Below are 114,164 nucleotides of genomic sequence, written 5' to 3'. Positions count from 1 at the left end.
GTCGCCGCGATCGTCGACGAATCGAGGCGGGCGGCGGGCTCCGACCGCACGGTCGGCATCTCGTTCGACGAGTGGAACGTCTGGTATATGCGGCGATACATGGAGCAGGAGAAGATCACCGACATCGCCCACTGGCCGGAGGCGCCGCGGCTGCTCGAGGACCGCTACAGCGTGCTCGACGCGGTGGTGCTCGGATCGCTGCTGATCTCGCTGGTGCGGCACGCGGACCGGGTGACGAGCGCGTCTCTCGCGCAGCTGGTCAACGTCATCGCGCCCATCATGACCGAGCCCGGTGGTCCGGCCTGGCGCCAGACCACGTTCTTCCCGTTCGCCCTCACCTCCAGGCTCGCTCGCGGGGAGGCCGTCGACGTGGCCGTGGAGTGCCCGTCGATATCGACCGAGCGCCACGGCGACGTCCCCGCCGTCACCGCAGTCGCGACGCGCGACGAGGGTGCGGCCGCGGTGTTCGCGGTCAACCGCTCGCTGGACGAGCCGGTCGAGGTGAGCCTGGACGTCTCGTCGCTCGGGGCGACGCGGGTGCTGGAGGCGCACGTGCTGGCCGATCCCGACATGTACGCCGCGAACTCGCCGGAGCAGCCCGAACGGGTGGCGCCGCGCGAGCTCGAGACCCGGCTGGACGGGAGCGTGCTGACGTTCACGCTGCCGCCCGTCGCGTGGGCCGCGGTGTCCCTCGAGGCCGAATGAGCCCCGACCTTCCTCCAGGGTCCGTGCAGGTGCGAAGGGGAGTCGCGAGCGTCCTACGCTGAGCCCCCTGACGGCCTGGAGGTGGGGGCGGCCGATGCCCGGGCGGGGTCGTGCGCGTCGGTTCCGCCGGGCGCGGGCTTGCCTCCCCGCAGCACATCCGCGGCCAACGAGCCCGCGGGCACGTCCTCGCCCAGGGCGGTTCCCGGCTCCCCGGACAGCGACTTGTCGCCCCGCGGCAGGGCGATCAGCATGAGGATCGCGGTGGCGATCGCGATGAGCGCCGAGATGCCCATGGCGTACTGATTGGCGTCCATGAACGCCTCCTGAGCCGCGAACGCGACCTGCCCGGCCGCCTCGGCCATCGCGCCGCCGCCGGCCGCCATCTGGTCCGCGACCGCGATCGCTCCGGCGAGAGAGTCGCCCACTGCGGCGCCGGCCTCCGCCGGCAGCTCATCCGCCACGGGGGCGATCGCGGAGGTGTACTGGTTGGCGATGAGCGAGCCCAGCACTGCGATGCCCAGCGACGCGCCCAGCTCGCGAGTGGTGTCGTTCATCGCGGAGCCCATGCCCGACCGGTTGCGCGGAACCGAGGACATCAGCATGTTGGTCGCGGGCGTCATCACCATCGCCATGCCGAGCGTGATGATCGACATCGCGAGCAGGAAGTCCCAGTACGACGGGATCGTGGGCCACGTGGTCATGAGCCCGAACCCGGTGGCGATGGCGAATAGGCCGGGGATGACCGTCCAGCGCGTGCCGAACCGCTCCACGTACTTGGGCACGAGCGGGCCGATGATCATCATGGGCAGCATCGCCGGGATGAAGGCGAGGGACGTGATCAGCGAGTTGTAGTCCATCACCAGCTGGAAGATCTGGGTCATGCCGAAGAAGGCGCCCATCATCGCGAAGAAGGTGAGCGTGACGGAGATGACGGACAGCGTGAAGCGCGATCGCTTGAACAGGCTCAGGTCGAGCATGGGGTGGGTGGCGCGCAGCTCCCACCAGATGAAGGCGGAGAGCGCCGCGAGGCCGGCCACCGCGGCCACGATCGTCATGGTGTCGTCGAAGCCGTGCGAGGGAGCCTCCATGATCGTGTAGACGAGTCCCGCGAGCGCGATGGTGACGAATGCGCCGCCGATCCAGTCCACGGGTGTGACCTTCTCGTCCACGGACTCGGGGACGATCCGCCAGGTCACGGCGAGCGAGAGGACGCCGAACACTGCGCCCAGCACGAACGCGGAGTGCCAGTCGAAGAAGTGCAGCAGGATGCCGGTGAGCAAGGACCCGACCATCATGCCCACGCCCGCGACGGCTGCCCAGATCGCGATCGCCTTGGGGCGCTCCTTCGAAGGGAACACGACGTTGACGAGCGACAGCGTGGTGGGCATCACGAGCGCCCCGCCGATGCCCATCACGGCGCGGGAGGCGATCAGTTCGGCGCCGGTGGTGGCGAAGAAGGGCGCATAGAGCGACGCGAGCACGAAGATGACCAGGCCGACCATCATGGTGCGCTTGCGGCCGTAGCGGTCCGCGATCGCGGCGGCGATGAACAGCAGCGCGGCGAACACCAGGACGAAGGCCTCGACGACCCACGTCAGCTCGAGTTGAGTGAGGGAGAAGTCCACAGCGAGGTCCGGCAGGGCCAGGTTCAGGCTCATGTTCGCGATCATCGCGGTCATCAGTCCCAGGCACAGGGTCGCGAGGATGGCCCAGCGACGACGGAAGGTGCGCTCGGAGATCCCCTCGGCGAGCGCATCGTCGAGGGCCACGGGTGTGGTGGCAGGCGTAGGCATGGTGCCTCCAGGCAGTGAGAAGAGTGGGGACCCCGGCGGCGGGGACGGCTGTCAGAATACTTCGTGTGAGGCGAACTAACAACCGCGGGAGCGCGGCGACTTTCGGCAGGGGCGCGCCCCGGGTAGGTTCGGGTCACGCATTCGGATGGACGAGGGCAGGGAGGGGGATCGATGACCGATCCGGCTGAGGACCGCGAGGGCCTCGAGCAGCGCATCCTCGCCCTGCAGGGCTCGCTCATGCGTGCGCAGATGCGCAGCCAGGCCGAGGCGCTGATCGACCAGCACCTGACCCTCGCGCAGTTCCGCGCGATCCTGTTCATTCACGCTCACCCGGGTCGCCCCACCGCCGAGGTCGGGGACTTCGTGGGGGTGCGACCCAACATCGCGACCGGCGTCATTCAGAGACTGGTCGATCGGGGGTGGGTCGCGAGGGAGCGTGATCCCGAGGACGGTCGAGTGCGGCTGCTGAGCCCCACCGCGGCCGGACGGGCGTTCGTGGACGCGGTGGTCGCCCAGGTGGAACGCGACTTCTTGGAGAGCCTGGCGGCGCTGTCCTCGGATCAGCTCACCGCGCTCGAGGACATCCTGTCGACCCTCGGCGCCGCGCAGGCCCCCGGCGGGAGGGCCGCTGACTAGGAGCCGACCTGTGCCTCGAGGTCGGCGTCGATGCTCGAGCACTGCTCGGCCACGTCGGGCGTCAGCAGCGTGGTCAGCAGGTCCACGAGGACGGCGCGGTGCTCGTGCGGCACGCGGTCGATCAGGGTCTCGCGGATGATGCGGGTGTACTCGGCCCGCGACCGCTCGACGATCGCGGCTCCGGAGTCGGTGAGCACGGCCCAGTTGGCACGACGGTCGTGCTCGCACGTGGTGCGCTCGACGTAGCCTGCGGCCTCGAGGCGGGTGATCGAGTGGGACAGGCGCGACAGCGAGGAGTCGTGTGCCCGTGCGAGCTGCGCGAGCTGCAGCCGGCGGCTCTCTTGGTGGGCCAGCGCATCCAGCACCGTGTACTGGAAGTGATTGAGTCCCGTGCTGGCCCGAAGCTGCTCGTCGAGAGAGGCCGGGACCGTCGCGAGCACTGCCGAGAAACGTCGCCACAGCAACTCGTCGGCGGCCGTCAGGGCCGCCGAGGGCGCGGGTGCGGTCTCGGCTGTCATGTGCCGATTCTAACCCGTTGACGGTTCAAGTGTTCTATTGCGGTCGCCGCGCGCAGCCTCGGCTCGCGCCCAACGCATGACACGCTGCGACTGCGATGGCAGAATCCGACACCATGAGCTCGGAGGGTTCCCCCATCACCGTTGACGGGCGGCCGCCAGCCGCCGTGCCGCTCCACCACGTCTGGAACGAGTGCGTGGGGGCCGGACGCGCCAATGAGGGCCTCAGGGCCGACTGGCAGGCCCAGCTCCGGGAGGCCGCGAGCCGGCTCGGCTTCCGCTATCTGCGCTTCCACGGGCTGTTCCACGACGACATGTTCGTGTACCGCGCGGCATACGGTGGTGGATTCGGCCCTGACGAGCCCCTGCCGGAGCCGGTCCACACGTTCGCGTACGTGGACAAGGTGTTCGACTTCCTCGTCGACCTCGGCGTGAAGCCCTTCGTGGAGCTCGGGTTCATGCCCTCGGCGCTCGCGACCGAGCACCGCACGGTGTTCTGGTGGGGCGCGCACTGCTCCCCGCCGAACGACATGGACCGGTGGGTCGAGCTCGTCGATGCCACGGTGCGTCACTGGGTCGAGCGCTACGGGCTCGACGAGGTCCGGACCTGGCGGTTCGAGGTGTGGAACGAGCCCAACCTGGTGCCCCACTTCTGGACCGGCACCCGGACGGAGTACTTCGAGCTCTACGAGCGGACCGCACGGGCGATCAAGCTCATCGACGAGGGGCTGCTCGTCGGCGGGCCGTCCACCTCCGTCTATGTGCCCGATGCGCGCTACGAGGGTGAGACAGAGGACCGGGCGGCGCAAGCCCAGACGGCGGCCGCCGCGGATCCGGACGTGCTGGACTGGCGACCCGTGTGGATCCAGGAGCTGCTGGAGCACTGCGCGGAGCGCGGCGTCCCGGTGGACTTCGTGTCGACTCACCTGTACCCGACGGACTTCGCCTTCGGCGCGAACGGCGACATGGTCGCCATCACCCGGCATGCCGATGCCACCCGGGACGATCTGCTGCGGCTCCGGTCCGTGCTTGCCGCGAGCGCGTTCCCGGATGCCGAGATCCACATCACGGAGTGGTCGAGCTCTCCCTCGAGCCGCGACCGGATGCATGACACGGTGTTCGCCGCGACGTACATCACCCGCGCGTACCTCGAGTGCGCCGCTCTCGCCGACTCGATCTCGTACTGGACGTTCAGCGACATCTTCGAGGAGGGCGGCGCGGGGATCGGTCCGTTCCACGGCGGGTTCGGCCTCGTCACCGAGCAGGGGATCCATAAGCCGACCTTCCATGCATTCGAGATGCTGGGGCGGCTGGGGGACGAGCTGCTGGCGGCGACCGAGAACGGAGTCATCTCGCGCTCGAGCGCCACGGGGAGAGTCTCGGCCGTGTTCCACAACTATCCGGCCCAGATGGAAGGGGCGTCGGTGCGCATGACCTCGTCGCACCACGAGGCGCTCGCTCTTGCGGACCTCGGCCCCGCGGTCACCATCCGGCATCGCGTCGAGGGGGTGCGGCCCGGGGGCGTCTACGCGGTGGAGCGGCTCGACCCCGAGCACGGCAACGCCCTGAGTCGGTGGCTGGAGATGGGGGAGCCGGTCAACCTCACCCGCGAGCAGGCCGCGGAGCTCGCACGCGCGGCGGGCCTGCTGGCGCGGGACCGGATCGTCGCCACGGATGACGGCGTGCTGGAGATCGACCTGGAGCTGCCCGGGTGGGCGGTGGCGTCGATCGTCGAGGTCGACTAGGACGTCCCGGCGGCCTCAGCCCTGGACGCGGTCCCGCACGATCTCGATTGCGGCCTTCCACGAGGCTGGCACCTCGCGGGCGTGTCCGAAGGCGGTGTGCTCGCGCACCAGCACGGGCGGGTGCGCGCCTTGGGGGACGAGTCCGACCGAGCGGCACAGCCACATCGCTCGCGGCAGGTGGAACTCCTGCGAGCACACGATCACCGAGGCCAGGCCCAGCGCGTCGCGTGCGTTCAGCGCCGATGCGCGGGTGTCGTGACCCGACGGGTCGCGCACGAGGTCTCGGGCGGGGACTCCCAGGTCGAGCGCGGTGCGCTCCATCGCGGCCGTCTCGTCGAGCCCTTCGCGGTTGCGGCCCGCGCCCGTGAGCACCAGCGTGGGGACGAGGCCGCGCTGGTACAGCGCCACGCCGGCCTCGACGCGCTGGCGCAGGAACAGTGAGGGCCGCCCGTCCTCCCACACGCGCGCACCCAGGACGAGTGCCGCATCGGCCGGGCGGAAGGCGCCCGTCGCGGCCGGACCCCGGTCGCGGTGGGTGGTGACGCGGGCGTAGAGCTGCGGCGCGGCGGCGAGGGCGCCGAGCGCCAGCAGGCGCGCGCTCACCGCAAGGAGGTGCGCCACGCCGCCCCGCCGCGTGCCAGGGGCAACGAGTGGTGCTGTCCGCGCATGGTGCGCGAGCGGTCCATCCACGCGGAGGTGGGCGCTCCCGGCTCCGGGTCCTCGTCGCTTGCCGAGGAGATGGCCACCATGCCGGCCACGAGCGCCGCGACCTCCGCGTCGTCGGGGGAGCCGCGCAGGACTCGCAGTCCGGAGGCGGAGACGGTGCTGTCGTCGGTCACAGCGGGACGTTCCCGTGCTTCTTGGGGGGCAGCGCTGCGCGCTTGGTGCGCAGCGCCCGCAGTGAGCGCACGATGTTGGCGCGCGTCTGCGAGGGCTCGATGACGGCGTCCACGTAGCCACGGTCCGCAGCGTCGTACGGGTTGACGATCTGGTCCTCGTACTCCGCGGTGAGCCTGGCGCGCTCGGCCTCGACGTCGCCGCCGTCCTCGGCGACCTTCGCCAGCGCGCGGCGCTGGAGGATGTTGACCGCGCCGCCGGCTCCCATCACCGCGATCTGCGCGGTCGGCCATGCGAGGTTCACGTCCGCCCCGAGCTGCTTGGACGCCATCACGATGTAGGCGCCGCCGTAGGCCTTGCGGGTGATGACCGTGATGAGCGGGACGGTCGCCTCGGCGTACGCGTAGATGAGCTTCGCGCCGCGGCGGATGATGCCCTGGTGCTCCTGGTCGACGCCGGGGAGGAAGCCCGGCACGTCGACGAAGGTCAGCACCGGGATGTTGAACGCGTCGCACGTCCGCACGAACCGCGCGGCCTTCTCCGAGGCGTTGATGTCGAGGGTGCCTGCCATGGACTGCGGCTGGTTCGCGACGATGCCCACCGAGTGGCCCTCGACGTGGCCGAATCCCACGATGACGTTCGGTGCGAAGAGCGGCTGGATCTCGAAGAACTCCCCGTCGTCGAGCACGGTCTGCACCACGGTCGACATGTCGTAGGGCTGGTTGTCCGAGTCGGGGACGATGGAGTCGAGCGCCTGGTCCTCGTCGGTGAGCTCCAGGTCCGCCTCGTGCTCCCACGACGGCGGGTCCGAGAGGTTGTTCTGCGGCAGGTACTGCAGCAGGTGCTGGACGTACTCGATGGCGTCGTCCTCGTCCGAGGCGAGGTAGTGAGCCACGCCGGACTTGGCGTTGTGGGCGTGGCCGCCGCCCAGGTCCTCGAACGTGACGTTCTCGCCGGTGACGGACTTGATGACGTCCGGTCCCGTGATGAACATCTGCGACGTGCCGTCGGCCATCACGATGAAGTCGGTGAGCGCGGGGGAGTACACGGCGCCACCAGCCGAGGGCCCGAGGATGATCGAGATCTGCGGGATCACTCCCGAGCTGGCAACGTTGCGGCGGAAGATCTCCGCGAACTGCGTGAGCGCCGCGACGCCCTCCTGGATGCGCGCGCCGCCGCCGTCGAGCATGCCGATCATCGGCACGCCCGTGCGCAGCGCGAAGTCCTGGATCTTGGCGATCTTCTCGCCGTGCACCTCGCCCAGCGAGCCGCCGAACACGGTGAAGTCCTGCGAGTACAGCGCTACCTGACGGCCGTCGATCGTGCCGTGGCCGGTGATGACGCCATCGCCGTGCGGCCGGTTCGCATCCAGGCCGAAGTTGCGGCTGCGATGCCTCACCAATGCGTCGAGCTCCACGAACGAGCCCTCGTCCAGGAGCTGCTCCACCCGCTCGCGGGCCGACTTCTTGCCGCGCGCGTGCTGCTTGTCTCGGGCCGTCTCCTCGTGCCGCGAGACGGCGTCGTCGAGCTTGCCCCGCAGGTGCTCGAGGGCGCCTGCGGTGGACTTGGTGGGCTGCTGATCCGACACGTTCCTCCTTAGGGAAATCTGCCCGTTAGCCTAGCCGGGTGATCCTCCCCTCGCCCGCAGCGGTGGCCGCTTCCCGCGAGCCGCTCACGTTCGCGCAGCTCGAGGGGATCGTGGGACCTACGCGGCAGCTCTCGCGGCTGGACGTGATGGCCACGTCGCCGTCCACCAATACGGCGCTGCTGAAGGCGCTGGCGGATTCACCCCCCGAATGGCCGCACCTGAGCGGGATCGTCGCCGACCACCAGACCGCGGGCCGTGGCCGGGCCGGGCGCGCGTGGGCCACCCCCCAGGGCGCGGCGCTGACCGTGAGCCTGGTGCTGCGTCCCCGGGCCATCGCCCCCTCGTCTCTGGGTTGGGCGCCGCTGGTCGCCGGGCTCGCCACCGTGCGCGCGCTGCGCGACCTGGGGGTGGGTGCCGCTCTCAAGTGGCCCAACGACGTGGTGGTCGAGGCCGGCGCCAAGGACATCCCGGGGTGGGGCCGGTGGCGCAAGACCGTCGGCATCCTGTGCGAGGGGGTCCCTGGGCAGAGCGCCGTCGTCGCCGGAATCGGCATCAACGTGTCGCAGTCGTCCGCGGAGCTTCCGGTGCCGCATGCGGCCTCGCTCGCGACGCTGGGTGCGACCGATCTCGACCGGGTGCGGCTGATGCGCTCCTTGGCCGCGCACCTGGGGGACGCGGTGGCTGCCTGGGAGGGGGATTCCGAGCAGGACAGCATCCGCCGCGAGGTCGAACGGGTGTGCGCCACCATCGGCTGGGACCTCGTCGTGGACGTCCCCGACGGGACTCCTGTGACCGGCTCCGCCGTGGGGCTGTCCGGCTCGGGCGCGCTGCTCATCGACACGGGTGTCGAGGTCCGCGAGGTGCTCGCGGGTGACGTGCGCGTGCGACGCACCTGACACGCCCCCACCACGGTGCCCCGTGGGGCGCACACAGGGTGCGGGCGAACTGTCCTCGCACGCCCGCGATCTCGACACGCGCCGGGACAACGGGCCCAAGGTCCTGTCGGGCGCTGTCGCTAAGGTGATTGCCAGGGAAAGGACCCAGCCACCTACAGGAGGCGCGCGTGATTCATGTCATGACTCTGGCGTCGCTGATCGGCGCCGTGCTCGCCGTGGGGCTCGGCGCCTACCACTGGCGTCGACGTGCGCAGAACGAGCTCTCCGGACCCTTGGCACTGGCGATGTTCTGCGGTGCGTGGTGGGCGCTCATGCAGGCGGTGGTCGTGTGGGGGCGCTGGGACCCCGCGCGCGTCGGCGCCGCCTACGCGATCCTCCCGGGCCTCGCGGTGCTCGTCGCGTGCACCGTGGTCTACGCCCTCGTGCTGACCGGGCGCCATCGACGGGTCACGCGCCGGCTGATGGTCTTCCTCAGCATCCACCCCGCGGTGATCGTGCTCGCGATCGCTGCGGACCCGTGGCTGCGCCTCGTGTACCCGACGGTAGGAGAGAACGCGGACGGGCGATTCGCCATCGAGTTCGGGCCGCTGTTCTGGTTCCACTCGGCGTACTCGTACGGCCTGCTGCTCGCGTCCGCCGTGCTCATCGCGCTCTCACTGCTGAGGTCGGTCCGTGGCCACCGTGCCATCTTCGCCATCGCCCTCGTCGCCCTCCTGCTCCCGTTGCTCGGCAACACGGTCCTGCTCCTCGCCTCCGGGAGTGGGCGACTGGACCCTGGGCCGCTGCTGTTCCTGATCACGGCCGGCCTCTGGTCGTGGGTCGCGCGCTACCGCGCACGGCTCGATGTTGTGCCCGTCTCGACCCGGGATGTGCTGGCGGCGCTCAGCGACGGGGTGGTCGTCGTGGACGCGACTGGCGTCATCATCGACGCCAATCCGCGCGGGCACGATCTGCTGGCGCGGCTGCGGGCCAAGGGCGCGAACACGGGGACCGTCCTCGGACGCAGCTGGGAGGCGGTAGTCGACGATAGATACCTCCGGCTGCTTGCCGGCGTCGACCAGCGATTGCTGGTGCTCGACGACAGCACCGTGTTCGACGTCCGACTCGAGCGCATGCACTCTTCCGAGGGGCGCTCGCGTGGCGCCGTGGTCGTGGCGCGAGACGTCACCGAACTCGAGCGGCTCCGCGAGGAGCTTGCGGAGCTCGCGGTCCGCGACACTCTCACCGGACTGTTCAACCGCCGCCACTTGGGCCCGTCGCTCGAGGCTGCCGTCGCGGCCGCGGAGGCGAGCGGTTCGTCGCTCAGCGTCGTGATGCTCGACGTCGACCGGTTCAAGCAGGTGAACGACGCTCACGGGCACGCGGTCGGCGACGCGGTCCTCGAGCAGGTCGCGCGTCTCCTCGGCGCCGGGGTCCGGGACCAGGACGTGGTCGCGCGCTCCGGAGGCGAGGAGTTCGTGCTGGTGCTGCCGGGAGCGAGCGGGGCGCAGGCGGCCGACCGCGCCGAGGCGCTGCGCGCACGATGCAGCGCGCACGAGTTCGAGACGGATGCCGGACCCCTGCATGTCACGGTGAGCCTCGGGGTGGCGGAGTATCGGCACGGCATCACCGCCGACGACCTGCTCATCCAGGCGGATAGGTCGCTGTACGAGGCGAAGGCCGCCGGCCGCGACCGCGTCCGCATCGCCGTGTGACGGCACCCGCATACGCGGCTTGGGCGCTGGAGGACAGCTCCTCCCACTTCTCCGCCGGCGCGCATCCCAGGGGGCGTTCACGGAGCGTTTGACCCCATTGCCGCCTCCCAGTGGGCGATGAGCGAGGCCGTCTGACCCTCGCCAATGTCACGGAACGGTCACGCCTGTGTCACAGCACCGTCATCTTCCGACAGAACGTGCGGCCGTCCGCACAGGTTGTGCGATCTCGACCTGGGTCCCGGTGCTCCGTATGGAGACTTCCATGGACGCGTTCTTCGGCTCGCCCCAGGCGGGCGGAGAGCGTGGACGGCCCGCATGGCGGGCGCGAACCCGGCGGCAATGCGTTCGCGGGTGGCTATCGATGACGAACAGGAAAGGGACGGGCCAATGAAGGTCATACCTATGAGAGGGATCGCCGCTATTGCGGGCGTGGGTCTTGCGATCTCCGTTGCCGGGTGCAGCGCGGATGAGACAGAGGACCCCCAGCCCAGCGAGACGGCTGCGGCGACCGGCGACTACACCGAGCGTGAGGTCTCCGACGGCACCACCGATTTCGTAATCGTCGAGAACCCGAACGGCGGCGCACAGCTGTCGTATGGCGCCGAGGGTGGCATGACGATCCTTGAGGAAGAGGTCGACGGCTCGACCTACGCCTTCAAGGACATGAACGCCAACGGCGAGCTCGACCCCTTCGAGGACTGGCGCCTCGAGCCCGCTGAGCGCGCCGCCGACCTGGCGCCGCAGCTCTCGGTGGAGCAGATCTCAGGCCTCATGCTGTTCAGTTCGCACGAGGGCTCGCCTGGCGACGGCCTCACCGAGCCGCAGGAGACCTACCTGGCCGAATCGCACCTGCGCAACGTGCTCAATGCGGGCTCTTCCGATGTTGAGGACAACGTCACCTGGGTCAACGAGATGCAGGCGTACGTCGAGTCGCTCGCCACTGCCGACGCCCCTTACGTTCCGGCCAACTTCTCGTCGGACCCCCGCTCCGAGGCGGGCGCGAACGACGGCTACACGGTCGCCGGAGAAGGCGTGTCTCTGTGGCCGTCGATCCTGGGACTCGCGTCGACCTTCTCGGCGGAGACGGTCGAGGAGTTCGGGCGCATCGTGTCTGAGGAGTACCGCTCGCTGGGCATCTCGAACGCCCTGAGCCCGCAGATCGACCTGGCGACCGAGCCGCGCTGGCTGCGAGTCTCCGGCACGCTCGGCGAGAACCCGGAGCTGGCCTCCGAGCTCGCTGCGGCCTATGTCAAGGGCTTCCAGGGCACGTACGACGAGGACGGCGAGCTGATCGGGTTCGGCCTTGACTCGGTGCCGACCACGATCAAGCACGCGCCCGGTGATGGCGCCGGCGAGGGTGGGCGCGAGTCCCACACCGACCCCGGCAAGTACGCGGTGTTCCCCGGTGACAATTTCGAAGAGCACGCTGCCGTGTTCGCTGCGGCCTCCGACGCGCTTGCTCTCATGACCAACTACTCGATCATGGTCGATGGCGACGGTGAGCCCCTCCTCGAGGGCGAAGCTGTCGGTACGGCTTACAGCCCCGAGAAGATGGCCTACATCCGCGACGAGATCGGCTTCGAAGGTGCGATCGTCACCGACTGGGGTGTCATGGAGAACCCCGCCGAGGGCGGCACCGGATGGGGCACCGACGAGCTCGAGCCCGTGGAGCGCTACTTCGAAGTGATCGCGAACGGCACCGACATGTTCGGCGGCGTGAACGACTCGGCCCTGATCCTCGAGGCCTACGACCTGTGGACTGAGCGCTTCGAGGCAGGCGAGGTCGACATCGACGCTGACACCCGCTGGCAGGAGTCCGGCACCCGTATCCTCACGAACTACTTCGCACCCGGCCTGGTTGACAGCCCGTTCGTGGAGCTCGAGCAGTCGCTCGAGGTCGTCGGCGCGGCGGATTCGGTCCAGGCTGGTTACGACGCTCAGCTCGACTCCGTCGTGCTCGCGAAGAACGACGGCGTGATCGTCGAGGGTGCCGACTGGTCGGACAAGACCGTCTACATCCCGCACACCTCGGATGACGGATTCCCGTACCCGTGGGCACCCGCGCAGTACACCGAGGGCCCCACCATGGACATCGCGACCGCCGAGGAGATCTTTGGCACCGTGCTGACTGACGAGGTAGAGCTCGACGACGAAGGCGTGATCACCTCGATCACGGCGCCCGACCTGTCGGGTGCGGACCTTGCGCTTGTGGGTCTCCGCAGCCCCAACAACGGCAACAACTTCTCAGCCTCGGGCGTGGATGCCGAGACTGGCGAGTGGTACCCGTTCTCGCTGCAGTGGCGTCCGTACACGGCCGATGGCGACAACGTTCGCCAGACGTCGATCGCAGGCGACACCCTCGAGGATGGCTCGAAGGAGAACCGCTCGTACTTCGGCAACACCTCGCGGATCGGGAACGAGGCCGACATCGACGCGTTCGACCGCGCGGTGGATGCTATCGAGGCAGCTGGCGGCGACATCCCGCTCGTCACTGTGGTCAAGGCCAACAACCCAGTCGTCCCGACCGAGTTCGAGGCGCAGTCCAATGCAGTCATCGTGGGCTTCGGAGTCTCCGACGCCGCACTGATTGACATCCTGGTGGGTTCACACGAGCCCCAGGGCCGTCTGCCCATCGGCTTCCCGGCATCGATGGACGCAGTCGAGGCACAGCAGGAAGACGTCGGCCAGGACATGGAGACCTACGTCGACGCCGCAGGCAACGACTGGGCCTTCGGGTTCGGCCTGGACTACTCGGGAGTGATCTCCGACTAGACACTCCGTGAAACCCTGAGCGCGGCCAGCGGCCGCAGCGGCTGGCCGCGCTCAGGGCCATCGATCGGCCAGCCCGGCCAGACCGTGGCGGCGATCGGAGCAAGACCCGAGCAGGGGCCTACCCGGCTCGAAACCATGAAGGAGCAAAGATGAACACCCGCAAGTTGCGCACCACCGGACTCGCCGTGCTGATCGCCGCCACCGGAGCCTTCGGGCTCACCGCGTGCGCGAGCGACGACGAGGCCGCCACCGACACCGAGGCCGCACAGGACACCACGGTCGATGTCGCCGAGGACCTCGAACTCGCGCGGACCACTGTCCTGGAGGCGCTCGAGGACGACCCGAGCTGGACCCAGGTCATGCTGGCGAGCGACGTCGACGCCCCCACGCAGAAGTACGGCCTGCTCGTGATGCCGTACGTGCACTCCGACGCGACCGAGTCCGTCACCGGCACCGTCAACATCGACGGCAGCGACTTCACCATCGAGGCAGAGTCCGCAGAGACCGGCGACACCTGGCAGATCGACCAGGACGGCGAGATCTCCGAGGCCGCCGAATAGCACCGTGATGTCCGTGGCGGGCTCGCCCGGCTGATACCCAGCAGGGCGAGCCTCGCCGCCGCGGCCACGCTCCGGACGCGCGCATCGGCCCGTCCCCCAGAATTCTTCTCCCCGCTTCACCCCACTGAAGGAGACACGACGTGAACGCACGAGCGTCGAAGGACTCCGCCGCGAAGGCGCGCATGTCCAACAAGAAGTACCTGTCGATCTGGATCCCCATCATCGCGCTGGTGACCCTCATCGTCGTGATCGCGAACATGGCCTTGGTCACCGCGGGCGGCTGGGTGTCATCGCAGCTCGGGTCCGGCACCTACACGTTCACGAACGCCGAGGAATCTGCGGATTGGGACACGGAGTACTACGAGTCCGACTTCGCCGACATGGACGCCGTGGACGCGGCGGCCCGCGACCTCGTCGAGGACATCGTCGCGGGCGCGATCGTGCTGGCCAAGAACGAGGGCGAGGCGCTCCCCTTGGAGCCCGCCGGCCAGGTCACCATGCTCGGCCGCGCGGCAGCCGACCCGGTCTTCGGTGGCTCAGGCTCCGGCTCGGTGGACACCAACTCGGCGGTCACCGCGCGCGGCGGTCTCGAGAACGCCGGCTTCAGCATCAACGAGCAGGTCTACTCGACCATCGAGGCCTTCGCAGCGGACAACCCGCGCGGCTACATCGAGATGGACCGCCCCGACATCTCGACGTACAACATCGGCGAGCTGCCCGTGGACGCGTACGAGGCGCAGGCGGATTCGTTCGAGAACTACTCGGACGCTGGGATCGTCTTCATCGGCCGCCCCGGCGGCGAGGGCGGGGACCTCTCGCAGGACATCTCCGACGCCGAGGAGGGCGCAGAGCCCGGCCAGCACCAGCTCGAGCTGAACCAGGAGGAGCGAGACCTGCTCGCTCTCGCCAAGGACAGCTTCGACACCGTGGTCGTGGTGGTCAACGCCTCGACCACGATCGAGATGGGTGACCTTCAGGACGACGCCGGGATCGACGCGATCCTGCTCGCCGGCTCACCGGGCGCGACGGGGTTCAACGCGGTGGGCGGAGTGCTCAACGGAGACGTCAACCCCTCGGGCCACACCGCCGACCTGTGGGCGGCCGACTTCACCGCCGACCCGACCTTCGTCAACTTCGGCGACTTCATCTACGAGAACATCGAAGCGTCGTACCCCGTGTCAGCGACCGAGGCCGCCACGTCGAACGCGACGGTGACGTCGGATGCGCCGTTCGTCAACTACGCGGAGGGCATCTACTACGGGTACCGCTACTACGAGACGGCCGCGGCCGAGGGTTTCATCGACTACGAGGACGCGGTGGTGTACCCGTTCGGGTACGGCCTCAGCTACACCGACTTCGCGTGGAGCATCGCTGGCACCGAGCAGGGCGAGGTCGACGGCACCATCGCCGTCACCGTCGATGTCGAGAACACTGGCGAGGTCGCGGGCAAGGACGTGGTGCAGCTGTACTACTCCGCCCCGTACACGCCGGGAGGCATCGAGAAGGCCGAGGTGGTCCTGGGCGGCTTCGCGAAGACCGACACCATCGAGCCTGGCGCCACCGACTCGGTGACCATCGAGCTCGCGGTCGAGGACATGGCGTCCTACGACTATCTGGACAACGCGGCCTACGTGCTCGAGGAGGGCGACTACGCGATCAGCGTGCGCACCGACTCCCACACCGTCGCGGAGGGCACGGAGGAGTTCACGTACACGGTCGACGAGACCGTCGTGTACTCCGGCGAGAACCACCGTGCCTCTGACGAGGCGGAGGTCACCAACCAGTTCGACGACGTCTCCGCGCAGTTCACGGCGGACGGCGCAGACGGCACCATCCAGGTGATGTCCCGCGCGGACTTCGCGGGCACCTTCCCGACCGCGCCGACCGCCGAGCAGCTCGTGGCCGACGAGGCGATCATCGAGGGCTTCGAGGCATGGGATGCGGAGGCGGCGGCCGAGGCATTCGAAGGGGAGGCTCCCACCACCGGCGCCGACTCGGACCTGGCGCTCATCGACATGCGTGGGCTCGACAAGGACGACCCGCAGTGGGACGAGCTCATGGGCTCGCTGACGGTGGGCGAGATGACCGACATGCTCCTCAACGGCGCGTACCAGACCGCCGGCATCGGCTCCATCGCCAAGCCGCAGACCCTGGAGCCGGACGGCCCTGCGGGCTTCTCCTCCTTCATCAACGCGTCGATCAACGGAGTCGCCTACCCATCGCAGGCGCTCATCGCTCAGTCCTGGGACGTCGAGCTCGGCGCCGCGATGGGCGAGATGCTCGGCAACGAGGCGCTGCAGAAGGGGATCAACGGGTGGTACGCGCCCGGCGTGAACCTCCACCGGTCACCGTTCGGTGGGCGCAACTTCGAGTACTACTCGGAGGACCCGGTGCTGTCGGGCGTGCTGCTGACGTCGGTCGCCAATGGCGTGGCGACCAAGGGCGTGTACACCATGGTCAAGCACTACGCGATGAACGAGCAGGAGACGAACCGCGTCAACAACGGCATCGCGACCTGGGCGACCGAGCAGACCATCCGCGAGATCTACCTGAAGCCCTTCGAGATGGGCGTCAAGAACATCACGATGGACGTGCAGTACCTGGCGGACGACCAGGGCACGGTCGAGGAGACGACGATCGGTGCGGGCGGAATGATGAGCTCGTTCAACCGGATCGGCGCCACCTGGGCTGGAGGGTCGGTCGCGCTCATGGACACCGTCCTGCGCGACGAGTGGGGATTCGAGGGCTTCGCCATCTCGGACTTCAACCTGTACCCGTACATGAACCCGAACGAGGGAATCCACGCGGGCACCGACCTCACCCTGACGTTCCAGCCATCGAAGTCGTTCGATGACACGAGTTCCGCGAAGGCGGTGACCGACATCAGGGAGGCGACGCACCACATCCTGTACACGGTCGCGAACTCGAACGCGATGAACGGGCTCGCGCCCGGGGCGACGGTCGAGTACACGCCGCCGACCTGGGTTTTCGTCCAGATCATCGCCACCGTGGTCATCGGCCTGGCTCTCGCCGGGATCACCGTGATGGTCGTACTGCGCGTACGCCGTCACCGACGGACCGCCGACGGACCTGGATCGGCGCGCGCAACCGCCTGATCCGCGTTGGCGTCCACGCGGTGCCGGGCCGACGACCCAGTCGGCCTGGCACCGTGCCGGACCTACCGAACTGCGGCGACCCCGCACGCACCCACCACAGACGTTTCGAGACAGAGCAGGTAATGATGTCTGACGAGCTGACGCTCCTCGAGAAGGCCGCACTCCTGAGCGGCGAGAACATCTGGCAGTCCCGTGCCTTCCCGCACGCTGGCATCCAGTCGCTGTTCTTTGCCGACGGCCCGCATGGCGTGCGCAAGCAGACGGGCTCGGGCGACCACTTGGGCATCGCGTCCTCCGAACCGGCGACGTGCTTCCCGACCGCGGCGACGGTGGCGAACAGTTGGGATCCGGCGTTGGCCGAGGAGGTGGGGCGCGCCCTGGGTGCAGAGGCCGCCGAGCAGGGCGTCGATGTGCTCCTGGGGCCGGGCCTCAACATCAAGCGCAGCCCCCTGTGCGGGCGCAACTTCGAGTACTTCTCCGAGGACCCGTACCTGGCGGGCACGCTCGCCGCCGGCTACGTGAGGGGCGTTCAGTCGCAGGGCGTGGCCGCGAGCCCCAAGCACTTCGCCGCCAACAGCCAGGAGCTGCGCCGCATGGCCAGCGACTCCATGGTCGACGAGCGCACGCTGCGCGAGATCTACCTCACGGCCTTCGAGATCGTCGTGCGAGAGTCCAGCCCGCGCGTGATCATGTCGAGCTACAACCGCATCAACGGCGAATACGCGCACGAGAACGCGCACCTCCTCACCGGGATCCTCAGGGACGAGTGGGGATTCGATGGCGCCGTCATCACCGATTGGGGTGGTGGCAACGACCCCATCGCGGCGGTCCGGGCCGGCGGCGGTTTGGAGATGCCCTCACCGGGCCTCGACTCCGCTCGGCGGATCGTGTCCGCGATCGAGTCCGGCGAACTTGACGAGCACAGCCTCGATGCGCGTGCCGCGGAGCTGCGCGACCTGGCCCAGTGGGTCGCGGGAGGCGAGTCTGGCGGCGCCGAGCCCGGCGACCACCACGAGCTCGCGCGCCGCGCGGCCCAGCAGTCCATCGTGCTGCTCAAGAACGACGATGCGACGCTCCCGCTGGATGCGGGGGAGCGGGTCGCCGTCATCGGAGACTTCGCTGCGAAGCCGCGCTATCAGGGCGCCGGCTCGTCGCTGGTGAATCCGACCCGACTCGCCACCGCACTCGAGGCGATCGGGGCCTCGGAGCTCGACGTTCTCGCGTATGCCCAGGGCTTCGCGCGCACAGGAGCTGCGGACGAGACCCTCGCATTGGAGGCGGTCGAGGCCGCCACTTTCGCGGACACCGTGCTGCTGTATCTGGGCCTCGACGAGGTGAGCGAGTCCGAGGGCAAGGACCGTGACCACCTGTCGCTCAACCAGAACCAGGTCGAACTGCTGACGCGCCTGCGGGCCGTCAACGACCGGATCGTCGTGGTGCTCTCCGCCGGCGCGGTCGTCGAGACGCCATGGCTCGACGACTGCACGGCGCTGGTGCACGGATACCTGGGAGGCCAGGCCGGAGCCGCAGCGATGGTGGACGTGCTGACCGGCACCGTGAACCCGTCCGGGCGACTGGCGGAGACCTACCCCCTGCGTCTCGAGGACACGCCCACGCACGGCCACTACCCGGCGACCGGCGACACGGCCCAGTACCGCGAGGGCCTGTTCGTCGGCTACCGCTACTACTCCACGGCCGAGGTTCCCGTTCGCTTCCCCTTCGGATTCGGCCTGAGCTACACGACGTTCGGCTACAGCGACCTGACGGTGACCGATGCCGGTGCCACCTTCTCGCTGGAGAACACGGGCTCCGGCGCGGGCGCGGAGGTCGCGCAAATGTACGTGCGACGACTCTCGGACGGCGCGATCCGCCCGGCCCTCGAGCTCAAGGGGTTCTGCAAGGTGACCCTCGAACCGGGCGAGCGCGCGCGCGTCACCATTCCGTTCGACCGTCACACCTTCCGCACGTTCGACGTCAGCGCCGACCGATGGGTCAACGAGACGGGCGAGTACGAGATCGTCATCGCCGCCCACGCGGCCGATGCGCGGCTCACCGCGCGCTACGCGCTCACCGGTGACGCGCCGCAGCAGGTGCCCGCTGGGCTGCCGCACTATGCGTGCGGCGACGTCGCCGACGTGCCCGATGAGGAGTTCGCGCGACTGATCGGACGCAGCCTGCCCCAGGCCCGGGCCGATCGCTCCGACTTGGGCGTGAACGATCCGCTGCGTGCCATGCATGGCGCACGCAGCCCGCTGGCGCGCACTGCGGCCTGGGCACTGCGCGCGCTCATCGACCGCTCGGAGCGCAAGGGCTCGCCCGACCTCAACCTGTACTTCCTGTACAACATGCCGTTCCGCGCGATCGCCAAGATGACTGGCGGCGCTGTGAGCGCGCCGATGGTCGACGCGATCACGGCGATCGTGAACGGCCACTTGTTCCGCGGCTCCGGGCGCCTGGTGCGCCGCTTCTTCCGCAACCTGTCCGACGCGAAGCGCGTGAGGTCCGCTCTGGCGGCCGACGCCCAGCGCGCCCCGATTCACTAGGAGACTGACGATGCTGACACGAATACAGAGTGCTTGGGCCCGGTTCGTCGAGCGGCGCCCGGGGTTCGCGCAGTTCCTGATGTTCACGGTGTTCTCCCAGGCGGTGACCGTGCTGCAGCTCGCGCTGATGCCGCTGTTCCGCGCGTGGTTCAACACCACCTCGTTGCTGGAGACCTCGTTCCAGGTGCTCCCCGTCGGCTCCGACGTGGACGGCTCGCAGTACTACATGTTCGACTACCCTGCGGGCGAGCTGCCCGAGGGCGGGGGAGGGCTCGCGTATTTCCTCGCGGTGCAGATCACGCTGGCGATCGCGCAGATCATCAACTTCTTCCTGCAGCGCAACATCACCTTCAAGTCCAACACCTCGCCGTGGATCGCGGCCATGTGGTACTTCATCGCCTACGTCGCGATCACCTTCATCGCCGCGGCTGCGCAGGGCTTCTACAAGGCCCCCGTCTACGACTTCTTCATCGACACGCTCGGCTGGGGATCGACGGGTGAGACGACCGCGGACGTGCTCACCATGATCATCTACGCCGCGATCTCCTTCTGGGTGTTCTTCCCGATCTTCAAGATCATCTTCAAGCGCACGCCCGAGGACGGGTCCAGCGACGGTGCTGAGCTCACTGCCGATCAGGGTACGGTTTCCACCGCCGCACGCGCTGCGGGCACGAATTCCGGCGACCACACGCCGCAACCGTAGGGAGCCTGGAATGACCACCCTCAGCGTTGTCGTGCCGTCGTACAACGCCGCCGAATGGATGGAGCGCTGCGTCGACTCCCTGCTCTCTCTGGGAGCCAGCGACCTCGAAGTGCTCATCGTCGACGACGGGTCGACAGACGCGACGGGCGCGATCGCGGACCTGTACCAAGCCGCGCACCCGCACGTGGTGCGGGCGATTCACAAGGCCAACGGCGGACACGGCTCCGCCATCAACATCGGGCTCGACGAGGCGCGCGGTGCGTATCTCAAGGTCGTCGACAGCGATGACTGGGTCGACGCGTCCGCCCTCGCCACCCTGCTGGACACCCTGCGCGGGTTCCTGGCCAGGGGCGAGAGCGTGGACCTGGTGATCAGCAACTTCGTGTACGAGAAGGTGGGCCGGCGGCGCAAGCGCGCCGTGCGGTACGGCAACGTGCTGCCGAAGGGACGGGTCTTCTCGTGGGATCAGGTGGGCAGGTTCCGTACCAGCCAGTTCCTGATGATGCACTCCCTGGTGTACCGCACACAGGTGCTGCGCGACTGCGGCCTGCGCCTGCCGGAGCACACCTTCTACGTCGACAATCTGTACGTGTACGAGCCGCTCCCGCATGTGAGGACGCTCTACTACCTCGATGTGGACCTGTACCGATACTTCATCGGGCGTCCGGACCAGTCGGTCAACGAGCAGGTGATGATCAAGCGCATCGATCAGCAGCTCAAGGTCAATCGGATGATGATGGACGTCGAGGTGAGCCCGTACGAGGTGACACCCGCCCTGTACCGATACATGCTGCATCACCTGCAGATCGTGTGCGTGATCTCGTCCACGATGCTGCTGCGCTCGGGCCGCGACGAGGACTTCGCGCGCAAGGTCGAACTGTGGCGCGCCATCCGGTACGACGACCCTGCGGTGTACCGGCGCCTGCGCCGCACCACGCTCGGCCACTTGGTGAATCTGCCCGGCCGTCCTGGCCGCAGGGCGTCCGTGGCCGTATACCGGGGTGCCGCCTGGGCGCTGCAGCTGAACTGACGCCTCGGCTCAACCGAGCACGACCACTCGCTGAAGGGAGCCGCGTGACCCTGCCCCCGCATCGGCCGCCTTGGCGCCGTCGGTGGCGGACCCGCTAGCGGCCGCGCGCCGCCGGAGCGGCCGTCGTGGCATCGGTCTTGACCGGAATGAGGGCGCGCATCGAGAACCACCGGTCCTCGGCGCGCGCGGTGAGCGACCCACCGTACTTCTCCGCAGTCTCGCGCATGTTCTTCAGCCCATAGCCGTGGTGCGAGGCCTGGGCCTTGGTGGTCTGGGGCAGTCCGTCCACGAACGTGACCGGGCCCTCGAAGTAGTTCTCGATCTTGATCATCGTCAGGCGATCCTGACGGTAGATCGCGACGCGGATGAGCCGCTGCTCGGGATCTGTCAGCCGACCGGTCGCCTCGATCGCATTGTCGAGGGCGTTGCCGACGATCGTGACCAGGTCCATGGGATCCATGCCGTTCACGGCGGTGCCGTCAGCGACGCACATGAGGGTGATCCCGGAGCGGTCGCACTGCTGCTGCTTCGCGGTGAGGATGGTGTCGAGAACGCTCGAGCCGGTGTCGAGCATCGATTGCTCGTATCCCCGGATCGAGTCCTCGAGCTGGTCCACGAATCCCGCGCGGCGGTCGGGATCCGCTTCGGCCCGGATCGCATGGATGTAGTGCTTGAGGTCGTGATACTTGCGGTTGACCTCGTCGATGTCGTGCTTGGACTGCAGGTACCGCTCGCGCTGATGGCGCAGCATCATGCTCACCGCGCTGACCTCCGCGGATCGCTGGAGCGCCAGGCGTTGGCCGCGTAGGGCGAACAGGATGACGAAGCCGCACAGATCCACGAGGGTGCGGATGTAGAAGATCTCGGGGTCCAGGCGCCCTGAGAACGGCGTCGACGTGGTGAAGAAGCTCAGGTTCGACATCATGAAGGTCACGATGGCGACCGCGCTCGCGCCGACCAGGCCTCGGGTGTCGATGGGCAAGCGCTGATCGCGCGGAAAGTGTCGGGTCTCGGCCCAGTAGGCTCCGCCGAACCCCGCGGCGTAGACGAACGCCAGCATCACGATCCACCCGGCGCCCTCGGTGCTGTCTCCGTAGAAGAACACGTGCAGCTGCCACTCGAGGGACGCCACCAGTTCGCCGAGCACGAATGCGCGGGCCAGCAGGTCACCGCCCTCGCGGGGGCTGGCGTCCGCGCACAGCATGATCAGCCCGTACATCGCCGCGACGGCCAGGGCCATGCCGAGCGTCCAGAGTTCAAGGGGGAGCTGGCCGGCAACCCACTGAATTCCGAGCAGCAGCGCCAGTCCGCCCGTCAGCGCGCCGACAAGTGGCACGCGTGGAAGCCGCTTGCGCATCAGCATGATGTAGACCACGCACGCGGACCACTCCGCAAGTGCTGTGACCGACCGGGGGATGTCCGGAAGAGCGTCCTCGATCAATGCACTCGTCCGCCGACGTGGTCGGCCAGCGCGTCGAGGAAGGCGCGCCTGCGCGGGCGGCTCACGGCGAGCACGTCCCCGTCCACCATCGTGCAGCTGGTGGAGTCCACGCTCGTCACATGGCTCATGTTCACCAGATAGCAGTTGTTGGAGCGGAAGAAGGCCTTGCCGTCGAGCTCCGCCTCCATGGCCTTGAGCGTGCCACTGAAGGAGTACTCGCCGTTCAGCGTGTGGATGGTGATGCGATGCTTGATGGATTCGACGTAGACGATCTGGCTGGTATCGAGCCGCGTCAGGGTGCCGGCGACGTTCACCACCACCGTCTCCGGCATCGCTTGGCGAACCCGGCCCAGGGACCGGCGCAGCTCTTGCGCGAACGCGAAGTAGGGGACCGGCTTCACCAGGTAGCTCAGGGCATCGACCTCGTAGCCCTTGATGGCGTACTGCGCCATGTTCGTGACGAAGATGATCACCACGTTGGGGTCCGACTGGCGCAGCCGGCGCGCCGCCTCGAAGCCATCCATGCGCGGCATCTCGACGTCGAGGAGCAGCACGTCGAACTCGGGTCGATACGCGTGAACGAGGTCCTCGCCGTCCTCGAACTCGTGGGTCGAGAACTCGACGCCGTTCTCCTCGGAGTAGCGCGCGAGGTGATTGAGGAGGTCCTCGCGGTTGGACCGCTGGTCCTCCACGATGCCAACGCGGATCACGTCACTCTCCCGCTCTCTCGTTGCTTGGTGCCGGTCGGGACCGCCTAGAAATCCTATCAACGCGCCCGCTCCGCTCGGCCCGCCCCTTGGTCCCGCCCCTGCGCCCCACTCGACCTCGTCCCCTCCGCCTTGGCGCGGCAGCGGCCACTCCGTGTCGATGTCTGGGCGTGCCTGGGTCCTGGCGCTCCTTGAGTGTCGAAACATGCGCCGACCGGGCGGTAGCGTTCTCGATCCCACAGCCAATGCCACATAAACGGGCACCCGTTCGGCTTGACGGGTACCCGTATGAGTGGTTTTATGTTGAAAGAGGCCCGATGAGGCGCCTACGGGAGCGACAGGGGAACCGATGTATGCAGCGGAGCGACAACAGCGCATCCTGAACCAGGCACGCGCTGCAGGCCGGGTCGACGTCGCCGCACTCGCGGAGGACCTCGGAGTCGCGAGCGAAACGGTGCGCCGCGACCTCACCTCGCTGGAACAGCACGGTTCCCTGCGTCGAGTCCACGGCGGAGCGATCCCCGTCGAGCGTCTCGAGATCGAACCCACTCTCGCCACGCGCTCCGGTCGCCTCGCGGACACCAAGCGACGCATCGCCGCCCATGTCCTCGACCACATCCCGACCGGTGCCACCGTCGTGCTCGACGCCGGCTCATCCGCGCTCGCGGTGGTGGACGCCTTGCCGCCGGACAGGGAACTCAACGTCATCACGAACTCCGTCGCCGCCGCCAAGGCCTTGAGCTCTCACGCGGGGGTCACCCTCTATGTCCTCGGCGGTCGGGTGCGGGGCGTCACGGGAGCCGCCGTGGGCGAATGGACCACCGAGGTCCTGAGCGGCGTCGTGGCCGACGTCGCCGTTGTCGGCACCAATGGCATGTCCGTGCGCCGTGGTCTCACCACGCCGGATCAGGCCGAAGCCCAAGTCAAGCGGGCCCTGATCGCCTCGGCACGCCGCGTGGTGCTCGCCGCCGATTCGAGCAAGGCTGGCGACGATCATCTTCATCGGTTCGCGGACCTCGCGGAGGTGGACGTGATCGTCACCGACACGGGCCTTCCCGATGACGTCGTGGAGGAGATGCGCGCCGTCGGGCCGCAGGTGGTGAGGTCATGATCGTCACCGTCACCCCCAACCCCTCGATCGATCGCGCGGTCATGATCGAGGCGTTGCACCCCGGCGAGGTGCACCGGGCGACCGCCAACCGCATCGACCCCGGCGGCAAGGGCGTCAACGCCTCTCGCGCCCTCGCGGCGCAGGGCGCCGAGACCACGGCGGTCCTGCCGATCGGCGGGCCCGAGGGTCACCTCCTCGAGGAGCTTCTCGACCACGACGACGTCCCACGGCGCAGCGTCCCCGTTTCTGGGGCCGTGCGCATGAACATCAGCATCCTCGAACCCGACGGCACCACGACCAAGCTCAACGAACCAGGCCCCGATCTCGACACTCACGAGGTGCAGGCGCTGCTCGAGGCCGCGCTGGGTCTCGCGGGCGGCGCCGACTGGATCGTCGGCTGCGGCAGCCTGCCGCCGGGAGTGCCAGCCGACTTCTACGCCTCGTTGGTCATGGCCGCGCGTGAACGCGAGGTGAGAGTCGCGATCGACTCGTCGGGTCCGTCGATGTCGGCAGCGATGGCCGCACGGCCCCACCTGATCAAGCCCAATAATGAGGAGCTCGAGGAGCTCGTGGGCGGGGACCTCGCGACCCTGAAGGACGTGCGCGACGCGGCGCGGTCCCTCGTGGATGCCGGCATCGAGATCGTGGCCGTCAGCCTCGGCCAGGACGGCGCGCTGCTGGTCACCAGCGACGAGGTCGTGCACGCACATGCTCGGGCGCGGGCACCGCTCTCCACCGTGGGCGCGGGCGACTGCATGCTCGCCGGCCTGCTCCACTCGCTCACCCAAGGACTTTCGGCCGCGGACTCCCTCGCCGTTGCCGTCCGCTGGGGAACCGCAGCCGTCGCCCTCCCGGGCAGCGGCGTTCCCCGACCGGAGGATCTTCGGGACGTCGATGTCACCGTCGACACCTCGCCCTCCCTCACCTATCGCCTGGGTCACTGACCCGAAAGGATGCACTCATGCCCCTCATCAATGAGAGCCAGGTCGTACTCGACCTGATCGGCGCAGATCGACACGCAGCGACGCGTGTGCTCGCCGAACGCCTCGTCGCCTCCGGGCGCTGCACCGACCTCGACGCATTCCTCGCCGACGTCCGCACCCGCGAAGAGACCATGGCCACCGGCCTCCCAGGCGGCATCGGCATCCCCCACGCCCGGAGCGCGGCGATCACCGAGCCGTCGCTCGTGTTCGGTCGGGCGTCCGAGGGCATCGACTGGGGCGCCAAGGACGGCCCAGCGACGCTGGTCTTCCTGATCGCCGCGCCCGAGGCGGGCGGCGATGCGCACATGCAGATGCTTCCCAAGCTTGCGCGTGCCCTCATGAAGTCCGAGTTCAAGCAGGCGCTCGCGGCCGCCACGACAGAGGCCGAAGTGGTCCGCCTCGTCAACGACGAGGTGGCGCTCGACCCTGCGCCCGCGGACGCCGCTGCCGCCAAGTCGGAACCCGCCAAGCCGGCCCCCGCCGCGCCGGCGGAGACCGCGAAGGCCTCGACCGCATCGGCCGAGAAGAAGCCGCTGTCGATCGTCGCCGTCACCTCGTGCCCGACGGGCATCGCCCACACCTACATGGCGGCCGAGGCTCTCGAACGCGCCGCCAAGGACGCGGGCCATACCATCAGCGTCGAGACGCAGGGCTCCGCAGGTTCGGACCCGCTGCCGTCGGACGTCATCGCCTCGGCCGATGCCGTCATCCTCGCCCACGACCTGGAGGTCAAGGACAAGGGCCGCTTCGCCGGCAAGCCGACGGTCGACGTCGGCGTCAAGAAGGGCATCTCCGACGCCCCGGCGCTCGTGGCCCGCGCGGCAGAGTTGGCTGACGAGTGGGCCAAGGACCCGTCGCTTGCTGCAAAGGCGAGCGGTCCCGTCGCCGCCAGCGGCCTCACCTCGAAGGCGGACAGCAGCATGAGCACGGGCGTCAAGATCCGCCAGTGGCTCATGACCGGCGTCTCCTACATGATCCCGTTCGTCGCCGCGGGCGGCATCATGATCGCCCTGTCCTTCATGCTGGCGCAGGTCGCCATGGGAGAAGAGGGTGCGATCGAGATCGTCCAGTATGGGCTGGGCGCCGAGGGCGAGTACGACATCGCCCAGAGCTTCTCCGTCGCGAGCCTCACCTCGTGGGCCGCGCTGCTCTTCGTGATCGGCGGGGCGTCCTTCGGCTTCCTCGTCCCGATCCTGTCCGCGTTCATCGCGTTCGCCATCGCGGACCGTCCCGGCCTGGTGCCCGGACTCGTGGGCGGCTCGATCGCCGTGACCATGGGCGCCGGGTTCCTCGGCGGCATCGCCACCGGGTTCCTCGGCGGCTTTCTCGCCAAGTGGGTGTCCAGCTGGAAGGTGCACAAGGGCGTGCGCGGGGTGATGCCGGTCGTGGTCATCCCGCTGATCTCGACGCTCATCACCGCAGGCCTGTTCATCACGCTGCTGGGCCGCCCGATCGCGGCGCTGAGCGACGCACTGAGCGACGCCCTGGGCAGCATGGGCGGCACCAGCGCCGTCATCCTGGGCGCGATCCTGGGCGCCATGATGGGCTTCGACCTCGGCGGCCCGGTCAACAAGGTGGCGTACACGTTCGCCACGACCGGACTGGCCGCCGCCGGCGCGGTGGCCGACGCCCCCGAGCTCAAGATCATGGCCGCGGTGATGGCGGCCGGCATGGTCGCGCCGCTCGCGATGGCGCTGGCGACCACGCTGCGACCGCGGCTGTTCTCCGAGCCCGAGCGCGAGAATGGCAAGGCCGCATGGCTGCTCGGCGCCTCGTTCATCTCCGAAGGCGCCATCCCGTTCGCCGCCTCCGACCCGGTCCGCGTGATCGCGTCCTCCGTGGTCGGCTCATCCATCACGGGTGGCCTCGCGATGCTGTTCGGCGCCACGCTGCGCGCACCTCACGGAGGAATCTGGGTGCTGCCGCTGATCGGCAACTTCCTGCTGTTCCTCGTCGCGCTCGCGGCTGGTGTGCTCGTCACCACCGCGATCGTGCTCGCCCTCAAGTCTCGCGACCGGAAGGGCGTCCACGACCCGCTGCTGTCCGAGAACGAGACCGCCCCCGCGGTCGCCTGACACCCCGTCAACAAAGGAGCATCACCATGCCGCAGAAAACAGTCACCATCGCCTCATCCGTCGGCCTGCACGCGCGTCCTGCCGCGCTGTTCGTGGACCAGGCGAGTGCCACGGGTCTCGACGTCGAGATCGGCCGGCCCGGCGAGGACCCGGTCGACGCGACCAGCATCCTGGGCGTGATGGCGCTCGGCGCCAAGCACGGCGAGGAGGTCGTGCTCAGCGCCGAGGGAGAGGGCGCCGACGAGGCCCTCGATTCGCTCGTGGCGCTGCTGTCGCGCGACCTCGACGCGGAGTAGGAGAGCAGTCATGGTCGCTCCCGAGAGTCGCCACGGCATAGGCGTCAGCCCAGGCTCCGCGTCCGGGCCGGTGGTGCAGGTCGCACCGCCGGTCAGGCCTCCCGCCGACGAGCCGGCCCCAGCGGACGCCGACGCCGCGGTCGCCGCCATCCGTGCGGCGCTGGAGTCCGTCGCGGTCTCTCTCGAGGAGCGTGCGGCCCGCGCCGACGAACACGCTCAGCAGATCCTCAAGGCCACCGCGCTCATCGCGCGCGACAAGGGGCTCATGAAGGCGGCGACCAAGGAGGTCGGTGCCGGCGTGGGGCCGGCGAACGCCATCGCGGCCGCCGTCGAGTCCTACGCCGCGCAGTTCGAGCAGCTCGGTGGCTACTTCGCCGAGCGCGTGACCGACCTGCGCGACGTGGGCGCCCGCGCGATCGCGGCCGTCCTGGGCGTGCCCGCGCCAGGGGTGCCGTCGTTCACGACCCCGAGCGTCATCGTCGCCCACGACCTCGCCCCTGCTGACACCGCGGTGCTCGACCGGGCACTCGTGGTCGGGATCGTGACCGAGGGCGGCGGCCGCACAAGCCACACTGCCATCTTGGCGGCGCAGATGGGCATCCCGGCCGCGGTGCAGGTGCCGCGCGCCACGGAGATTCCTGCCGGCACCCTGGTGGCACTCGACGGGGACACGGGTGCGGTCACCATCGACCCGCCCCAGGACTTCCTCGACGAGCTCAAGCGCAAGCGCGAACTGAGGCTCGACGCCTTCAGCCGGGCCACGGGACCGGGGTCGACCCGGGACGGCCACCCCGTCGCGCTGCTGGCCAACATCGGCGGCGTCGACGACGCCGAGAGCGCAGGCGAACTCGACCTCGAGGGTGTGGGCCTGTTCCGCACCGAGTTCGTGTTCCTCTCCGCCGACACCGCCCCCACAGTCGAGGAGCAGACCGAGATCTACCGCCGGGTGTTCGCGCCCTTCGAGGGCCGGCGCGTGGTGGTCCGCACTCTCGACGCTGGAGCCGACAAGCCGCTCGCGTTCGCGGACCTCGGAGAAGAGGAGAACCCCGCGCTCGGCCGCCGTGGCCTGCGGATGTCCGCGGAGCGTCCCGACCTGCTGGACGCGCAGATCGAGGCCCTCGCCATCGCCGCCCGCGAGACCACCGCGGACGTGCGCGTCATGGCGCCCATGGTCGCCACGGCCGAGGAGGCGGCGTGGTTCGCGCGCCGCGTTCACGAGAACGGGCTGCCGAAGGCCGGCGTGATGATCGAGGTGCCCGCGGCGGCGCTGCGCGCAGAACACGTGCTCGGAGAGGTCGAGTTCGGCAGCCTCGGCACCAACGACCTCGCTCAGTACACGATGGCGGCGGACCGGATGCAGGGCGAGCTCGCGGACCTGCTGGACCCCTGGCAGCCAGCCGTGCTCGACATGATCGCGCACGCCGCGGAGGGCGCTCAGCGCGCGGGCCGGCCGCTCGGCGTGTGCGGGGAGTCCGCGGGGGAACCGCTGCTCGCGCTGGTGCTCGTCGGACTGGGGATCACGAGCCTGTCCATGGCGCCGAGCAAGGTGCCGGCCGTGCGTGTCGCGCTCAGCATGCACGATCTCGCCGACTGCCAGCGCCTCGCGCACGTGGCCCGCAGCGCTCGCGAAGCTGGCCTCGCGATCGAAGCCGTGCGGGAGGCCGCGAACCAGGAGTTCACGCGGATCCTCTAGCGAGGCGTCGACAGCGGCGGTCGAGCGTGTGCTCGACCTGCGTCAGTCCCCGGTCATGGCGAGTTGCGGGTCGAGCACCGACGTGGACTCGACGCTCACCGCGGCGACCTCGCGCGGCCCGGGCACGGAGGAGCCCGGCAGGGCGACGGCGGCGCTTCCCCAGCGCACCGCCTGCTCGAGAGCGGCCGATGCGGGCGCGCCTTGGGTGACGGCGTCCAGCCATCCGGCGAGCAGGCAGTCCCCGGCGCCCACTGTGGACAGGGGAGCGGTCACGTGGGCGCTCGCATGGATCGCGCCGTCGCGCGTGACCGCGATCGCTCCCTGGGCGCCGAGACTCACGAGCACGGTCGCGACACCGGCGTCGACGATCTCTCGGGCCGCATCCACCACCTCAGCGAGCCGTGTCAGCGGGCGGCCTGCGTGGTCGGCGAGTTCGTGCAGGTTGGGCTTGACGAGGTCGGGGCCAGCGGCGATCGCCCGTGTGAGCGCGGCGCCAGACGTGTCGATCGCCACCGACACTCCGCGACGGCGTGCCCGAGCCACCAGCTCCGCGTACACCTCGCCGTCGAGACCAGGCGGCAGCGACCCGCAGCCGACTGCCCAGCAGGCGCGGTCGAGGCGCGCATCTGCGGCATCCAACATGAGCGCGGCGTCGGCGGCCGTCGAGTAGCGACCCTGCTCGTTGACCTTGGTGGTGGTGCCATCGTCTTCGACCAGCGTGATGTTGGTGCGCACTGCTCCGGCCAAGGGAACGAGGTGGTGCGCGACGCCGGCCTCGTCCAACAGCGCGGAGAAGGTCGCCGCGATGTCCCCGCCCGCCGGCACGACCGTGACCGTGGACGCGCCGTTGGCGGCGAGCGCCCGGGACACGTTCACCCCCTTGCCGCCGGGATCATCGCGAAGCGCCAGGGCCCGATGGACGCCGCCGCGCCGCAACTGCTCGAGCGAGATCGTGCGGTCCAGGCTCGGGTTGGGGGTGAGGGTGACGATCACGCGCGCGCCACTTCGACCCCGACATCCTCGAAGTCCTGCGCCGTGTCGTCGTCCAGCGAATCGTCGCTGATGACGAGCGCCAGGTCCTCCGTGTGCGCGAACCGGTGCAGGTGCACCTGCCCGGCCTTCGACGCATCGGAGACGCAGACGAGCCGCCGCGCAGCCGTCGCCATCGCTCGCTTGGCCGCGGATTCGGCTTGGTCCGGGGTGGTGAGGCCGTGCTCCACGGTGAAGCCGTTGGCGCCGACGAAGGCCACGTCGACCGTGACGTCGGTGAGGGCGCGAGTGAGCCACTCGCCGACCGCCGCACCGGTGCGGCGGCGCACACGGCCGCCGAGCATCATCAGCTCGGTGCGCTCTCGGCTCGCCAGGTGCGCCGCGATGTCGATCGAGTTGGTGATGACCGTGAGGCGCAGGTCCGGCGGCAGCGCGTGCGCGATCGCAAGGGTCGTGGTGCCCGAGTCGAGCAGCACGGTGTCGCCCTCGTGCAGCTCCTCGACCGCGCGCGCGCCGATGCGACGCTTGCGTTCCGCAAACTGGGTCTGGCGAGCTTCGAGGCTGGGCTCGAGCGTGAGCCTCTCGACGGGCAGCGCACCGCCGTGCACGCGCCTCAGCACCCCCAAGCGTTCGAGGGACGTGAGGTCGCGGCGCACGGTCTCGACAGTGACCCCGAACTCTTCCGCGAGCAGACCCACCTCGACCCGCCCCCGCGAACGGGCCGTCGCAAGGATGGACTGCTGGCGTTCCTGCGCATACATGGCGGGGGGCTCCTCGTGACGATCCTCAGCGGCAGGGTCGAGACCTTACGGCTCGATGGTGACCTTGATGGCCTCGCCCCGCCTGACAATACCGAAGGCGTCGAGCACCTCTGCCAACGGCACCCGCGTGGTGATCAGGTCCTTCACCGGCACTTCGCCAGAGGCGATGCGCCGCAGCGCCTCCTTGTTGTGGTGAGGTGCGGAGCCGTTCGCCCCAAAGATTCTGAGCTGGCGGTAGTGGACCAGGTTCGAATCGCACGTGATCGTGGGGTTCGACTTGGGCAGACCCCCGAAGAAGCTGATGCGTCCGTTGCGCGCCGCCATCTCGATCGCCTGCTCCTGTGCGACGTTGGCGGCGGTGGCGGTGATGATGCAGTCCGCGCCGCGCCCATCGGTGAGCTCGCGCACGCGTTCCACCACGTCTACGACCGAGCCGTCGATGACCTCCTCGGGGTGGACCGCATCGGCCGTCATCTTGAGCCGCTCGGCGTTGACGTCGATGAGGAACACGCGGCCCGCACCGTTCGCACGGGCCAGGCGGATGTGCATCGCCCCGATGGGGCCGGCGCCGAACACGACCACCGTGTCGCCGTCCTCGATCCCGAGGATCGATTGCGCGTTGATGGCGCAGGCGAGCGGCTCGGCCGCCGACGCCTCGTCGAAGCCCACGCCGTCCGGGATGCGGTTGAGCCCGTCGACTTTCATGACCTCGCGGGGGACGATCATGTACTCCGCGAAGCCACCCTCGTACTGGTACCCCATGGAGGTCTGGTTCTGGCAGACCTCCATCCAGCCCCGCGAGCACTCGTAGCACTCGCCGCATGGCACGGCCGCGATGACCTGCACCCGGTCACCCTCGGCCCAGCCCTCGACGCCTTCGCCGAGGCCAACGACCTCGCCCGCGATCTCGTGGCCGATGATGCGTGGCGGCGACAGGTTCTGGTGGCCGTTATGGAAGATCTTGACGTCGGTGCCGCACGTCGAGCAGTTGCGCACACGGATCTTGACCTCCCCGGGGCCGGGGTCGGGCTCGGGCACGTCCTCGATGCGGACGTCCTCAGGGGCGTAGAAGACCAGGGCTTTCATATTTCTCACTCCTCGGTGTTTCGGGGGGACAGCAGATCGAGCACGTCCTCGGGGGCGGAGGCGCCGCGCAGGGCCGCAGCCTTGTCCGGGTCCATGAGGACCTGGGCGAGGGAGGACAGGATGTCCACGTGCTCTTCGGATTTGGAGGCGATCGCGACGCACACGGTGACGTCCTGTCCATCCCAGTCGACGCCATCGGGGAACTGAAGCACCGCCAGCGCGGCCCGCGAGATGTGCTCGCGTGACTCGTTGGTGCCGTGGGGGATGGCGACGCCCTCGCCCACATATGTGGAGACGGACTTCTCCCGCTCGTGCAGGGCCGCCGCGTAGTCCTCGGTGGTGGCGCCGATCTCCACCAGCACAGCGCCGCACTGACGCAGCGCGTCCGCCTTGTCCTCGGCCGTGAGACCAAGGCGGACGCCGCCGGCGTCTAGCAGGGCCCGGTCAGGACTCAAGAGTCTCGCCGTTCTTGATGGCCTGCTCGACCTTGGTGAATGCGGGGTCCCCCATGAAGATCGCGAACGGCACGACCACGGCCTCCGGGGCCGTCGACTGCGCCCTGGCCGCGAGGCCCTGATGGCACAGCACCACCGCCGCGTCCTTCGGGATCTCGTTCACCGGGGTGTGGACCACCTCGACGCCATGGGGCGCGAGCTTGGACCTGAGCGTGCTGGCGACCATCACCGAGCTGCCCATTCCCGCGTCGCATGCGATGACGACCTTCTTCACGTCCGAGCCGTTGATCGATGGCATGGGATCTGTCCTTTCGTGGGGGTGCGGTCGTCGTCAGACGGTCGCGGGGGTGGTGGACTTGGACGTGGCCTCGGCGGACGAATCGTCCTCGGGGGCGTCCTCGCGGCGTGCCTCGCGGCCGAAGCCGAGCAGCATCGACGCGACGAAGAAGGACACGGTGGCCGCCAGGAGCACCTGAGCGAACATCACCACGTAGTTGCCGACTCCTGGGGGAGTGAAGGCGATCCACGCGAAGATGGATCCGGGCGAGGGCGGCGCGACGAGCCCGCCGTTGAACATCACTCCGACCAGGACGCCGGTCATGCCGCCCAGGATCACGGCGGCGATCAGCTTGGGCTTGGCCAGCACGAACGGGAAGTACACCTCGTGGATGCCGCCGAAGAAGTGAATGATGCCCGCGCCGGGAGCCGCGGCCTTCAGCATGCGCGGCCCGAACAGCATGAACGCGACGAGGATGCCCAGACCCGGTCCGGGGTTCGACTCGATCATGAACAGCAGCGACTTGCCGGAGTCCTCCGCCTCGGCGGTGCCCAGCGGTGTGAACACCCCGTGGTTGATCGCGTTGTTGAGGAACAGGATCTTCGCGGGCTCCACCACGATCGAGGCGAGCGGCAGCAGCGAGTTCTCGACGAGGAAGTCGACTCCCTCGCCCGCCCACTCCACGAGCCTCGACACGATGGGACCGATGATCATCTTGCCGAGCACGGCGAGCAGGCCGCCGAGGATGCCCAGGGAGAAGTTGTCCACCAGCATCTCGAAGCCGGGCTTGATCTTGCCCTGCCAGGTCGCCTCGACGCGCTTGAGGCACCACGCGGCGAACGGGCCGATGATCATGGCACCCAGGAACATCGGCACGTCGGAGCCGACGATGACGCCCATGGTGGCGACGGCGCCGATGACGGCGCCGCGCGTCTCGTACACGAGCCGGCCGCCCATGTAGCCGATCAGCAGGGGTAGCAGGTAGGTGATCATGGGGCCGACGATCCCCGCCCCGGCGAAGTCGCCCCACCCACCGACGCTGGCGATCCAGCTGTCGGGTGCGACGTTGCCGTCGCCGCCGAGGTTGAGCCAGCCCGATTCGATGAACAGTGCGGTGATCAGGCCCCACGCCACGAAGGCGCCGATGTTGGGCATGATCATGGCCGACATGAAGCGGCCGAGTCGTTGCACCTGGGTGCCGATTCCGGCTCCGGTGCGGTTCTTGTTCGCCCTGGCCTTGTCCTGGGCGTCGCTGAAGGACATCGGTGTCCTACCCTTCCCCCCCGCTTCTTTGCGGAAGATTCCCATCCTGTGCCCGTTTGGGCCCGTTCCGGTGGAACTAATTCCGCACGCTAGCGCTGACGGGGAAGGCTGTCAACAGATAAACGGAAACAAGCGGGCATTCCCGGGGGTGTGGGAGTGCTCGACCACCGCCCGGGCACCCGGGCGACGCCTCAGGGCCCGGGCGTCACCTTAGTGCTCGAGGCCGTCCTTGGGCGGGTTGGGCGCGACGCCGCCCTCGGGCGCGAGAGCGGCGTAGTGGTCGGCCATCGCGGGGTAGTAGTCGTCCCACCTGATGTCGTCCGCGCTCTCGCCGCCGAGCACCGCGGACAGCCGGTCCAGGTAGTACTCCCACCCCGGGCCGATGCTGTCGAGGCCCTCGGAGCCGAGACGCTGGGCGAACGTCAGCACCGTGCCGTCCAGGGTCGTCTGGATTCCGACCGTCAGGTGCCAGGTGCCCCTAGGCGTGCGGGTGTCGACCACCAGCCGATGCGGGGGAGAGCAGGCGCGCACCAGGCACTCCTCGCCCTCGGGCTCGTCGGACTCGGCGGTCATGTAGAAGAGCACCCGGCCCGTGCTCTGGTCGGTCTCCCAGCGGCCGATCCACTTCTGAAGATGGTCCGACTCGGCCACATGTGCCCACACGGTCTTGGCGGGCACGTGGTAGACCCGCTGAAAGACGAGCTCGGGGCCGTGCTCGCCGTCGACTACCGTGCCTGTCGCTTCAACCATGGACGTCGCTCCTCACGTGGGATTGTCGTGCGTGCAGTCACTCCACCGGTTCGATGGTGGACGGGTCGTTGTGGCGCGGATTGCCGACCGCCTTGGCCACCTGGTGCCACGTCAGGTCTGGTGCGGGCGCGGCGATGACGTCGAACAGCGTGCCCTGGTCGCTGTCGCGATCGAGCCACGCGTCCACGCCCTCGGGCACCAGCATCACGGGCTGGCGGTCGTGAAGGTCGCGCATCTCGTCGCGGGCGGCCGTGGTGACGATGGTGGTCGACACCAGCCACGGGGCGTCATCGCCCAAGGCCTTGTCCTTCCAGAACTCGTACAGGCCCGCGAAGGCGAGGGGAGCATCGTCCGCAGGGTGGATCCAGTACGGCGTCTTGACCCCGTCCTCGGTGTGCCACTCGAAGTAGCCGCTCGCTGGCACGATGCAGCGGCGCTTGGCGAAGGCGGTGCGGAATGACGGCTTGTCCGCGACGGTCTCCGAGCGCGCATTGATCATGCGAGCGCCGATGCCGGGGTCCTTCGCCCACGACGGCACCAGCCCCCATTTGGCGGCTTCGAGGCGGCGGCCCTGGTCGTCGTCCTCTGCGCGGCCAGGCGCGACGATGGGCACGAGCTGGGTCGGCGCGACGTTCCAGTTGGGAGGCAGCAGGCGGGCGTCGTCGGCCACGGTCGCGATGGCGAAGTGGTCGATGAGGTCCTGCTCCGCGAGGAAGTTCGCATACCTGCCGCACATACGAGCCATTGTGCCTGGGGTGATCGTTGCGTGCCCAGCCAACCCCCGCATCGGCCCGTCTTGTGCGCCGCGAGGGTCTCAGTGCCCAGATTCGGACTTTTTGGGCACTCAGCGCCTCACGGGGTGCAGCTCCGGTTGTCCACAGGGTCTACCGCACCGGGGCGTTTGCCTCTACTCTCAAGGCGCATGAGCAGTGACGCGCTGCGACAGATCGAGAGCCAGGTGCGTGAGCGCATCCGCACCACTGGCCTCGATCCCGTGCGCGAGGCCGATGCGGTCCGCGTCTTGGTCGACGACGCCCTCTCAGCATGGGAGCACCGCGCGCTCGCGGGTTCGGTGCCCGCGCTCAGCGATCCGGGGTCGGCGGCGCGATCGCTCATGGACAACGTGTCCGGATTGGGGCCCCTGCAGCGCTATCTCGATGATCCCGAGATCGAGGAAGTGTGGATCAACTCGCCCACGCAGGTCTTCGTCGCGCGGCGCGGGGTTCCGGAACTCACCCCGACTCTGCTCACGGACGGGATGGTGCGCGACCTCGTCGAGCGGATGCTCAAGCTGTCCGGCCGGCGCCTGGACTTGAGCTCGCCATTCGTGGACGCCACTCTTCCGGGAGGCGAGCGGCTCCACGTGGTGATCCCCGACGTGACGCGCGAGCACTGGAGCGTCAACATCCGCAAGTTCGTGGTGCGCGCGCGGCACGTGAACGACATGGTGAGGCTCGGGGTCCTCACGCAGCAGGCCGCCGACTTCTTGGCGGCGTCGGTGGACGCCGGGCTGAACGTGCTGATCTCGGGTGCGACGCAGGCGGGCAAGACCACCATGCTGGGCGCGCTCGCGGGCTCGATTCCGTCCCGAGAACGCGTCATCTCGTGCGAGGAGGTGTTCGAGGTCGCGGTGCCCACGAGGGACTGGGTGGCGCTGCAGTGCCGGCAGGCCTCGCTCGAGGGGACCGGGGAAATCCCGCTGCGCCGGCTGGTCAAGGAGGCGCTGCGCATGCGTCCCAGCCGCATCATCGTGGGGGAGGTGCGCGAGGCCGAGGCGCTCGACATGCTGATCGGTCTCAACGCTGGAATCCCAGGCATGTGCACGGTGCACGCCAATAGTGCTCGGGACGCCATCACCAAGATGTGCACGCTCCCGCTGCTGGCGGGCGAGAACGTCTCCGATCGATTCGTGGTGCCGACCGTCGCATCGGCCATCGACCTGGTGGTGCACCTCGGGATCGACGCGCACGGCGCGCGGCGGGTGCGCGAGATCGTGGGCGTCTCTGGGCGCGCCGAGGCGGGGATGGTCGAGCTGTCGACCATCTTCCGGCAGGGCGCGTCGGGTCTCGCGCGCGCCGAGGGCCACCCGCCGCGCGACGAGCTCTTCGAGCAGCGCGGACACCGGCTCAGCGAGTTGCTGCGGGGCTCATGACATGGACGCACTGTGGGGGGTGGTGCTCGGCCTGGGGTTGTTCCTGGTGTGGTGGTCGTTCTGGCCGATGCAGGCGACGCCGGTAGGGCCGCGCGACGGTTGGACGGCCCGCACCCAGGATCAATTGGTCCGCGCGGGGGTCACGGGCGTCACCCCCGCAGCGCTCGTGGGGGTCGCCGTGGGCCTTGGTCTCGTCGCATTCGTCGTCGTCGCAGGCCTGTCTGAGTCCGCCCCCATCGGCGCATGCTTCGCGATCCTGGCAGCACGCGCACCTTTCGCTCTGGTCGGTGCCCGGGCGCGCGGCCGCGCACAGGCCACGCGCGAGTTGTGGCCTGACGTGGTGGACTCGCTGGCGTCCGGGATCCGCGCTGGACTCGCGCTCCCGGAAGCAGTCGGGCAGCTCGGCGAGCGAGGCCCCGAGCCGCTGCGCGAGCCGTTCGCGCTGTTCGCCGAGGACTACCGGGCGTCAGGCAGGTTTCATGACTGTCTTGACGCCCTCAAGCTGAGGCTGGCGGACCCGGTGGCGGACCGGCTCGTCGAGACGCTGCGCATCACGCGAGACGTGGGCGGCAGCGATGTGGGTCGGGTGCTCCGCACACTCGCCGACTTCCTCCGAGACGACGCGCGCACGCGCGGAGAGCTCGAGGCTCGCCAGTCGTGGACGGTCAACGCCGCGCGACTGGCGGTCGCTGCGCCGTGGGTGGTGCTCGCGCTCCTCGCGACGCAGGGCAGCAATGCGGCCGCCTACAACTCGGCGGCGGGCGTGGCGGTCCTGGCCCTCGGTGGGGCGAGCACCGTGATCGCGTACCGGCTGATGATGCGGGTGGGGCGACTTCCCGACGAGGCGCGGGTGTTGCGATGACGTGGCTCACGCTCGTGCTTGGCGGCGCCCTCGGCATGGGCGCCGCGCTGGTGCTCGCGTGGGGCGGGGCGCGCCGCGCGACCCTCGAGGCCCGGATCTCGCCGTACCTGCGCACCACAGTCGCGGACGACGTCGCGCGACGCGAGCAGACCGTCACGCCGATGCCAGCCCTCGAACGGCTGCTCGCTCCCGTCGTGCGAGATGCCGGCCGGATGATCAGCCGGTGGGGGTCACCTGCCGCCGACGTCTCACGGCGGCTCCGACGGTCCGGGTCCGGGCTGTCGGTGGAGCAGTTCCGCGCGCAGCAGGTGGTGTGGGGTGCTGCCGGACTCGCCGCGGGCGTTGCGCTGGCCCTCCTGCTCACGGCCACACGGGGCGCCCCCGTGCTGGCGTCGGCGGTGCTCGCGCTGGTGCTTGCCGCAGCGGGGGTCCTCGGGCGCGACGCCGCCCTGTCCCACGCGGTCACCAGGCGGCAGCGGCGACTGGTCGCCGAGCTTCCGACGATCGCGGAGCTGCTGGCGCTGTCGGTCGCGGCGGGGGAGAGCGCCCTGGCGGCGCTCGAGAGGGTGGCGCGGACCACGTCAGGAGAGCTGACCCGAGAGCTCGCGATCGCACTTGCCGATGCGCGGGCGGGGGAGCGGCTGCCGGCGGCGCTCACGCGCATGGCCAGAGAGATGTCCGTGCCGGCTCTGGAGCGGTTCGCGGAAGGCATCGCCACGGCCCTCGAGCGCGGCACGCCGCTCGCCGAGGTGCTGCGCGCACAGGCACAGGACGCCCGCTCCCAGGGTCGCCAGGCCCTGGTCGAGGAGGGCGGTCGGCGCGAGATCGCGATGATGGTGCCGGTCGTGTTTCTGATTCTTCCCGTGACGGTGGTGTTCGCAGTGTTCCCCGGTCTGGTCGCGATCGACCTCGGGGGCTGAACGATGGCGCAAAGGAAACATGACAAGGGGGGACAGCGTGATCCAACGACTGATGACGACACTGGCCGACGATGATCCGGAGCGTGGTGATGTGCCTGGCTGGGTGCTCATCACGCTCATGACGGCGGGGCTCGTGGCCGCGATCTGGGCGCTCGCCGGCCCGGCGCTCGAGGGCTTGTTCACCGATGCGATCGAATCCGTCACGGGCGGCTGACCGCGAGCAGGGATCGGCGGCAGTCGAGTTCGTGCTGGTGGGCACCCTGGTGGTGCTCATCGGGCTCGCGGTGCTGCAACTCGTGCTGGCTCTGCACGTGCGCAACACGTTGACCTCGAGCGCGTACGAGGGGGCGCGCCACGGGGCACGGGCGGACCAGACGCTCGCGGATGGCGTGGCGCGCAGCGAGGAGATGGCTCGAGCATCGATCGGCGCGACAGACATCGTTGCGACTGCGGCCCGCTCATCTGCGGACGGCGCCGACGTCGTGGTCGTGTCGATCGAGGCCGCCGTGCCGCTGGTGGGGCTGTGGGGCCCGAGCACGATGCGGGTCGAGGCGCGCGCATTCGACGAGGCCGGCGGTGACTAGGCGCGAGCGCCTGGGCGGCGACGATTCCGGCGCGGCCCTGGTGGAGTTCCTCGGGATCACCGTGATGATTCTGGTGCCCGTCATCTACGTGGTCATCGCGGCCTCGCAACTGCAGGCGGCGGCCTTCGCGGTGGAGGGCGCGAGCCGCGCCGCGGCGCGGGGGGCGGTGGTCGCGGGCCTCGACGCGCTGGAGAGCGGGGCCACTACGGCCGATGCGCGGGCCGCCTCGGTCGCGCGCGCGGACGCGGCGGTGGCGATGGCCTTGGATGACTTCGCCGTGCGTGGCGACCCGGCGGTCGATCTCGGCTGCGACTCGGACCCGTGCTTCGAGCCCGGCTCCGCAGTGACCGCCGAGGTGCGCGTCCATGTGCCGCTCGCGGGCATGCCAGGAGCAGTCGTGGAGCTGTTGCCGGTCGCCGTCGAGGTGACGGCGGTGGGGCGGTCGCCGGTCGAGGGGTTCGACCCATGAGGTCGCGGATTCGGCTGGTGCGCGAGCGCATGAACGCCGACGAGGGCAGCATCTCGCTGCTCACCCTCGGGTGGGTGCTGATCGCGGTGGTCGCGCTGCTGGTCATGGCAGCGGCCACGCAGCTGCACGTGGACCGGATGCGGCTGGCCTCGCTCGCGGACGAGCTCGCGCTCGCGGCGGCGGATGAACTCGACGTGGGCAGCTACTACTCGGCCACCGCGACGTCGGTCGCACTGGACGAAGGCGCGATGAGGGAAGCGGCGGCCGCATGGCTCGTCGCCGACCCTCGCCCCTGGGTCGAGGAGGTCGGCGTGGTGGACGTGTCGGCGTCGCCCGACGGGACCGCGACGGTCGCGGTCGCGCGGCGCGTGCGGCCGCTGTTCGACATCGAGGCGCTCGCGGCCTTCGGCGACGGCATCATGCTGACTGCAGAGGGTCGTGCCCGCGCCGGCTGACCGTGGCGTCCGTGCTCCTCACCGATGCCCTGCGCCACCCCGCGCCCCCTTCGCCGCCCAGCCGCCCGCCGCGCCCCCTTCGCCGCCCAACCACTCATCGCAAGTGTCGAATTCCGTGCGGTTTGGGGCCCGAGAGTGCACGGAAATCGACACTTGCGGCGGGGTGGGCAGGTGGGTAGCCGGGCCGGTGCGGAGGTAGGTGGCCGGGCCGGCGCGGAGGTGGGCAGCCGGGCAGGGGTCAGCGGGTCGGTTGGCGCTAGGTCGTGAGCCGGTCGTGGTCCAGCACCGCGATGATGCCGGAGACCAGCGACCCATACGCACGATCCTCGACAGTGCCGTACGTGAGCAGCGACGGGTGCGGCGCGAGCCGCGCCACGTGCTCGCGGGTCTCCTCGATCGCCTCACCCTGCACTGGGGCACCGGCGCGGTAGCCGTCGCCCACGAACGGCGGGTCCTGCACCACGAACATCCCCAGCTCGTCGCACGTCTCGTAGAACGCGGGAGACTCGTACACCCCGACGCCGTCGACATGCAGCACGCCCACCCCGGCGTCGCGCTGCTCCTCGACACGCGCCCGGACGTCCTCGGCGGCGATCCGGGCCAGCACGGTGTCGAGTGGCATCCACCGCTCGACCCGCAGGTCGAGCGGGCGGCCATTGACCGTGACGCTCACCTGCTCGGTGCGCGGAGACACCTGGGGCGTCTCGGGAGACTCGACCCCCGCATCGGCCACATTGACCGCGCCGGTCAGCACGGCGGAGCGGAACCCGATCCGTCGCACGTGCGTATCCAGGCGCTCGTCGGTCGAGTGCAGGTCCACCACCAGGTCGTACAGCCGAGCGGGGCCGTGGCCGTGGGGCCACCAGGCCTCGACATGCGGCGCCTCGACCGTGACCACGCCCGTGACCTCGCCAGGCGGTATCTGCGCGCTGGCCTCCGCGCCTGCGACGGTCGCGTAGACGGTCAGCGGCTCGCCTGACGCGCGCTCGACGCGCACGTGCACCTGCACCCGGCCGGAGTCGCCGTCGAGGGTCACGAGCGGGCGCACCTCGTCGAGCCGCGCCACGCGCCAGCGTTCGATCCGTACGCCGCCCCAGATGCCGGCGGTGTGGGCGGGCGGCCCACCGAAGGGCCCGAATCCCCATGCCATCTTGCGCACGCCCCGGTAGGCGCGCGAGACGTCGCCGTGCCGCGCATCGGCGTCGATCCCGCGTGCGTACGCGAGCGCCGACACGAAGTCCACCGTCAGGGTGTTGGCGCCGCCCTGCACCAGCTCTCGCACATCGAACCGGTAGGAGCGGTGCATGTTCTTGGTGCGCGCGATCTCGATGTCGTTGAGCCTGACCGCGGCGACCGTGTCGAGGCCGTCGAACACCACGTCCACGCGCTCGCCGGGCGTCGCCGGGGTGGCCGCGAACTCGGTGGCGTAGCGCCACTCGCACCAGGCCATCCAGTCCGCAGCGGTGCCGTCCTCGCGGGGACCGTCGGCGAGCAGCCCTGCGCGGTCGAGGTCCAGCGGCACCGACCCGGGCACCTGGGCTGGCACGGTTGCGCGCTCCACGACTGAGGGGGCGTCGCCGCCGGTATGCGTCAGGGTCCAGCCCTCATGGATGGGATTGGAGACGAAGGTGACGGCGGACAACGGCGGCTCCGGAAAGGGTCGACGCGGGCAGGGGGACGAGCGACAGTCTCGCACGGCAAGGCGCCTTGCTGCAGTGGCTCGCGCGCGGCGAGGGCCGTAGGTCCCAGGCACGGGTCCATGCGCAGGCGTAGCGTCGAGGTATCGCCGATGGCACCCGACCAGGACGCCACGGCGCAGTACATGGACCGGCTCGCACCGCCACCCACGGGACGAGTCTCACCAGGGAGGACAACACCATGACCGCCACCGACATCCCCACCACCGCAGCCGCCGACTCCGCCGCACACGAGGCCGAATGGCGCTCGTTCGCGCGCGGACCGTGGTCCGACGGCATCGACGTGCGTGGGTTCATCCAGGCCAACTACACCCCGTACGAGGGCGACGCCTCATTCCTCGAAGGCCCCACCGAGCGCACCGTTCGCGCCTGGGAGTCCATCACGGCGCTGTTCCCGCAGGAGCGCGAGAAGGGCGTCTACGACGTCGACGCCACCACTCCCTCCTCGATCACCGCCCACGGTCCGGGCTACGTGCGTGAGGGCGAGGACGTCATCGTCGGCCTCCAGACCGATGCGCCGCTCAAGCGCGCGATCATGCCCTACGGCGGCTGGCGCATGGTCGCCAACGCCCTGGAGACCTACGGCTACGAGGTCGACCCTCAGCTCGAGAAGATCTTCAGCGAGTACCGCAAGACCCACAACGCGGGCGTGTTCGACGTCTACCCGCCGAACGTGCGCGCGGCTCGCCGCTCCCACATCATCACTGGACTTCCGGACGCCTACGGCCGCGGCCGCATCATCGGCGACTACCGCCGCGTGGCGCTGTACGGCGTGGACGCGCTCATCGCGGCCAAGAAGGCCGAGCGCATGGGCCTCGACATGGACCGCTCCACCGAGGACGTGATCCGCGACCGCGAGGAGAACGCCGAGCAGGTGCGTGCTCTCCAGGAGCTCAAGCAGATGGCGGCGAGCTACGGCTACGACATCTCGGGCCCGGCGAGCAACTTCCGCGAGGCCGTCCAGTGGCTGTACTTCGCCTACCTGGGCGCGGTCAAGGAGCAGAACGGCGCCGCGATGTCGCTGGGCCGCACCTCGACGTTCCTGGACGTCTTCGCGGCACGCGACCTGGCCGAGGGCACGCTCGACGAGTCCGAGATCCAGGAGGTCGTGGACGACTTCGTCATCAAGCTGAGGATCGTCCGGTTCCTGCGCACGCCCGAGTACGACGCCCTGTTCTCGGGCGACCCCACGTGGGTCACCGAGTCGATCGGCGGCATCGGCGACGACGGCCGGCCGCTGGTCACCAAGAGCTCGTTCCGGTTCCTCCAGACCCTGTACAACCTGGGCCCCGCCCCCGAGCCGAACCTGACGGTCTTCTGGTCCGAGAAGCTGCCCCAGGGGTTCAAGGACTTCTGCGCGCAGGTGTCGATCGACACCTCGTCGATCCAGTATGAGACCGACGAGCTGATCCGCTCTCAGTGCGGGGACGACGCGGCCATCGCGTGCTGCGTGTCCGCGATGGAGGTCGGCAAGCAGATGCAGTTCTTCGGTGCCCGCGTCAACCTCGCCAAGGCGATGCTCTACGCGATCAATGGCGGCCGGGACGAGATCTCGGGCAACCAGGTGGCCCCGGTGAGCGCCCCGCTGACGGGGGAGGTGCTCGACTACGACGAGGCCCTCGCCGCGTTCGACGGCCTCATGGACTGGCTCGCGCAGACGTATGTGGACGCCCTCAACTGCATCCACTACATGCACGACAAGTACGCCTACGAGCGCCTGGAGATGGCGCTGCACGACGGCTCGATCCTGCGCACCATGGCGTGCGGCATCGCCGGCCTGTCCGTGGCCGCCGATTCGCTCAGCGCGATGAAGTACGCGACCGTCCGCCCCATCCGGGACGAGACCGGACTCGCGGTCGACTACGAGGTCGAGGGGGAGTACCCCACCTTCGGCAACGACGACGACCGGGTCGACGACATCGCGGTCGAGCTGGTGCAGCGCTTCATGTCGAAGGTGCGCGAGCAGCCCACCTACCGCGGCGCGAAGCACACGCAGTCGGTGCTGACCATCACCTCGAATGTGGTCTACGGCAAGCACACCGGCAACACCCCCGACGGTCGCCGTCTGGGCGAGCCCTTCGCTCCGGGCGCCAACCCGATGAACGGCCGCGACACTCACGGCATCGTCGCCTCGGCGCTGTCGGTCGCGAAGCTGCCGTACGCGGACGCTCAGGACGGCATCTCGCTCACCACCACGGTGGTGCCCGCCGGTCTGGGCCGCGACAAGCCGGAGCAGATCCAGAACCTGGTGGGCGTGCTCGACGCGTACTCGGTCTCCCACGGCTTCCACATGAACGTCAACGTGCTCAACCGTGAGACGCTCGAGGACGCCATGGAGCACCCGGAGAAGTACCCGCAGCTGACGATCCGGGTCTCCGGATACGCCGTGAACTTTGTGCGGCTCACCCGCGAGCAGCAGCTCGACGTGCTCTCGCGCACCTTCCACGGCGGCCTCTGAGCCGTTGCCGGGAGAGGTGCACCGTCCCGACGCCGGGACGGTGCACCTCGAACGAAACAGTCCCCGACTCGCGCCTGAGGAGGTGCACGATGACCGACAGCCCCGTATCGGTCAACATCAAGCCAGGACCGCCCATGGAGGTTGCGGACGCCGAGATGGCCGAATCCGAGAGGATCGTCGACCACACGGCAGGTTCCATCCACTCGTGGGACCTGGTGATCGGCGCCGACGGACCCGGCACCCGCATGACCGTGTTCATGGCCGGCTGCGGCATGCGCTGCCAGTACTGCCACAACCCGGACACGTGGCGCATGAAGAACGGCGTCCGTCACACCGTCGATGAGGTCATGCAGCGCCTCACTCGCTACCAGAAGGTCATGGATGTGACCGGCGGCGGGCTCACCATCTCCGGCGGCGAGCCCCTGCTGCAGTCCAAGTTCGTCACGCATGTCTTCCACCAGGCTCACGAGCTCGGCATCCACACCGCGCTCGACACCGCGGGCCTGCTCGGCTCGCGCCTGACCGACGAGGACCTCGAAGACATCGACCTCGTGCTGCTCGACATCAAGTCGGGCCTGCCGGAGACCTACAAGCAGGTCACGGGCCGGCCCCTGCAGCCCACGCTGGACTTCGCGGAGCGGCTGTCGCGCCTGGGCAAGAAGATGTGGGTGCGGTTCGTGCTGGTGCCGGGCCTCACCGACGCCGAGGACAACGTCGACGCCATCGGCGAGTTCGTCTCGACTCTCGACGGGGTGGAGCGGATGGAGATCCTGCCCTTCCACCAGATGGGCGAGTACAAGTGGGAGGCGACCGGCGAGCCGTACCTGCTCTCGGACGCCAAGCCCCCCTCGGACGAGTTGATCGCGCGCGTCAAGGCGCAGCTCGAGTCCTACGACCTGCCGGTCACGGTGGCGTGACGGCGTTGCGCAGACATATACCCCTAGGGGTATACTTCACCTCATGAACACTCGCACCATGCGCGCGGCCATCGTTGCCGTGCTCGCCGCTTTTGCCCTGTCCGCATGCACGACCGGTGAGGACGCCGGCACCGACGGTCCTGTCGCGTTCGACGGAGCGCACGTGGCAAGCACGGCCTTCGCGGAGGCCGCGGAGGCCGAGGGCGTCACCGTCGTCGACGTGCGCACGCCGGGTGAGTTCGCGGAGGGCCACCTTCCCGGCGCGGTCAACATCGACGTGTCGTCGCCCACCTTCGCCGATGCGGTCGCTGAGCTGGACTCGGACGGCGCCTACGCCGTCTACTGCCAGTCCGCCAACCGTTCCCGCGTGGCCATCGACCAGATGGCAGAGGCGGGCCTCACGGGCACCGTGGGGCTCGAGGGCGGCATCCTCGCCTGGAACGGCGACCTGGCCAGCTGACGCGCCCGCCAGGGCTCAGGGCTCGGGCTGAAGCAGCTCCCCAGTACGGAAGCCATGGGCCGTACGCACCGCGAGCGCCAGCACGAATGCGCTCGCCAGCGCCAGCGTGACGCCGCCCGCCCACGCGTAGAAATCGCCCGACCCCTCGTGGAAGGCGGAGATGAACGCGACCGCAGCCGCGGCCAGGGGAAACGTGTAGGCCCACGCGGGCAGCGCGAAGGGCGCCGCGCGCAGCGCTCCCGCGTGGACGGCCAGCGTGATCATGTTGAACAGCGTCACGGCCAGCAGGATGCGACCCAACGGGTCCGACCACTCCCCGCCCAGGCGCACCCAGGCGATCGCCGCGACCGCGGGAGGCGCGACCATGATGGCCAGCGTGGGGGCGAGTCGCGGCGGGATGACGCCGTGGACGAACAGCCGCGTCAGCACGATCGGGAGCAGGCCGAGCCAGTACAGGATCCCGACGCCGAAGAAGAACCACGAAATGTCGACGGGTGCGTGCTCGACTCCCGCGAGCGGCACCACGAGGTTGCCGACCACCGGGATGAACCATGCCGGATGGACATGGACGTGCGTGAGCTGGGCGTCCGTGGACCACGTGCGGATGACCCACACGGAGACGAGCAGCATGGTGCCGGCGCCTGCCCACCACAGCACGGCGGATGTGGGTCCATGGTGGGGCTGCAGCCCCACCGCGGTGACGAGCGTGGCGATCGGGATCGTGGCGGTGAAGGCCGTGCGGATGGGGTGGCGCCATTCGGCTGCGACCACCTGCGGGTGCCTCACGGTCTTCACTCCGTACGCGATGAGCAGCGCTGCCAGCACCGCGACCGCGGTCCACGCCAGGACGGCACCGATGGCGCCGGGCACCGGCCAGGCGTCTGAGGCACGGTTCCAGGCGGCGGCGAGCCCGCCTATGCCCATGACCATGGCGAAGGCCCCCACGGGCAGGTGGGCGACGGACGGGCGGCTGACGTCGGGCATCGGTTCTCCTCACGGGACGTGCCGAACTCTCGGCACCGGGACCGACTCCAGCCTATGCACCAGGCGGTACGTCGCGTGCGAGCGCGCCTGCCCGCACAGGCTCCGCTCGAAGTGACCTAAGTCCCTGGGAGAAGGGCCGCGGGCAGGCAACGATGGTGGGCATCGAACCAGTTCCCCGGAGGGAGAACGATGATGTCCATTCTGAGTCGCGAGAGCACGATTGCTCCGCCCGGATACAACCGCTGGATGGTGCCGCCGGCCGCTCTCGCCGTGCACCTGAGCATCGGCCAGGTGTACGCCTTCAGCGTCTTCAAGGACGCGCTGATCGAGCGCTTCGACGCGAGCCACACGCAGATCGGCATGATCTTCTCGATCTCGATCGTGATGCTCGGCCTGTCCGCAGCCTTCGGCGGCCGGTGGATGGAGCGCACCGGCCCCCGTGCCGCGATGGTGCTCGCCGCATTCGCCTGGGGCGCAGGCTTCGCCGTCGCGTCGCTGGGCGTCTCGATGGGCCAACTGTGGCTCGTCTACCTCGGCTACGGCGTCCTCGGCGGCATCGGGCTCGGCATGGGCTACATCTCGCCCGTCTCGACCCTCATCAAGTGGTTCCCGGACCGCCCGGGCCTCGCCACTGGTCTCGCGATCATGGGCTTCGGCGGTGGCGCGATGGTCGCCGCTCCGCTCTCGCAGTACCTGCTCAGCACCTACGCGGCCACACCGGCCGATGCGCTCGTTCCGGCCTTCCTCACGCTCGGGGGGATCTACTTCCTGCTGATGCTCGCGGGCGCCGCCGTGGTGCGCGTGCCCCCCAAGGGCTGGGCGCCCGCCGGCTACGTGCCCTCCACGCGCCGGAAGAGTCTCTCCAGCGGCGGCCAGGTGAGCGCCACCAACGCGATCAAGACCCCCGCGTTCTGGCTGCTGTGGATCGTGCTGTTCACGAACGTCACCGCCGGCATCGGCATCCTCGAGAACGCCAAGCCCATGGTGGAGGACTTCTTCCCCGCCATCACCGCTGCGGCGGCCGCCGGGTTCGTGGGGCTGCTGTCGCTGGCCAACATGGCCGGCCGCATCGGCTGGTCGAGCCTGTCGGACGTCATGGGACGCAAGCTCACGTACGTGATGTACCTGGGTGTGGGGGCCGTCGCGTACGTGATCATCGCAATCGCGGGCCCCTCCGCGATGGTGCTGTTCGTGCCGCTGGCGGTGCTGATCATCAGCTTCTACGGCGGCGGCTTCGCCACCATCCCCGCCTACCTCAAGGACGTGTTCGGCGAGTTCGAGGTGGGCGCGATCCACGGGCGGCTCCTGACCGCCTGGTCCGCCGCCGGCGTGGCCGGGCCGCTGATCGTCAACTCGGTGCTCGACAATCTCGAGGCGCAGGGGCTTGAGGGCGGCGAGCTGTACCGGCCGTCGCTGCTGATCATGGTGGGCGTGCTGGTGGTGGGCTTCATCGCCAACCTGCTGGTCAAGCCCGTGGCGGCGAAGTGGCACGAGAAGGCCGACGCCGTGCCCGACCACGAGCTCGACGCGTCCAAGGACGCCTCAGAAGACGCCGCCGAGCTGCCCACGCTCGCAGAGACGAAGGGATGATCATGACGACCAAGAAGACGGCCCCGACCCGCAACAACCCCCTGGCCCTCGGGCTGTGGGTGGTGGTGGGGTCCGGCCTCATCTACGGCGTGACGCAGACGGCGATCAAGGCCGCGGCGCTGTTCACCGGCTGACCGGAGACCCCATCGCGCGCCTCATCAGGTCCTCGGTGTCCAAAACCACAGTATCCGGGCACTGAACACCTTGCAGGGCGCACAAGGCGCACAGGGCGGCACTTCCTCACGGAAGTGCCGCCCTTTCCGCGCGCCGAGACAACCCAGCCCCGGCATCGGCCGTGGGCCCTAGGTCCCCGGGACCATTGCCCCTGAGAAATCGCGATCGGCGGGCATAGCGTCTAAGCATCAGGGCGCACCCCGCGTCCTCCCTCGGAAGGAATCGAGATGACCGCCACCACTGAGTCGCCGGCCACCGTCACTGCGGTCGCCGACGCCATCGACCAACTCGTCGAGAACGCCCAGCAGGCGCTCGCGGCGTACGCGACGTTCACGCAGGACGACGTGAACCTGCTCGTCAAGAAGGCGTCCGTCGCGGCGCTGAACCAGCACGGCGCGCTCGCCGTCATGGCCGTCGAGGAGACCGGCCGCGGCGTGTTCGAGGACAAGGCCGTGAAGAACATCTTCGCGTGTGAGCACGTGACCCACTCGATGGCCACCATGAAGACCGTGGGCGTCATCAACGAGGACCCGATCCTGGGAATCACCGAGATCGCCGAGCCCGTGGGCGTGGTCGCCGGCGTCACCCCGGTCACCAACCCCACGTCGACCGCGATCTTCAAGTCGCTCATCGCGCTGAAGACCCGCAACCCGATCATCTTCGCCTTCCACCCGAGCGCGCAGCGGTCCTCCGTGGCCGCCGCCCGCATCGTGCGCGACGCGGCGATCGAGGCCGGCGCCCCCGAGAACTGCATCCAGTGGGTCGAGGTGCCGTCGCTCGAGGCCACCAACGCCCTGATGAACCACGACGGCGTCGCGATGATCCTGGCCACCGGCGGCAACGCGATGGTCAAGGCGGCCTACAGCTGCGGCAAGCCCGCTCTGGGCGTCGGCGCCGGCAACGTGCCGGCCTACGTGCACGAGTCGGCGAACCTCAAGCGCGCCGTCAACGACATCGTGGTCTCCAAGGCCTTCGACAACGGCATGGTGTGCGCCTCCGAGCAGGCCGCGATCCTCGACGCGTCCATCTACGACGACGCCATGGCGCTGTTCGACAGGTTGCACGCCTACCGGGTCACCCCGGAGGAGAAGGCCAAGCTCGAGGAGCTGATCTTCGGAGTCCAGGCCAACGGCGAGAACTGCGCCGGCGCCAAGCTCAACCCCGCCGTCGTGGGCAAGAGCCCCCAGTGGATCGCCGAGCAGGCCGGCTTCGAGGTCCCCGAGGAGACCTCGATCATCCTGGCCGAGGTCTCCCTCGTGGGCGAGTCCGAGCCCCTGACCCGCGAGAAGCTGTGCCCGGTTCTGGCCGTCCTGCGTGCCGAGAGCACCGAGCAGGGCGTGTCGCTCGCCGAGCAGATGGTCGAGTTCCACGGCCTTGGCCACTCCGCCGCGATCCACGCGGAGGACAAGGACCTGATCCAGGAGTTCGGCCGTCGCGTCAAGGCGGTCCGCGTGATCACCAACTCGCCCTCCAGCCAGGGCGGGATCGGCGACATCTACAACGCCTTCATGCCGTCGCTGACGCTCGGCTGCGGCTCGTACGGCAAGAACTCCGTGAGCTCCAACGTCACCGCCGTGAACCTCATCAACGTCAAGCGCATCGGCCGGAGGAACAACAACATGCAGTGGTTCAAGGTGCCCGCGAAGACGTACTTCGAGCCCAACTCGATCCAGTACCTGCGCGACATGCCGGACGTCGAGCGCGTCACGATCATCACGGACGCGACCATGACGCAGATCGGCCTCGTCGACAAGATCCTGGACGTGCTCCACCGCCGCAGCAACGGCGTGTCCGTCCAGATCATCGACAACGTCGAGCCGGAGCCGTCCATCAACACCGTCAAGGCCGGTGCCGAGGTGCTCCGCGCCTTCAAGCCCGACACCCTGATCGCCCTGGGCGGCGGCTCACCCATGGACGCCGCGAAGGTCATGTGGCTCATGTACGAGCACCCGGACGTGGTGTTCTCGGACCTGAAGGAGAAGTTCTTCGACGTCCGCAAGCGCGCATTCACGTTCCCCAAGCTGGGCGAGCTCGCCAAGCTGGTGTGCATCCCGACCACCTCGGGCACCGGCGCGGAGGTGACGCCGTTCGCGGTGATCACCGACACGGACACCGGGCGCAAGTACCCGCTGGCCGACTACGCGCTCACTCCCACCGTGGCGATCATCGACCCGGTGCTGACGGCGAACCTGCCTTCGCGGGTCGCGGCCGACTCCGGATTCGACGCGCTCACCCACGCGACCGAGGCCTACGTCTCGGTCTACGCCAACGACTTCACCGATGGCATGGCGCTGCAGGCGATCCGCCTGGTGTTCGAGAACATCGAGGAGTCCGTGACCGTGGGCGGCAGCGCCGTCAAGGCGCGCGAGAAGATGCACAACGCCGCGACGATCGCCGGCATGGCGTTCGGCAACGCGTTCCTGGGGCTCGTCCACGCGATGAGCCACGTGACCGGCTCGATGTTCCACGTCGCGCACGGCCGCACCAACGCCATCTACCTGCCGCACGTGATCCGCTACAACGGTCGCGTCCCCACCAAGCCCACCTCATGGCCCAAGTACGAGTCCTACGTGGCGCCGGAGCGGTTCCAGGAGATCGCGAAGATGCTCGGTCTCGCGCACTCGACCCCGGAGGAGGCCGTGGAGGCCTACGCCGTCGCCGTCGAGCAGCTGCGCGACAAGGTGGGCATCGAGCGGTCCTTCAAGCAGGTGGGCGTGGACGAGACGGACTTCATGTCCTCGCTCGACACGCTGGCCATGAACGCCTACGAGGACCAGTGCGCACCGGCCAACCCGCGCGTGCCGATGCTCGCTGACATGAAGGTCATGATGGAGGCCGCCTACTACGGCATCACCTACGAGGAGGCCAAGGGCCGCGTGGTCGCCGAGGCCCCCTCGGCCGCAGGCGCCGAGAAGAAGGCCCCTGCCGCCAAGAAGGCGCAGACCAAGAAGGCCGCGAAGTAGTCGGAGCGCTCGCGGGGCAGTCGCCCCGCGAGCGTGATCCGTGAACCGTCGCCGGTCAGGACACACCCGGCGCGAGCGACAGCCCCGGCGCGATTCCCAAGCGCCGGGGCTTTCGTATGTCCCGCATCGGCCCTGTGCCTCGCGGAATGCGGGTACGGCCGATGCGGTTGTCGGTGGCGTACCGACGAAAGGGGTGCAGCATGATCGCTATACGCAAGCACGCAGCAGTTCTGGTCGGGGCCGGCATCCTGACGCTCGGTCTCACCGGTTGCGGAGACGCCGACGCCGGCGACGTGGTCGACGAGTCCACCGCCGAGGTGTCGGAGGGCGCCGAGGAACTCGAAGAGGGCTTTGAAGAAGGCGTCGAGGAGCTCGACGAAGAAGTGAACGAAGAGGACTAGCCTCCTCCGCGCCGCTGGCCCCGCCCCCACGTCAGGGGGCGGGGCCAGTCGCATGTGAGCGCCGTGTGAGCGCCGGGCTTGCGGTACGCGCGGTGACCCGCAAAGGTGGCGGGCCAGGGCTCACGCTTTCGCACGACTTCCGACCGGATGGAGCGCACGAACATGGCACTTCGGACCTCAGCCGCCGCAATGGTCACGCTGACGGGGGCCGCCCTGTTGCTGACCGCGTGTGGCGCAGGCGACGACGCAGACGACGGCGATGAGGGCGCGTTGCAGATCGAGACCAGCGCCGAGACCGAGACGGATGCCGATCCCGGTACGGCGGGCGCGGACGCCGCCGAGGGGTCGGACTCGACGGGCGAGGGGCTTCCCGACGACAGCACGGTGGTTCTCGCGGGCGCCACTTACGAGTACACGATTCTCTGCACGCTTGGGGGCGACGTGGTCGACCTCGCGATGACCGGCGCGGCCGCCCCGGGCCCCTTCACCGCCGCTTTCGGCGCGGGCGACCCCGTCGACAGCATCTCTCTCGCGATTGATGGAACCACGTGGCGGACAGACTCGAACGGCGACTACGGGGAGCTGCTGAGCCTCGACGTCGATGTCGATGGGGGCGCCGCGAGCGGCTCCGCCGTCTTCGAGGACGATACGGGACAGACCGCGGACGGGACCTTCGACCTCGTCTGCACCGGTCTCTGAGCCGCACGACCCTTCACCCGCCCGCCCTACACCGAGGACGACATGTCGCATCCACCTGACCACATCATCGGCCGCACCTTCAGAGCAGCGGGCGCGGTGGCGTTGGTGCTCGCGTTGGCCGCGTGCGGCACCGATGATTCCGCAGAGGTGGGCGCGGGAGGATCCGAGATCAGCGAGAGCCCCAGCCCCACGGCTGACACCACGTCCACGCCCGCCCCGGAGGAGCCCGCCTCTCCCGAACCCGAACCCACTCCCACCGGCGGCGGGGCCGTCGCGCCGAGCGCGGAGGCCGGCGCGGATTCCGGCTCGGGCCAGGTGAGCTACGTCGAGTTCGGGGACGTGCGCTACGAGGCCGAATCGATGGAGTGCAGCCGCAATGACGGCGGCTTCGAGTTCGGCGGCGACGCGACGGGACCGTATGCGGGCATGGTGACGATCGGCGGGGTGTTCGGCGTGGGTTCGGCGGAGGACCCGCCGGACGTGGCATTCGCGATGTTCGATGCCGGTGACAGCGGCCAGTGGTCCGCGATGAGCGAGGTCGGAGGGTTCAGCATCGGGTCGCTCTCGGGCGTGAGCTACGACGCCGCCGGGGCATCAGGAGAGGGCACGTTCGCCTTCCACATGGGCGGCGACATCGACCCCGCGTCTGAGTCCGGCCGGTTCGAGTTCTTCTGCTGATGCGAGCAGGCGGCGCCGCTCCGACGTCGACCGGCGGATGACCGCTGACACGACCCGAGAAGCCGTGACGGCACCGGCCGTCACTCCATATGAACACGAGAGGAGAGGCGCTGGCACGCGCCGGAGGAGGAGAACAGCATGTCGATGAGGGCAACTGCACGGGGCACGGTGATGGTGGCGGGAGCGGCGCTCGCTCTCGGCGCCTGCGGCGCGGGAGACTCCGAGGACGGAGCAGACGCGTCCGGCGGCGAGGCCTCGGGTCCCGATATCACGGTGGGGGCCGATGAGCTCGACGTCCAGCTCCTATGCTCCCAGAACCCAGACCAACCCGGTGTGCTGATGGTGAGCAGCATCGGCACCGACGTCGACGTTCTCGATGCCACCCTCGGCGGCGACGATGACCACGTGTATGTCGAAGTGGACGACGTGTACTGGGAGGCGAGCGAGAACCTTGGCGAGATCACGTCGCTGGACGTCGACGCCGAGGGGAGCCGTGCCAGCGGGGAGGCCACCTTCGAGAACCAGGACGGCGACACCGAAGAGGGATCCTTCGACCTGTCGTGCTGACGGGTGCGGTGGCCCGCTCACGGGCACCGGGTCGGCGGCGGTGGCGTGGCTGAACTCTCTCGGCCGTGCCACCGCCAGTAGACTTGACCGTCGTGGCTACCGACTTTCCTGCAGAGATCTCAGCACTGCGCACGACCTTCGACCAGATCGAGGCCGTGACCGATCCCGACACCCTGCGCTCTCAACTGGCAGAGCTCGAGGATCAGGCCGCGTCTCCGGACCTGTGGGACGACCAGGACAACGCTCAGGCGGTCACCCAGAAGCTCAGCAACACCAAGTCCGAGCTCGACCGACTGAGCACGTTCCGCCAGCGTATCGACGACCTCGAGGTGCTGGTCGAGATGGCCGTCGAGGGCGACGACGCCGAGACTCTCGCCGAGGCCGATGACGAGTTCCTGAAGCTCCGCGCGGACCTGTCCGCGATGGAGGTCCGCACTCTCATGACCGGCGAGTGGGACGAGCGCAACGCCGTCGTCACGATCCGTTCCGGCGCCGGCGGAGACGACGCTACGGACTTCGCAGAGATGCTGCTGCGCATGTACCTGCGCTGGGCCGAGCGCCACGGCTACGCGACCAAGGTGCTCGACACCTCCTACGCGGAGGGGGCCGGCATCAAGTCGGCGACGTTCGAGATCTCGGCCCCGTACGCCTTCGGGATCATGTCCGTCGAGGCCGGCACGCACCGCCTGGCCCGCATCAGCCCGTTCGGCTCCGCCGACAAGCGCCAGACCAGCTTCGCGGCGGTCGAGGTGATCCCGCTCATCGAGGGCACCGACCACATCGAGGTGCCGGAGACGGACATCAAGGTCGACGTGTTCCGTTCCTCGGGGCCGGGCGGTCAGTCCGTGAACACCACGGACTCGGCGGTGCGCATCACTCACCTTCCGACGGGCCTGGTCGTATCGATGCAGGACGAGAAGAGCCAGATTCAGAACCGTGCCGCCGCGATGCGCGTGCTCCAGTCCCGGCTGCTGCTGCTCAAGAAGCAGGAGGAGGCCGCGCAGAAGAAGGAGCTCGCCGGAGACATCAAGGCGAGCTGGGGCGACCAGATGCGCTCCTACTTCCTGTACGGCCAGCAGCTCGTGAAGGACCTGCGCACGGGCCACGAGGTGGGCAACCCCCAGGTCGTGTTCGACGGCGACATCGACGGGTTCATCGACGCGGGCATCCGCTGGCGCCGCCAGCAGGTCGACGCGGACTGAGGGCCGTCCGCCGGCCCGTCAGCGGCGGGCCCGATGCAGCCGCGGACCTGATCCGGATAGTCGGCTATCGCGGCCTCGACTTCTGCCGAGATGGGTGGGGGATTGCTTGATGCCTTCACCGTCTCTGCAACCTCCCGTCCCTGGTTGATCGATGCCATCCGGGGGTGATCTCCCTGTGCGAGCCCTCGGCTGGACCGGACGGGTGTGATCCATGTCGCATCGACCGCATCGGCGCGCCTACGGTAAGGGGCGTGCGGGGCTTCTTACCCTGCAGGAAGCGCGAGTCCAACCCCTCGCGTCCGGTGGCATGATTCGACTCGATAACGTCAGCAAGGTCTACACGCGTGGAGCGAGGCCTGCCCTCGACAACATCTCCGTGGAGATCGAGCGAGGCGACTTCGTCTTCCTGGTGGGCTCCTCGGGGTCCGGCAAGTCGACCTTCCTCAAGCTCATCCTGCGCGAAGAGCGCTCGACCGCGGGCGACGTGTTCGTCGCGGGGCGCCACCTCAACCGGCTGTCGAGCTGGCGAGTGCCGCACCTGCGCCGCGAGATCGGCGCCGTGTTCCAGGACTTTCGGCTGCTGCCCAACAAGACCGTCTACCAGAACGTGGCGTTCGCGCTGCAGGTGATCGGCAAGTCCAAGCGGGACATCCAGACGAACGTGCCTGAGATGCTCGAGCTGGTGGGGCTCGCGGGCAAGGAGCGGCGCATGCCGCACGAGCTCTCCGGCGGCGAGCAGCAGCGCGTCGCGATCGCGCGCGCCTTCGTCAACCACCCGCCGATCCTGCTGTGCGACGAGCCGACCGGAAACCTCGACCCCGGCACGTCCGTGGGGATCATGCGCCTGCTCGACCGCATCAACCGCACGGGCACCACCGTGCTGATGGCGACGCACGACGACGAGATCGTGGACCAGATGCGCAAGCGCGTGATCGAGCTCAAGGGCGGACGGCTCGTCCGCGACCAGGACCGCGGCGTGTACGGCCTGGAGACGGTGTGAGGCGCGCGGCATGAGAATTCGGTTCATCCTGGGCGAGGTCGCGAGCGGACTGCGCCGCAACTCGACGATGGCGCTGTCCGTCGTGCTCGTCACGTTCGTGTCGCTCACCTTCGTGGGCGCCGCTGCGCTCACCCAGATGCAGGTGCAGCAGCTGCGTGACGCCTGGTACGGCGAGGTCGAGGTGTCGATCTTCCTGTGCCCCGAGAACTCGCTGTACGAGCAGTGCGCCGCCGGGCCCGTGTCGCCCGACCAGGAGGACGACATCCGTTCGGTGCTCGAGGAGGGATCCGTCGCCGACATCGTCGACGAGGTCTACTACGAGACCCGCGAAGAGGTGTTCGAGAACATCGTGGGTGCCGACGAGACCGGCGTCTACTCGCAGCTCGAGCCCGCGGACCTGGGTCCCGTGTTCCGCGTCAAGCTCACCGACCCCGAACAGTTTCAGGTCGTGGCCGATGCCACCGAGGGCCTGCCCGGCGTCGAGGAGGTGAATGATCAGCGCGAGGTGTTCGACGAGCTGTTCCGGTTCCTCAACGCGGCCACGTTCATCGCCGCCGGCCTCGCCGCGGTCATGATGCTCGCCGCGGTGCTGCTCATCACCACGACCATCCGGTTGAGTGCTCTGAGCCGTCGTCGTGAGACTACGATTATGCGCATGGTCGGTTCATCGAAGAGCCTGATACAGATGCCCTTCATGCTCGAGGGCGCTGTTGCGGCGACCCTGGGCGCGTTCATGGCCATCGGGGGTCTGTGGCTCGCTGCGCGCTACTTCATCGAGGACTGGCTGCACGGCTCGATCGCGTGGGTCGACTACGTGGGCCGCGACGATGTGTGGACCGTGGCCCCGTGGCTGCTCGCGATCGCGGTGGGCCTCGCCGCCCTCGCCTCACTTGCCACGCTCGGGAGGTACACGCGCGCATGACCGCCACCCGCCGACTGTCCCTGCTCATCGTCGCGATGCTCGTCGCCGCCATCCTCGGCGGCTACGCCGTGGGCGCCTCGGCGCTCTCGCCGCAGAGCGTGCAGCAGACGTCGCCCGACGACTATCAGGATGAGATCGACGAGACCGAGCGTGAGCGCGAGGCCGCCGAGCGGCGTGCCGAGGAGCTCGCGCACGAGCTCGAGAACACCGATGCGCGGATCGTCGAGGCGGACGCCAAGCTGCGTGCGCTCGAGGAGGAGCTCCCCGTGCTGCAGGCCCAGCTCGAGGAGGCCGAGCGCGAGGTCGACTCGGCCATCATCGAGCAGGGCATCGTGGCGGACAAGCTGACGGCCGCAGAGGCGCAGGACCGCGCCATCAGCGTCCAGATCTCCGAGGACGAGGAGCGCACCGCGAACCTCGAGGCGCTCGTTGCAGCCATCGCCCGCGAGACGTACAAGGGCAACGACGGCTCGGCGGGACTCGCGATCGTGTTCGGCTCGGCCGACACCCAGGACTTCATCGACGAGTACACGGCACAGCAGTCGGCGGCGCGCGTGCAGAGCAACGCGCTGGGCGAGCTCGAGGAGATCGCTGCAGTCAATCGCAACCGGGGCGCCCGTCAAGAGGCGGTGCGCGAGTACATCGTCGAGCTGAAGGCCGAGGCCGATGCGCTGGTGATCGAGCTCCAGGCGGCGCGCGACGTCGCTGAGGAGGCTCGCGACGAGGTGCAGGCGCTGCTCGACGAGCAGCAGGAGCTGCGTGACTACCTCGAGTCCCAGCGCTCCGCGTTCCTCGCGCAGCAGCAGGAGAACGAGGAGCTCCAGCAGCAGCTGCGCAACCAGGTGCAGAACCTGTACTCCAAGAAGCGCGAGGCGGAGGAGCGCGAGGCCGCGAGGCGCGCGGCCGCGGCACGTGCGCGCGACGAGGCGGCGGCCGAGAGCGACAAACTCACCAAGGGGTCTCTCGCCTTCCCGACCAAGGTTCCGTACAAGACGTCGTCCTTCGGAACCCGCATCCACCCGATCTACGGCTACGCGCGCCTGCACGCGGGGACCGACCTGCGCGCCTATTGCGGCACTCCCATCTACGCCTCCGCCGGGGGCACCGTGGAGTGGGCGACGTACAAGGCCGGCTACGGCAACCAGGTGCTGATCGACCACGGGATCATCGGCGGCAAGTCCGTGATCACGAACTACAACCACTTCTCGCGGTTCGCGGTCGGCGGTGGCCAACGGGTGTCGCGCGGGGACCTGATCGGGTACTCCGGCAACACCGGTTCCTCGACGGCCTGTCACCTGCACTTCGAGGTCTACGTGAGCGGCAACGTGGTGGACCCGGAGACCCTGCTCCCGAACTTCCCCTAAGAGCTCCGCCCGCCGCTTGGCATCTATACTCGAACGTCCCCGCATGCGCGCGAACGGAACTCGAGGAGGTGAGTCATGACAGACGAGCAGAAGATCGTCGCGACCAACAGGTCGGCACGTCACGACTACTTCATCGACAAGACCTACGAGGCCGGGATCGTCCTCCAGGGAACCGAGGTCAAGGCGCTGCGTCAGGGCCGTGCCGCGATCGGCGAGGGATACATCTACGTCGACAACAACGAGGCATGGCTCGAGAACATCCACATTCCCGAGTACACGCAGGGCACGTGGACCAACCACGCTCCGCGCCGCCGTCGCAAGCTGCTGCTGCACCACACCGAGCTCGACGAGCTGATGATCAAGACCCGCGAGAAGGGCTTCACGATCGTGCCGCTGCGGCTGTACTTCGTGAAGGGTCGCGCCAAGGTCGAGATCGGCATCGGGCGAGGCAAGAAGCTCTACGACAAGCGCCAGACGCTGCGCCAGAAGCAGGACGACCGTGAGGCACAGCGGGCCATGAGCCTGCGTCGCAACACTTAGGATTCCGGTCGGCGCAGCCGGCGACCCTCGGCACAATGGAGGCATGCCCTCCCTTGCCCTCCGCATCATGTCGCGCCCCGCGACCGCCGCCATCCTGCGCGCCGTGATCGTCGCGTGCGCCAGCGCCCTCGCGCTGGCCGTGTCCGCCCTGCCCGCCGCCGCATCGGCCGGCGACGATGTCGGCCCGGACGGCGACGAGGGGCGCCAAGTGCTCCGGTGGGACGCGACGTACTCGCTCCACGATGACGGCTCGGTGGACGTGCGCACTGAGATCGACTTCGACTTCGGCGACGAGCCGGGCCACGGCGTGGTGTTCACGCTGCCCACCGCGCAGCCGATCGAGGACGGCTACGAGCGGCTGTTCGACGTCACCGGCATCACCGCCGCCAGCCCATCCGGCGCGCCCGACGACCTCGACGTCGACGCGCAGGGCAGCACGTTGGTCGTGCGGATCGGGGACGAGGACGTCGACGACGTCTCGGGAGTCCAGACCTACGCGATCACCTACTCGGTCGCCCACGCGATGAGGGCGACCGCGGCGAGCGAGACGGACGCGGCGGTCGCCGGCGACGAGTTCTACTGGGACGCGATCGGCACCGGGTGGGAGACGCCCATCCGCGAGGCGTCGATCACGGTCGAGGCTCCGGTGGCGGCCACCGAGGTCGCGTGCTTCGCGGGTCCGCAGGGCGGACGCGGCGGCTGTGAGGCAGTGGGGGAGCCCGCCGACTCCGTCACCTTCGCGGCCTCGGGACTCGAGCCCGGAGAGCCCATGACGGTCGCCGCCCTCTACCCGGAGGGGTCCTTCGACACCACGCAGCACACCCGCATCGAGAACGACCTCGTGCGGGCCTTCGCCATCACGCCGGCGACGGTGGGCATCTCGGTCGCGATGCTCACCCTGGGCCTCGGCGCGCTGGCGCTGTACTTCCGTCGCACCGCCGTGGACCGCAGGTACGCGGAGCTCACCCCCGGGCTCGGCCCGGTGTCCGAGGCCGATGCGGCCACGCGTCACGTGACCGGCGGACAGCCGGTCGCGGTGCAGTTCGAGCCGCCCGCGGGCCTCAGGCCGGGACAGCTGGGCACCCTGCTGGACGAGAAGGCCGACGTGCGCGACGTGACGGCGACCATCGTGGACCAGGCCGTGCGGGGCTACCTCCGCATCGACCCCGTGGGCGATGATCAGGACCCCGACGACTACACCCTGGTCAAACTCCGCGAGGGCGACGACGCGATGCCGGCGTACGGTCGCACGCTCTTCGACTCGATCTTCGACGGCCGCGACGAGGTGACGCTCACGGACCTGAAGGCCACGTTCGCGGCGGACCTCGCCAAGGTCCAGAAGGAGCTGTACGCGGACGTCACCGACCGTGGCTGGTTCCACCGGAATCCGCAGTCAGCTCGGGTCGCCTGGGCCACGACCGCACTCGTGGGGCTCGTGGCCGGGGCGATCGGCACGCTGGTGATCGCCGCCAACAGTCGCTGGGCCCTCGTGGGGCTGCCGGTCGTGATCGTGTCGATCGTGGCGCTGGTGCTCACGGGCAAGGCGCCCGCTCGCACGGCGGAGGGCACGCGCATTCTCGCCCAGACCAAGGGCTTCAAGCTCTTCCTCGAGACGGCCGACGCCCACCGGCTGCGCTTCGAGGAGGGGCACGACGTCTTCAGCGCGTATCTGCCGTACGCGATCGCGTTCGGGATCGCCGACAAGTGGTCCGACAAGTTCGCGGCGCTGGCCAAGGAGGGCTACGACGTGCCATCGCCCACGTGGTACGGCGCGCACTACGGCGCGGGGTTTTGGCTCTACCACCAGAGCTTCGGCACCCAGATGCAGGACTTCACGTCGCGCGCGGACTCCGCGATCTCGACGCCGACCGCCGGCTCGAGCACCGGATCCGGGTTCTCCTCCGGCGGCGGCTTCTCGGGCGGCGGGAGCTTCGGAGGCGGCGGCGGGGGCTGGTGAGACCCACGCCGGCCTGAAGGGTCGGGACGGCTATGTGGCGACCGACTCGTCTCGCAGACGGGCCAACGCCGCGAAGCCCGCGGAGTCGACGTTCACCGCGGTGGCGGACACCAGGGCGAGACCCACTCCGGCCTCGCGGTCCATCCCCACCCACGAGGCGAAGCCGCCGGTGCGCCCGTTGTGCCACGTCACCGAGGAGCCGGCCACCGGAGTGGTGAGCCAGGCGGCGCCGATGCGGGACCTGCCTGGCCCGTCGGCCACCGGGTCGAGAGCGGTGATGCCGGGCGCGTGGCCCTCAAGCAGCCCGGTGAGCAGGGCCTCGAGGTCGGCGGCCGTCGCGCGCACTCCGCCTGCGGGCCCGATGGCCTCGCCCGTCCACGGCTCATGCGCCCGCCCGCCCTTCGCGCGGCCCCGCAGCGAGGATGGCGACAGGCGTGCGGCGGACGACGGCACCGTGACACCGGTGAGCCCCAGCGGCTCGGCCATCCGGGTGCGCACCAGGTCCTCGAACGTCATCCCCGCCGTGCGCGCGAGCGCGGCGCCCAGCAGTTCGAAGCCGAGGTTGGAGTACCTGAACGTGGGCCGCCCGAGCCGGACGTCGGCGGCCTCGTCGAGCAGAGCGTCGACGCTGTCGCCGTATGGATTCTCGCCGTGGCGCCACATGTGCCAGGTGCGCCGCATGAGCGTGCGGGGTCCGCCGTACGGCGGCTGCGGCGGCAGGCCCGATGCGTGGGTGGCGACCGCCCCCAGCGTCACCTTGGCGTAGTTGCCCTCGGGGCGCTTCAACGCATCGCCGAGGGTGGTCTCCGGCGTCACCTCTGCGCGGTCCACCGCGTCCCGGTAGAGCAGACCGGTGATGCCCTTGGAGACCGAGCCGATCTCGGCATCCACATCCTCCGGCGCGCCGTACGTGCGGTGCGCACCCTCGCCGGCAGCGACGGCGGCGATGAGGATGCGGTCGTGCCGATCGCTCAGCCGGGAACGGATCGCGTCGATATCGGGTGCCATGCCGTCCACGCTAGGCGGCTCGGCGTGGGGCCGGCATCGGCCGTGAGGACGGTCTGAGGTGACATCTCGTGGGGGACACGATGGTCTGCGTCCCCCACGAGAGCGTCAGCCTGCCGTCAGCGGCCGCCGGAGGTCTCCGGCTCCTGAGTGTGGGCGATCGGGTGCGAGCGCTCGAGCGCCGAACCCTCGACATCCACGTTCGGGAGCAGGCGGTCGAGCCAGCCCGGCAGCCACCAGGCGCGTTCGCCCGCCACGTGGATGAGAGCGGGCACGATGACCATGCGCACCACGAACGCGTCGAGCAGCACACCCATCGCGAGCCCCAGGCCCATGGGCCTGATCATCGAGATGTGGGAGAACACGAAGCCGCCGAACACCGACGCCATGATGATCGCCGCTGCGGTCACCACCGCGCGCCCGTTGTGCATGCCGGCGACGACGGCCTGGCGAGCGTTCGCCCCGTGGACGTACGCCTCGCGCATTCCGGAGGTGATGAACAGCTGGTAGTCCATCGCGAGCCCGAACAGGATTCCCGTGAGCAGGATGGGCAGGAAGCTCAGGACCGGGCCGGGCGAATGCACCCCGAAGATGTCGGCGAGCCAGCCCCACTGGTAGACCGCAGTCACGACGCCGAAGGCCGCGAACAGCGAGAGCACGAACCCGGCCGTCGCGATCAGCGGCACCAGCAGCGAGCGGAACACGACGATCAGGATCACCAGCGACAGGCCCACCACCACCGCGAGGTACAGGGGCAGCGCCTCGTCGAGCTTCTCGGACACGTCGATGTTGCCCGATGCTGACCCGGCCACTCCGATCGCTGTGCCGTTCAGATCTGCTGTGCCGCTCAGGTCGGCGCCCTCCACCTCGACGTCGAGCGGCGACAGCGCACGCAACGCGTTCACCAGCTCTTCGGTGGACTGGCTGGACGGCCCCTCCTGGGGGATCACCTGGAAGGCCAGGAAGTCCCGGTCGTCGGAGACCCCGGCGGGCGCGGCGGCGGCGACGTCGCTCTGCGCCGTGATCGCGTCCTGGATCGCCACCTGCGTCGCGAGCACGCCGTCCTCGGAGACGGCCTCGGGCAGGTCGGCCGTCACGAGCAGGGTGCCGTTGAGCCCCTCGCCGAACCGTTCGTCGATCGTGGTGTACGCCTGGTACTGCGTCGAGTCCTCGGGTTCCTGGGTGCCATCGGGCAGGCCGAGCCGCATGGACGCGGATGGGATGGCGATGACCGCGAGGGCCACGGCCGAGACGGCCAGAGCGGCCACGGCGCGCCCGGTGCGCATGGGCGTCAGCGGCTTCTCTGCCTCTTCGGGGTGGCCGATCCTGTCGCGGGATCGCTTGGAGATGGCCCGCGTGCCGGTGAGGCCCAGCAGGGCGGGCGTGAGCGTGACCGCCACCAGGACGGCGATCGCGACGCAGAAGGCGGCGACGGAACCCATCACGCCCAGGAACGGGATCCCGGTGACGTTGAGGGCGAGCAGGGCGATCAGCACCGTGGAGCCGGCGAACACCACCGCGTTGCCCGACGTGCCGTTGGCCAGGCCGATCGACTCGTAGGTCTCCATGCCGCGCTTGAGCTGCTTGCGATGACGGTTGACGATGAACAGCGAGTAGTCGATTCCCACGGCGAGCGCGAGCATCACGCCCAGCACGGGGGTCACGGAGGACATCTCGGTGACGTCGGAGAAGGACAGCGCGGTCGCGACGCCCACGCCGACGCCGATGATGGACGTGATGATGGGCTGGATGGCGGGCAGCCAGGTGCGCATCATCACCAGCAGCACGATGAGCGCAAGCATCACGCCCACGACCTCGCCGATCCCCAGGATGCCGTCGACGGACGTCGCGATCTCAGCGGAGAAGTACACGTCGACGCCGTCCAGCGGGGCCGATTCGATCGCGTCGATCACGCCCTCCTTGTCCTCCTGCGGGAGGTCGAACCCGCTGGCGCTGAACTGCACCACGCCCAGGGCCGTCGAGCCGTCCTCCGACACCGTGCGAATCCCGGAGGCGTCCTCCGCGAGCTGTCGACCCAGGTCGACCTGCGTCGCCTGCACCTCCAGCTCCGACAGGCCCGCGTCGAGTTCGGACTGCTGTGCGGCGATCTCCTCGAGCCCGGCGTCGATCTGCGCCTGCTGCTCGTCGAGGGCGGCCTGCTGGGCATCCAGCTCTGCCTGCTGCGCCTCGAACTGCTGCTGCTGAGACTCGTACACGCCCGCGTCCTGGGCCTGCTGGATGGCGGCGTCGAGCTGTGCCTGACCCTCGTCGAGCTGTGCCTGGCCCTCGTCCAACTGGGCCTGGCCGGCCTCGAGCTCGGCCAGCCCCGCGTCGATCTGCGCCTGGCCGGCCTCGATCTCGGCGCGGGCGGTCTCGATCTGCTCGGCTCCCGCCTCGAGCTGGGCGACCTGCGCGTCGAGCTCGGCGGCCGTCGTGAACGGGTCGACCACCCCGGACACGGTGTCGACGTCGGTGGCCGACTCCAGCGCCGCGCTGACCTGTCCCTGCTGGTCCGCCGTCAGCTCCGAGCCGTCCTCGGACTCGAAGACCACGCGGGCGGAGGCGCCGTCGAGTCCCGAGATCTCCTCGGACAGCTGGTCGGAGACGCGCTGGGTCTCGGTGCCCGGGATGGTGAAGCTGTCGGTCAGCGTGCCGCCGAAGGCGAAGAACCCGCCGACGGCCGCGGCGAGCGCCACGAGCCACGCGATGATGGCGACGAACGGCCTCGCGGCGGAGCCACGACCGATGCGGAACAGAAGGTTGGCCACGTCAGAGCCTTTCTCAGGTGAGGGGACGAGTGAGCGGCGACGATGCCTGCGAAAAGTGTAACCCGCATCGGTGACTTACACGACAGGTGTCGGTTATCGGTTGGTGAAGTCGCTCCCGAGGGTGCACAATCTCCGGGTGGACGCACGCATCGCACGAACCCGCCGCAGCCTGCAGGGTGCGCTCTTCGCGCTCGCGCGGGAGCGCGGGGTCGACCACGTGTCGATCAGCGACATCGCGCAGCGCGCCGGGGTCAACCGCAGCACCTTCTATCAGCACTACTCCGACAAGGAGACGCTGCTGGCGGACGCCCTCGACCGGGTTGCTCAGGAGGCGGGCGCGGAGCTGCGATGCATCGACGAGTGGACCCGTGAGCCTCCCGCAGTGCTCGTCACGTTCCTGCGCCACATCGACGAGCACGCCGAGCTCTACCGCCGCGTGTTCTCGGAGCCGGGCTCGGGCGTGGTGCTGGCGCGTCTGCGTCAGCACGTGCACGACGCCGTGTACGACTCCGCGCAGACGGTGGCCGAGCGCGACCGCGACGTGCCGATCGACGTCATCGCGGCGGGAGTGGCGGGGTCCATCGTGGGCGTCATCGGGGCCTGGCTCGAGCGCGAGCCGCGCGCGCCGGTGAGCGATGCCGCGCTGTGGGTGTGGCGCATCATCATGGGCCCGCCCGATCCGTACGGGCCTCGGTGACGGAGCCGGTGAAGCCGGCCCGCGCATCGGCCGTTGATACGTGTCGGTGCGGCGGCGTACACTGGAGGGACAACTGCACAGGGGATGATCGGTTTCGACGTGTGTGCTTTCTTCAGGGGAAGCGGGCCGAGGACGTCACGTTATCTCGTTAACGATCGTGGCAAACCAATAGGTGCCGATTCCAAGCGCACCGACTTCGCCCTCGCTGCTTAAGCGAGCGTAGAAGTCCGTCAGCCCAGGCTCGTTCCCGGCTTGGTTCCTGGCGTCATCTAGGGAACTTGCTCCACCCCTTCGTCACCGGGGGGTGGGGGACTCTTAGGTGACTGGGGCTATCGCACAGCTTGTCTGAAGGCAGTGCGGGTCCGAGATACTGATAATTCAGACTGCGCCCGGAGAATACCTGTCGTCGTGCACGCGGACGCGGGTTCGATTCCCGCCATCTCCACGCTTTCATCCCTGGTAGGTGACCGAAAGGCCGCCGTGCTCCCGTCTGTGAAGCGCGGCGGCCTTTCGTGCGCGCGGCCCACGCGGGCTAGCGTGGTGGCCTAGCGTGGTGGCATGGAACAGCGCACTCTCGGCCCCGCCCCGTTCACCGTCAGCGCGGTGGGACTCGGCTGCAACAACTTCGGTCGCGCCGGCACTGCCTCGGAGTCCCAGGCGGGGACGGACGCGGTCATCCACGCGGCTCTCGATGCGGGCGTCACGTTCTTCGACACCGCGGACCTGTACGGCGGCGAGTGGGGCCTCAGCGAGACCCTCATGGGCCATGCCCTGCGCGGCCGCCGCGACGAGGCCGTCCTCGCCACCAAGTTCGGCTTCATCGATGTCGCGACGCCGCTCGACGACCGCGGCGCCAAGGGGTCGCGCGCCTACCTGCGCGCCGCGTGCGAGGCTTCGCTCGAGCGCCTGCAGACGGATCGCATCGACCTCTTCCAGCAGCACCAGCCGGATCCCGCGACTCCCATCGAGGAGACCATCGGCGCCCTCGCGGAGCTCATCGACGAGGGCAAGATCCGCAGCTACGGCGTCTCGCAGTTCACGGCTGAGCAATTGACTGCGGCCGATGCGGGGGCCACGTCGGTCGGCGCGCCCGGCATCGCGTCGAGCCAGGACGAGCTGAGCCTCGTCGCCCGCGCCGTCGATGCCGACGGCCGCTTCGCGGCCGCCGAGCGCATCGGCGCCGGGTTCCTGCCTTTCTTTCCCCTGGCCAACGGGCTCTTCACCGGGAAGTTCTCGCGCACGGAGATGCCTGCGGATTCCCGCATCGCCCGACAGCGGCCCCACATCGCTCAGGACGCCGACTGGGACGCGATGGAGGCCTACCAGCGCCTGTGCGACGACTGGGGCGTGTCCATGCTCGAGGCCACCCTCGGGTGGTTCCTGGCGCGTCGAGGCGTCTCCTCGGTGATCGCGGGCGCGACGCGGCCCGAGCAGGTGGCGCAGAACGCGGCCTCGGCCGCATGGCGTCCCGAGCCGGACCAGGTCACCCTGATCGAGGCGCTGTTCCCGGCCTGAGGCGGGCCACGGGGGCGCTGACGGGGCCGGGTCCTGGCCACAGCAAGGCGAGTTTTCAAGGGGTCGCCGAAAACGTTCTCCACGGGCGTGTCGCGTTGCTGGGGGCCCGGTGATGCTGTTAACGTTCACGCCATGACGCCCGATCCAGGCGCGCGCCACGCAGGCGCGCTCGCGAGCGTCGCCCGCGCGGCCGGGCACGGTCCCGGCCGATGTGGATTCCTTGCCGGTGCCGCTACCCAGACCTCCGTCCTGGGTCGAGCCCGCGGCGCGCGGTACCGTGGAATCCGAGATCTCCGTGAGTGGGGGGAGCGCCACTGCGGCGCGGTCCCGCACCGCACCACGACCACTTGCCGGGAGGCACCTCAGTGAGCCAGTTCAGCTCTGCCGTTCAGGAAACCATCGATCGCATCCGGGCGGACGTGTCGCGGCTGCACAGCGAGCTCACCCGCTATGAGCTCGTGGTGTGGACGGGCGGAAACATCTCCGGGCGCGTGCCGGGTGAAGAGCTGTTCGTCATCAAGCCCTCCGGCGTGAGCTACGACGAGCTGGCCCCCGAGAACATGATCCTGTGCACCCTCGACGGACAGGCCGTGCCTGGTTCGCCCGGCTCAGAGCGCAGCCCCTCGTCCGACACGGCAGCGCACGCGTACGTGTATCGCCACATGGCCGACGTGGGCGGCGTGGTGCACACGCACTCGACGTACGCGACGGCGTGGGCCGCGCGGGGCGAGGAGATTCCCTGTCACATCACCGGAATGGCGGACGAGTTCGGCGGACCCGTCCCGGTGGGCCCGTTCGCGATCATCGGCGACGACAGCATCGGCCGCGGGATCGTCGCCACTCTGGAGGGCCACCGCTCGCCCGCGGTGCTCATGCAGAACCACGGCGTGTTCACCATCGGCAAGGACGCGAAGGCCGCCGTCAAGGCCGCCGTCATGTGCGAGGACGTGGCTCGCACCACCCACATCGCACGCCAGGGAGGGGACCTCATCCCGCTTCCCCAGGACAAGATCGATGCACTTTTCGATCGCTATCAGAACGTCTACGGACAGCGCGGCGACGCCGCCGCAGAAGGAGAATCGAAGTGAGCACCCGTTCAGTCATCCCCGACCTCGCCGAGTACGAAGTCTGGTTCCTCACCGGTAGCCAGGACCTCTACGGGGAGGACACGCTTCGCCAGGTGGCCGAGCAGTCGCAGCAGGTTGCCGCGACGCTGGATGGCGCCGGCGCGGTACCGGCTCGCATCGTGTGGAAGCCGGTCGTGAAGTCGCGTGACGGGATCCGTCAGGCGATGCTCGACGCGAACGCGGACGACAGGGTGATCGGCGTCATCGCGTGGATGCACACCTTCAGCCCCGCGAAGATGTGGATCGCCGGCCTGGGCGCCCTCGACAAGCCGCTGCTGCACCTGCACACGCAGGCGAACGTGGACCTGCCGTGGGACAAGATCGACATGGACTTCATGAACCTCAACCAGGCCGCGCACGGCGACCGCGAGTTCGGGTACATCGAGACCCGCATGTCGATTCCGCGCACCACGGTGGCGGGCCACGCCTCGCACACCGCCACGCAGGAGCGCATCGGCACGTGGGTGCGCGCCGCCGCCGGTCGTCACGCGAGCAGGAACCTGCGCCTGGCGCGGTTCGGCGACAACATGCGCAACGTCGCGGTCACCGAGGGGGACAAGACCGAGGCCGAGATCAAGCTGGGCGTCCAGGTCAACACCTGGGGCGTCAACGAGCTGGCCGAGGTCGTCCACGCGCAGTCCGAGACGGACATCGACGCCCTGGTCGCCGAGTACGTCGACACCTACGACGTCGACGAGAACCTGCGCCCCGGAGGCGAGCGGGCGGACTCCCTGCGCTACGGCGCGGCGATCGAGCTCGGCCTGCGTTCGTTCCTGGAGGAGGGAGGCTTCACGGCCTTCACCACGACGTTCGAGGACCTGGGCGAGCTGCGACAGCTCCCGGGCCTCGCAGTGCAGCGCCTCATGGCCGACGGATACGGGTTCGGCGCCGAGGGTGACTGGAAGACCGCGATCCTGGTGCGCACCGCCGCCGTCATGGGTGCCGGCCTGCCGGGTGGCGCGAGCCTGATGGAGGACTACACGTACCACCTGGAGCCCGGCAACGAGCTGATCCTCGGCGCCCACATGCTCGAGGTCAACCCCGCCCTGTCCAGCCAGAAGGCGCGCCTCACGGTCGCCGAGCTCGGCATCGGCGGCAAGGAGGACCCGGTCCGCCTGGTCTTCACGGCCGATGCGGGAGACGCCATCGTGGTCGCCATGAGCGACATGCGCGAACGGTTCCGCCTGGTCGCCAACGTTGTGGAGAACGTGGACCTCCCGGCGCCGATGCCGAACCTCCCGGTCGGTCACGCCGTGTGGAAGCCGCAGCCCGACTTCCACACCTCCGCCACCGCCTGGATCCAGGCAGGTGCGGCGCACCACACCGTCATGTCGAACCAGGTGGGACTCGAGGTGTTCCGGGACTTCGCGACCATGAGCGAGGTCGAACTGCTGGTCATCGACGAGTCGACCACCCTGCCGGGTTTCGCCGCCGAGATGCGCGCGAACGCCGCGTACTACCGACTGGCACAGGGGCTGTAGCGAGCGCGGAAGGTGTAGAGAGCACGGGGCCTGTCGAGACCGCGAGCTCTCACGGGTCGGGGACGGCTGGCTCGTCGCGCAGCAGCTGCGTCGTGACGGGCACCAGCCGCACCTCGACCCCTGACGGGTCGACTCCTGCGGTGGACAGCGCGGTCGCGAGCGCGTCCGTGCTCGGCAGGGGAGTGGGCCCCTCGAAGCTCAGGGTGAGGTGCTCCCCGGCGGCGTCGATCCCCACGAACTCGACGTCGCGGGTCTGCGCCCACTCCACGGCAGCTTCGCGCGCCGCGTCCTGAGTGCCCTGCTCCTCCGAGAGGTGAATGGCGGAGGCGATCAGCGGTGCGGCGATCACCACCGCGACGGCGCCCAGGGTGACCACACGGCTCCACGGACCCCTGTCCACGTGGCGCGGGTCGTTCGCGTTGACGTCCCCTGACTCGACGTCCTTGGGAAAGCCCAGCGACGCGCGTACGCCGCACAGCACCATGGTGAGGGTCCCCGTGGCGAGCGTCGCCGTGGCGTTCGCCACGAACAGCACGAATGCGTCCCATGCCGGCGCGTATGCGCCGGACTCGAGCAGCAGTCCCGTGACCGCGAGCGCGGAGATGATCGTGACGGCGATGGCGACGCCGGGCACCGAGTTCGAGATGTCCTCGCGCACGAGCGCGACCGCCGCGACCACCCCCGTGAGCGCTCCGACCACGACGTCGAATCCGATGGGCACCACGCGGCCCGCGACGAGCGCATTGGTCTCGGGGGAGACCGGGGCGTCCACGATGAGACCGAGCAAGAAGCCCACAGCGACCGCAGCCGCGGCGCCGGCGAGCACGAGTCCGACCGAACGCAGCATGTTGGCGCGCTGGCTCAGCACGGCCGCGAGCATCACCCCGGTCATCGGGGTGATGAAGGGGGAGATGATCATCGCGCCGATGAGAGCCGCGACGGACTCCGTGAGGATGCCTGCGGCCGCAAGCGCGGACGACAGGATCATCAGCACCCAGAACTTGGAGTAGCGCCGGGCGTTGTCGTCGTGCTCGAACAGCACGTCCTGGCGCATGCGCGCCACCGCTTCAGGCGTGGCGCGGAAGTCGCTCAGGTAGGACATGGTCCCAGTGTGTCCGCACCGCACGCCCCGCGCGCGGTCGGTACGTCAGGGCCGAGAGATGCTCAGCGGCCCATCGCGGAGCGCTCGGGGCAGTCGAACGGGTCACGGGCGGCCAGTCCCACGCGGTTCAGGTACTCGATGACGATGCCGTAGGACTCCATGAGACCGGTCTCCGTGTACGGGACGTTGTGCGTCTCGCAGTACTCGCGCACGATGACGCGGGTGCGGGCCAGGTTGGGGCGCGACATGTTCGGGAACAGGTGGTGCTCGATCTGGTAGTTGAGCCCGCCCATGAAGATGTTCATGCCCCATCCGCCGCGGATGTTGCGGCTGGTGAGCACCTGCTTGGAGAAGAAGTCCATCTTGACGTCGTCGGGGACGATCATCATGCCCTTGTGGTTCGGGGCGAACGAGGCGCCCATGTACACGCCGAACACGGCCATCTGGACGCCGATGAAGGCGAACGCCATGCCGAGCGGCAGCATCAGGAACACCGGCACGAGGTACAGGCCGAAGTGGAGCGCGATCATCGGCAGCTCCATCCACCGCTGACGGCGCGAGCCCTGCGTGACGAGCGACGCGACGGATCGGTAGTGGAGGTTCAGGCCCTCGAACGTCAGCAGCGGGAAGAACAGCCAGCCCTGACGCTGGTTGATCCACCGGATGACGCCCTTGGTCTTGGCGGCGTCCTCCTCGATGAAGGTGATGGTGTCCTGCTCGATGTCCGGGTCGGAGCCGCGCTTGTTGGGGTTCGCGTGGTGACGCGAGTGCTTGGACATCCACCACTGGTGGCTGATGCCCACGATGATGGTGCTGAGGATGCGGCCCAGGCGGTCGTTCGCGGGCCCGGAGACGAACACGGCGCGGTGCGAGGCTTCGTGACCGAGGAACGCCACCTGCGTCAGCACGAGGCCCAGCGCTGCGGCGACAGCCAGCTGCCACCAGGACTCGCCCACCAGGATGAACGCGGTGATGACCCCGCCCAGCGCGAGCGCCAGGGCGGCCCCGAAGACGGCATAGAAGCCGTAGGCGCGGCTGAGCAGCCCGGTGTCCCGGACTGTCGCGGCGATCTCTGCGAATCGGTGCGTGATGGGGTTGCTGGGGAAGTGGGCGGGCGCACTGCGCGGCGTGTCCGTCATGTCACTCCTGAGGTCTGTCGTCGGTGCGGCTCTTCAGCCGAGTTCGAGCGGAAGCTGAACGTATTGATCCACTAACCCTACGCGACCGTAGGTTCCGAGTCACACCCCCACGTGGGGGATGTCTCAGCGAATCCTGCACCTCCCGCCGGTACTGTCGTGCCCATGATCGCCCCCATCATCGCCACGGTCGTCGGACTCGGCATCCTCGCGTGGAGCGCGGAGAGATTCGTCATGGGAGCCGCGACCGTCGCCCGGTTCCTGGGAATGGCGCCCCTGCTCATCGGCATGATCGTGATCGGCTTCGGCACGTCCGCGCCGGAGATCGTGGTGTCGTCCTTTGCGGCCGCGCAGGGCACACCCGAGATCGCGCTGGGCAACGCGTTCGGCTCGAACATCGTGAACATCGGACTGGTGCTGGCCGTCACCGCGATCATCCTGCCGGTCATCGTCCGCCGCGGCATCCTCCGCAAGGAGATGCCGCTGCTCATCGTGGTGACCCTGGTCGCGTGGCTGCTGATGAGCGACGGGCAGCTCTCGCGCGGCGACTCGGGCGTGCTGGTGCTGCTGCTGGTGGTGCTGCTCACGTGGTCCGTGCTGCAGTCCCGGCAGGAGCCCGACGAGGACTACGCCCATCAGGTGGATCAGGAGACGGATTCGCGCGGGCTGTCGAAGCGTGCCGCATGGATCTGGCTGGGCGTGGGGCTGGTGCTGCTCGTGCTGTCGTCGCGCCTGCTGGTGTGGGGCGCGACCGAGATCGCCGTGGAGCTCGGCTGGTCGGACCTCGTGATCGGCCTGACCGTGGTGGCGATCGGCACCTCGGCACCCGAGCTGGCGTCGTCCATCGCCGCCGCCCGCAAGGGCGAGAACGACCTGGCGCTGGGCAACATCATCGGCTCCAACCTCTTCAACACCCTGGGCGTGGTGGGCATCGCCGGGCTCATCGCCCCGGCCGCGGTCGGCACCGACCTGCTCTATCGAGACCTGTCGATGGTGATGCTCATGACCGTGCTGCTGCTGATCTTCGGGTTCCGGCTGCACCGCGACGGGCGCATCAACCGATTCGAAGGGGCGGCGTTCCTCGTGCTCTGGCTCGGCTACACCGCCTACCTCGTGCTGAACCCCTCGTGACCGGGGCCGATGCCAGGGCGACCGCGCTGTCGCTGCGCGGACTGACCAAGCGGTTCGGCGCGACCCTCGCGGTGGACGGGATCGACCTCGACATCCCCACCCACACGTTCTACGGAGTCGTGGGGCCGAACGGAGCGGGCAAGACCACCACGCTGTCGATGGCGACGGGCCTGCTCGAACCCGATTCCGGCTCCGTGTCGGTGCACGGGATCGACCTGTGGTCCCGGCCGGATGAGGCCAAGCCCCTGATCGGCGTGCTGCCGGACGGACTGCACACGTTCGACCGCCTCACTGGCGCCGAGCTCATCAGCTATGCCGGACTCCTGCGCGGGATGCCGCGGGATGTGGTGCGCGAACGCCGCGACGATCTGCTCGCCGCGCTCGACCTGGGGTCCGCCGGCTCGACGCTCGTCACCGACTTCTCTGCGGGAATGACCAAGAAGATCGGGCTCGCGTGCGCCCTCGTTCACGCGCCGCGCGTGCTCGTGCTCGACGAGCCGTTCGAGGCGGTGGACCCGGTCAGCGCCGGAGCGATCCGCCGCATCCTCCAGTCGTTCGTGGACACCGGCGGCACCGTCGTGCTGTCGTCGCACGTGATGGCGCTCGTCGAGCGGCTGTGCGACCACGTCGCGGTGGTGGGCGCTGGCCGGATTCTCGCCGCGGGCACCGTCGACGAGGTGCGTGGAGGCGTGGACCTGGAGGAACGGTTCGTGGGACTGGTGGGCGGCGGCGCCGATGCGCGGGATCTGACGTGGTTGCGGCAGTCCTAGGGCTCAAGGCCCGGGTGATGCGTCACCAGCTGCGGCGCGAGTGGTGGCGCGCGCTGCTGCTCATCGGCGGCGCCGTGTGGTCGCTGTCGCTGATCCCCGCGACGTTCTGGGTGCAGCGGTTCCTGTCCCTCGAGACGTCCGACTCCCGGGCCACGATCCTGGTCGCGTTCGCCGCCGTGTGCGTGGCGGGCTGGGTCGTGGTGCCTCTGCTCGTGACCGGTCTCGAGGACACCCTCGACCCGGGCCGGTTCGCGAGCCTCGGCGTGCCCGCACGACGGCTCATGCCGGGACTGACCATCGCCGCGGCGCTCACCCTTCCCACCCTGTTCTTCGTCGCGGTGTTCGTCATCCTGGCGGGGGCGTGGCGTCACGACGGCGCGGCGGTGGTCGCTGTGGCCACCGTGGGCGGCGTGCTGACGGTCGCCCTCATGATCGTGAGCGCGCGCGTGGGGGTGGCGTGGTCCGGCCGGCTGCTGTCCTCGCGCCGCGCGCGCGCGGCGGGCGCCGCGGGTGCGGCGGCGGCCGTCGCGCTGCTCGCGCCCGCGGCGTGGATCACCCTGCGGTCGGGACTCGACTCGGCTCTCGCGTATGAGATCCCGGTGATCCTGGAGTGGCTCGGCCGGACCCCGGTGGGTGCCGGCATGGCCGCGCCGGGAGCGCTCGCTCAGGGCGACCCGGTGGCCGCGGCGTGGCGACTCGGCGTGCTCGCGCTCACGGTGGTCATCGTGCACGCGGCGTGGCGCGCGAACGTGGCCTATACGCTCGTGCACCCCACTTTCAGGGGAGCGGGCGCGCGGCGCCGGTCAGACGCGATCCTCGACGCGCGCGGCGCTCACGGCGGCGAGGACGGCGTCGCCGCGGCGGTCCGTGCCCGGTCGCTCGTGTACTGGCGCACGGACGCCCGCTACATCGTGAGCGCGATCGGGGTCGTGACCCTGCCCGTCGTGTTCTTCCTGCTCGTGGTCCCGATCCTCGGTCTCGACGACCGCTGGGCCTTCGCCGCACCGGTCATGCTCGCCGCGTCGATCGGCTGGGGCCGCCACAACGACGTCGCCTACGACTCCACGGCGCTGCACATGGACATCGTCGCGGGCAGAATCGGGCGGGCATCGATGATGGGGCGCATGCAGGCCGTGCTGTCGTGGGCGGCTCCGCTGCTCGTCCTGTCCGCCGTCGGCGTGCTGGCCTGGTCGGGGCGATGGGACGCGGCGCCCGGACTGGTGGGCGCCTGCGTGGGCGCGCTCGGCGTGACGCTCGGCATCTCGGCGGTGACGTCCGTGCTGCTCCCGTATCGCGCGCCAGGACCGGGAGAGAATCCCTTCGGCGCCGAGGTGGGATCGGTCGGCGCGAGCCTCGTCGCTCAGCTGGTGTCGGGGGTGGCCATGGCGGCTGCGCTTCCGCTGGTGACCGCGGCCTTCGTGCTCTCTCTGACGGCCGATGCGCGCTGGGGCTGGGTGGCCCTCGTCGCCGGGGTGGGTCTCGGCACGGCGGGCGCGATCGCAGGCGTGAGGGCCGCGGGCACGCTCTTCGACCGGCGGTCGGGACGGCTGCTGGCCGCGGTCTCCTGACGCCACGGGGGCCTTCCGGCGGCCCGAGCGCCGTCGTAGGATGGTCGTCATGAGCGAGACCCTCGACCCCCAGTCGGAGCCCGGCTCCCCGCAGGGCGGCACCGCGACCATCGAGCGCGTCGACACCCGCGAGCTCTCCGAGCCCGGCGACGCCGAGCGCTTTGCGCACTACGTGCGCAAGGAGAAGATCATGGAGTCCGCAATGTCGGGCGACCCCGTGATCGCGCTGTGCGGCAAGGTGTGGATCCCGGGACGCGACCCGAACAAGTTCCCCGTGTGCCCGGCGTGCAAGGACATCATCGACGGCCGCTTCGGCAGCGACGACGGGGACGACTGACCGCCCCAGCCTCGCAAACCCCGTCCTGACGCCTGGCCTCCCCACCCCGCCCGCGCATCGGCCCTAGGCTGGAGACGTGTCCACGCAGGGAGAGCTCGAGCGCGAAGGCGCTGTGGCGACCCGCACCGACGATGCATGGGTCACCATCGTGTGGAACGACCCCGTCAACCTCATGAGCTACGTCACCCACGTGTTCCAGACCTACTTCGGCTTCTCGCGCCACGACGCGGAGGCGCGCATGCGGGAGGTGCACGAGAAGGGCCGCTCGGTGGTCAGCTCCGGCGGCCGCGAGAAGATGGAGGTCGACGTGCAGGCGATGCACGGCTACGGGCTGTGGGCGACGCTGCAAAGGAGCGGCGAGTGAAGGGCTTCTCCGTCCGCGGCGACGCCGCAGTGGCGGAACTGGACGACGAGGAGCGCATGGTCATCGCGCGCATCGTCGCCGACGTGGGGCTGCTGCTCGGCGGCGAGCAGTTCGGCATGGACTCTCCGATCGACCGCGATGCGGGCCTGGACGAGGCGGACGAGATCTTCCGGCACCTGCGGGGCCTCGAGGAATCGCTCGCTGAGCCGCACGACCCGGCCGTGCTGCGGCTGCTGCCGACGGCGTCGAAGGACGACCGCGACGTCGCCGACGAGTTCCGGCGGCTCACGGAGGGCGACCTGCGCGACCTCAAGGTGGCGCGGCTGCGCACCATGTGGGAGCAGTTGAGCGAGGACGGTCCCGAGTGGGCGGTCCCCGCCGCGGACGCGATGTCGACGGCCGCCGCGCTCACCGACGTGCGGCTCGTGCTCGCGTCGCGACTGCGGCTCGACAGCGACGAGGACGCCGAGCGGCTGCACGACGAGATCGATCTCGCGACCCACGCCATCGCGACGGATGCCGAGGACGACCTGGAGGTCGACCCCGAGAGGGTCTGGCTCGGGATGCTCTACCAGGCGCTGACGTGGCTGCAGGAGTCGCTGGTGCAGTTCGCGATCGAGGAGGACGGACGTGAGTGACGCGCCCATCGGGGTGTTCGACTCGGGGGTCGGGGGGCTGACGGTGGCCCGCGCGATCATGGATCAGCTGCCCCACGAGTCCATCCACTACGTGGGGGACACCAAGTACGGGCCGTACGGGCCGCTGCCGATCTCGGACGTGCGCAGGCACGCACTGTCGATCATGGACTCGCTGGTCGAGGACGGCGTGAAGATGCTGGTGATCGCGTGCAACACCGCGTCTGCCGCCGTGCTGCGCGACGCCCGCGAGAGGTTCTCGAGGGAACGGGGCGTGCCGGTGGTCGAGGTGATCGTCCCCGCCGTCCGGCGGGCCGTCTCGCTCACCAAGTCCGGGCGCATCGGGGTGGTGGGCACCACCGCGACCATCACGTCCGGGGCCTATGACGACGCCCTGGCCGCCGCGCCGGACATCTCTCTCCACTCGCAGGCGTGCCCGCGGTTCGTCGAGCTGGTCGAGTCCGGCATCACCTCGGGGCCCGAGGTCATCGCGCTGGCGCGGGAGTACCTTGCGCCGCTGCAGGCAGCCGACGTCGACACGCTCATTCTGGGCTGCACCCACTACCCGATGCTGCAGGGCGCGATCGGCTACGTGATGGGGCCCGACGTGACGCTGGTGGACTCCGCCACCGAGACGGCGATCGACGTGTATCGGGCGCTCACCGCCCAGGGCATCGAGCGCACCCCCGGCAGCGTCGCCGATCACCGGTTCTTCGCCACGGGGGAGTCCGCGCGATTCGAGGCGCTCGCGCAGCGGTTCCTCGGGCCCGTCGTGACGCGGGTGGAGGCGCTGTGACGATGCGACTCACCATCGTCGGGTGCGCGGGCTCCACCGCCGGCCCGGACTCTCCCGCGTCCTGCTACCTGCTCGAGGCCGAGGACCAGGACGGCCGCATGTGGCGGCTCGTGATGGACCTGGGGTCGGGTGCCATCGGACCGCTGCAGCGGTACTGCGATCCCGCCCGGGTGGACGGGGTGCTCGTCTCCCACGGCCACCCCGATCACTGCGCGGACCTGGGCGCGCTGTCGGTGCTGCGCCGCTATGGCCCGGCCCGCGACGAGGACCTCCCGCTGATTCCGCTGCTCGGCCCCGAGGGGCTGGACCGTCGCGTGCACGAGGTTGCGGGGGACCCGGACGGCGCGGACATGGATGTGTTCGATTACCGCCCGCTCGCCCACTCCGATGTGACCCACCTGGGCCCGTTCACCATCACCGCCGCGCGTGCGCGCCATCCCGTGCCGGCCCTCGCGTACCTCGTCTCGGCCGGGGACTCGCACCTGCTGTTCACCGGGGACACCGACCGCTGCGACGAGGTGGACGACCTCGCGGCGCGCGCCGGGCTGATCCTCGGCGAGGCCGGATGGGGGACGCGGGAGGTCAACCCCGACGGGGTCCACATGACGGGAGACCAGCTGGGCCGCATGACGGCGGAGGCCGGCGTCGAGTCGCTGATCGTCACGCACGTCGCATCCTGGATCGATCCCCAGCCCACGCTCGCGGCCGTGCGTCGTCACGTGCCGCTCGCGTGCCTCGCGCGCCCGGGCCACGTGCACGGCTTCTGAGCAGGGCTTCTCGCGTTGCCCGTCCCGCACCGCCGTTAGGCTCGGGGCATGACTTCCCTCACCCGCGCCGATGGGCGCGCCCCCGACCAGCTCCGCCCCGTAACCTTCGAGCGCTCGTGGCTCGATTCCGCCGAGGGCTCGTGCCTCGTGACCTTCGGCGGCACCAAGGTGCTGTGCGCCGCGTCGTTCACGCAGGGGGTGCCGCGCTGGAAGAAGGGCTCGGGCGAGGGGTGGGTCACCGCCGAGTACGCGATGCTGCCCCGCTCGACGAACACGCGCAATGACCGCGAGTCCGTGCGCGGCAAGATCGGCGGACGCACCCACGAGATCAGCCGCCTCATCGGCCGCTCGCTGCGCGCCGTGATCGACGTGAAGGGCCTGGGCGAGAACACCATCGTGCTGGACTGCGACGTGCTGCAGGCGGACGGCGGCACCCGCACCGCCGCCATCACCGGCGCCTACGTGGCGTTGGCCGATGCGATCGCGTGGGGCCGCGCCAACGGCGCCATCAAGCCCGGCGCGCAGCCGCTGTCAGGTTCGGTGTCCGCGATCTCGGTGGGCATCATCGACGGCACGCCCATGCTCGACCTGCCCTACGAAGAGGACGTGCGCGCGGAGACGGACATGAACGTCGTGATGACGGGCGACGGCGGGTTCGTGGAGGTGCAGGGCACGGCCGAGGGCGAGACGTTCAGCAAGGCGGAACTGGACGAGCTGCTCGCGCTCGCGACCGCCGGCAACGCGGACCTCGCAGCCATGCAGGCGCGGGCGCTCGGTGTCGACAAGGCGGCGGGCTGACATGACACGCCTCGCCATCGCCACGCGCAACGGCCACAAGGTGGACGAGATCTGGGCGATCCTCGCGCCGCTGCTGCCGCACGTGCACCGGGACGAGGTCGCATCGGCGCTGGACCTGGACGCGCCGTCCCCCGTCGAGGACGGGGTGACCTTCGAGGCCAACGCCCTGATCAAGGCGCGGGCGCTCGCGGCCTCGACGGGTGCCCCGGCGCTCGCCGACGACTCGGGTCTCGCGGTCGACGTGATGGGCGGCGCCCCGGGCGTGTTCTCCGCGCGCTGGGCCGGATCCCACGGAGACGACGCCGCCAACCTCGCGCTGCTGCTGGACCAGATCGCGGACGTGCCCGACGAGCACCGCGGCGCCCAGTTCGTGTGCGCGGCGGCCTTCGTGACGCCCGACGGCCGAGAGTTCGTCGAGGTGGGGCGCATGCTCGGCACGGTCGCACGAGAGCCACGCGGCGACGGCGGCTTCGGCTACGACCCTGTGTTCGTGGCCGACGGACAGGGCGTCACCAACGCCGAGCTCAGCCCCGAGAGCAAGAACGAGCTGTCGCACCGGGGGGCGGCGTTCAGGGCCATGGCTCCTCACGTGGCGGCCATCCTGGCCGAGCCCCGCGCCTGAGCGCTCTGCGACCCTCGCCGCGATCGCGGTGACGCCCGCGCGCCTCCCGGCCCCCGCATCGGCCGACCGCACGGCGTGAGTGCAAGGGAGTGCCGGCCCGCCCCTGCGGCGGCCGATCGGACGGTTCAACTGAGCGCCGGCGCCTGGTCCGCCGCATAGCTGCGGCGAGGCCGCTCAGTTGGTCCGGTCCGTCGTGCGGGGTGGGGCCGATGCGCGGGTCGGCTTGGGCGCACCGGACCGCTGGTCCGGGCTCAGTCCAGGACGCCGCAGTGGGCCAGCGCCCGGCGCAGCAGGCTGTGCTGACCGCCGGTCATGTCGCGGGCGACGTCGTCGCTGGCCGCCTCCTCGGGGCTGAGCCACACGATGTCGAGAGCGTTCTGGCTGGGCTCGCATTCACCGTCGACCGGCACCACGAACGCCAGCGCCACCGCATGCTGACGCGAGTCGTGGAAGGCGCTGAACCCCTCGGTCGGAAAGTACTCCGCCACCGCGAACGGCGTGGGAGAGGTGGGGATGCGAGGCAGCGCCACGGTGCCCAGGTCCTTCTCGAGGTTGCGGATCAGCGCGTCGCGGATGCGCTCGTGGAACAGCACCCGGCCGGCGACGAGGGCGCGGGAGATCGCACCATCGTCCGCGCGCAGCAGCAGCCCCACCTCCGTGACCTCGCCCGCGGCGTCGACCCGAACGGGCACCGCGTTGATGTACAGCAGCGGGAGCTCCCCACGGACGTGTTGCAGCTCGCGCTCGGACAACCACCCGGAAGGCTCGGGCGGCATCTCTGCCATGTCTGTCATACCTCCTTTCTACCGTCTCGCGGTGGCTTGCATCGCAACCGCGCCGATGCGTGGGAGCCTGGTTCGGAATACCCCCCAGTGGACTCGCGTTACCGGGGGCACTGAAGCGACAAGAGGAAGGAACCCCATGGGAACCGTTGAATTGACCACCGAGAACTTTGAGCAGACCGTGACGAAGGACGGGATCGTCCTCGTCGACTTCTGGGCCGAGTGGTGCGGGCCGTGCAAGCGCTTCGCCCCCATCTTCGAGCAGTCGGCAGAAGAGAAGCCGGAGATCACCCACGCGAAGGTCGACACTGAGGACCAGCAGGCGCTGGGTGCCCAGTTCGGCATCACCGCGATCCCGACGCTGATGGCGTTCCGCGACGGGATCATGGTCTACAACCAGGCCGGTGCCCTCGCGGGCCCCGACCTGCAGAACCTCGTGAAGGCCGTCGAGGACCTCGACATGGACAAGGTCCGCGCCGACGTGGCCGCTCAGCAGGCCGCCGAGTAGTCGACGAACCGCGTCACGCGACGAGCCCCGGATCCGTGAGGTCCGGGGCTCTTTGCGTGCCCCGCGGGGTGACCCACCCCGAGCCGACCGTGCGGTCAGGTGGAACAGGCCACGCAGCGTTCGCGTAGGGGCCGGGCCTCGAGCTGCGCGAGGGGTATGGGATTCGCGCAGGCCACGCAGATCCCGTACTCGCCGGAGTCGAGACGTCGGACCGCATCGTCCGCCTGGCGCGCGTGCGCGCGGGCGGATTCGAGAAGGCCGGCCGCCATCGACCATTGGGAGGAGAGTGTCGCTCCCTCGGGGTCATGCTCGTCGTCGTCGAACTCGCCGCGCCGCTCCTGGGTCAGGGCGTCCAGCTCCGTCTCGAGCGTGACCACCCGGGCGCGCAGCCGCGCCTGCTGCTCCAGCAGCAATCCTCGCTGGTGCTCGTCCGGCGTCATGGCCTCACCCTAATCGGGCGCGCCGGGGCCGTGCCGTGAGGGGGGGATGCGGCCACCCTCCCCGCACCAAGGGGCGGATGGCCGCATCGCCTCGACGTGCGCGAGGGGGGACTTGAACCCCCACGTCCGAGGACACTGGAACCTAAATCCAGCGCGTCTGCCAATTCCGCCACTCGCGCGCGGCCATCAGGATACTGGGGCCCGGTACGCCCCGTTGATACCCAGCACGGCCAATCCTGAGCGCCAGCGCCGTGCTGGATACCCAGCAGCGCCAATCTGGGCGACTGCGGGTGAGTGGGTCAGTCGAGCCCCAGGTCGCGGCGCAGCTTCGCGACGTGGCCCGTCGCCTTGACGTTGTACTGGGCCAGCTCGACGTCTCCGTCGGGCCCCACCACGACGGTCGAGCGGATCGACCCCTCGACCTCCTTGCCGTAGAGCTTCTTGAGGCCCCACGCGCCGTAGGCGTTCTGCACCTCGCGGTCGGGGTCGGACACCAGCGTGAACGTCAGGCCCTCCTGCTCGCGGAACTGGGCGAGCTTCGCGGGCTCGTCCTTCGAGATGCCCACGACCTCGTATCCGGCGCCCTTGAGCGCGTCCAGAGAGTCGCGGAAGTCGCACGCCTGCGTGGTGCAGCCGGGCGTCATGGCGGCGGGGTAGAAGTAGAGGATGACGTGGCGGCCGCGGTGCTCGGACAGCGTGAACGTGCCCTGGTCGGTGACGGCGGTGAAGTCGGGGGCGGGGTCGCCTGCAGCGAGTCGGTTGTCTGTCATGGTGACAACCTAACGCCGTATGGCCCGTGGACCATTCCCGCGCCCGCTCGATTTCGCTTCGCTCGCCTGCGCCTGCTAAAGTTGTCTTTCGCACCGCGCGGCATGGCATGCGCGCCGCGAGCACCTCTAGCTCAATTGGCAGAGCAACTGACTCTTAATCAGTGGGTTCCGGGTTCGAGTCCCGGGGGGTGTACCAACGGCAGAAGGCCCGGTCCCATGAGGGACCGGGCCTTCTGTGCGTCCGGGTGCGTCAGCTGGTCGCGAGGGCGCCGTCCGACGAGAACACCAGTCCCACGGCCACCTCACCGGTGGTGATCGCGGTCTTGGTCAGCGGGCCGCCGGCATCGAGCGAGCGGAACTCCGCGATGTCGATGCCGTACGTGCTCTCGAGCCCCGGCTGGCAGAACGGGCGCTCGGGGCACTCCGGGGGTCCGCCGAGCACGATCTCGCCGCACGACTCCGCGAGCTGCGAGAGCGACGTGACGCCATAGGCGTCGATGAAGCCCTGCGTGACGGCGAAGGCGTTCTGGTCCTGCGCATCGGCCGCAGCGCCCACGACCAGTCCCTGCTCCTCAGCGAGCGGCTCGAGAGCCGCGACGGTCTCCTCGATGTCGCCGGAGGCCACGACGTTGTCGACGTCGCCGTCGAGGAACTCCGCGAACGTGGCGGCGTACTCGGGCACGATGTCGATCTCTCCGCCCGTGAGCGCGGGGAGGTAGGTCTCCCGGTTGCCGATCTCGCGGACCTCGGTGTCGTAGCCGGCGTCCTCGAGCACCTCGGCGTAGATCTCGGCGAGGGTGATGTTCTCCGTGAAGTTCGCGGCGCCGACGGTGATGGTGCTGCCGTCGCCAGTCTCCTCGACGCTGATGCCGGCTTCGTCGACCCATGCCTCGGCCACCTCTTCCGAGGTCTGACGGTCGATGTCGACGGCCTTGTTCAGCTCGATGAGCCCTTCCGTGTCGAGCGCGGCGGAGACGGCATCGAGAGCCGCGATCACGTCGTCGGTCGCCACGTCCGCATTGAGCGCGGGAATGATGTTGTCGGAGTTCTGGAGCATCATGTCGTCCTCGAGCACCACCAACTGCTCGCCGGGTACGGGAAGGCACTGCTGGGCCATGGCGGTCTCCGAGGCCGCAGTCGTCGGCTCGGTTGACTCGTCGGGCGTGGGCGTGGGGTCGTCGGAGTCGCCGGAACTGCAGCCGGCGAGCGTCAGCGACGCGACGGCCAGGGCCGCCAAAGTGGCATTGCGGGTGCGCATGTCTGCTCCTCGTGTCGGGGTCAATCAGGATGAGCAACCACCAGGGAGCCCGGGATGTTCCCGGCTGACGGTGTCTACCAGGCTAGGCGCACAGTGGCCTGGGCGCGAGGGTGAGTTCGGCCGATGCGCGGGTTCAGGCGGTTGCGGCCGCCGCCTCCCGCAGTGGGGCGGCGGTCACGGTGTGCTGCAGCCTGGACATGATTCCGTCCGTCACCAGCGCGAGTCCCGCGACCAGGACCGCCCCCGCGAGCACCTGACCGTAGCGCTGCGTCGCGAGCCCGGTGTTGATGATGACGCCCATGCCGCCGCCCGCCACGAGAGCCGCGAGCGGCACGGTGGCGACCGTCTGCACGGTCGCGGTGCGCAGGCCCGCGGCGATGAGCGGGACCGCGAGCGGGAGCTCCACCCTCGTCGCCACCTGGAAACGGGTCATGCCTTGGCCGAGAGCGGCCTCGCGGACGTCGGGGTCCACGTCCGCCATCCCGGTGAAGGCATTGGACAGGATCGGGGGGAACGCGAAGATCGCGGCGGCCAGGATGACGGCGTTGTTGCCGAAGCCGATGGCCGATGCGGCGAACAGGGTGAGCAGCGCGAGCGTGGGAATCGCGCGGCTCACGTTCGAGGACACCACCGTCACGGCGCCGCCCTTGCGCACGTGGCCGAGGAAGACCCCCAGCGGCAGCGCGACGGCCACGGCGAGCACCACGGCCGCGAAGCTCATCCACAGGTGCTCGAGGGTGAGCGCGATGATCGAATCCTGCGCGAACCGCCATCCGCCGTCGAACGTGGCGGTGGTGATGCCGTTGGCGCCGATCCAGTTCTGGGCCGTCGTGAGGTACTCCCATGCCTCGCTGAGCGTGCTCATGCCGCCGCCCTCCGTCGCGCCCACGGCATCGCCAGCCGGCCGGCGAGCGCGAGCAGCAGGTCAAGCACCAGCGCGAGCGCGAGGCACAGCAGCGTCGCGGTCATGATCTGCGCGCGGTAGTCGGACTGCAGCCCGCGGAACATCAGCTGGCCGAGCCCGCCGTAGCCCACCACCACACCCACGGTCACGAGTGCGACCGTGCTGACCGCGGCGATGCGCAGCCCCGCGATGATGGACGGCAGGGCGTTCGGCAGTTCGACCTGGAACAGCAGCCGCATCGGCGTGTAGCCCATGCCGCGAGCGGCGTCGGTGACGTCCCGGTCGACGCCCTGCAGGCCCACCACGATGTTGCGCACCAGCACGAGCAGCGCGTAGGCCACGAGCCCGATCAGCACGGTGGTGCGGCCGATCCCGGTGAACGGCGCCAGCAGCCCGAACAGCGCGAACGACGGGATCGTGTACAGCACCCCGCTCACTCCCATGATCGGGGCGGACAGGCGCGGCATGCGCCTCGCGATGACGGCGAGAGGCAATGCGATCGCGACGGCGATCGCAAGGGCCTGGAGCGTGAGCGTGGTGTGGATGAGGAACTGCTCCGACACCTCTTCCCAGTTGCGCTCGAGGTAGTCGAGGGAGAGCCACGGATTCTCGGGCGCGTCCATTTCCCAGACGCTACAGGGCGCGGGCCCCGGCGACCAGCCGCCCGCACGGTAGCGTGGCGGCATGGAACACGCCGGCATCGCGTTCGAGCACGTCCGCAAGGAGTATCCGGACGGCACGGTCGCCGTCGAGGACCTCAGCCTGGACGTGGCTCCAGGAGAGATCATGTGCCTCGTCGGCCCCTCGGGCTGCGGCAAGTCCACGACGCTGCGGATGGTCAATCGGCTGGTCGAGCCGAGCTCGGGCACCATCACCGTCGACGGAGTCGACATCATGAGCCAGGACGCCGTGCAGCTGCGGCGATCGATCGGCTACATGATTCAGCACGTGGGGCTGTTTCCCCATCGCACGGTCGCGCAGAACGTGGGGACCGTGCCGAGCCTTCTCAAGTGGGACAAGGAGCGCCGTCAGAGCCGCACCGAGGAGCTGCTCGACCTGGTGGGCCTGCCGCACTCGACCTACGGCGGGCGCTACCCGCACGAGCTGTCCGGCGGCGAGCGTCAGCGCGTGGGCGTGGCCCGCGCGCTCGCGGTCGAGCCGCCGGTGCTGCTGATGGACGAGCCCTTCGGGGCCGTCGATCCCCAGCGCCGCCGCAGCCTGCAGCAGGAGTTCCGCGACCTGCAGCGCCAGCTGGGCCTCACCGTGATGATGGTGACGCACGACATTCGCGAGGCCGTGATCCTCGCTGACCGCATCGCGGTGTTCTCGGAGGGCGGCGCGATCGAGCAGATCGGCACTCCCGCCGAGGTGACGGAGCAGCCAGCGAACGAGTTCGTGAAGGACTTCCTCGCGGACTTCGGCGCGATCGCCGGCTAGTCCACGCAGGCCCCGACGGCCGATGCGCGGGCCGGCTCGGCGGGTGCTGCCTACTTGGGGCTCTGGGGGGATCCGGGCGTGCGTGAGCTGCCGGCGCTGGCATCGGGCCCGGGGTCGTCATCGGAGCCGTCGATCCACGAGTGCTTCGAGGAGCGTGACAGCCGTCGCGGCTCGCGCCACTTGGACCGCCACCACGCGACCATGCCGCCCTCGGCCTCTTGAGACTCGCGCTCCAGGCGTTCCTCGGCCTGTCGCATCTCCCGGTGCCGCCGTCTGCGCCTGCCCGTCGTGACGATCCGGTACACCGCGATCCCCATGATTACGAAGACGAACACGACGAGCACGGGCACGAAGATGGCGATCAGCACCAGCGCGACCGCAATCGCGTCCTCGGCGAAGGAGGCGAGCGGGGCGCCGGTGCCGCCGGTCGTGGCGTTCACGGCGGGTCGTGAGGCGGCCTTGGCGACGTGGGTCAACAGCGCGACGACTGCGCCCACCACGCCAGCGACCAGCGGGTTGTCCTGCCAGAAGTTCGACTCGTCGACCACGGTCGAGGCGGCGGTGGCCGCGAAGATGATGCCGCCCACGACGGGCCGCACGGCGGTCTGGATCAGGTCGTTGACGTGATCCACCCCGGGGATCTTGTCGATGATCAGCTCGGCGACCAGCAGGCCGAGCGAGATGATGATCGCCGGCCAGGACTGAAGCCATTCGAGGTGTGCGGGGAGTTGGATGAACTCGGTGAACCGGGCGAAGACGCCCACCAGCACCAACGGGATGAATGCATTGAGACCTGCCGCGGCGGACAGGCCCGCGCCGGTGAGCGCTGCGAGCATCCCTACCTCCATTCCGCGCACGCACAGTGCGCGTGGGTGACCGCTCAACGATAGCCCGTCGCATCGGGTTCGCGCGGCCGTGGGCGCTGCGCCGGGAACGCAGAAGGGCCGCCCCGAGCGGGACGGCCCTTCCGACTGACGGGTGCCTGAGTAGCACGTTCGGCAACTCCGCCCCCAAGACAAAAATCCTGGTCAGCCGCCTAGACCGTGGGGTCTACGAGGTCTCCCGACGTCCCCAGGATACCGCTCCGAAGGACGATCGTGGCCCCGTCGTGAGGACTGTCGAGACGGCTCAAACTTTTCTCACCGCCTCCGAGGTGGATGCGCTCGTCGGCGACTACCTGGCCGGGATGAGCGTCAAGGCCCTCGCCGAGAGGTACGGTATCCACCGCGCCACCGTGTTCGCTCACCTACGTCGCCGCAACGTGCCGAGCCGCCGACCAGGGCTCGGGATCGACGAGAAGGCCGAGGCCGTGCGCCTCGCACGCGCGGGCGTCTCGATGCGCGCGATCGGCCGCCGGATGGGCGTGGACCGCAAGGCCGTGCGCGCAGCACTGGTCGAGGCTGGACTCATTGCGGATGAGTCCGCCAGCAGTTCGTAGCGCCGCTCTGGGCCGCTGATGGCGCAGAGGGTTTCGGCGGACATCGTCGCTCCCGACGTGTCTCAGCCCGGAGAGCGAGGCGTGCAGCTACCGTTGGAGACGAACGACTGCTCTCGCCAGTTCGGCACCGAGGGCGTGGATCGCCGGACGGAGCACGAGAGCAGGGCTGGATATGGCTTACGAGCAGCTACCGATAGTCGAGGTCGACCTCGAACAGCTCCTTCTCGACCTGGAGAACTACCGCATACCGACACGCCGCGACGACGAAGCAGGTGCGCTGAAGTACCTGTTTGCATCCGAGGACGTCCTCGGAGCGGCGCGCCTGATCCTCCGTGACGGCTACTTCGACAACGAAGTCCCGATCGTGACGTCGGCATCAGCGTCCGGCGGTAGCTCCCCATACACCGTGCTGGAAGGCAACCGTCGAGTTAGCGCGCTCAAGGCGCTTCAGGACCCGACGATCGTGCCCGGCCATGAGGCAGAGATTCGCGCGCTGCTGAAGCGGTACGCAGTGGAGGCGGAGAATCTCCCCGAACGAATCCGTGTCATCGTCGCTCCCGACCGGGCGACGGCTGCACCTCACGTCGCGAGGTTGCACACCGGCATCTCGAAGAGGCGCTGGAGTCGCGATCAGCAGGCAACCTTCTACTATTCGCTCGTCGACGAGCAGACCACGGTCGACGATGTGAAGGCACAGTACCCGGATGTCGAGGTTGCCAGGTTCATGCGGATGGCCGTGATGCGGCGCTTCCTCAGCGCAGCGCCATTCTCCGATCACACCCTCCGGCAGTACGCCGCAAGTGACGACCTGGCGATGTCGGCCTTCGAGTATGCCTACCGAAGCAAGGAGATTGCCTCCGCGATCGGTGTCGAGTTCGACAAGGATGGCATGCTTCTGCCGCGGGCCTCGACGCCTGAGAAGATCGCTGTGAAGTTGACGAAGAAGAAGCTCAATGCTTTGGAGTACCTTGTCAGCGAGTTCCGTGCAGGGCGTCTCAACACTCGCTCACCAGAGTTCAAGAAGCGCAACCAGGAGTATCAGTCCCTGGTGGATCGCCTCAACGGCGTATCGACTGCGGCTCCGCCCCAACCAGCGCCGCCCACTCCTCCCGTGCAACCGACGCCATCCGGGCCGTCCCAAGGTGGCGCGTCCGGCGCGCCCGGTGGCCCCAACACTGGCGGGAGTGGTGCTGCTCCGAACCCACCCGGCCCTCCTGGCGGCACGGGCAGCCGTGGACCCAACCATCCAGACACGAAGGACACGCTTGATCTGTCGGGGCTGGACTACGAGAACGCGCCGCTGAATCTCAAGCTGCGATACTTCGAGTTGCGCAAGATCAGCCTCTCGAATCTCCCTATCGCGGCCGCGATCCTCATGCGCTCAGTATTGGAGGCCACCATCAAGGTCCATTTCGAGGGCTCTCCAACCCCCGCCACTGGACAGTTGAGCGATGTATTCAAGCGCGTGGTGCAGGCCTATGGACAAGAGAAGTCGCTCAAGTCAGGCATTAGTGCTATCCAGTCGGGTAACGCGCACAAGCACGGATCGATCCAGTGGTTCAACCTCATCGCGCACAGTGCCGATGCTTCCGTGAGTGCGGATGACGTCCGGCAGGCATGGAAGGTCGTGAACCCGCTGCTTAGGCGCTTGTTGCGCCCGCCATCGCAGACGTCGTCTGCAACGACTTGATCGCCCGCGCGACAGACGGGGATGCCACGAGCAGCTCTTCCGCCTGGCCCGGATACCTGGCGGAGTAGGTGAGTTCCAGTCGGCACTGGAACTGATCTCGATACAGTTTCTCGATCAGCGGGGCTGTGTCATAGGTCATCAACCAGTGTGCACTTTCAACGGAGTTGACGATCGTCGAGAGTGCCTTGTGGTCTCGTCCGTCGAAGGCATTGAGATAGAGTTGCGAGCCTGCTTGCACGTAGGGCGGGTCGATGTACATGAATGACCGGTCATCGTGAGAGTACTGCTGGATCACAGTCCGGCCATCCAGATCAGAGACCGTGATTCGATCCGCTAGAGCACCGATCGCAGTCAACCGCTCGACGAGTGTGAGCCGGTTGAATCGCGCATCAATCTTGTATTTTCCCTCCTGGCGCTGGCCGCCGATAACGCCGGCGTTCAGAATCCCGGAGCGATTGGTTCGATTCAAGAAAAAGAACGCGAAGCCCAGGCGCAGTGCATCGCGCTCGTCCCGTGAGCGATATACGTCGCGCTGGCGCTGCCACTCGTCGATCGTGAGTGGTGTTGACGCCACCATTTCTACGAACTCTGCGTTGTTGCCAACGACGGACTTCCAGAAGGCGTGGACGGCTGGGTCGATGTCGTTGACTACCAAGTGTTGGACGATGCCCTCGCGCAGAAGCGCGATCCCCGCGCCCACACCTCCGGCGTAGGGTTCGATGTAGCGGGCGTCCTTGATGCCAAGAATGTCGATGATGTCAGCGAAGAAGCCAGCGAGCGCAGCTTTTCCGCCGGGGTATCGCAATGGTGAGAGTGTGCCGTATCGGCGTGACCCGATGACACGCAGGCTGTCAGTCATTGGAGTCCTTCCTTGCCCGGTGTGCGGCAACACGGCAGCGGGCTGAGCAGAAGCGAGCGTCACCTCGTCCGAGGAAGGCTTGGTCGCAGTGCTCGCAATCTCGCCATGCCTCTCGGCGGCGTAGGCGTTCATGGCGTAACGCGCGATCAAGCTCGGTGAGCCCCACGTCACTCAGGCTGCCTAGACGCTTCATGTTACGGATAGTACTCGTTACAGATCACATCGTGGTTCGCCACGCGGACGCTCCCGCGAATAGGCCGTTCTTCGGAGTCCGCCGGGTGAATCTCCGTAGCTGCGCCCGTTTCGCCTCACTCGGGAGAGGACCCCTGAGCAGGGTGGGTGTCCGCGAGGCTCGGTCCGCGCACCTCGTCGGTAACGAACGCCGAGAGGAACCGAAGATGGCCAGTTTGAGTGATGTCGCGAGCGACGAGCGCACCGCGAGGATGGTGCTGTCGATGCTCGTCGAGCCCAACGACCCGGTGACAGGACGCATCTTGTCCAGGCTCGGAGCAGTCGAAACGCTTTGGCTGGCTGAACACGACGGTGCAGTAGGCGGGCTGAGCCCGGTGGACGCGCAGGTCTGGCGCGACCACCTCAGCGCGCCAGGCGCAACGGAACTGACCGCGCGCATCGACCAGGTGCAGCAATCGGGCGTTCGCGCGCTCATCCCAGGCGATAGCGATTGGCCCACCGCCGTCGATGATCTCGGTGAAGTCGCCCCCTACGTTCTGTGGACTCGCGGCGCGTCGTCCTTCCTCTCGCGCCCGGTGAGCGATCTTGTCACGATCACAGGCGCTCGGGCCTGTACCTCCTATGGCGAATACGTCGCCGGGGAACTCGCCAGCTCCGTTGCCGCCGACGAACGAGTTGTCGTCGCGGGAGGCGCCTACGGGATCGAGGGCGCGTCGCACCAGGCCGCGCTCGCCGCAGGTGGCGACACGATCGCCATCTTCGCCAACGGAGTTGATCGCCCGTACCCTGTCGGCCATCGCGACCTGCTCGATCGCGTCGCCGATGTCGGCCTTCTCGTTAGCGAGGTTCCGCCCGGTGCCGTTCCAACCCGACACCGGGTCATCGCCCGCGCACGACTGATGGCTGCGCTGTCCTCCGCGTCGGTCATCGTCGAGGCGGGCGCGCGATCAGGGTCACTGCTGGTTGCCCAGCGGGCCACCGAGCTCGGCCGACGTGTCGGTGCCGTCCCCGGTCCAGTCACGAGCGCCGCGAGTGTTGGGCCGCATCGTTTGCTGCGCGATGGCATCGCGTCCTTGGTGGCGGACACTTCGGACCTCACCAAGCTGGTGGAACGGTGCCAGGTGTCACGAGAGCGACTCGACAGGGAGCATGTCCGTCTGCCTTCGCCTGCTCCGACTCGCACGCTCTAGCGGGCCAGTCGGTAGTTAGGACGACTGGCCCTGAACTCAGCGAGAGCTTCGAGCGAGCTCACCCAGTGGCACACCCTCGGAGAGCTCCTGCTGCTGCCGCTGCGCGCGATACTCATGGGCACGAGCCCTTGCGAGGAGAACGACACTCACGGGGCCGATGGCCAGCATCTTGAGAGCGTTCCAGATGCAGAGCAGGACCACGAGGTGGAGCCATCCTGGGCGGCCGTTCTCGATGAGTGTGGTGCACCAGAAGGCGATGGCCAGATATGGGCCGGCGAGCAGCATCGCTGGCATGCCCCACTTCAGCCCCTTCCTGGTGCGGATCAGGTCGAGCAGGACGTTGCTCGGCATGTAGCGACGCAGGAAATAGCGGACCTCGGCGCTGGCTGTCCACAGTAGGCGGATCATGATGGGCTCCTCTCAACACGCGAGTCGTTGTCGAGACGGTGCGTGGAGAGTGACCCGAAGGTCTGCCGCGAGCGGCCCAAAGGTAAGGAGAAATCCGCCTCACCTTCAAGGCTACGCCCCAGTCATGACATTGGGAAGGGTCAGATGCTGCGCCCAGGCCCGGGCTGGTCGCGCCTGACGGCCTGGAGATCGACCTCTGCCTGACGGCTCTCATCAGCGACCAGCTGACGTACCTTGTCGAGCGCGGAGCGCGCTCGGGCGGCGTCGATCTTCTGCGCGGCCGACTCGGGCGGGGCACCGATGGGCGCGTCGTCGGTGATGCGGTACCGGTCTCGGTAGGCCGCGACTACGCGGGCGGCCTTGCGCCAGGTCGTGGCTCGTCGTCGGTCGGTGGGCGGCGTTCCAAGTGTCTTCGTCCACGGTGCACCCTCGGCAAGTGCGGCTTCGAGTGTGGCGTCGGCGCGTGCCTCGATAAGTTCCTCTCGCTCGTCGAGAGCGGCTCGCATCTCGACGTCGATGACGCCGTGCGCCTGCGGGATGAGGCCGGCGATGAGTCGGGCTGGCTTGCGAGTCCGGCCTGAGCCTGCTGGACGTGCGGTCGTCCGCTCGACCCTGTAGTGGAGGACGGCGGCGATGTCGTCGGCGTCATCGAATCCTCGCGCGGCCACGAGGCGCGGCAAGAGCGCATCAAGGTTGTGGTGGTTGGCCTCGGCGCGGCGAAGTTCAGCGGCAAGGGGGCCGAATGCTTCGGATTCGATGGCGCTCTCGGCCTGTTCGTCGGTGAGCCCGGAGCAGCGGACGAGGGCAGCCCAGCGGTCGTGTTGGGCTGCGGCGGCAATGGTCTCGTACTCGGCGGCGAGCTGGGCGATCGAGCCCCACTGCTCCTGCTCGGCGACGATGGTCTCGTGCGCCGAGAGTTCGGCACCGCTGTGCTGCAGAACTCCGTAGAGCACGCTTCGCGCGGTGGCATGCGGGTCGTCGCCAGGGTGCGGCTGGGCATGGTCGTCGGAGCGGTCGAGGGTCACGTAGGCGTGGTTTGCGTGCCGTCCTCGGGTCATCGCGACGTAGAAGGTCTCTCTCGTCGAGGTCGGTTCGACCAGGACGTGCGCGGTGTCGGTCGTGATGCCTTGGGCGCGGTACGCGGTGACTGCGTAGCCGAGATCGACATGCTCGGCCACATACGACGTTGGAAGCACGATGCTGCCGCCGAACCTGCGTCCACGCCTGCGAGCCCTGATGGTTCCGTCGTCGCGCACAGTGGTGCCGGTTCCGTAGTCGCGTGCGATGGTGATGGTCCCGTCGTCGCCGACGGCGGTGACGGTCCAGATGTCGCCGTTGCGCACCCAGTCACGCCCGGTCAGGGTGCGTAGGTTCCGGTTGTTGCGTCGCGTGATGATGGTGTCGCCGACGCCTGCGGCGGTGCCGTCGCGCAGCTCGACTTCACGGTCGGGGTTCAGCGTCTTGTTGAGGATCAGGTCTGCTCGGGCGCGACGGTTCAGCGTGGTCACGTCTTCGTGGGTTTCGGCGATCAGTACCGAGACCAGTCCTGCGTCGCGGTCGGCGCGCCAGGCGTTGTAGGCGGCATCGGTCATGGCCTCGCCATCGCCGTCGGTGACGCGCTGGTGAGCGAGGTAGGTGTCGATAGCCGCCGTGCGCCCGTGACGCAGCTCGAGCGAGGCGGTCTTCTCCCAGGCGTGGGTGAAGCGGTGAACATCGACCAGTTCGGGGGTGTCGGCCCGGTCTCTGGCGATCATCGCGAACGCACCGCCCGCATCCACGGATTGCAGTTGGGCGTAGTCGCCGACCAGCAGCACCTTCGCGCCAGCGTCCTGGGCGAGGTGGGTGAGGCGGTCCAGTGACAGGGTGCCAGCGAGGGAGGCTTCGTCGATGATGACGAGCTGGCCCGCCTCGAACGTGGTGCCGTGGAGAAGGTGGTTCTGCCACCACTTCGCCGTGTTCTCGGTCGCGATCCCGAGATCGTCAGCGAGAACCTGAGCAGCAACCGCTGACGGCGCGAGACCGACGACGGAACCGGAGCCGTGCTCGGCTTCCCATGCGCGGCGGAGCGCGTTCATGGCGGTAGTCTTGCCCGCCCCGGCGGGACCGACCAGTACGTCGAGCATCCGTCCCGACACCGCGATCCGGGTCAAGGCGTCGGCCTGGTCGTCGCCGAGCATCCGACCGTCCGCATCGGGTCTGCGCGTGATCTTCTCAATGGTTGACAGCGGCACCGTCGGCCCGCCGAGGTTGGCGGCTCGTTCGAGGAGTCTGTCCTCGGCCGCGAGCTGGGCCTCGGAGGTGAACACCGTCGAGCTTTTCGGTCGGAACACCGAGGTGCCGTCGGGACGACGGAACACGACGGGCGAGGCGGCGAGTTCGGGCGGGGTCAAGCGAAGCGAAGCGAACTCGGCGGCATCGGCAACCATGGCGACGATGGCTTCCCGGTCGTGCATGGTGGCGAAGCGCCAGCCCATCGTCTGCCGGGATGCCTCGGCCATGAGATTCCAGCGTCGCCAGGTCGAGCGCTTCTCACCGACCACCTCGACGACCGAACGCCCAATCTCGCCAATGACATCGAGCGGCACGTCGTCGGCACGCAGCAGGAGCGGCTTGTCGTTGTCGGTCACCTCGCGCGCCCACGTCGTCGCATCCCGCCCCAACGACTTCGTGGCGCGCTCCCGCCATTCGACGGTGAGGTCAGCCAAGGACCGAACCTGCTTCTCGGGCCGAGTCGCGAGTGTGGCTTGAGCTCGCAATTTCATGATCGCCGCTGGTGTCGGGCGTCGTCCGTGCGCTGCGACGTACTTGGCGATGAGGCGATCGGTCTCGGCGTTGATGTGACGCGCGCGGGTAGAGAACTCGGCGATCAGTTCCTCGGGCACTCCAGTGATCGCCCATGCAGGGTTGTGGTCGCGGCCCATCTCTCGGGCCTCCCATGAGACGCCGAAGGTGCGTGTCATGTGGTCGGCGAACACGGCTTCGTGGAGTTCGGAGAGCGCGACGACGGCGGTGTGCATGGGTCTGCCGTCGAGCGAGCGCCATTTGCCGTCGAGGACGGTCTTGGCCTTGTTGCTGATGACGACGTGCGTGTGGAGGTGGGGGTCGCCGGCGCGGGAGTCGAAGTGATCGAAGGCGGTCGCGATGAGCCCGGTGACATCGACCTGCGCAACCGCGCCGTCTCCGGCGGTTGCGCCCGTGCGCGTGGCTGCAACCTCGCGTTCCATGAACGCAACCACCTCCGCAACCGCGCGATGATGCGCCTCGGCGATGAGTGCTTGTACCCCGGCGTCGGCGACTGCCCACAACACGCTCGCGGACTTCGGGATCGAGAAGGTGAAGTCGAAGCCCGCCACAGCACGCCGTGTACTTCGGGCTGTCTCCTCGGCAACGATCTGCGCGACGGCCTCTCCCTTGGCGCCGGGGGTCATGGTCGGTTCGAGGTCGGCGATCCGCGCTTCGATTCGCTGCTCCTGGTTCTTGTATGCCGCGAAGCCCAGGCCGAGCTTGTCGCCGGTGATCGGATCACAGCCTGTGCCCATGAGGAGCTGGAGTTGGTGTTCCGATACTCGGTCGCCCACCTGAATCTCGCCCTTGCCGAGGGCCGCTACGCCTGCGCCGAGCCAGCGGCCGGGCGGTGTGCCTTCTTCCATGTAGTAGCGGGTAAGCGGCGTCGAGAGCGGCCTGTTGCCGTCGGCTGCCGCGACGGTCTTGAGCAGGTACTTGTAGCCGTCACCTGCCGACATCACGCGCATCGAAACCGTCATGCCCACCTCCGCTCCTGCCGGGCAGGTGAGCACCCTCACCCGGTGACTTCTGAAGCGGTCATGGCCGGCTCAACCTCGACCTGCAAGAGGCGTGTCAGCTCAGAAAAGGCAGGGTGTGGCGGAGCTTCCTGAGTGCGGGCTGTCGTGAATGGACGTTGCTGGTCGATGGACTGGATGGCACTGGGCCGGCGACCGCGAGGACAGGTCAGCACGACGTAGTGGTGCACCTGACAGGTGACCAGCCCGGCGACACGACTCACGCGAGTTCTGGCCGGGGATCATCCCGTCAGCCGGAGCATTCATGCACGACACACCGACCGATCCCGCGAGTCCGCTGAGGATCGGTTCGCTCTTCTCGGGATACGGCGGCCTCGACCTCGCTGTCGAACATGTCTTCGGCGGAGAGACCGTCTGGTTCTCTGAGATCAATGAGCCCGTGGCCAGGGTCTTCGCCCACCACTGGCCCGACGCCCCGAATCTGGGCGACATCACAAGGATCAGCTGGTCGCAGGTCGAGCCCGTTGACATTCTGATCGGCGGCTTCCCCTGCCAAGACGTGTCCACCGTCGGCAAGCGCGCCGGTCTCGCACCCGGAACCCGCTCAGGTCTATGGGCGCACATGGGCACAGCCATCGAAGTGCTGCAACCCCAATGGGTCGTCATCGAAAACGTCCGCGGTCTGCTCTCGTCCCCAGCCATCCGACCGATCACCGAAGGAGACGACAATGCCCCGCGCAACCCCTGCGCAGCAACCCCCGACGATACAGCCCTTCGCGCTCTGGAGCCCGACCCGTGGCATCTGGGAGACAGCGCAACTCGACCTCTACGAGCAGCCGGCGCCGTACTCGGCGATTTGGCCGACCTGCGGATGGATGCACGATGGGTCGGTCTACCTGCTTCCCTTGTCGGCGCTCCTCACCCCCGGTTCCGCATCTTCCTCCTGGCCCAGCGTCAAGACGCTGTTCCGAACCCCGCTCGCGTCGGACTCGCTTCGAGGTGGAGAGACCCTGGACAAGGTGAAGGCGAGACGGGGCACGATCGCACTCTCGCACCAGATCATCGACCTCGCGCTCCACGGACCGGATGGCTCGCTCAGCAGGCACAGCGACTCGGCGACGTTGTGGTCGCTGACCGAGGACATCTTCACCGCTGGGGACGCTATGCCCACGCCGTGGCTCGTTGGGAGCACATCACCGGACGAGTCGCACCAGCGCCCGCACTCCTGAGGAACGAGAATGGCCCGCGTCCAGCACCGGAGTTCGTGGAGTGGCTCATGGGACTCCCTACCGCCTGGCTCTCCGATCCACGACATGGCCTTCCGCCGAACCAGCAACTGATGGCGCTTGGCAATGGGGTCCTGCCTCTACAAGCGGCGATCGCACTGACTGCCGTGTCAGCGTTCTCGCCGCTTGGGTAGCGGAGGCTACGCGACCGCCGGCCGCGATCACTCCGCTGGGTGAGCGGCGGGGGTGTCCCCGATGCGGTGATCCTGCGTTCGTAGGTCGGCCAGGCAGCGAGCAGTAGGAGCCCGTTGGCGCTCGGCGTGCTGGGGTCCGCGGTGTGGGTGGTGATTGAGAGGTGTGGGGTAGCGCGCTTTGTTGCCTGTTTGGGAGTCGTTGACAGGGGTTGGGCCTATGACGCGTCCGCGTTATCCATCCTCGTGGGTAGCCGGTGTAGTCGTATGACGAGTGTCGCCGCCGTGGCGAAGGCGGCGAAGATGGTGATGTTTGTGAGGGCGTCGGTCCATGAGATCGCCTGCGTTGCCCGGAGTTGCGCGATGCTGGAGGTCATTGCGGCGATGGAGTAGGCGCCGACATTGTTGATGATGTGAGCCGCGATGCCTGCTTCGAGACCGCCGGTGAGGATCACGAGGGTCGAGGCGAGCAGCCCGAAAGCGAGTCTGTCTACGAACAGTGCGGCGTTCTGGACGCCATGGAGTGAGGCAAACACGAGTGACGATGCGGCGGCCCCGATCCAGGGGTTGGCGGTGAGTCTGGTCATCGACTGTAGTAGGTAGCCGCGGAAGAGGTACTCTTCGGCTGCGGCCTGCCACGGGGTGACGATTGCCACGACGACAAGGAAGCTCCACCACTGCGGCTGCGGCGCGAACTGGAAGGGCTGGCTTTGGAGGTAGCCGACCAGCAAGCTCCCGCCAAGGATGAGGATGGTCGCTATCCCGAGACATATCCCGAGATAGCCGCGGCGCAGACGTTGTTCCACCGAGGAGAGTTGTCCAAGCGGGGCACGGTGGAGTCGGGTCATCAGGAGCCAGCAGCACAGGAGCAGCCCGGCGATGGCGATGCCGTTCGCCGCGAGTCCGGTGGGTATCTGGTAGCTGGCGGCATAACTCTGAAAGTCGGTGAAAGGCACGTCGGGTGCTGTCACGTAGTGGGAGACGGCGGTGATCGCCAGCGAGATCCATGGCGTGAGAGTGAAGTAGAACGCGAACGCGATGAGGATGCCGAGCAGCGCTGCGGGTCGTCCTGCTTGGCAGCTGAGCTGCTCAGCGTAGGTGACCGGCGGCGCGGGCGAGGTCTTGTCCGTCCTGCTGTCTGGGTCCGGCTGATTGCTGGGATAAGCCATGTGCAGTGCTCTCTGTGTGCTCCCGTGAGCCCCGGCTGAGCGCTGTCCATGCCGAGGCCCTTCATTGGCGGAACCTAGGCGGGACCAGGGGTGTGTGCTTCTGGGTCTGTTCGGGGGCTGACGCGTACTGCAATGGCGGCCGGGAGGCCGAGGTCGATCGTAGTGTCGTCGACGGTGACCCGGACGGCCGCAGCCGCGGGGCTGACGTCGGTGACGGTAGGGTCTGCTGCACGATCAGGTGACAGTGGTTGGTCACGCAGCCTGAGTGGCTGTCGTGGTCATGATGGTCTCGTACTCGATGGGGGTCAATCGGCCCAGCCCGTCTTGGCGCCGGCGCCGGTGGTAGGTGCGTTCGATCCAGGTCACGATGGCGATCCGGAGCTCGTCACGGGTGGCCCAGGTGTGTCGGTTGAGGACGTTCTTCTGGAGCAGGGAGAAGAAGGATTCCATGGCGGCGTTGTCGCCGCAGGCGCCGACCCGCCCCATCGATCCGACCATGGAATGGCGGTTGAGCGCGCCGACGAATTTCCTGCTGCGAAATTGAGATCCCCTGTCGGTGTGGACCACACAGCCGGCAACGTCACCGCGGCGGGCGACGGCGTTGTTCAATGCGGTGACGGCGAGGCGGGACTTCATCCGGGAGTCGATGGAATAGCCGACGATCCGGTTTGAGTACACGTCCTTGAACGCGCACAGGTACAGCTTGCCCTCGTTCGTCCAGTGCTCGGTGATGTCGCCGATCCACAGCTGGTTCGCCGCCTCGGCGTTGAACTCGTGCCGGGTCCGGCCCTTCTCGTCAGTGACGGCGCACAGGTCGTCGTGGACCGGCGGGCCCGGCTTCTTGCCGTTCCTGCCGCGTTTCTTCCCGAACCTCGACCACCAGCCGTTGTCGGCACAGATCCGCCACGCCGTGCGCTCGGCCATCACCTGGCCGGCCTCTCGTGCCTCATCGGCCAGGAACCGGTAGCCGAACTCCGGATCGTCGCGGTGGGCGTCGAACAGGGCGTTGGCACGGTGCGCCTCGACCAGCTCGGCGTCGGTGACCGGATGGGCCAGCCAGCGGTAGTACGGCGCCCTGGCGAGCTTCAACACCCCGCACGCGACCGTGACAGGAACCCCGTCGGCGGCCAGCTCGGTGACGAGCGGGTACATCATTTTCCCGGCAGGTTCGCCTGCGACAGATAGGCCGCGGCCCTGCGGAGCACTTCGTTCTCCTGCTCCAGCAGCCGGATCCGCCGCTTCGCCTCCCGCAGCTCAGCCGAGGCCACCTGGGTGGTGCCGGGGCGTTCACCGTCCTCGATGTCGGCCTTCTTCAACCAGTCGTACAACGTCGTGAAGTGGATCCCGAAGTCCTTGGCGATCTGATCCAGCCCGACACCGGGCTCACGGTTCCTGGCGACACGGACAACGTCGTCGCGGAACTCCTTGGGATACGGCTTCTTGGACACGGTCAACATCCTCCCAGCCCAACCCGAAAGCTAGGCAGATCAGTTGACACCTATCCGTGCAGCAGACCCCCGAGCCTGAGGCGACTAGTGCATCGGCGAACGGTTCGGCTGAGATCAGGATCACCGCCCCGGAGACGAGGAACATCGCCACGACGAGAATGCGCCTCGGTCGGGCGTCAAGCCCGGCAATCAGCGCTGCCGCGCCTACGAACTCCTCCTGGTCAGCGTCGTAGGTCTGCGCGGCTCGCCATAGATGGAGGCCGAACACGACGATGAGACCGACCCCGAACCACAGCGGGATGCTCCCGATGAGCGGGATCACGAACGCGACGAGCCCGAGGATAGCGAGGAAGCCGACGTCTCGTCGGCTGGCAACAGGCAGCTCCAGCGCATTGGGGGTGGGTGCATCGTCCCGGCGTGCCTGGCGGCGCGCGACGACGAGTGCGACGACCACGACGAGGGGCCAGCCGAAGCCGAGTAGCAGCCGGTTCGAGCCGGTCATGTTCGCGGCCGCGAAGTGGAGGTAGGACGGATCGGAACCGGAGCGGTAGGCGTAGTACAGGTCTACGGCATACTCCGGGAGAACTGCGATCAGTGCCAGCAAGGCAATGGCGAGGGCGCCCGAGATGTCCTTCTGGGCGGCTTCGGCGGCCCAGGCGAGAAGGAACGCTGCTGCCACCACAGCCGCGCCGAAGACGACTACCTCAGCCACTGCTGAGAACTCAACTCCCAACACACGGATGGCGACGGCTGGGCCTGCAACGAGTAGACACAGCAGGACGCGGCGGATCAGGGCAGCAGGCATTGGGCACTCCAGGTCAAGGCCGTGGCCGAAGGTCTCGTTCGCCTCGCAAAATGAGGTGCTACGCCGGGCGGATCAGGATGACCGCCAGCATGTCGACGCACCGCGTCCGAACCGAGGGCCTGGACGGAACTACTCCCCTTCGAGTTCCACCCTCTCCGACGGCTCCCTGGTGTGTCTATGCACAACTTGGTGTTGGAGGAGTCACACAACTCTCCCGTCTTGTTCCGTGGCGTTTGTGCAAGCCAGACGCCGGTTTCGTCTTCATCCAGACCCCGCGTTCCACATTCCGTCCCGGCCTCGATGAGCTGGCCGATGATTTGGCTCGGGTCGTCATGATTGGTGGCATGACCTATCCGAACCACCCGCGTCCATACGATCCCTATCCGGGGCAGGAACCCCCGCGGGCGGCGATTGTGTGCCCGAAGTGTCACGGCGCGATGCGAACTTATGAGCGCAACGGAATCCAGCTGGAGCAGTGCGGAAGTTGTCGAGGGCTCTTCCTCGACTTCGGTGAACTTGAGCACCTCACGCAGATGGAGGGCCGGTTCGTCAGCCAGGCACCGCCACCGCCCGGCTATGGCCCCGCTTGGGGCAAGCACGGTGATCGTCGGTATCGCAAAGGCGGCCTGGCGGGGTTGTTCTTTTCCAGCTAGTCTCGCGGACCTGCGTTCATCGACTGGTGGCGACGCGGGCGGTGCTCGCCAACCACGAGGACAGCCTCGGTCGCGGGCCGTCCGGCCCGCTCGCCGTTGTGGCTTGTGCGGATGCACCCGGGCGTCGGAGTGAGGCGGGTCGCTGACGCTGACTCGGATGTCGGCGTGGCACGGTGAACCGCCGGCACCTGTGGTTTCTGCTGGGGCTGTCAACTGTCCTGCATCCGGCGGCACGCCTGTAGCAGTGCGCGGGTCGTGGCTGGGGACTCGCCGGAGCGGAGAGAGCGAGCGGCCGCGATCAGGGTCGCGGCGCGAGCCGGTGGGTCGAGGTCGGTCCAGGGGTCGCCGGCTGGCGGCACGGCGGGACCGCCAGCGGCTCGATAGGCATTGAGGAGGATCGTCCAGGGCTCGTCAGGGAGCAACCCTGCCGCCCAGAACGCGGCTGGGCGCGCAAGGTCCCAGGCCGGGTCGCCGACGCCCGTGTCGTCGGGGTCGAGCAGGTACCAGTCGCCCGCCGGCGAGGGGCGGCCCAGTTGACCCAGGTGGAGGTCGCCGTGGATCATCGCGGTGCGTTGTGGCCGGCGTAGCCGGCTGGCAAGGTTCTCGCCGAGTTCGACCAGCCAGATCAGGTCGTCGTAGGGACGGCGGCGCAGATAGTCAATCGCCCGGCCAAGCCGGGCAAGCACGCCCGCCTGCGGGAATGACGACCCAGCGGGACGGGTGCGATGCAGCTCAGCAAGCAGGGTTCCCAACTGCGTCCACGGTGGCCGGTGGTCGGGAGCCAGCACGGCTACTCGTGGCCAGATCGTGGTGAGTTGTCCGTCGGGCGCGAGTATCGGAATGCCGTGCAGTGGCTGAACCCAGAAGCGGCTTGCTCCGGGTTGGGTGATGACCTGCAGCCGGCGTCGTAGGAGTGCTGTATCGGCCCCAAAGGGGTGTATCTTCACGACAACTCCGGCGCAGGCGTAGAGCCGTGCGCGCGCCCGATCGGGCTGCGGTCGGCGCTGGCCCTGGTGGGCCAACTCAGAGACGACAGTGTGCGAGGCCGCTTCACCGCCATGGTCACTCGCCACTGTTCGCACGAAGTCGGCTATCCCTCTCGGGATCACTGCCTGGATCTCGCTCACCTGGAGTGAACTGCCGAGATCGTTGAATGTGCCGGCGTCGGTACCGGACGGGTCAACTGGAGTCCGAGGTAGACCCACAGAGCGATGAATGCGACCCCGATGAGGAGCATCACGATCGTCCTGGTCCTCAGCCTGATGGGGGCTCGCGGCGCCGCTCGGGCGTCACCAGCGCTTGGGTGAGTCGATTGATCCTTGCTGATGTCAGTCTCCTGATGACTGCGTAGCGATGGTGACGGCTCCCGCGATTTGCAGCGGACGGTGAACTGCGGAGCGGGCCGAAGGACACCATCGAGTCCGTCGTGTGCGAACCTGGGTTGCCCGCTGAGTTCGCCATCGGGATGGCTCGTTCGTCACGCCCACGGCGTCGGAGGCATGAACCGCGTGCGGAAGCGGTGCCGCGATCCGGCTGGGCGCGGCGAACGAAGAGGGCTAGTCAGCAGAACGAAACTGGTGGCCCGCGACGTTGCGATGGCTGATAGTGCTCGAAAGAGTGGAAAGGCCGCGGGGTGGCGGCCGCAAGTACAGGCTTGGCCACGACTGGCCTGGTGAATGACGGCGTCGGGAACCTTCGGTGCAGCCAGTCGCGCGCCGACCGCAGGGTGCGGCGTACCCATAGTCCTGCGCCCAGCGCCAGCAGCACGCCGACGATGCCGGCGGCCAGGGTTGAGGTCGAGACCAGCACCCACAGCCGTACCGTGGTGTCGAAGTTGCTGCCGGGGAGATAGCTGTGTTCGGGGCAGCTTCGAGCCTGTGCGAACAGGTCCAGGTGGACGCCCACGGAGGCGAGCAGCGGAAGCTGCGGGGAACAGGTCTTGTCGCTCACGTCCAGACTGCCGGCCGCGCTAGCCAGGCCGATCCCGCCCAGCACCGTCATCAGCGCAGCGCTCCAGAGGCTGTGGTGACGGTTCCTCATCAGCGCTCCTCGTCCGGACACGCCCAGTGTAGTTGGGCGACACGGCCTGGCGGAGGCAATCGGCGAGCGGGTCAGCGGCCCTTGTAGCGCATGGTGAGCATCATGCCGGCTTTGGTGTGGTACTCGTTTTGGCAGTGGAGTGCCCATGTTCCCGGGTTGGTGGCATCCAGGTGCACGGCGGTGGTGCTGGATGGGGGAACCAGGAGGGTGTCTTTCCTCAGTCCGTTGTCCAGCGCGAAGGTGTGGCCATGCAGGTGCACCGGGTGTGCGCGTGTGGTGGTGTTGACGACCTCGAGCAGGAGGCGGTCGTTGTCGACCACTTCAAGGGGTTGATTCTGGCCGAAGGGCGCACCGTTGATGACCCACCGGTAGGGGTTGGCCTGCCCGCCCAGCTCGATGGTCGCGCGCGCATCGATCGGCCGGGTCGGGAGCAACGACGACTCCTCCGGGTACAGGTCGAGCCCCTGAGTGAGTTGGCCTGTGAACTCGGCCAGCTGGACCGGTGGTTCCGGTGGGCTCCCGGACCCGGTGCGTACCAGCGCGAGGCCGTGGCCGGGCTTGTTCCATGGCTTGGCCACGAGAGGGAAGACGCCGTCACCGAGGGTGACCAGGAGGTCGTATCGTTCGCCCATGCCGAGATAGAGCGCGGAGGTGGTGTGCGGCTTGACCGGGTGGCCGTCGGTGTGGGTGACGGTCAGGCGATGTCCGCCGAGGGCGAGGGCGAAGATCGTGTCCGAGGCGGCGTTGATCACGCGGAGCCGGACACGGTCGCCGGGGCGGCCCTGGTGGGTTACGGGCGCTGTCGGTACTGCTCCATTGATCAGGTAGAGCGGATAGGGGATGTCGCCAGCGTCGCCGAAGAACGGCTCGTTGCGGGAGGACAGCTGAACGGCCTGGGTGCCGGTGGTCGAGGGGCGGCGGGCGTTCAGGCGCCGGAACATGTCCTCAGGGGTTTGACCGTCGACGACCAGCCAGTCATCCAGGACTACGGTCCATTCGGCGTCGTAACGGCCCGGCTCTACGGGATCATCAACGATCAGTGGCCCGTAGAGGCCGCGGTCCAGTTGGACTCCGACGTGCGAGTGGAAGAAGTAAGTGCCGGGCTGGGGTGCGGTGAACTCGTAGAGATGCTGTTGCCCTGGCTGGATCGGGTTCTGCGTGAGTCCCGGGACGCCATCGACGTCGTTCGGAATGGGCATTCCGTGCCAGTGGATCGTGGTGGGGCTGGGGAGTTGGTTGTCCAGGTTGAGGCGCAGCAGATCGCCCGGGTTGGCTCGAAGGTCGATCCCGGGAAGGGTGTCGTTGTAGGCCCAGGCCTCGGCCAACGTGCCGCCGAGGTCGATGATCGAAGGCGCTGCCCGCAGCGTCTTCTGGACGATGGGTTGATCGGTGAGCGATCCACGTGGCCACCGCGAGCCACCGGGAATCGCAGGGTCGCTCGCCGCGGGTACGCATCCGGTGAGAAGCCAGCTGCCGGCGAGTGCGAATCCACCGCCCAGCAGTGCTCGACGTGAGGTTCCGGTGTCGCGGGGTGGTTGGATGCCGGCACTGGTGGTCGGAGAAGTCCGAGCTTGGGAGATGGCCACCGCTCAGTCCTTCACGAGGTAGGGCACAGGGTCGGCACCCTTGCCGTTCTCGTAGAGGGCTAGGTGGAGGTGGCAGGCGGTGGACAGCCCGGTGGTTCCGACGTAGCCGATCACGTCGCCCTTGGTGACACTCTGGCCTGCGCTGACGGCGTACTTGCTCATGTGGAGGTAGGAGGTCTCGACGTTCTTGCCCTTGATACGACCGTGGTCGATCCGGACGTTGTTGCCGGCGCTGCGGCTGAAGTTGGCCCTGGTCACGGTTCCGGACTGAGTGGCGTAGATGGGGTTCCCGCACGCGCCTCCGATATCCGCGCCGTTGTGCAGGCGCATGGAGCCGAGGATGGGGTGCTTGCGCATCCCGAATCCCGAGGCCACGCCACCCTTGGTGGGCCAGGTGAACCTGCTGAGGTCCTTCAACCGGGTGAGTTCTGCCTCGATGTCGGAGGCGACTTTGCGCTCGCGTTTCTCGTGTTTGGCGAGGAGAGACTGGAACCGCACCTGGTCGACCTGAGCGGCGGTTGCCTGGAGTTGTTTGCTGCGGTTCTCCAGCAGGTCCTCGAAGGTGGGCGCCCGCTCAGCGGCGACGGCTGCCGCCGAGGCGGGGGGCAACGGCGCATCAGCGGCATGAGCCGTGTGTCCCTGGTCCAGCGACCCGCTGGCGCCGATGAGGACGGCAGCTGCCAGAGCGATAATCCTTGCCGTTCCCGGCAATCGCTTCGCGCGAACCTCGCTGGCAGCCACCCCGTCCCCTCTCGACGGCGGTAAGACTAGCCTAAGAGTTTCTCAGATTCCATTCAGGGTTCTAGTCGTGACTGGCATGGTTCAGGATCTGTTCGACCATCGCTCGAACGTGGTCGTCCTGCAGGCGATAGAGGACGTTGCGTCCCTGCCGGTCGCCGGCGGCGAGGTTTAGGTGGCGCAGGATGCGCAGGTGGTTGGAGACCGAGGCTTGCGACATCGCCAGTTCTGTGACGAGCTCACTGACGGTGGCCGGGGAGTCCAACAGGCGAGCGAGGATCAGGACGCGCGCCGGCGTCGCCAGGCCGCCCATCACCTCCGCGATGCGCTCGGCTTCGCTGGCATTCAACCTCATGAACCACCACCCCTCTTCCGGAACGCGGCCTGGATTGATCCAACCAGATTCCGAGCGATCTGTGGCAATGCATCATTACATCATGATATGTATAGATCATGAGTGCTGCGCATGAAGATCACGAAGACGACTCCCACGGACAGGGCAGGTGGGAGCTGTACTTCGCTATCGCCTCCGGCGTGACCTACATCGCGGGGCTGATCGCTGAGTTCGGCTTTGGTGCCCCGGAACCGCTGGTGCTGGGCCTGTATCTTGCGACCTACTTCTGTGGGGGCTTCTTCACCGTGCGGGGGGCGTGGGGCTCGATCCGCCGGGGCCGGTTCGAAGTGGACTTCCTGATGATCGTGGCCGCCGCCGGTGCAGCAGCGGTCGGCAGGCTCTCCGAGGGTGCCGTGCTGTTGTTCCTGTTCAGCCTCGGACACGCCCTGGAGGAGTACGCGATGGCCCGCGCGACTCGCTCGATCAAGGCGCTGGGCGAGCTCGCACCCCGCACGGCCACGCTCCGCGTCGGCCCGGACGAGCTTGTTGAGCGTCCGGTGGAAGAGCTTCAGGTGGGCGATGTCGCGGTCGTGCGACCGAACTCGCGGGTACCTGCGGATGGTTTCGTCAGCGTCGGCAGCACGGCGATCGACCAGTCCGCGGTGACCGGGGAGTCGATCCCGGTGGAGAAGGCTGCAGTGCCCGACGTCGCCAAGGCCCTGGCCAATCCCGACGCGATCTCCAGTGGCTCGCGGGTCTTCGCCGGGACGGTGAACGGCCCCGGCGCGTTCGACATGGTGGTGACCGCAGCGGCCGCCGACACCACATTGGCGCGGGTGGTGAAGCTCGTCACCGAGGCTGACACAGCCCAATCGCCCACCCAGCGGTTCATCGACCGGTTCCAGCGGTTCTATGTGCCCGCGGTCATCCTGGCCGTGGTCGTGGTGTTGGCGGTCGGGATGATCTGGTCTGCCGAGCCGTTCGGTGACAGCTTCTACCGGGCGATGCTGGTCCTGGTCGCGGCCAGCCCCTGCGCCTTGGCGATCGCAACCCCAGCAGCTGTGCTGGCGGGGATCGCTCGTGCTGGCCGCGCCGGCGTCCTGGTCAAGGGCGGTGCCCCGCTGGAGACTCTCGGCAAGGTCGACGCCATGGCCTTCGACAAGACCGGCACCCTCACCTGGGGACACCCCACGGTAACCGACACCATCCCAGCACCAGGCGTCCTCGTCGATGAACTCAATGCGATCGCCCTGGCTACCGAGACGTTGAGCGACCACCCGTTGGCGACTGCCATCGTCCGCGATCTCACCGAACTGGTCGGAGCGAACGCGCGCCGCGTGGCGACCGACCTCGAGGCCGTCACGGGCCGTGGCATCCGCGCGACGGTGGATGGTGAGATCGTCCTGGTGGGCAGCGTCCGGATGATGGCCGAGGCCGATCACGAGCTGCCGGTCGAGGTCAAGGCCTCGGTCGATCAACTCCAGGCCGAGGGCCGCACCACCATGGTGGTCACCCATGGCGCCCGCGTGCTCGGCGTGATCGGTGTGATGGACGCGCCCAAAGCCGAAGCCCGCCAGACGCTCGACGTCCTGCGCGAGTCCGGCATCGGGGAACTGGTCCTTATCTCGGGGGACAACCAGGCGGTCGCCGACGCCGTGGGCCGCTCGGTCGGGATCGACCGGGCCATGGGTGAGTTGTTGCCCGAGGACAAGGTGGTCGCGATCCGCAACCTCACCGAAGGTGGTCGCACCACGGCGATGGTGGGCGACGGTGTGAACGATGCCCCCGCGATGGCCAGCGCGAGCCTGGGCATCGCGATGGGCGCTGCCGGGTCGGCGGTCGCCCTGGAGACCGCCGACATCGCTCTGATGGCCGACGACCTCGGACGGGTACCGTTCATGGTGCGACTCGGTCGAGCAACCTCCCGGCTCATCCGGCAGAACCTCATCGCAGCCCTCGCCATCGTCGCGTTCCTCGTGCCGGCCAGCCTGCTCGGGCTAGCGATGGGTCCGATCGTGTTCATCCACGAAGGCTCGACCATCCTCGTCGTCCTCAACGCCCTGCGACTGCTGCGGTTCGACCACAACCGCGACCACCACGGCATCACCCACGAAGACCGTCCGGCCGGACGTGCAGGATCGGCTGCTCCACGGCAGGAACTCGCCGGCCGCACCCAGACCGAGTTGGACGCGCCAGTCGAGTGACGGCCCTGAACGGCTGGATCGCGCTGGCCTTGTACCTGATCGGCCTCGGTCTGGCCTTCGGCTTTCGAGCGGTGGTTCACCTGCGCCGCAACGGAGATACGGGGTTCCGACTCAAAGCAGGTGCGGCGGGTTCCGCCCAATGGTGGGGGAAGCTGCTGTTCGCGGTCGCGCTGCTGCTCGGACTGGCAGGCCCGGTGACGCAGATCGTCGGCATCGGACGCCTGACCATCCCCGGCGGCACGATCGTGGAAGGGATCGGGCTGGTCCTTGCACTGCTCGGGATGAAGACGTTGCTGCGGGCGCAGCGGGAGATGGGCGCTTCCTGGCGGGTTGGCGTCGACCCGGAGGAGCACACCGAGATGGTGACCGATGGGACCTTTGCGATGGTGCGCAACCCGGTGTTCTCCGGGATGGCTGTGTCAAGCGTCGGGTTGTTCCTGCTGGCCCCGACGATCGCGGCGACGGCGGCGACCGTCGTGCTGCTCGCCGCCATTCAGGTACAAGTCCGGGCGGTCGAGGAACCCTACCTACTCGCCGTTCACGGCGACGCCTACCGCGACTACGCCGCTAGAGTCGGCAGATTCGTCCCAGGCGTTGGGCACAGCCTTCGCGGCCTCAGGTAGCCGGGTTGACTGGATCGAGGACGGGGACGCGCGGCAGGCCTAGCGCCGAGCTGCGAACCTGAGCAGCAGGAGGCCGAGCAGGCTGGTCGCGGCCAGGAGACCGGCGATCCACGGGCCGAGGGAGACAGCCGGGGTCAGTCCGGTGCGTAGTGGGATGGTGGTGACCCGAGCGCCGATGGTGTCGGTGGGGAGTTCGTCGAGGATTGTGCCGTCGGGGGCGAAGGCCTGGCTGGTGCCGGTCGTGGAGACGTTCACGACGCCGCGACCGGTCTCGATTGCGCGCATCCGGGCGAGGGCGGCCTGTTGCAGGTTCTCGTCGGTGCCGCGGAAGTCGCCGTTGTTGGACTGAAGCAGGTACAGCTGAGCCCCGTCCTGGGCGCCCTGCCAGATGACGTCGTCAAAGATGACGTCGAAGCAGATGGCCAATCCCACCCCGACCCCGTTCAGGCTGACATACGGGGAGTTGGTGCCGGGAGTGTACTCGCGTCCGATCAGGCCGATCAGGTCCGGAGCGATGCGCTGGTAGAACCAGCGGTCGGGCACATACTCGCCGAACGGCACCGGATTCGCCTTGTCGAACAGCTGGACTTCGCCGCCGGTAGGCGGCCAGAGCAGGGAGGTGTTGTAGGTGTTCTCCCCGCGGCGGGTTGCAGCGTTCACCAGCAAGGGCGCCGAGACCTGGTGGGACAGCTCATCGAGTGCCCTGCTGGTCCCCAGGTTGTTGAGTGGGTCACTGTCGACCCCTCCTTCGGGCCAGACCAGCACATCCATCGGTTGGCCGATCAGCGGCATGGTCGCGGCGGTCTGTGCGGTGAGCATCGCACCAGGGGCCGCGGCGTCGAAGTAGCCGGCCGGCCCGTTGCCCTGCACCCAGCCCACGGTCACCTCACCAGCCGGGGTGGTGGGGAACTGCGGTGTCACGAGCAGCAAGGCGGTCACCGCGGCAGGCATGACCAGGCCCCGCCAGTCACGCCGGCGACCGATCCGCCACCACTGCGCGATCCCTGCACAGACGGCTGCTATCAGGAACGACAAGCCGGTCACACCTACCCACGAGACAGCTTCGGCGAACGGGCTGCCGGCCTGGCTCATCCCCAGACGAGCCCAGGGGAACCCGCCGTAGGGCCAGCTGCCCATGATGGACTCGCGCAGTGTCCACAACCCTCCGACCAGAAGCGGGACGATCACTAGCTGACCCCACTTGCCGCGCAGCGTCCGCGTGGACCACCGGTAGGCCAACGCGATCGGTATTGCTCCCGCGGCGAACAACAGTGCCTGCAAGCCGGCCAGACCGAGCCACGGCAGCGGACCCAGAAACCGTCCCGCCCAACTCAGGTGCGCCACGAAGAAGGCACCGCCGTAGACCAGAGCGACCAGAAAGGCTCCGCCCGACTTCCGGCCGGCGAGCGCGAGCAGGGCCAGGGTGACGCTGACGAAGGCGATCGGCCACCAGCCGAGTTCGGGGAATGCAGCGTCCAGCCCCACGCCAGCCAAAGCCGAGGTCACAATGGCCCACCCCAGCGGCAGCGCAGGCCGCGCCGGCTGCGCGGGCTGGCTGATGTCGTCCGCAGGCGGACTGGTCGTGGTGATGGTCATGCTGACCGCTAGTGGGTGCTGGCCAGCACGGCACTGGGTTGTTCCGCAGACCTGGCATTGCTCAAAGCGGCCGGTCGTTGGGCGGCGCGGATGCCGTTGAGGATCACCACGACCTCGGCCACCTCGTGGACCAGGACAATCCCAGCCAGTCCGACGATGCCGAACAGCGCCAGCGGGAACAACAGCACGATGATCGCCAGCGCGAGGCCAATGTTCACCGTCATGATCCGCCGTCCCCGGCGCGCGTGAGCCAGCGCGGCGGGTATGAGCCGCAGGTCGTGACCGGTGAACGCCACGTCCGCTGAGTCGATCGCGGCGGCTGCTCCTTTGGCGCCCATGGCGATGCCCACCGTCGCTGTCGCTAGCGCTGGGGCGTCATTGATGCCGTCGCCCACCATCGCCGTGGGGCTGCCACCGGTAAGTTCCCTGATGGCCAGGGCCTTGTCGGCCGGAAGTTGCTCGGCCCTCACGTTGGTGATCCCGGCCTGCCGGGCCAGCGCGTTCGCGGTGCTGGCGTTGTCGCCGGTCAGCATGATCGTGTCAATGCCCTGGGCGCGCAGCAGACGTACCGTTTCTGCGGACTCAGGTCGCAGTTCGTCACGAATGCCGATCAGCCCGGCTATCTGACCGTCGGCTTCGACCACGACGACCGTCATGCCCTCGCCCGCCATTGCATCAGCATCTGGCGAAAGCCCTGCGGGGTCGATCCATCGAACGTTACCGACCCTGACCCGGGCATCTCCGACCTGACCGGTGATGCCGCAGCCGGCTTCTTCGACCACCCCGGATGCCGCGGGCGCGCCCGATACGGTCGCGGCGATCGCCGCCGCCAACGGGTGGGCGCTGGATGCCTCCAAAGCCCCAGCCAGCGACAACAAGTCCCCCCGCGAGATGCCAGGCGAGGTTCGTACGTCCACCACCGCGGGGTCGTTCCGGGTCAGGGTGCCGGTCTTGTCCAGCGCGATCGTGCGAATGGTCCCCAATTGTTCGAACGCTTCGCCCGACTTGATCACGACACCGAACTTCGACGCCGCGCCGATCGCGCTGATCACGGTCACCGGCACCGCGATGGCTAAAGCGCACGGTGACGCCGCGACCAGCACCACCAGAGCTCGTTCGGTCCAGGTCCATGGATCACCGACGATGAACCCGAAGACAACCACCAGGACCGCCACGACCAGCACCACGGGCACCAGCGGGCGGGCGATCCGATCCGACAAACGCGCCCGTTCCCCCTTGCGGGCGTGGGCCTGCTCGACCAGCGCCACGATCTGAGTCAGCGAGTTATCCCGGCCATCCGCGGTGGCCTCGACCTGCAGGGTCGCCGAGCCGTTCACCGACCCCGCCGGCACCTCATCGCCCGGACCCACCTCCACCGGGATCGACTCTCCAGTCACTGCCGATGTGTCGATGCTCGATCGGCCCATCACCACGACCCCATCGGTCGCAACCCGCTCACCAGCGCCGACCACCAGGATGTCCAGCACCTGCACCTCCGCGGCCGGGACCGTCACGTCTCCGCCCAGCCGCGAGATACGAACGGTCTGCGGAATCAGCGCCAGCAGCCCCCGCAGACCGTCCTTCGCACGATCCATCGCCCGGTCCTCAAGAGCCTCGGCCAACGAGAACAAGAAGGCCAGCGCAGCCGCCTCCCCGACATGTCCCAGAAGAACCGCCCCGACCGCCGCGATCGTCATGAGCAGGCCTACGCCGAGTCGGCCGCGAGCCAGCCGCCGGAGAGCGCCCGGCACGAAGGTGTAGGCCCCAGCCGCCAGGGCAACGGCCTGAAGCCCTCCAGCGGCCAGGTCGAGCCCGGCCCATGCCAGACCATAACCGGCAAGCAGAAACACCCCAGAGACCAGCGACGGCAGCAAAGCGGGATCCCGCCACCACGGTGGCCGCACCCCCTCAGTGTCCTCGTCGCGCTCGCCGCGACCATTGGAAGCCGGCTCGCAGCACGCGCCGCCCGGTGTGTGCGCCGCAACTCTCAGGTCTCCGGCGGGTCCGGGTTGGTTTGTTCCAGGTTCCCGCAGCAGACTCATCGGCAAGGAGCCGTCCCCACGTGGAGCGTCCTCGCCGCAGCACTCCCTGCTCACCGGGCCTCTCCCGTCCTGCCAGCACCCGGGCCACAGCACAACGGCACGTCACAGTCCTCATTCACACAGGACACGCCGTCGTCGTAGGCGACCACCGCCTCCACCAGCAACTCCAGCGCTCGCGTCAGATGCGGGTCAGCGATCTCGTACCGCGTCTGCCGGCCCTCGGGCGTTGCCACCACCAATCCGCAGCCGCGCAGGCAGGCCAGATGGTTCGACACATTGGTGCGGGTCAGGCCCAGTGACTCCGACAACCGAGCCGGGTACCCCGGCGCCTCCAGCAACTGGAGCAGAATCCGCGAACGGGTCGGATCGGCCATCGCCCGGCCCAACCGATTCATCACGTCCAACCGGGAAGCAAGAGTCAGCACACACTGACCATACATCGGATGCTGACCTTATGCGTGAGGATGGGTCACCCAGGCAGCCCGGTTTCTTTTGACGCCGCAACGTGGCTCACGCTGATCCCGGCGGTGAGTACGTGGATCGGTGTCGGGTCAGACCGGCAGTGCAAAACTGCTCGCCCACTGCCGTACACCGGCCATTGCGATGTCCCACCAGCCGGTGATCAGCAGCACCCCGATCACCATCATGGTCACCCCGCCGGTGACCTGAATGGCACGATGGTGGCGGCGCACCCAGCCCAGCGTGCCGCCCAGCCGGTCGAAGGCCAGTCCAGCGACAATGAACGGCAGCCCGAGGCCGAGCGCGTAAGCGAAGGCAAGCACGGCGCCGCGCAGCGCAGTGCCCTCGTTCAGGGCCAACGTGAGCACGACCGATAGCGCCGGGCCGATACATGGCGTCCACCCCAGCCCGAACACGATTCCCAGCAGCGGCGACGCCGCCACGCCGGCTCGGGGGAGCACTTGCAGCCGCCACGTCCCGCGACCCCACGGCAGCCAGTCGGTGAACACTAATCCCAGGGCGATGCTCAACACGCCGGCAGCCACCATCAATGGCCGCTGCCACGCGAAGAGCGCGGCACCCACCGAACCCATCAGCGCTCCGGTGGCGACGAACACCGCCGCGAAACCGCCCACGAACCCCAGCGTCCCGAGCAGTACGCGACCCCGCCCGGCCACCCCTTTCGCGCTCTGGCCGGTAGTGATGTCCGCAGCCCCCATCCCGGTGGCGTACGACAGGTAGCCAGGCAGCAGCGGCAGCACGCACGGTGAGAAGAACGACACCAGCCCGGCGAGGAGCGCGATCGGCAAACCCAATGCGACCGAGCCGCCCACAGCCTGGCGGATCCAGTCGCCCAACTCCAGCGGGATCACTTGCCCGCTGCCACGTCTTGGATCAGACCCACCAGGGTCGATTCTGTGGTCTCGCCGATGATCCGGGCAGCGACCCGGCCCTCCAGGTCGACCACGATCGTGCTTGGGATGGCGTTGGGCGGCAACTCGCCGGAGAAGTTCAGCAGAAGCGCACCCTCAGGGTCGAACAGGTTCACATAGGGAACCTCGAATGCCCGCACGAACGCACGGGGCGCGGCCTTGTCGAAGTCTCGGGTGTTCAACCCGACGAAGACTGCCTGGTCGGCAAGCTTCTGGCTGGCGGCCACGAGCGCGGGCGCCTCGGAGCGGCATGGCGCGCACCAGGAACCCCACACGTTGTAGACGATCACCTTCCCGGAGACGTCAGCACTCGTCCACCGCTCGTCATCCAGCGTGACGCCCTCGATCACGGGCGCCTGCGGACGCTCATCGGCAGGCAGCACCGTCAGGCTGCCATCACCCGACACGAACCCTCCAGTGTTGGCTTGTGTCGACCCGCAACCCGCGAGCAGAACACCCGACGCGATCGCAACGGCCGCGCTCCAGAGCCGGCGCCTGACCGTGTGCGGAAGGCTCCCAATGTGCGACCGTTGCACTGATCCAACCTCTCAGAGTCACAGTTGCGGTCCCGACCACTGCCAGGGACCGTCCCTGGCCCACAAGACTGCCACAGCCGAAAAGGGCCTCCGGCAAGCAGCTTCGTGGCCTGGTAGTCAAACCCCATCAGCCACGTGATCTCGCGTCAACCCTCTATCGCTGCGAGTACTGCCGTCGTCGGACAGAGCGCAGCGGCACGCTTCGGCCAGTAGCTAGACTCATCGACAACCCGAGGAGCGAGCATGAGATCACAACGCGGCGGCGCCGCAGGCGTCGCCGTTTTTGGGTT

At 68.7% G+C, this 114,164-nt stretch carries 106 protein-coding genes, 2 tRNA genes, 1 other RNA gene and 1 pseudogene (1 of these 110 running past the window's edge); 65 read left to right on the top strand and 45 right to left on the bottom strand.

The features are described 5' to 3' along the window. Positions 1–705: the end of an arabinosylfuranosidase ArfA gene (gene arfA, locus ACNI14_RS05045; protein WP_420518858.1), read on the top strand. Its footprint begins 804 nt before the window's first position; only the last 705 of its 1,509 coding nucleotides appear in the window; the start codon falls outside the window, past its left edge; the stop codon is at positions 703–705. 53 nt (positions 706–758) lie between these two features. Here arfA and ACNI14_RS05040 read toward each other — a convergent pair whose 3' ends face one another. Then, on the bottom strand, positions 759–2,498 hold the full coding sequence (locus ACNI14_RS05040) for an MFS transporter (RefSeq protein WP_420518857.1): 1,740 nt from the start codon (positions 2,496–2,498) through the stop codon (positions 759–761). A 171-nt stretch (positions 2,499–2,669) separates the two neighbouring features. Here ACNI14_RS05040 and ACNI14_RS05035 point away from each other — a divergent pair, with 171 nt between their 5' ends. Continuing rightward, positions 2,670–3,134 (top strand): MarR family winged helix-turn-helix transcriptional regulator, encoded by a 465-nt coding sequence (locus ACNI14_RS05035; protein ID WP_420518856.1) that lies wholly within the window; start codon positions 2,670–2,672, stop codon positions 3,132–3,134. On the opposite strand, the gene ACNI14_RS05030 is transcribed toward ACNI14_RS05035, so the two are convergent. Beyond that, positions 3,131–3,652 carry a MarR family winged helix-turn-helix transcriptional regulator gene (locus ACNI14_RS05030; protein ID WP_420518855.1) on the bottom strand — a complete coding sequence of 174 codons (522 nt, stop codon included), beginning with the start codon at positions 3,650–3,652 and terminating at the stop codon, positions 3,131–3,133. The genes ACNI14_RS05035 and ACNI14_RS05030 overlap by 4 nt on opposite strands. A gap of 95 nt (positions 3,653–3,747) precedes the next feature. Here ACNI14_RS05030 and ACNI14_RS05025 point away from each other — a divergent pair, with 95 nt between their 5' ends. Further along, positions 3,748–5,394, top strand: coding sequence for a GH39 family glycosyl hydrolase (locus ACNI14_RS05025; protein ID WP_420518854.1), 1,647 nt, complete (start codon positions 3,748–3,750; stop codon positions 5,392–5,394). A gap of 15 nt (positions 5,395–5,409) precedes the next feature. On the opposite strand, the gene ACNI14_RS05020 is transcribed toward ACNI14_RS05025, so the two are convergent. Genes ACNI14_RS05020 through ACNI14_RS05010 form a run of 3 tightly spaced genes read right to left on the bottom strand, consistent with a single transcriptional unit; the run spans position 5,410 to position 7,819 of the window. Next, positions 5,410–6,015 (bottom strand): SanA/YdcF family protein, encoded by a 606-nt coding sequence (locus tag ACNI14_RS05020; protein WP_420518853.1) that lies wholly within the window; start codon positions 6,013–6,015, stop codon positions 5,410–5,412. Beyond that, positions 5,994–6,233, bottom strand: a complete 240-nt coding sequence (locus ACNI14_RS05015; RefSeq protein WP_420518852.1) for an acyl-CoA carboxylase subunit epsilon — start codon at positions 6,231–6,233, stop codon at positions 5,994–5,996. The genes ACNI14_RS05020 and ACNI14_RS05015 overlap by 22 nt, the downstream gene beginning before the upstream one ends. Then, positions 6,230–7,819, bottom strand: coding sequence for an acyl-CoA carboxylase subunit beta (locus ACNI14_RS05010; RefSeq protein WP_420518851.1), 1,590 nt, complete (start codon positions 7,817–7,819; stop codon positions 6,230–6,232). The genes ACNI14_RS05015 and ACNI14_RS05010 overlap by 4 nt, the downstream gene beginning before the upstream one ends. A gap of 38 nt (positions 7,820–7,857) precedes the next feature. Between ACNI14_RS05010 and ACNI14_RS05005 the strand changes: the two genes are divergently transcribed. The 8 genes from ACNI14_RS05005 to ACNI14_RS04970 all read left to right on the top strand — a co-directional run bounded on the left by ACNI14_RS05005 (position 7,858) and on the right by ACNI14_RS04970 (position 21,133). Next, positions 7,858–8,715 (top strand): biotin--[acetyl-CoA-carboxylase] ligase, encoded by an 858-nt coding sequence (locus ACNI14_RS05005; RefSeq protein ID WP_420518850.1) that lies wholly within the window; start codon positions 7,858–7,860, stop codon positions 8,713–8,715. 167 nt (positions 8,716–8,882) lie between these two features. After that, positions 8,883–10,409 carry a histidine kinase N-terminal 7TM domain-containing diguanylate cyclase gene (locus ACNI14_RS05000; protein ID WP_420518849.1) on the top strand — a complete coding sequence of 509 codons (1,527 nt, stop codon included), beginning with the start codon at positions 8,883–8,885 and terminating at the stop codon, positions 10,407–10,409. Between the two features lie 402 nt (positions 10,410–10,811). Continuing rightward, positions 10,812–13,181 (top strand): glycoside hydrolase family 3 N-terminal domain-containing protein, encoded by a 2,370-nt coding sequence (locus tag ACNI14_RS04995; protein WP_420518848.1) that lies wholly within the window; start codon positions 10,812–10,814, stop codon positions 13,179–13,181. A 149-nt stretch (positions 13,182–13,330) separates the two neighbouring features. Further along, entirely contained in the window at positions 13,331–13,741 is a 411-nt protein-coding gene (locus ACNI14_RS04990; protein WP_420518847.1) for a hypothetical protein, read from the top strand. Between the two features lie 140 nt (positions 13,742–13,881). Continuing rightward, positions 13,882–16,857: a glycoside hydrolase family 3 C-terminal domain-containing protein gene (locus tag ACNI14_RS04985; protein WP_420518846.1), complete on the top strand. Its 2,976-nt coding sequence runs from the start codon at positions 13,882–13,884 to the stop codon at positions 16,855–16,857. 125 nt (positions 16,858–16,982) lie between these two features. Next, positions 16,983–19,400, top strand: coding sequence for a glycoside hydrolase family 3 C-terminal domain-containing protein (locus tag ACNI14_RS04980; protein WP_420518845.1), 2,418 nt, complete (start codon positions 16,983–16,985; stop codon positions 19,398–19,400). A 10-nt stretch (positions 19,401–19,410) separates the two neighbouring features. After that, positions 19,411–20,103, top strand: coding sequence for a GtrA domain-containing protein (locus ACNI14_RS04975; protein ID WP_420518844.1), 693 nt, complete (start codon positions 19,411–19,413; stop codon positions 20,101–20,103). A gap of 10 nt (positions 20,104–20,113) precedes the next feature. Further along, positions 20,114–21,133: a glycosyltransferase family 2 protein gene (locus ACNI14_RS04970; RefSeq protein WP_420518843.1), complete on the top strand. Its 1,020-nt coding sequence runs from the start codon at positions 20,114–20,116 to the stop codon at positions 21,131–21,133. Positions 21,134–21,227: 94 nt separating this feature from the next. On the opposite strand, the gene ACNI14_RS04965 is transcribed toward ACNI14_RS04970, so the two are convergent. Both ACNI14_RS04965 and ACNI14_RS04960 read right to left on the bottom strand, forming a co-directional pair. Next, positions 21,228–22,574 (bottom strand): ATP-binding protein, encoded by a 1,347-nt coding sequence (locus ACNI14_RS04965; protein WP_420518841.1) that lies wholly within the window; start codon positions 22,572–22,574, stop codon positions 21,228–21,230. Then, complete coding sequence (locus ACNI14_RS04960; RefSeq protein ID WP_420518840.1) at positions 22,571–23,284, bottom strand: LytR/AlgR family response regulator transcription factor; 714 nt, start codon at positions 23,282–23,284, stop codon at positions 22,571–22,573. Before ACNI14_RS04960 ends, ACNI14_RS04965 begins: the two co-directional genes overlap by 4 nt. 346 nt (positions 23,285–23,630) lie before the next feature. Here ACNI14_RS04960 and ACNI14_RS04955 point away from each other — a divergent pair, with 346 nt between their 5' ends. The 5 genes from ACNI14_RS04955 to ptsP are packed head-to-tail and all read left to right on the top strand — an operon-like array spanning position 23,631 to position 29,439. Beyond that, positions 23,631–24,392 carry a DeoR/GlpR family DNA-binding transcription regulator gene (locus tag ACNI14_RS04955; protein ID WP_420518839.1) on the top strand — a complete coding sequence of 254 codons (762 nt, stop codon included), beginning with the start codon at positions 23,631–23,633 and terminating at the stop codon, positions 24,390–24,392. After that, positions 24,389–25,336, top strand: a complete 948-nt coding sequence (pfkB, locus tag ACNI14_RS04950) for a 1-phosphofructokinase (protein ID WP_420518838.1) — start codon at positions 24,389–24,391, stop codon at positions 25,334–25,336. Before ACNI14_RS04955 ends, pfkB (ACNI14_RS04950) begins: the two co-directional genes overlap by 4 nt. Before the next feature lie 17 nt (positions 25,337–25,353). Then, a complete protein-coding gene (locus ACNI14_RS04945; protein WP_420518837.1) occupies positions 25,354–27,450 on the top strand; it encodes a PTS fructose transporter subunit IIABC in 2,097 nt (698 codons plus the stop codon). Positions 27,451–27,476: 26 nt separating this feature from the next. Then, positions 27,477–27,746 (top strand): HPr family phosphocarrier protein, encoded by a 270-nt coding sequence (locus tag ACNI14_RS04940; protein ID WP_420518836.1) that lies wholly within the window; start codon positions 27,477–27,479, stop codon positions 27,744–27,746. A 10-nt stretch (positions 27,747–27,756) separates the two neighbouring features. Next, positions 27,757–29,439, top strand: coding sequence for a phosphoenolpyruvate--protein phosphotransferase (gene ptsP, locus ACNI14_RS04935; protein WP_420518835.1), 1,683 nt, complete (start codon positions 27,757–27,759; stop codon positions 29,437–29,439). A 42-nt stretch (positions 29,440–29,481) separates the two neighbouring features. Here the strand turns inward: ptsP and pfkB (ACNI14_RS04930) are convergent, their stop codons facing one another. The 8 genes from pfkB (ACNI14_RS04930) to ACNI14_RS04895 form a co-directional block, all read right to left on the bottom strand. Beyond that, positions 29,482–30,432 carry a 1-phosphofructokinase gene (pfkB, locus tag ACNI14_RS04930; protein ID WP_420518834.1) on the bottom strand — a complete coding sequence of 317 codons (951 nt, stop codon included), beginning with the start codon at positions 30,430–30,432 and terminating at the stop codon, positions 29,482–29,484. Further along, a complete protein-coding gene (locus ACNI14_RS04925) occupies positions 30,429–31,190 on the bottom strand; it encodes a DeoR/GlpR family DNA-binding transcription regulator (protein ID WP_420518833.1) in 762 nt (253 codons plus the stop codon). Before ACNI14_RS04925 ends, pfkB (ACNI14_RS04930) begins: the two co-directional genes overlap by 4 nt. A gap of 45 nt (positions 31,191–31,235) precedes the next feature. Beyond that, positions 31,236–32,276 (bottom strand): zinc-dependent dehydrogenase, encoded by a 1,041-nt coding sequence (locus tag ACNI14_RS04920; RefSeq protein WP_420518832.1) that lies wholly within the window; start codon positions 32,274–32,276, stop codon positions 31,236–31,238. A 5-nt stretch (positions 32,277–32,281) separates the two neighbouring features. Beyond that, positions 32,282–32,731, bottom strand: coding sequence for a PTS mannitol transporter subunit IIA (locus tag ACNI14_RS04915; protein ID WP_420518831.1), 450 nt, complete (start codon positions 32,729–32,731; stop codon positions 32,282–32,284). Continuing rightward, entirely contained in the window at positions 32,721–33,029 is a 309-nt protein-coding gene (locus tag ACNI14_RS04910) for a PTS lactose transporter subunit IIB (protein ID WP_420518830.1), read from the bottom strand. The genes ACNI14_RS04915 and ACNI14_RS04910 overlap by 11 nt, the downstream gene beginning before the upstream one ends. 33 nt (positions 33,030–33,062) lie before the next feature. Continuing rightward, entirely contained in the window at positions 33,063–34,271 is a 1,209-nt protein-coding gene (locus ACNI14_RS04905; RefSeq protein WP_420518829.1) for a PTS transporter subunit EIIC, read from the bottom strand. 210 nt (positions 34,272–34,481) lie between these two features. After that, a complete protein-coding gene (locus ACNI14_RS04900) occupies positions 34,482–35,021 on the bottom strand; it encodes an SRPBCC domain-containing protein (protein ID WP_420518828.1) in 540 nt (179 codons plus the stop codon). Between the two features lie 37 nt (positions 35,022–35,058). Continuing rightward, positions 35,059–35,757: an SOS response-associated peptidase gene (locus ACNI14_RS04895; protein ID WP_420518827.1), complete on the bottom strand. Its 699-nt coding sequence runs from the start codon at positions 35,755–35,757 to the stop codon at positions 35,059–35,061. Positions 35,758–35,943: 186 nt separating this feature from the next. On the opposite strand from ACNI14_RS04895, the gene ACNI14_RS04890 reads away from it, so the two are divergent. From ACNI14_RS04890 to ACNI14_RS04860, 7 genes are read left to right on the top strand one after another with little or no spacing between them, the layout of a single operon-like run. Further along, positions 35,944–37,173: a TadA family conjugal transfer-associated ATPase gene (locus tag ACNI14_RS04890; protein WP_420518826.1), complete on the top strand. Its 1,230-nt coding sequence runs from the start codon at positions 35,944–35,946 to the stop codon at positions 37,171–37,173. A gap of 1 nt (position 37,174) precedes the next feature. Continuing rightward, on the top strand, positions 37,175–38,035 hold the full coding sequence (locus ACNI14_RS04885) for a type II secretion system F family protein (RefSeq protein WP_420518825.1): 861 nt from the start codon (positions 37,175–37,177) through the stop codon (positions 38,033–38,035). Then, the gene (locus ACNI14_RS04880) at positions 38,032–38,955 is read left to right on the top strand and encodes a type II secretion system F family protein (protein ID WP_420518823.1); all 924 of its coding nucleotides are present in this window, start codon (positions 38,032–38,034) and stop codon (positions 38,953–38,955) included. Before ACNI14_RS04885 ends, ACNI14_RS04880 begins: the two co-directional genes overlap by 4 nt. A 19-nt stretch (positions 38,956–38,974) precedes the next feature. Beyond that, positions 38,975–39,169 carry a hypothetical protein gene (locus ACNI14_RS04875; RefSeq protein WP_420518822.1) on the top strand — a complete coding sequence of 65 codons (195 nt, stop codon included), beginning with the start codon at positions 38,975–38,977 and terminating at the stop codon, positions 39,167–39,169. Beyond that, positions 39,141–39,539: a TadE/TadG family type IV pilus assembly protein gene (locus ACNI14_RS04870; protein ID WP_420518821.1), complete on the top strand. Its 399-nt coding sequence runs from the start codon at positions 39,141–39,143 to the stop codon at positions 39,537–39,539. Before ACNI14_RS04875 ends, ACNI14_RS04870 begins: the two co-directional genes overlap by 29 nt. After that, positions 39,532–40,008, top strand: a complete 477-nt coding sequence (locus tag ACNI14_RS04865; RefSeq protein WP_420518820.1) for a pilus assembly protein — start codon at positions 39,532–39,534, stop codon at positions 40,006–40,008. Before ACNI14_RS04870 ends, ACNI14_RS04865 begins: the two co-directional genes overlap by 8 nt. Beyond that, complete coding sequence (locus tag ACNI14_RS04860; protein ID WP_420518819.1) at positions 40,005–40,463, top strand: pilus assembly protein TadG-related protein; 459 nt, start codon at positions 40,005–40,007, stop codon at positions 40,461–40,463. Before ACNI14_RS04865 ends, ACNI14_RS04860 begins: the two co-directional genes overlap by 4 nt. Before the next feature lie 256 nt (positions 40,464–40,719). Here the strand turns inward: ACNI14_RS04860 and ACNI14_RS04855 are convergent, their stop codons facing one another. Continuing rightward, a complete protein-coding gene (locus ACNI14_RS04855) occupies positions 40,720–42,105 on the bottom strand; it encodes a glycosyl hydrolase 2 galactose-binding domain-containing protein (protein WP_420518818.1) in 1,386 nt (461 codons plus the stop codon). A 236-nt stretch (positions 42,106–42,341) separates the two neighbouring features. On the opposite strand from ACNI14_RS04855, the gene pflB reads away from it, so the two are divergent. From pflB to ACNI14_RS04840, 3 genes are all read left to right on the top strand, one after another. Continuing rightward, positions 42,342–44,618, top strand: coding sequence for a formate C-acetyltransferase (gene pflB, locus ACNI14_RS04850; protein WP_420518817.1), 2,277 nt, complete (start codon positions 42,342–42,344; stop codon positions 44,616–44,618). 89 nt (positions 44,619–44,707) lie between these two features. Further along, positions 44,708–45,535, top strand: a complete 828-nt coding sequence (gene pflA, locus ACNI14_RS04845; protein ID WP_420518816.1) for a pyruvate formate-lyase-activating protein — start codon at positions 44,708–44,710, stop codon at positions 45,533–45,535. Between the two features lie 43 nt (positions 45,536–45,578). Continuing rightward, positions 45,579–45,995 (top strand): rhodanese-like domain-containing protein, encoded by a 417-nt coding sequence (locus tag ACNI14_RS04840; RefSeq protein WP_420518815.1) that lies wholly within the window; start codon positions 45,579–45,581, stop codon positions 45,993–45,995. Positions 45,996–46,010: 15 nt separating this feature from the next. On the opposite strand, the gene ACNI14_RS04835 is transcribed toward ACNI14_RS04840, so the two are convergent. Beyond that, positions 46,011–46,979 carry an SLAC1 anion channel family protein gene (locus ACNI14_RS04835; protein ID WP_420518814.1) on the bottom strand — a complete coding sequence of 323 codons (969 nt, stop codon included), beginning with the start codon at positions 46,977–46,979 and terminating at the stop codon, positions 46,011–46,013. Between the two features lie 192 nt (positions 46,980–47,171). Between ACNI14_RS04835 and ACNI14_RS04830 the strand changes: the two genes are divergently transcribed. The 13 genes from ACNI14_RS04830 to ACNI14_RS04770 all read left to right on the top strand — a co-directional run bounded on the left by ACNI14_RS04830 (position 47,172) and on the right by ACNI14_RS04770 (position 61,036). Continuing rightward, the gene (locus tag ACNI14_RS04830; RefSeq protein WP_420518812.1) at positions 47,172–48,569 is read left to right on the top strand and encodes an L-lactate MFS transporter; all 1,398 of its coding nucleotides are present in this window, start codon (positions 47,172–47,174) and stop codon (positions 48,567–48,569) included. A 2-nt stretch (positions 48,570–48,571) separates the two neighbouring features. After that, complete coding sequence (locus ACNI14_RS04825; protein ID WP_420518810.1) at positions 48,572–48,703, top strand: MFS transporter small subunit; 132 nt, start codon at positions 48,572–48,574, stop codon at positions 48,701–48,703. A 267-nt stretch (positions 48,704–48,970) separates the two neighbouring features. Then, positions 48,971–51,706, top strand: a complete 2,736-nt coding sequence (adhE, locus tag ACNI14_RS04820) for a bifunctional acetaldehyde-CoA/alcohol dehydrogenase (RefSeq protein WP_420518809.1) — start codon at positions 48,971–48,973, stop codon at positions 51,704–51,706. A gap of 200 nt (positions 51,707–51,906) precedes the next feature. Next, positions 51,907–52,107 (top strand): hypothetical protein, encoded by a 201-nt coding sequence (locus tag ACNI14_RS04815; RefSeq protein WP_420518807.1) that lies wholly within the window; start codon positions 51,907–51,909, stop codon positions 52,105–52,107. Positions 52,108–52,269: 162 nt separating this feature from the next. Further along, on the top strand, positions 52,270–52,806 hold the full coding sequence (locus tag ACNI14_RS04810; RefSeq protein WP_420518806.1) for a hypothetical protein: 537 nt from the start codon (positions 52,270–52,272) through the stop codon (positions 52,804–52,806). 42 nt (positions 52,807–52,848) lie between these two features. Continuing rightward, entirely contained in the window at positions 52,849–53,484 is a 636-nt protein-coding gene (locus ACNI14_RS04805) for a hypothetical protein (RefSeq protein WP_420518804.1), read from the top strand. Between the two features lie 138 nt (positions 53,485–53,622). Then, complete coding sequence (locus ACNI14_RS04800; protein ID WP_420518803.1) at positions 53,623–54,051, top strand: hypothetical protein; 429 nt, start codon at positions 53,623–53,625, stop codon at positions 54,049–54,051. A gap of 92 nt (positions 54,052–54,143) precedes the next feature. Then, positions 54,144–55,253, top strand: a complete 1,110-nt coding sequence (gene prfB, locus ACNI14_RS04795; RefSeq protein ID WP_420518802.1) for a peptide chain release factor 2 — start codon at positions 54,144–54,146, stop codon at positions 55,251–55,253. A gap of 307 nt (positions 55,254–55,560) precedes the next feature. Further along, positions 55,561–56,253: a cell division ATP-binding protein FtsE gene (ftsE, locus tag ACNI14_RS04790; RefSeq protein WP_420518801.1), complete on the top strand. Its 693-nt coding sequence runs from the start codon at positions 55,561–55,563 to the stop codon at positions 56,251–56,253. Positions 56,254–56,263: 10 nt separating this feature from the next. Further along, positions 56,264–57,175, top strand: coding sequence for a permease-like cell division protein FtsX (gene ftsX / locus ACNI14_RS04785; RefSeq protein ID WP_420518800.1), 912 nt, complete (start codon positions 56,264–56,266; stop codon positions 57,173–57,175). Beyond that, positions 57,172–58,539, top strand: a complete 1,368-nt coding sequence (locus tag ACNI14_RS04780) for a M23 family metallopeptidase (protein ID WP_420518798.1) — start codon at positions 57,172–57,174, stop codon at positions 58,537–58,539. Before ftsX ends, ACNI14_RS04780 begins: the two co-directional genes overlap by 4 nt. Before the next feature lie 75 nt (positions 58,540–58,614). Continuing rightward, the gene (smpB, locus tag ACNI14_RS04775; protein WP_420518796.1) at positions 58,615–59,079 is read left to right on the top strand and encodes an SsrA-binding protein SmpB; all 465 of its coding nucleotides are present in this window, start codon (positions 58,615–58,617) and stop codon (positions 59,077–59,079) included. Between the two features lie 43 nt (positions 59,080–59,122). Next, entirely contained in the window at positions 59,123–61,036 is a 1,914-nt protein-coding gene (locus tag ACNI14_RS04770) for a DUF2207 domain-containing protein (RefSeq protein WP_420518794.1), read from the top strand. Positions 61,037–61,066: 30 nt separating this feature from the next. On the opposite strand, the gene ACNI14_RS04765 is transcribed toward ACNI14_RS04770, so the two are convergent. Together ACNI14_RS04765 and ACNI14_RS04760 are read right to left on the bottom strand one after the other, a co-directional pair. Continuing rightward, positions 61,067–62,044 carry a serine hydrolase domain-containing protein gene (locus ACNI14_RS04765; RefSeq protein WP_420518793.1) on the bottom strand — a complete coding sequence of 326 codons (978 nt, stop codon included), beginning with the start codon at positions 62,042–62,044 and terminating at the stop codon, positions 61,067–61,069. 116 nt (positions 62,045–62,160) lie between these two features. Beyond that, positions 62,161–64,809, bottom strand: a complete 2,649-nt coding sequence (locus ACNI14_RS04760; protein WP_420518791.1) for an MMPL family transporter — start codon at positions 64,807–64,809, stop codon at positions 62,161–62,163. 136 nt (positions 64,810–64,945) lie between these two features. Here ACNI14_RS04760 and ACNI14_RS04755 point away from each other — a divergent pair, with 136 nt between their 5' ends. From ACNI14_RS04755 to araA, 5 genes are all read left to right on the top strand, one after another. After that, positions 64,946–65,506, top strand: coding sequence for a TetR/AcrR family transcriptional regulator (locus ACNI14_RS04755; protein WP_420518790.1), 561 nt, complete (start codon positions 64,946–64,948; stop codon positions 65,504–65,506). 80 nt (positions 65,507–65,586) lie between these two features. Continuing rightward, positions 65,587–65,954: a transfer-messenger RNA gene (ssrA, locus tag ACNI14_RS04750) on the top strand. A 110-nt stretch (positions 65,955–66,064) separates the two neighbouring features. Continuing rightward, positions 66,065–67,021, top strand: a complete 957-nt coding sequence (locus ACNI14_RS04745) for an aldo/keto reductase (RefSeq protein WP_420518789.1) — start codon at positions 66,065–66,067, stop codon at positions 67,019–67,021. A 365-nt stretch (positions 67,022–67,386) separates the two neighbouring features. Then, on the top strand, positions 67,387–68,109 hold the full coding sequence (locus tag ACNI14_RS04740) for an L-ribulose-5-phosphate 4-epimerase (RefSeq protein ID WP_420518788.1): 723 nt from the start codon (positions 67,387–67,389) through the stop codon (positions 68,107–68,109). Then, on the top strand, positions 68,106–69,629 hold the full coding sequence (araA, locus tag ACNI14_RS04735) for an L-arabinose isomerase (RefSeq protein ID WP_420518787.1): 1,524 nt from the start codon (positions 68,106–68,108) through the stop codon (positions 69,627–69,629). The genes ACNI14_RS04740 and araA overlap by 4 nt, the downstream gene beginning before the upstream one ends. Before the next feature lie 49 nt (positions 69,630–69,678). Here araA and ACNI14_RS04730 read toward each other — a convergent pair whose 3' ends face one another. Then, complete coding sequence (locus ACNI14_RS04730; RefSeq protein ID WP_420518786.1) at positions 69,679–70,731, bottom strand: DUF389 domain-containing protein; 1,053 nt, start codon at positions 70,729–70,731, stop codon at positions 69,679–69,681. Positions 70,732–70,793: 62 nt separating this feature from the next. Continuing rightward, complete coding sequence (locus ACNI14_RS04725) at positions 70,794–71,870, bottom strand: fatty acid desaturase family protein (protein WP_420518785.1); 1,077 nt, start codon at positions 71,868–71,870, stop codon at positions 70,794–70,796. A gap of 162 nt (positions 71,871–72,032) precedes the next feature. Between ACNI14_RS04725 and ACNI14_RS04720 the strand changes: the two genes are divergently transcribed. The 10 genes from ACNI14_RS04720 to rdgB all read left to right on the top strand — a co-directional run bounded on the left by ACNI14_RS04720 (position 72,033) and on the right by rdgB (position 79,655). Then, on the top strand, positions 72,033–72,998 hold the full coding sequence (locus tag ACNI14_RS04720; RefSeq protein ID WP_420518783.1) for a calcium/sodium antiporter: 966 nt from the start codon (positions 72,033–72,035) through the stop codon (positions 72,996–72,998). Further along, positions 72,995–73,768, top strand: coding sequence for an ABC transporter ATP-binding protein (locus ACNI14_RS04715; protein WP_420518782.1), 774 nt, complete (start codon positions 72,995–72,997; stop codon positions 73,766–73,768). The genes ACNI14_RS04720 and ACNI14_RS04715 overlap by 4 nt, the downstream gene beginning before the upstream one ends. Next, positions 73,750–75,336 (top strand): hypothetical protein, encoded by a 1,587-nt coding sequence (locus ACNI14_RS04710; protein ID WP_420518780.1) that lies wholly within the window; start codon positions 73,750–73,752, stop codon positions 75,334–75,336. Before ACNI14_RS04715 ends, ACNI14_RS04710 begins: the two co-directional genes overlap by 19 nt. 49 nt (positions 75,337–75,385) lie before the next feature. Continuing rightward, positions 75,386–75,673 (top strand): DUF3039 domain-containing protein, encoded by a 288-nt coding sequence (locus tag ACNI14_RS04705; RefSeq protein ID WP_420518779.1) that lies wholly within the window; start codon positions 75,386–75,388, stop codon positions 75,671–75,673. A gap of 76 nt (positions 75,674–75,749) precedes the next feature. Then, positions 75,750–76,037, top strand: coding sequence for an ATP-dependent Clp protease adapter ClpS (gene clpS, locus ACNI14_RS04700; protein WP_420518778.1), 288 nt, complete (start codon positions 75,750–75,752; stop codon positions 76,035–76,037). Continuing rightward, a complete protein-coding gene (locus tag ACNI14_RS04695; RefSeq protein ID WP_420518777.1) occupies positions 76,034–76,675 on the top strand; it encodes a DUF2017 family protein in 642 nt (213 codons plus the stop codon). Before clpS ends, ACNI14_RS04695 begins: the two co-directional genes overlap by 4 nt. Next, entirely contained in the window at positions 76,668–77,468 is an 801-nt protein-coding gene (gene murI / locus ACNI14_RS04690) for a glutamate racemase (protein ID WP_420518775.1), read from the top strand. The genes ACNI14_RS04695 and murI overlap by 8 nt, the downstream gene beginning before the upstream one ends. Before the next feature lie 2 nt (positions 77,469–77,470). Then, the gene (locus tag ACNI14_RS04685) at positions 77,471–78,235 is read left to right on the top strand and encodes an MBL fold metallo-hydrolase (RefSeq protein ID WP_420518899.1); all 765 of its coding nucleotides are present in this window, start codon (positions 77,471–77,473) and stop codon (positions 78,233–78,235) included. A gap of 48 nt (positions 78,236–78,283) precedes the next feature. After that, positions 78,284–79,033, top strand: a complete 750-nt coding sequence (gene rph / locus ACNI14_RS04680) for a ribonuclease PH (protein WP_420518774.1) — start codon at positions 78,284–78,286, stop codon at positions 79,031–79,033. 1 nt (position 79,034) lies between these two features. Further along, positions 79,035–79,655 carry an RdgB/HAM1 family non-canonical purine NTP pyrophosphatase gene (gene rdgB / locus ACNI14_RS04675; RefSeq protein WP_420518773.1) on the top strand — a complete coding sequence of 207 codons (621 nt, stop codon included), beginning with the start codon at positions 79,035–79,037 and terminating at the stop codon, positions 79,653–79,655. A 251-nt stretch (positions 79,656–79,906) separates the two neighbouring features. Here rdgB and ACNI14_RS04670 read toward each other — a convergent pair whose 3' ends face one another. After that, positions 79,907–80,449: a DUF4916 domain-containing protein gene (locus ACNI14_RS04670; protein ID WP_420518772.1), complete on the bottom strand. Its 543-nt coding sequence runs from the start codon at positions 80,447–80,449 to the stop codon at positions 79,907–79,909. Positions 80,450–80,576: 127 nt separating this feature from the next. Here ACNI14_RS04670 and trxA point away from each other — a divergent pair, with 127 nt between their 5' ends. After that, entirely contained in the window at positions 80,577–80,945 is a 369-nt protein-coding gene (trxA, locus tag ACNI14_RS04665; RefSeq protein WP_420518770.1) for a thioredoxin, read from the top strand. Positions 80,946–81,040: 95 nt separating this feature from the next. Here the strand turns inward: trxA and ACNI14_RS04660 are convergent, their stop codons facing one another. The 3 genes from ACNI14_RS04660 to bcp form a co-directional block, all read right to left on the bottom strand. Then, the gene (locus tag ACNI14_RS04660; protein WP_420518769.1) at positions 81,041–81,385 is read right to left on the bottom strand and encodes a TraR/DksA family transcriptional regulator; all 345 of its coding nucleotides are present in this window, start codon (positions 81,383–81,385) and stop codon (positions 81,041–81,043) included. A gap of 97 nt (positions 81,386–81,482) precedes the next feature. After that, positions 81,483–81,564 (bottom strand) — tRNA-Leu (locus tag ACNI14_RS04655). 120 nt (positions 81,565–81,684) lie between these two features. Then, positions 81,685–82,155, bottom strand: a complete 471-nt coding sequence (gene bcp, locus ACNI14_RS04650) for a thioredoxin-dependent thiol peroxidase (RefSeq protein WP_420518768.1) — start codon at positions 82,153–82,155, stop codon at positions 81,685–81,687. Between the two features lie 120 nt (positions 82,156–82,275). On the opposite strand from bcp, the gene ACNI14_RS04645 reads away from it, so the two are divergent. Beyond that, positions 82,276–82,351: transfer RNA gene (locus tag ACNI14_RS04645), tRNA-Lys, on the top strand. A gap of 54 nt (positions 82,352–82,405) precedes the next feature. On the opposite strand, the gene ACNI14_RS04640 is transcribed toward ACNI14_RS04645, so the two are convergent. The 3 genes from ACNI14_RS04640 to ACNI14_RS04630 form a co-directional block, all read right to left on the bottom strand. Then, positions 82,406–83,413 carry a glycine betaine ABC transporter substrate-binding protein gene (locus tag ACNI14_RS04640; protein WP_420518766.1) on the bottom strand — a complete coding sequence of 336 codons (1,008 nt, stop codon included), beginning with the start codon at positions 83,411–83,413 and terminating at the stop codon, positions 82,406–82,408. A 133-nt stretch (positions 83,414–83,546) separates the two neighbouring features. After that, positions 83,547–84,278 (bottom strand): ABC transporter permease, encoded by a 732-nt coding sequence (locus ACNI14_RS04635; RefSeq protein WP_420518764.1) that lies wholly within the window; start codon positions 84,276–84,278, stop codon positions 83,547–83,549. Then, a complete protein-coding gene (locus ACNI14_RS04630; protein ID WP_420518763.1) occupies positions 84,275–84,940 on the bottom strand; it encodes an ABC transporter permease in 666 nt (221 codons plus the stop codon). Before ACNI14_RS04630 ends, ACNI14_RS04635 begins: the two co-directional genes overlap by 4 nt. Before the next feature lie 61 nt (positions 84,941–85,001). Between ACNI14_RS04630 and ACNI14_RS04625 the strand changes: the two genes are divergently transcribed. Beyond that, the gene (locus ACNI14_RS04625; RefSeq protein WP_420518762.1) at positions 85,002–85,754 is read left to right on the top strand and encodes an ABC transporter ATP-binding protein; all 753 of its coding nucleotides are present in this window, start codon (positions 85,002–85,004) and stop codon (positions 85,752–85,754) included. A gap of 50 nt (positions 85,755–85,804) precedes the next feature. On the opposite strand, the gene ACNI14_RS04620 is transcribed toward ACNI14_RS04625, so the two are convergent. Continuing rightward, positions 85,805–86,590 carry a DUF4126 domain-containing protein gene (locus tag ACNI14_RS04620; protein WP_420518761.1) on the bottom strand — a complete coding sequence of 262 codons (786 nt, stop codon included), beginning with the start codon at positions 86,588–86,590 and terminating at the stop codon, positions 85,805–85,807. 272 nt (positions 86,591–86,862) lie between these two features. Between ACNI14_RS04620 and ACNI14_RS04615 the strand changes: the two genes are divergently transcribed. Both ACNI14_RS04615 and ACNI14_RS04610 read left to right on the top strand, forming a co-directional pair. Beyond that, entirely contained in the window at positions 86,863–87,192 is a 330-nt protein-coding gene (locus tag ACNI14_RS04615; protein ID WP_245787872.1) for a helix-turn-helix domain-containing protein, read from the top strand. A gap of 172 nt (positions 87,193–87,364) precedes the next feature. Further along, complete coding sequence (locus tag ACNI14_RS04610; RefSeq protein ID WP_073186125.1) at positions 87,365–88,882, top strand: hypothetical protein; 1,518 nt, start codon at positions 87,365–87,367, stop codon at positions 88,880–88,882. On the opposite strand, the gene ACNI14_RS04605 is transcribed toward ACNI14_RS04610, so the two are convergent. Then, the gene (locus tag ACNI14_RS04605) at positions 88,833–89,873 is read right to left on the bottom strand and encodes a DNA adenine methylase (RefSeq protein ID WP_300148879.1); all 1,041 of its coding nucleotides are present in this window, start codon (positions 89,871–89,873) and stop codon (positions 88,833–88,835) included. The two genes, ACNI14_RS04610 and ACNI14_RS04605, sit on opposite strands and share 50 nt — an antisense overlap. A gap of 266 nt (positions 89,874–90,139) precedes the next feature. Here ACNI14_RS04605 and ACNI14_RS04600 point away from each other — a divergent pair, with 266 nt between their 5' ends. Continuing rightward, on the top strand, positions 90,140–91,123 hold the full coding sequence (locus ACNI14_RS04600) for a DNA-processing protein DprA (RefSeq protein WP_300148877.1): 984 nt from the start codon (positions 90,140–90,142) through the stop codon (positions 91,121–91,123). Between the two features lie 36 nt (positions 91,124–91,159). Here the strand turns inward: ACNI14_RS04600 and ACNI14_RS04595 are convergent, their stop codons facing one another. Next, positions 91,160–91,531: a sulfate permease gene (locus tag ACNI14_RS04595; RefSeq protein ID WP_317839370.1), complete on the bottom strand. Its 372-nt coding sequence runs from the start codon at positions 91,529–91,531 to the stop codon at positions 91,160–91,162. 140 nt (positions 91,532–91,671) lie between these two features. Further along, a complete protein-coding gene (gene mobF, locus ACNI14_RS04590) occupies positions 91,672–95,295 on the bottom strand; it encodes a MobF family relaxase (protein ID WP_317840151.1) in 3,624 nt (1,207 codons plus the stop codon). 301 nt (positions 95,296–95,596) lie between these two features. Between mobF and ACNI14_RS04585 the strand changes: the two are divergent. Together ACNI14_RS04585 and ACNI14_RS04580 are read left to right on the top strand one after the other, a co-directional pair. Continuing rightward, positions 95,597–95,974: pseudogene (locus tag ACNI14_RS04585) on the top strand (DNA cytosine methyltransferase); the annotation flags it as partial. A gap of 46 nt (positions 95,975–96,020) precedes the next feature. Then, positions 96,021–96,521: a hypothetical protein gene (locus ACNI14_RS04580; protein ID WP_226997256.1), complete on the top strand. Its 501-nt coding sequence runs from the start codon at positions 96,021–96,023 to the stop codon at positions 96,519–96,521. 406 nt (positions 96,522–96,927) lie between these two features. Here the strand turns inward: ACNI14_RS04580 and ACNI14_RS04575 are convergent, their stop codons facing one another. The 3 genes from ACNI14_RS04575 to ACNI14_RS04565 all read right to left on the bottom strand — a co-directional run bounded on the left by ACNI14_RS04575 (position 96,928) and on the right by ACNI14_RS04565 (position 100,131). Continuing rightward, positions 96,928–97,878 (bottom strand): CPBP family intramembrane glutamic endopeptidase, encoded by a 951-nt coding sequence (locus tag ACNI14_RS04575; RefSeq protein WP_073186130.1) that lies wholly within the window; start codon positions 97,876–97,878, stop codon positions 96,928–96,930. 252 nt (positions 97,879–98,130) lie between these two features. Next, a protein-coding gene (locus tag ACNI14_RS04570; protein ID WP_420518756.1) for an IS3 family transposase occupies positions 98,131–99,335 on the bottom strand; the annotation gives its coding sequence in 2 pieces (ribosomal slippage) (positions 98,131–99,036 and positions 99,039–99,335; 1,203 coding nt in all). Further along, the gene (locus ACNI14_RS04565; protein ID WP_420518755.1) at positions 99,262–100,131 is read right to left on the bottom strand and encodes a hypothetical protein; all 870 of its coding nucleotides are present in this window, start codon (positions 100,129–100,131) and stop codon (positions 99,262–99,264) included. The genes ACNI14_RS04570 and ACNI14_RS04565 overlap by 74 nt, the downstream gene beginning before the upstream one ends. A 344-nt stretch (positions 100,132–100,475) precedes the next feature. Between ACNI14_RS04565 and ACNI14_RS04560 the strand changes: the two genes are divergently transcribed. Then, the gene (locus tag ACNI14_RS04560; RefSeq protein ID WP_073186152.1) at positions 100,476–100,784 is read left to right on the top strand and encodes a TFIIB-type zinc ribbon-containing protein; all 309 of its coding nucleotides are present in this window, start codon (positions 100,476–100,478) and stop codon (positions 100,782–100,784) included. Positions 100,785–100,993: 209 nt separating this feature from the next. Here the strand turns inward: ACNI14_RS04560 and ACNI14_RS04555 are convergent, their stop codons facing one another. The 5 genes from ACNI14_RS04555 to ACNI14_RS04535 all read right to left on the bottom strand — a co-directional run bounded on the left by ACNI14_RS04555 (position 100,994) and on the right by ACNI14_RS04535 (position 105,503). Continuing rightward, positions 100,994–101,911 (bottom strand): phosphotransferase family protein, encoded by a 918-nt coding sequence (locus ACNI14_RS04555; protein ID WP_073186133.1) that lies wholly within the window; start codon positions 101,909–101,911, stop codon positions 100,994–100,996. A 433-nt stretch (positions 101,912–102,344) separates the two neighbouring features. Continuing rightward, entirely contained in the window at positions 102,345–102,824 is a 480-nt protein-coding gene (locus tag ACNI14_RS04550; RefSeq protein WP_026926298.1) for a hypothetical protein, read from the bottom strand. Positions 102,825–102,895: 71 nt separating this feature from the next. After that, positions 102,896–104,410, bottom strand: coding sequence for a multicopper oxidase family protein (locus ACNI14_RS04545; RefSeq protein ID WP_232548353.1), 1,515 nt, complete (start codon positions 104,408–104,410; stop codon positions 102,896–102,898). Between the two features lie 3 nt (positions 104,411–104,413). Beyond that, a complete protein-coding gene (locus ACNI14_RS04540; protein WP_073186135.1) occupies positions 104,414–105,151 on the bottom strand; it encodes a M23 family metallopeptidase in 738 nt (245 codons plus the stop codon). Positions 105,152–105,212: 61 nt separating this feature from the next. Continuing rightward, on the bottom strand, positions 105,213–105,503 hold the full coding sequence (locus ACNI14_RS04535; protein WP_026926296.1) for an ArsR/SmtB family transcription factor: 291 nt from the start codon (positions 105,501–105,503) through the stop codon (positions 105,213–105,215). 98 nt (positions 105,504–105,601) lie between these two features. On the opposite strand from ACNI14_RS04535, the gene ACNI14_RS04530 reads away from it, so the two are divergent. Both ACNI14_RS04530 and ACNI14_RS04525 read left to right on the top strand, forming a co-directional pair. After that, entirely contained in the window at positions 105,602–107,686 is a 2,085-nt protein-coding gene (locus ACNI14_RS04530; protein WP_420518750.1) for a heavy metal translocating P-type ATPase, read from the top strand. Beyond that, positions 107,683–108,309, top strand: coding sequence for a methyltransferase family protein (locus ACNI14_RS04525; RefSeq protein WP_300150421.1), 627 nt, complete (start codon positions 107,683–107,685; stop codon positions 108,307–108,309). The genes ACNI14_RS04530 and ACNI14_RS04525 overlap by 4 nt, the downstream gene beginning before the upstream one ends. A 39-nt stretch (positions 108,310–108,348) precedes the next feature. Here the strand turns inward: ACNI14_RS04525 and lnt are convergent, their stop codons facing one another. From lnt to ACNI14_RS04500, 5 genes are all read right to left on the bottom strand, one after another. Next, complete coding sequence (lnt, locus tag ACNI14_RS04520; RefSeq protein ID WP_300150418.1) at positions 108,349–109,905, bottom strand: apolipoprotein N-acyltransferase; 1,557 nt, start codon at positions 109,903–109,905, stop codon at positions 108,349–108,351. Positions 109,906–109,913: 8 nt separating this feature from the next. Further along, positions 109,914–111,947, bottom strand: coding sequence for a heavy metal translocating P-type ATPase (locus ACNI14_RS04515; protein ID WP_323419227.1), 2,034 nt, complete (start codon positions 111,945–111,947; stop codon positions 109,914–109,916). 50 nt (positions 111,948–111,997) lie between these two features. Beyond that, the gene (gene cmtR, locus ACNI14_RS04510; protein ID WP_077687481.1) at positions 111,998–112,372 is read right to left on the bottom strand and encodes a Cd(II)/Pb(II)-sensing metalloregulatory transcriptional regulator CmtR; all 375 of its coding nucleotides are present in this window, start codon (positions 112,370–112,372) and stop codon (positions 111,998–112,000) included. A 126-nt stretch (positions 112,373–112,498) separates the two neighbouring features. Continuing rightward, a complete protein-coding gene (locus ACNI14_RS04505) occupies positions 112,499–113,278 on the bottom strand; it encodes a cytochrome c biogenesis CcdA family protein (RefSeq protein WP_077684795.1) in 780 nt (259 codons plus the stop codon). Beyond that, a complete protein-coding gene (locus ACNI14_RS04500; protein WP_226996981.1) occupies positions 113,275–113,745 on the bottom strand; it encodes a TlpA family protein disulfide reductase in 471 nt (156 codons plus the stop codon). The genes ACNI14_RS04505 and ACNI14_RS04500 overlap by 4 nt, the downstream gene beginning before the upstream one ends. Between the last annotated feature and the right edge of the window lie 419 nt (positions 113,746–114,164).

This window comes from Demequina pilifera (genome assembly GCF_048814985.1).
GTDB lineage: Bacteria > Actinomycetota > Actinomycetes > Actinomycetales > Demequinaceae > Demequina.
This window is presented reverse-complemented; position numbering and strand designations above follow the sequence as displayed.

Coding starts and splice junctions, on each gene's coding strand:
- ACNI14_RS05040 (WP_420518857.1), bottom strand. CDS start 2,498: ATGCCTACGCCTGCCACCACACCCGTGGCCCTCGACGATGCGCTCGCC.
- ACNI14_RS05035 (WP_420518856.1), top strand. CDS start 2,670: ATGACCGATCCGGCTGAGGACCGCGAGGGCCTCGAGCAGCGCATCCTC.
- ACNI14_RS05030 (WP_420518855.1), bottom strand. CDS start 3,652: ATGACAGCCGAGACCGCACCCGCGCCCTCGGCGGCCCTGACGGCCGCC.
- ACNI14_RS05025 (WP_420518854.1), top strand. CDS start 3,748: ATGGCAGAATCCGACACCATGAGCTCGGAGGGTTCCCCCATCACCGTT.
- ACNI14_RS04995 (WP_420518848.1), top strand. CDS start 10,812: ATGAGAGGGATCGCCGCTATTGCGGGCGTGGGTCTTGCGATCTCCGTT.
- ACNI14_RS04990 (WP_420518847.1), top strand. CDS start 13,331: ATGAACACCCGCAAGTTGCGCACCACCGGACTCGCCGTGCTGATCGCC.
- ACNI14_RS04980 (WP_420518845.1), top strand. CDS start 16,983: ATGTCTGACGAGCTGACGCTCCTCGAGAAGGCCGCACTCCTGAGCGGC.
- ACNI14_RS04975 (WP_420518844.1), top strand. CDS start 19,411: ATGCTGACACGAATACAGAGTGCTTGGGCCCGGTTCGTCGAGCGGCGC.
- ACNI14_RS04970 (WP_420518843.1), top strand. CDS start 20,114: ATGACCACCCTCAGCGTTGTCGTGCCGTCGTACAACGCCGCCGAATGG.
- ACNI14_RS04955 (WP_420518839.1), top strand. CDS start 23,631: ATGTATGCAGCGGAGCGACAACAGCGCATCCTGAACCAGGCACGCGCT.
- pfkB (WP_420518838.1), top strand. CDS start 24,389: ATGATCGTCACCGTCACCCCCAACCCCTCGATCGATCGCGCGGTCATG.
- ACNI14_RS04945 (WP_420518837.1), top strand. CDS start 25,354: ATGCCCCTCATCAATGAGAGCCAGGTCGTACTCGACCTGATCGGCGCA.
- ACNI14_RS04940 (WP_420518836.1), top strand. CDS start 27,477: ATGCCGCAGAAAACAGTCACCATCGCCTCATCCGTCGGCCTGCACGCG.
- ptsP (WP_420518835.1), top strand. CDS start 27,757: ATGGTCGCTCCCGAGAGTCGCCACGGCATAGGCGTCAGCCCAGGCTCC.
- ACNI14_RS04925 (WP_420518833.1), bottom strand. CDS start 31,190: ATGTATGCGCAGGAACGCCAGCAGTCCATCCTTGCGACGGCCCGTTCG.
- ACNI14_RS04920 (WP_420518832.1), bottom strand. CDS start 32,276: ATGAAAGCCCTGGTCTTCTACGCCCCTGAGGACGTCCGCATCGAGGAC.
- ACNI14_RS04910 (WP_420518830.1), bottom strand. CDS start 33,029: ATGCCATCGATCAACGGCTCGGACGTGAAGAAGGTCGTCATCGCATGC.
- ACNI14_RS04905 (WP_420518829.1), bottom strand. CDS start 34,271: ATGTCCTTCAGCGACGCCCAGGACAAGGCCAGGGCGAACAAGAACCGC.
- ACNI14_RS04900 (WP_420518828.1), bottom strand. CDS start 35,021: ATGGTTGAAGCGACAGGCACGGTAGTCGACGGCGAGCACGGCCCCGAG.
- ACNI14_RS04895 (WP_420518827.1), bottom strand. CDS start 35,757: ATGTGCGGCAGGTATGCGAACTTCCTCGCGGAGCAGGACCTCATCGAC.
- ACNI14_RS04890 (WP_420518826.1), top strand. CDS start 35,944: ATGAGCAGTGACGCGCTGCGACAGATCGAGAGCCAGGTGCGTGAGCGC.
- ACNI14_RS04885 (WP_420518825.1), top strand. CDS start 37,175: ATGGACGCACTGTGGGGGGTGGTGCTCGGCCTGGGGTTGTTCCTGGTG.
- ACNI14_RS04880 (WP_420518823.1), top strand. CDS start 38,032: ATGACGTGGCTCACGCTCGTGCTTGGCGGCGCCCTCGGCATGGGCGCC.
- ACNI14_RS04875 (WP_420518822.1), top strand. CDS start 38,975: ATGACAAGGGGGGACAGCGTGATCCAACGACTGATGACGACACTGGCC.
- ACNI14_RS04870 (WP_420518821.1), top strand. CDS start 39,141: ATGCGATCGAATCCGTCACGGGCGGCTGACCGCGAGCAGGGATCGGCG.
- ACNI14_RS04860 (WP_420518819.1), top strand. CDS start 40,005: ATGAGGTCGCGGATTCGGCTGGTGCGCGAGCGCATGAACGCCGACGAG.
- pflB (WP_420518817.1), top strand. CDS start 42,342: ATGACCGCCACCGACATCCCCACCACCGCAGCCGCCGACTCCGCCGCA.
- pflA (WP_420518816.1), top strand. CDS start 44,708: ATGACCGACAGCCCCGTATCGGTCAACATCAAGCCAGGACCGCCCATG.
- ACNI14_RS04840 (WP_420518815.1), top strand. CDS start 45,579: ATGAACACTCGCACCATGCGCGCGGCCATCGTTGCCGTGCTCGCCGCT.
- ACNI14_RS04835 (WP_420518814.1), bottom strand. CDS start 46,979: ATGCCCGACGTCAGCCGCCCGTCCGTCGCCCACCTGCCCGTGGGGGCC.
- ACNI14_RS04830 (WP_420518812.1), top strand. CDS start 47,172: ATGTCCATTCTGAGTCGCGAGAGCACGATTGCTCCGCCCGGATACAAC.
- ACNI14_RS04825 (WP_420518810.1), top strand. CDS start 48,572: ATGACGACCAAGAAGACGGCCCCGACCCGCAACAACCCCCTGGCCCTC.
- adhE (WP_420518809.1), top strand. CDS start 48,971: ATGACCGCCACCACTGAGTCGCCGGCCACCGTCACTGCGGTCGCCGAC.
- ACNI14_RS04815 (WP_420518807.1), top strand. CDS start 51,907: ATGATCGCTATACGCAAGCACGCAGCAGTTCTGGTCGGGGCCGGCATC.
- ACNI14_RS04810 (WP_420518806.1), top strand. CDS start 52,270: ATGGCACTTCGGACCTCAGCCGCCGCAATGGTCACGCTGACGGGGGCC.
- ACNI14_RS04805 (WP_420518804.1), top strand. CDS start 52,849: ATGTCGCATCCACCTGACCACATCATCGGCCGCACCTTCAGAGCAGCG.
- ACNI14_RS04800 (WP_420518803.1), top strand. CDS start 53,623: ATGTCGATGAGGGCAACTGCACGGGGCACGGTGATGGTGGCGGGAGCG.
- ftsE (WP_420518801.1), top strand. CDS start 55,561: ATGATTCGACTCGATAACGTCAGCAAGGTCTACACGCGTGGAGCGAGG.
- ftsX (WP_420518800.1), top strand. CDS start 56,264: ATGAGAATTCGGTTCATCCTGGGCGAGGTCGCGAGCGGACTGCGCCGC.
- ACNI14_RS04780 (WP_420518798.1), top strand. CDS start 57,172: ATGACCGCCACCCGCCGACTGTCCCTGCTCATCGTCGCGATGCTCGTC.
- smpB (WP_420518796.1), top strand. CDS start 58,615: ATGACAGACGAGCAGAAGATCGTCGCGACCAACAGGTCGGCACGTCAC.
- ACNI14_RS04770 (WP_420518794.1), top strand. CDS start 59,123: ATGCCCTCCCTTGCCCTCCGCATCATGTCGCGCCCCGCGACCGCCGCC.
- ACNI14_RS04765 (WP_420518793.1), bottom strand. CDS start 62,044: ATGGCACCCGATATCGACGCGATCCGTTCCCGGCTGAGCGATCGGCAC.
- ACNI14_RS04745 (WP_420518789.1), top strand. CDS start 66,065: ATGGAACAGCGCACTCTCGGCCCCGCCCCGTTCACCGTCAGCGCGGTG.
- ACNI14_RS04730 (WP_420518786.1), bottom strand. CDS start 70,731: ATGTCCTACCTGAGCGACTTCCGCGCCACGCCTGAAGCGGTGGCGCGC.
- ACNI14_RS04725 (WP_420518785.1), bottom strand. CDS start 71,870: ATGACGGACACGCCGCGCAGTGCGCCCGCCCACTTCCCCAGCAACCCC.
- ACNI14_RS04720 (WP_420518783.1), top strand. CDS start 72,033: ATGATCGCCCCCATCATCGCCACGGTCGTCGGACTCGGCATCCTCGCG.
- ACNI14_RS04705 (WP_420518779.1), top strand. CDS start 75,386: ATGAGCGAGACCCTCGACCCCCAGTCGGAGCCCGGCTCCCCGCAGGGC.
- ACNI14_RS04685 (WP_420518899.1), top strand. CDS start 77,471: ATGCGACTCACCATCGTCGGGTGCGCGGGCTCCACCGCCGGCCCGGAC.
- rph (WP_420518774.1), top strand. CDS start 78,284: ATGACTTCCCTCACCCGCGCCGATGGGCGCGCCCCCGACCAGCTCCGC.
- rdgB (WP_420518773.1), top strand. CDS start 79,035: ATGACACGCCTCGCCATCGCCACGCGCAACGGCCACAAGGTGGACGAG.
- ACNI14_RS04670 (WP_420518772.1), bottom strand. CDS start 80,449: ATGACAGACATGGCAGAGATGCCGCCCGAGCCTTCCGGGTGGTTGTCC.
- trxA (WP_420518770.1), top strand. CDS start 80,577: ATGGGAACCGTTGAATTGACCACCGAGAACTTTGAGCAGACCGTGACG.
- ACNI14_RS04660 (WP_420518769.1), bottom strand. CDS start 81,385: ATGACGCCGGACGAGCACCAGCGAGGATTGCTGCTGGAGCAGCAGGCG.
- bcp (WP_420518768.1), bottom strand. CDS start 82,155: ATGACAGACAACCGACTCGCTGCAGGCGACCCCGCCCCCGACTTCACC.
- ACNI14_RS04640 (WP_420518766.1), bottom strand. CDS start 83,413: ATGCGCACCCGCAATGCCACTTTGGCGGCCCTGGCCGTCGCGTCGCTG.
- ACNI14_RS04635 (WP_420518764.1), bottom strand. CDS start 84,278: ATGAGCACGCTCAGCGAGGCATGGGAGTACCTCACGACGGCCCAGAAC.
- ACNI14_RS04630 (WP_420518763.1), bottom strand. CDS start 84,940: ATGGACGCGCCCGAGAATCCGTGGCTCTCCCTCGACTACCTCGAGCGC.
- ACNI14_RS04625 (WP_420518762.1), top strand. CDS start 85,002: ATGGAACACGCCGGCATCGCGTTCGAGCACGTCCGCAAGGAGTATCCG.
- ACNI14_RS04620 (WP_420518761.1), bottom strand. CDS start 86,590: ATGCTCGCAGCGCTCACCGGCGCGGGCCTGTCCGCCGCGGCAGGTCTC.
- ACNI14_RS04610 (WP_073186125.1), top strand. CDS start 87,365: ATGGCTTACGAGCAGCTACCGATAGTCGAGGTCGACCTCGAACAGCTC.
- ACNI14_RS04605 (WP_300148879.1), bottom strand. CDS start 89,873: ATGAACGCCTACGCCGCCGAGAGGCATGGCGAGATTGCGAGCACTGCG.
- ACNI14_RS04600 (WP_300148877.1), top strand. CDS start 90,140: ATGGCCAGTTTGAGTGATGTCGCGAGCGACGAGCGCACCGCGAGGATG.
- ACNI14_RS04595 (WP_317839370.1), bottom strand. CDS start 91,531: ATGATCCGCCTACTGTGGACAGCCAGCGCCGAGGTCCGCTATTTCCTG.
- mobF (WP_317840151.1), bottom strand. CDS start 95,295: ATGACGGTTTCGATGCGCGTGATGTCGGCAGGTGACGGCTACAAGTAC.
- ACNI14_RS04580 (WP_226997256.1), top strand. CDS start 96,021: ATGCCCCGCGCAACCCCTGCGCAGCAACCCCCGACGATACAGCCCTTC.
- ACNI14_RS04575 (WP_073186130.1), bottom strand. CDS start 97,878: ATGGCTTATCCCAGCAATCAGCCGGACCCAGACAGCAGGACGGACAAG.
- ACNI14_RS04565 (WP_420518755.1), bottom strand. CDS start 100,131: ATGCCTGCTGCCCTGATCCGCCGCGTCCTGCTGTGTCTACTCGTTGCA.
- ACNI14_RS04560 (WP_073186152.1), top strand. CDS start 100,476: ATGACCTATCCGAACCACCCGCGTCCATACGATCCCTATCCGGGGCAG.
- ACNI14_RS04550 (WP_026926298.1), bottom strand. CDS start 102,824: ATGAGGAACCGTCACCACAGCCTCTGGAGCGCTGCGCTGATGACGGTG.
- ACNI14_RS04535 (WP_026926296.1), bottom strand. CDS start 105,503: ATGAGGTTGAATGCCAGCGAAGCCGAGCGCATCGCGGAGGTGATGGGC.
- ACNI14_RS04530 (WP_420518750.1), top strand. CDS start 105,602: ATGAGTGCTGCGCATGAAGATCACGAAGACGACTCCCACGGACAGGGC.
- lnt (WP_300150418.1), bottom strand. CDS start 109,905: ATGACCATCACCACGACCAGTCCGCCTGCGGACGACATCAGCCAGCCC.
- ACNI14_RS04515 (WP_323419227.1), bottom strand. CDS start 111,947: ATGAGTCTGCTGCGGGAACCTGGAACAAACCAACCCGGACCCGCCGGA.